Below are 106,237 nucleotides of genomic sequence, written 5' to 3'. Positions count from 1 at the left end.
GTACCGGGCATCGGGACGGGCCTGGTGCCGGACGGGGTGTTCAGCGTCTTCGCGCGTTTGCGGGGGCGGGTGGACGGCGCCAGCGAGAAGTTCCACGAAGTGTTCTTTGCCCAGGTCACAGGCGTGGGCCGGAAGCCGTGGAACCCCGCGCAGCGCACCCGTCCCGCCCCGTATTGCGGTGCTTTGCCCATCCGTCCGTGAAATGGCGATTCCAGGGGGCTCAGCCGTCTTCGGGCTGGTCGTCGTCGGGGTGCGAGGCGAGCGCCCAGTGCCCCCAGCGTTTGCGGGCGGCGTCCGCGCTGATGCCGAACGGCTTGCCGATCTGCGCCCAGGAGGTGCCGGCGGCACGCTCCTCGAGGACGCACACGCGCACCAGGTCCTGCGCGCGGGACTCGATGCCCGCAGCCGCCAGCGCGAAGACGCCGGGCCAGGCTAACCCGCCGGTAGCTTTCAGGAGTCGGGGTGCCGGTAAGAACTCTGTCACCAGCCGCAAACGGCAGTGATCTTGTGGGGGTATCACCCGTGTGGGTGAGTCTGGGGTCGTGCAGCTGCGCGGGGTGAAGCTCCGAGAGGACGATCGCCGACTGTGGCCCGTACCTCTTTGGACCTGGACGACCTGGTCGAGCACTGGGCGCTGTTGAAGGACGAGCAGGGGCTCGTGTCCGGCAAGCGTGGTGCGACGCGACTGGGCTTCGCCGTGTTGCTGAAGTTCTACACGCAGTACGGCCGGTTTCCTCGGGGACGCTTCGAGCTGCCGGGCGAGGTGGTGGAGTTCGTCGCCCGGCAGGTACAGGTACCCGCGTCCGAGCTGGACACGTATGAGTGGAGCGGTCGGACGGTCGAGTATCACCGTGCGCAGATCCGTGGGCACCTGGGCTTTCGTGAGTGCAGCGTCGCGGACGCGGACAAGCTGTCGGCCTGGCTCGCCGAGCACGTTGCCTGCAAGGAGCGGCGGCCGGAGCAGGTGCGGGTGGAACTGCTGGCCCGTTGTCGTACGGAGTGCATCGAGCCGCCCACCCCTGGGCGGTGCGACCGGATCGTGGGGGCGGCGCTGCGGGTCGCCTCTACCGCGGCGGCCGGGTTCTGGAATGTCGCAGAACCTATCGCGAGGGGCTTTGTGCGAAAGTCGTTTTGCGAGAGGTTGTGAGAACGAAGATCGGGGGCAAACCGGACACGGCTCGGTGCGGGTCCCCGGTCTCTCAGAACTACTCATTTGTGAGAAGGCTGTGCTGTTGACAACCTGGCATCCCGTACGGCGGGATACAGGTATGAGCCCCGGTACTTCACCGCCGCCATGGCCGCCCGGCGACTCTCCTCACTCTGCAGAGACGCCCCTCGATGACCTAGACCTATCTCACTACCAAGGCCGCGTCTATTTATATTCGTTCAAGGGCAACGCTGGTCTACGTGCCGGCCCTGACCGCACCACCCTTGCCCTGCTCATGGCATCTGCGCCAATGGTCGCTGTCAGCCTGATCATCCTGTGGGTGATCGCGGCGGCCTTGAGTGTTCCGCTCCACCTGTCATGGATCCCTTCAGCTGTCTGGATACTTCTCGGCTTGCTTTTCGTTCAGCGCCGGGCTGAGCGCGCCTTCGTGAAGTACGTACTCCGGCTGAGGCGACCTACTCCGGCAGAAAGCCAGAAACTTGAACTTGCGTGGCGCGAAGTGCTCGCCCGGGCGGCCGCCGACCCCGATCGCTGCGAGGTCTGGGTCGAAGACAGTCACCACGTCAACGCACAGGCCCCAGCTGGTCATGTGGTCAGCGTCAGCTCGCTAGCGATCGACCGGCTCTCGTCCGGCCAGCTGGCTGCCATCCTGGCTCATGAGCTTGGACACCACAGTGGAGGCCACGCCTGGGCCTCCCGGATGACCAGCTGGTGGTCTTTACCAGCCCACTGCTTCGCCCGCGGGCTGTCCGGTATGGCCCGTGGGGTTGTCAACGTCCTAGGCCGCTTGGGGTGCTTTGGCGCGCTTGTAGCTGTGGCCTTCCTCAGCTTCGTCTCACTGCTCGCCGCAGGGCTATGGTTCGTCGGACTGCCGATGCTTCTCGCCCCTTTCTGTACGGCCGCCGTCAGAAGGCGGGCAGAGCTGCGCGCCGATGACTATGCCGCGCGACTGGGCTTTGCCCCATTGCTGGCCCAGGTACTCCGCCTTGACATCGGCGACGAGGAGTCGAGCGCAGGAGGGACAAACATCGCGCGTATGGATGGCTGGTTGTTGGTGCGACCAGATGCCCGAACCCGCCTCCATCACCTCGAGCCCTACCTCAAACCTCCAGCAGTGGTCCCCACCCTTCAGGCGCAGTCACCAGAGGAACGGGCTGATCAGCTGCGTAACTTGGCTGATACCCGAGACTTCCCCCTCGCCGTCTCGGAAGTGGTGCACGCCCTCACCAAGGTGTTCCTAGCTCTTGGACCGCCTCCCGAGGGCGTCGTTGGCGGAAAGGTATCGGACGAGCCTGTACCCAGCGGGGGGCGGAAGTGATGGCCTCGAACAACCCGATGGTCGCCGCATTGCAGCTGGCGGACCAGTGGTCCAAGCTACCGCCCGAGCACTTGAAGCTCGCTCTCAGGGCTGCGGATGCAGAGCTCGCTCGTCAGCACGAACTTCGCATGGCTAAACAGCAGGCGGCTGCAGCCGCAGAGCGGCGAGCCCACGTCCTGCAGATCTCTGGAATCGTGGCAGCGGTCATGGTCTGCGGCGCCATGCTAACCGGCAGCGTCATCACGGCTCAGCAAGGGCACTTCTGGCTCTCAATCACTATGTGTGGCCCCAGCCTGTTGACCCTCACGACCCTGTTTGTCCTCCGCCGTTCTTCAGATACAGCACTGCAAGAGAGCGCTCGCGTGGCTCGCTCCGCCATGAACGCAGCACAGTCATCAGCACCCGCCACCACGCCAACAGGGCCTCCTGGAGCCGGGGTGGTGTGAGGCTCGTTCATGACCTGGTTGCGCCGCCCATGGGCGGCGCAACCAGGTCAGGCGGCTTGGCCGAAGCCAGCGGTGGCCAGGTCGTGGTCGCGTAGCAGGGTGAAGACGTCCAGCTTCGGGTCGTACGCCTCGGGCTGGACGAACTGCTCGCCGCCCGCCACGGAACCGGCGCTCCCGCCGAGAACTGGACCCATTGACCCCAACAGGTCCAACCCGCGCCGCCTGCGCCGTCGAGACGTCCGTGATTCGCGGACGGGGCGCTGCCGGAGCGGAGGTGGGGGCGCCTCGCGACCCGCGCGCGCGTGGAGTGGTTCCACGAAGTTCCACGAAGTGTTCTTTCCCCAGGTCACAGGCGTGCGCCGGAACGTTGCGATGCTTTGTCCTACCGTCCGTGGAACGGTGCGGTTCGGGACGTGCTCGCCGCGCTCACCCAGCTCGACGAGGCCCGGGCCGCCCTCGATACCCTGGAGCGCGACCTGACCCGCGCCGCCCGCGCCCGCGGCGCGTCCTGGGAGGCGGTCGCACACGCGCTCGGGCTGGCCTCGCGTTCCAGTGCCGAGAGCCGCTTCGTGCGCCTGGAGCGCGCGGCCGCCACCTACCGCGGCGACCGCCACCCCGAGCTTCACCGCGCCGAGCGGGCCCGCGACCGGATCGGCGCCGCCTGGTGCCGCACCAACGAGGCCCGCCTGCGCGCCGCCGTCTGGTCTCTGGTCTGCCTCAACGACGAGTGGGAGCAACTGGCCCGCACCGCCCCCGCCGAGCAACTGCAGACATGGCACCGCGAGCTCGAGGGGCCCGCGCTCGCCGAACGCCTGCGCGGCCTGCAGCTCATCCTCGACGCCTACGGCCTCGACCTGCCCGGCGGCGCGGTGGCCGCCGCCCGCGACGAGGTCCTGCAGCTCCTGGACGAACTGCGCGACGCCCGGCACGGCGGTTAGGGGCATTGGGTCCAACAGGGCCAACGGCCGCTGAGCAGGCACCCGGCTTCTCTGGGCAACCCGGACCTGCCCGCCGAGGTCTTCGAGCCGGGGGACTGGATGGTGTGCACCCGTGCTTCGAGCTGATCCAGGCCGACCGCTGGGGCAAGCTCAACCTGCGGGTACTGGAGCTGACCGCCGCCGAGGGTGGGGAGGAGGGCGCCGCGGCCCGAGCCGCGCTCCGCAACCGCCAGATGCGCCGCGTCTCCTCGGAATGGCTCGCAATCCGGGCGGCGCTCATCGTGCCGGGCCGTCCGCTGTAACACCCGGCCGGTGGTGGCCGGCCCGGAAAGTGGATCCCGGCCCGAAGAGCGCCGCCGTCCCTCCCTGCCCGGCTACGCTCCCAGCCATGACCACCACGGTGTTTTTCAAGGTGCCGGCCGTCGGCACCGTCCGCGAGCTCGCCGCCTTCGTCCAGGCCCGCACGGCGGAAGGCGAGCAGCACCTGCTCCGGCGCATCCCCGCCGAGCAGCTCGACACCCCTGACGCCGTCGAGCTCCTGCGCATCCCGCGCGCCCTGGGCCACGCCGCCGAAGTCGCCGCGTTCGAGCTGGAGGACGAACTTCACGGCCAGCCGGTCGACACGAACGCCGCCCGGCTGCTGTGGCGGACCCTGCTGAACACCGCACAACCCTTCCGCGACCATCCCGACGTCCCGGCCGGCGCCCGCGAGGCGCTGGCCACCGTCGACGAGATGTGACCCGGGGCCATGGCCGACGGCCCCACCGGTTAGGCCCGTTGCCCCCGACAGGTCTAACCGTCGCTGGCCTGGTCTTCCTCGCCCTCCTGGCGGACAGGCCCGGCTAGCGCCTCGGTCTCCTGCAGGAGCCGGTCGGCGGGGCCGAAGTCCCCCAGCTCGACCGCGAGCGCGGGCCGCACGAACGCGGTGAGCGTGATGCTCCCGTCGCGCACCTCGAAGGAGCGCAGCACCCCTCCCCCGTACGCGGCGTGGTGGCGGCACCCGGCGTGCACGCAGTGCCCCTCGGCGGCTAGGGCGAGTCGCTTGAAGGCGGCGTTCTTCTCCTCGGTGAGCTGCGCGGGGCAGCCCAGGTGATCCAGCGAGATCCGCATGTGGCCGGGCTTCTCGGGCGGGCGGACGGTGAGCCGCCCGCCGCCGGGTGTGACGTAGCGGCCGGTGGTCACCGGGGCGTATGGGTGGATCAGCGGCAGGTTGGTCTCCGTCGGGTGGAGGACGGGCAGCCCGTCGTACTCGATGTACGGGCCTGCGGCGCCGCGGTGCTCGGTCGTCATGCGGTCCTCGTCTCAGTCGCGGGGCGGTCGTCGGCGGGCTCCTGGCCCTCGTCGCGGTCGTGGTCGTCGGCGGGCCAGACGCCGAACGGGCCGGGCTGGCCGGGGCCGGTGGCGCCGAGCTGGGCCGCGCCGCCCTTGAGCCGGTGGTGGTCACGGATCACGGGCGTGGCTCTCCTGCGGTCGGCGTCGCGTACGGCGCCATGGTGGCCCCTCCCGATGGCCCGGCGGGTGAGATCCGGCTCGCGCGCGCACGCGTAGGACGGTCTCATCAGTCTCACGGCCGTTCCTTTTCGCAGGTCAGCGCCGTGCGGTCCGGTCTCACGGCGCTGACCGGGAGATGCCCGGGCGAGCGACCCTTGAAGGCGTGGCCCGCAGGTCCGCCCCTTGCCTGCGCCGGTCTCGACCACGGCCGGTGCAGGCAGGGCCGGGGATTGGACACGGTTCCGCGGAATGCGTTCGGTGGACACGCGCGCGGAACGCCGATGCTCCGCAGGTCACAGCGATGCCGTTCGACACCGAAACGCGGAACCTACGGCACGGCGGCAGAAGCTAGCGGCTGCTCCTGTTTACGGTGTCGGGCATGCAGAAGTTGCCCAGTACGGTGCAGCTCTCGCTCGGCTGTACAGGCCACGTCTGGCTTCTTGTTCTTGGCCTGGTGCTCGCAGTCATGGGCCTGAGCGTTCTCTTCCGCCCCTCCCACTGGGATTTGGACGGTGACATGCACCCGTGCGTGACTGTGGTTGTGTTTCTGGCGATGGCAATCGCGGGGGTATGGCTGATCGTCGCGCAGGTGGAAAGCGGGATGTGCTGAACGCGGGTTAAGGGGCCACGGAACGAAGGCCGGCGCCAGCGGGCTTGCCGCAGAACGGAGCCACTTCACGCGCCCTGGGCCGGGCATGGTCGCAACTCTCCGTGACCGGTACCGCCAGGTGGCACAACTTTCCAGACCGGCCAGGCGGTCAGCCGCTCACTCGCGTGATGCCCGCGGCCAGGCTTCCCCGACTCTCATGGGTGCGGAGCCATGGGCGTTTTCGGCACGACGTCTCCTGAGCCGACACGGTTCCTGGCCCCCGCGGACCGGTGCATCCCGGTGGACGGGAAGGAGTACCGGGCAGTTCACACATGGCGGCATCCGTCCGCGCTGCGCCGCGCTTCCCTGCGTCGGGTGCCGGGCGGCCGCCGCGGCGGCCCTTTCCCTTGGGACGACCCGGCCGGCGCCTAGGGAGCCAGGGAGCCAGCGGCTCCCTGACGTGGACAAAAGGGCCTCGCCTCGAGAGCAGGCGGTGGGTGTGCCCAGCTGCCGGTAGGGGCGGCTGGGCACACCATGGCCCTGGGCGAGCGTGGCACGCCGGCCCGGTGCGGTGGCCCTCGCGGCAACGTGGCCGACCGCAGTGGTGGTCCCGTTTCGTGGTTGGAGCCACAGAGGATGGGTCCCACTGGCCAAGTGCTCAGAGCGCTTGGCCAATCCCGAGAATCACGGCCTGCCAGGGGGTGTGCAACCGCGATTGGGACCAGATTGCGGAATCGCCTCCGCGCTGTGCCGCGTGACCTGGGACGGGGCCGTTCCCAGCCCGACGCATCGCGCGTCCCCAGCGTGAGATGACGCTGCGGCTATCAGCCCGTTCGAGGGGCTACTGGTGCGGTGTAGGTCTTGGCGTGCGCGAACATCGATGCGTGCCGCCTATTCGGGCGACGGCAACCGCCCCTGGCGCACACCTGGTTGGAGCCACAGAACCTCGTCGAAAGGGTCCCCTGATGTCCGAACAGACCCCGGGCCAGCGTCACGCCGCATGTGTGGAGGCCGGTGAACCCCCGCTCACCAGGACGGACCTGACGGTCATCGTCATCGTCTTGGTCCTGGCCGTCGCGCTCGCCCTCACCGGAATGCCGAGCCTGTCCGTCTTCGTGCTCCTGGCCGAGGCCACCAGCACCGGGTGCCGCCTGGCACGACGCCTGCGTGCCCGCACCGCGACCACGGCGAGCTGACCCATGGGGCGCCGAGAGAACCCCATAGCACCGTGTGGCAAAGCGCTCCGGGCCCTGGCCCGGTGGCTGCGGGACCGCCGCGCGACCGCCCGGCTCAGCTACACCGAGCTCGCCCAACGCACCACCGCCTTGGCGCTGCCCGACGGCGGCTCCGCCGGCTGCAGCGCGGACACCCTGGCCCGGGCCGTCTCCGGCCAAGGCGTGCCGCGGCTGCGAACCGTCATCGCCTACGCCGCCGCCTGCGGTGCCGACCGAGCCGAAGCCGAACGCCTGTGGAAGCGCGCCCGCTACGAGGCGACCCTCCCCGCCCGGCAGGCCGAGCAGCCCGCACCGCACATCACCTACGTCCGCGACTTCGCCGAGCTGCGCAGCGCCCTGCTGGACCTCTACCGCAAGGACGGCTCCCGGCCGTACGAGGAACTGGAGCGGGCCAGCGCCGGCGTGCTGGCCCACTCCACGGTCGCCCGCGTCATCAACGGATCGGCGGCGCGCCCGGCCCGCGAGTTCGTCATGGCCTTTGCCCAGGCCTGCGGCGTGCGGGGCGGCCTCGCCCTCGAGGCGTGGGGCCAGGCGTGGGACCGCGCGGAGGAGCGACGCTTGGGCCGCCGACCGCCCGCACCTCGCAGGAAGGCCCCCGCCGGCGCCCGGTACATGGACCGCCAGCGGAACCCAGACGGCCAGGAAGTCTGGGTCGTGAACGGTCGCTTCAACAACGACGAGACGCTGCTGCAGCTCAAGCAGCAGTGGGAGACCGGCGGGTCCACGCTCTCCCGAAGAGAGCTCGACACGGCCCGGAACGTCGCCCGTCGACGCCACGCGGCCCGTGCACTGGTCTGGATGGAAGGTCGGCGAGAACAGGCTACGGCGATTCACCGGGAACTGGTCGAAGCGCGGCTCCTGATGTCGTAGGCGAGCAGGCCGGAGCGGCTGAGGACGTCGAGCTGAACGTGGTGCTCGATGCCGAGGCGCCACGCCTCGCGCAGCGCGTGACGGGCCTGGTTCCGGGCGGCGCGTCCGGTCGTAGCGGTGGAGCGGGTTTCGGGCAACGCCGCGAGCTCTCGGCTCGCCTGCTCCAGGCGCTCCATCAGCGCGGCGGCCTGCTCGGCGTCCGGGGCCGGCGGGGCCAGGTGGAGCTCGGGAGCGGCCACGCCGCGGCGCAGCTGCTCCATGCGTTCGGGGAGCGGGGACCAGCCGGGTTCGCCCGCGAGCTCCACGTTCACCTTGGCGACCGCCGCAGTGTAGGCGGGGCAGTGGCCAGTGGTGGCGAGTGCCCCTTCAAGTAGGCACCGACTGTACGCCCGAAGGCGGTGAATCCAAAGGGCCCTCGCCGCTATTCCCCGGCACCCGCCGGCCGGGACGTCCCGCCGCGCCGCTTGAGGCCGACGCGGCTGACACCAGGTCCTGACGATCGTGGGCTAACTGATCGTTTCAGAATGAGTTGAGCTGCGGGTCTTGCACTCGCCGATCTTGGTCGGCAGGGTCCGGGTGCGTACTGATCTTGTTCCGGACGACCTGTGGGAGCGGGTGGCTGCTCCCACCCGCTCCCGAACGACGCCGCCGGCATCCCGGGCCCAAAGCACCGGCCGAACCGGTCTACCAGGCCCTGAGCGCCGTCAACATCGCCCCGGCCACCGCCCGCATCACCGCAGCCGACCTCATCGTCATCCACCGCGACCAGCGCATGTACGAATGGGAGTCCTACGCCCACGCACCCATGCGGTGACAACACGAGGATGGAACCGCCAACACGGCCGCAGACAGCACGGCTGGAACGTCGTCGGGCTGGGCCGGGGGGCCCGTACAAGCGGGCGCCAGGCACTCGGTGCGTGGCGCCCGGCGTGTCAGCGGGTGGCTGCGAGCTGTTCGATGCGTTCGGCGAATCCGTCGGTGGGCATGGGGAGGTCGACGTCGTCGAGGTATTCAATGGCGGTGGGGACGTACCGGACGACGGCCTCGGCGGCTTCGGGAAGCATGGTCACCCGGACGGTGGCCGTGGGCTCCTTGCCCTCCATCCCGAGCTCCATGTAGTGCATCGTCACCCCGTGCTCGGCCAGCCCCCACAGATGCCGATCGGGGACCATCTGGGCATGCCACCAGTCGGCTTCCATCGCTTCGCCGAGGGCTAGGTGGTGGAGGTAGAGGCAGTAGGCGGCGATGATGTGCCCGGCGCCGGCGGCGTACTGCCACCAGAAGCGGGCGCTGTCCTCCCGCCCGGCCAGTTGCAGTACGCAGCCCAGGACCGCGGCGCCTTCCGGCTCGGGGATCCGGCCGATGAAGGAGGACAGGTGGTGCAGCGCGCCCTCGTCGCCGACTAGGGCGCGGCAGACGGCGCGGAGGGCGCCGGCCGCGTCCTCCACCAGCTTCTCGTCCGGCTGCCATCCGTCGCTGCGCTGCTGGGGTGCCTTGGGCAGTGCGATCTGCGCGCGGGCGGGCTCCATGTAGTCGTCGAGGGAGAGTGCGCCGTGGACCAGGCGGTTGGCGACGCGGGCTGCGAGTCTGTCCTCGGCCGCGGCCATCTGCTCGCGGGTGTAGGCGCGGGGCTGAAGCCGGGCCTTGGCCAACAGCCGGTCAATCGGTGAGGTGCTCATCGTGGCTTCCTTCCTGCTCATCCACCCCAAGGACTTGCCGGAGACGGCGTCTGGCGTGACGGACGGACGATCGGACCCCGGCGGGGGTGATCCCGAGGATCCGAGCGGTGGTGGCGGTGTCGTATCCGATGCTGTACCGCAGCACGATGACGTCGCGCTGCCGCTCGGGCAGGCCGTTGATCGCCCGGTAGACGCTCAGCGACGTCTCCAACTCGCCGATCGGGTCGACGGCGGTGTTCACGGCGATGGTGTCGAAGGCGGCGAAGTCCGTCACGACGGGGCGGCGGCCGCGGGCACGGGCGAGGTCGATGGTGCGGTGCTTGACGACCTTCCACGCGTACGCTTCGGGCACCGGCTGCGCCAGCACGGTCTGCCATCGCATGGCGAGTTGCTCGAAGGCCGCGTCGACGGCCTCCTCGGCATCCGCGAAGGAGCCGAGGTGGAGCTCGGCCCAGTTCACGTAAGCGGTGCGGTAGAGCTCGTGGAACGCGCGGAAGTCGGTCGGGAGGGCGACCACGCCGGGCGGGCGGCTGAGATGGTCCTGGGTCACCGGTCGCCCTCCCTCTGGCGCGCACGGCGGCTGCGGGCGAGTTCGACGGCTCCCACACGCACCGAGGCCGCGGCGAACCGCCGGAGCAGTATGCGTACATCACCGCCGAAGGTGCGTGCTACGACCAGCGCCATTGCCAGGTCGCGCACGAGGTGTACATTCACGGCCTTTCGGCCCCTCTCCGTTGTCTCCACTCGGCGCTGCCCCGGCCAGCTCCGGAAGGGCTGTTGCGCCCTCACCTGTAAGGCGTTCGCCGACCGGCAAGTGTGCATGAGGCAACAGGAAAATCTTTACATACAGCTACTAGGCAGTTACAGTACGTTCGAATCTAGGTTCAGGGGTAGCGCGAAGACGGGATTCTGCCGCGCGGAGGCCATGTGCACAGACGTCGCAGGTATCGGCCTCCCGGTGGCCGCGGAGTTCGGCGGCCTCGCGGGTGGTGACGAGGGTGTGGTCGCCGCGGACCTGCCAGCAGTGTCAGCTGGCGGCCGTCCGGACCGACGCCGGGTACACCGCGGCGCTGGCCGCACTCCAGCGTGGAGTTCTCGACACTGGTGTCCTCCACGTAGCAAGAGTGGTTGGCGAGGACGGCCGCGGCGTAGGGCAGGGGTATACCGCCGTGCTCGACGGCCCACCCCCAGACGGCCAGGGCCTCGATCAGCGGGGGCGGGGCGGTCGGACGTAGTTCGGGGAGCAGCCGTGGCCGAGAAACGGGTCCCTCACCCTCCCAAGGCACGGGGGTCTGGTGCTGGGGGGCTATAGGGGATTTGGTGTGCCTCGTAGTGTTCTTTGATCATTCGTTCAAGCTGTTGATTTTCGTCGGTGTTGCCTGGCCAGGAGACCGGGTCGGGCTTCGCGGTGATGAGACGTTTGATGGCGCGAACGAAGGTCTCCGCTACGAGCAGGACGACGGCTCCCGCGGTGTTGTTCGTTTGTTGCGAACGAAGCCAACCCAGGGGCGCCCGCCGCAGGAGGTGCCGAAGGATGCGCCACCAGATCGGCCAGGGAGGTGACGGACGACCGCCCAGGCTCGCCAAGAGACTCGTAGATCCCGAACTCGTCCCTGGCCGCACGGCTGGCATTGAGAACAGGCCTTCGCCCAGTGCGTGGGTCAGGCGGGGTTCAGCGGAGTGATGCCGGTGCCGGCGTACAGCTCCGGTTCCAGCGACAGGACCGTGAGCGGCTCTCCCGCCTTGGCCGCGTGCCAGGCGATCGCAGCCGCGTGAGCCACCGGCCAGTCCACCCTTCTCCACTCCATCGCATCCACCGCGTGCGCGGCGGTGAACGGAACGTGCTCCGCGAACCGCAGGGACGCCGCGTGCTTGCCCGCTCCAGCGACCTGCCGCTCGGCGGCGAGGATGGAAAGAGACGGGATGATGACGCGGCCGGTGCCGCGCGAGGCCTCGATGTAGAGACCGGTGAAGAAAGGGTCCGCGCGATACAGGGCGACCAGAGCGGTGTGGTCCAAGACGGCTGTCAGGTTCACGCGGCGGCGCCGCCCTGATGGGCGCGGATCTTCGCCCAGGCATCCTGACCAACCTGCTGCACCTGCGCGGTGTACTCGATACCGAGCTCACGGGCCGCCTCGAGGGCACGCTGCTCCCGCTCGGCTTCCGTGAGCTCACGGGAAGCGAGCTCCTCCAGCAGCTCGGTGATGGTGGTGCCGCGCTCCTCGGCGAGGACACGCAGCCGGTCGCGCACTTCCTCGCTGGTCTTGATGCTCGTCGGCTTACTCATACCACCGATTCTACCGCCGGTAGAACCTCGGGGAAGGTCGTCCGCTCTGTCGTTCCCAGCGCGCGGCGACAAGCCCAGACATCTCGGATGCGAGGGCCGGCCACTGCTCCCGCGGCGCGACCCGGAGGCCCGGCAGCGCCCCGATCCGGCTCGCGCCCGTCCCGTCGGACCGTGGGACCGGCCGCGGTTTCTGCTTCGCCTGCTGGCCGCCGCCGCTCGACGACGCGGACAGGCCCTCACGCTGAACCATCCCCGCGGGCGCAGGGCCGACGCGTTGAAGGGGAGTGAGGTGTTTCCGTAGGTGGAACCATCCCCGCGGGCGCGGGGCCGACCAGGTCCATGCGTATGACGCCGCGGATACCGCGGAACCATCCCTGCGGGCGCGGGGCCGACGAGCCGACCCGGACCTCCGGGCCGCCGTCGGCGGAACCATCCCCGCGGGCGCGGGGCCGACCAGGACCGTGCCCCCGCCACCGGCTCCGCTTCCGGAACCATCCCCGCGGGCGCGGGGCCGACTACCACCTCATGGGTGACTCTCCGTATGTGCGGGAACCATCCCCGCGGGCGCGGGGCCGACCGGCAGCCCTTCACACTGACCACCCTCACCTGGGAACCATCCCCGCGGGCGCGAGGCCGACAACTGCTGCCGAATCTTGGTAAGAGTCTTGCCAGAACCATCCCCGCGGGCGCGGGGCCGACGGCCCAATCCATGTGGACGGCCCTTTCTCGGTGGAACCATCCCCGCGGGCGCGGGGCCGACAGGCTGGAAATCGCTGGTGCGTGACCGAACCCGGAACCATCCCCGCGGGCGCGGGGCCGACCACGTATGAACATGCGGCCCCCTCAAATCACCTGGAACCATCCCCGCGGGCGCGGGGCCGACCCAGGCCGCCGTTGGACTTGACCCACTCCTCAGGAACCATCCCCGCGGGCGCGGGGCCGACAGCAGTTGCCCGGCGGTCGGGCGTCGGTGCAGGGAACCATCCCCGCGGGCGCGGGGCCGACGTGACCAGCCACTGGATCAGCCTGGGCATCCTGGAACCATCCCCGCGGGCGCGGGGCCGACAGACGCGAGCGCTGCCAGGACCGCCGCGTTCAGGAACCATCCCCGCGGGCGCGGGGCCGACGCCTGGGAGACGTACATCGGCCGTGTGCTGGCGGAACCATCCCCGCGGGCGCGGGGCCGACGAGCTAGCGGCGCCCGACACAGACGTGTTGCCGGAACCATCCCCGCGGGCGCGGGGCCGACATCAAGTGCCGCGACAAGATGAAGGCCGGACAGGAACCATCCCCGCGGGCGCGGGGCCGACTGTGCGCCGTGCGGTGAGTTGGACGGCACCGTGGAACCATCCCCGCGGGCGCGGGGCCGACGCCCAGTTCGCCCGCTGCACTGACGCCATGGTGGAACCATCCCCGCGGGCGCGGGGCCGACCCGCTTTTCCGTCCGCTCCAAGTTCCAATCCGAGAACCATCCCCGCGGGCGCGGGGCCGACTTCCAGACCCACCGGGGCACGATCGGGGCGGGGGAACCATCCCCGCGGGCGCGGGGCCGACGAATTCCACTTCTTCCACGAAGAAAAGGAAGCTGAACCATCCCCGCGGGCGCGGGGCCGACCAATACTCACGAAGATTCGTGTTGGGAAACTGAAGAACCATCCCCGCGGGCGCGGGGCCGACGCGGAATGGCTGTATCAGGCAGCGAAGAAGCAGGAACCATCCCCGCGGGCGCGGGGCCGACTCCGTCCAGTTGCCGTCAACGAACTTCCGGTGAGAACCATCCCCGCGGGCGCGGGGCCGACACTTATTGACCTGCGGTTTCATCTGGCGATACGGCTGTTTTGCTTCGGTTGGGTTCGTGGGCGCGCTGAGAGGATGAGGCCGTCGAAGTCGACGGGGTGCCAGCGGTCGCGGCCGGCGGTGCGTACGGCCCAGCCTTGTTCGTTGGCTGCGGGTTCTACGAGGACCGCTTGGCCGTCGCCGATACGAGTGGCGAGGAGGCCCCAGAGTCGGTCGCGGATGCGGCGGTTGGGGTTGCCGACGAAGACGCCGGCGTGTACTTCGACCATCCAGCGGGTGAGGTGTCCTCGCAGCCCTTCGGGTGCGGCGATGAGGATGATGACGGTCATCGTTCGGTCTCGGTTGCTTCGGTCTGGGGCCCGATGACGGCGATGTGGTTGTCGGTCATCCGGTGTGTGGAGAGGTCGCCGTCGCGTGACCAGTTGGTGCCGCCGGGTACGACGCCGAGGTGTTCGTCCCAGAGCTGATTGGTTTCGGTTTCCTCGAAGTCTTTGTCTTTGGGCGTTAGGAGTGTCTTGATGTCGGTGACGATGCAGTGGAGGAGTTTGTCGCGGGCGATGAGTTCTCGCAGGCCGAGGCGTGCATCGCGTTCTTCGGTGAGGCCCTTTGCGGCCAGGTCGAATGCCAGGGGGATCGTGTACTGGGCTTTGTAGAGGTCTGCGATGTCAAAGACGAAGGATGTGGCCAGTCCGGTGTGGACGAAGCCGAGTCCGGGGCTTGCGCCGAGGCCGGTGATAGCGGCGTGGCAAATGCCGTAGAGTGCGGCGTTCGCTGCGGACAGCAGGCGGTTGAGATCATCTCCGGCTGCGTGTGGATCGCCGGGTTTGTAGACGCGGCCGTTCCAGGGGATTCCCGTTCGCCGGGCGTGCTCGCGGTAGATTCTGCGGACGCGACTGCCTTCTCGGCCGCGGAGTTGCTGCATGGTCAGGCCGGTGATGTCTTCGCCGGGGAAGCGCATGGCGTACATAGCGCGTGCAACGGCGAGTCGCTCCTTGGGGCGGGTGACGAGCCAGGCTTGCTGGTGAAGGAGGCCTGTGCCGCGGCTGGGGCCGAGGCCGGCAGCGTACATGCGTACGCCTTGCTCGCCGACCCAGCACACCGCGGTGCCGGAGTCGGCGAGCAGGCGCATGGCTCCGTGGGTGACGCGGGTGCCGGGGCCAAGGAGCATGACAGCCACCATGGCGGCCGGCACCCGGACCGTTTGTTGCTTGTTGATGATGACGACGGCGTTCTCGTCGCGGTCCAGGTGGCTGCGCTCGACGTAGACGCTGGAGACGCGGTCCGTGAGGCGGTGCAGGTCCTGCGGGTCGGCCTTCCACCAGATGTCCGGCACCGCTGGTCACGCCTTCGTGGGGAGTGGTGCGAGCGTGAGAAGGCCGCATCCGTAAGCCTTCGAGGGGCCGATTCCGGTGAGGAGGCGTTCTGCGAACACGGTGGGATCGGTGATCTTGAGGCGGCCTTCGAAGGTGGCGGAGTGCATGACCACGCGGACGTCTTTGGGGACAGGGCCTTTCCCGAAGGAGCTGCGACGTCGAGCGATGATCCTCACGTCGTGCGGTGGCGTGCCGTGGTCGTCGTGGGTGTCGGCGAGTCCAGTAGCTGGGGGTACCTGGAAGCCCCAGCTGGGGGTGCGGGTGAGGAACCAGTTCAGCTGGGCGGCGGCGGTGCGGTGGCCGAGGCGGAAGCTGCGGCGCTCTCCGTTGTTGATGCGTTCGGTCTGCCGAGCGGTGGGCTTTTGAGGTCGGTTGGTGTTCTGCACGGGGCTCGCGGTCAGGCGGAACGCGTACTCCCGGCCCAGGGCAAGTTGGTCCAGGAGTGGGCTGTAGTCGCGCAGGGCGTAGTGGTCGCCGTCCGCTTCGGGCCATCCTGCCTGTTCGACGAGGTGTGTCCAGTCGGGCTTGGAGTGGGTGAGGACGTACAGCTGGGGGCGGTGGGGGTTGTCCGCGTCAAGGCGCCACAGGGTGCGTTCCTGGCCGGGCAGGCCCGGCAGGCCGCCTTGGACGGCTGCGTGCATGGCGCGGGGACTGGCGAGGAGCTTGCGGCTCTCGGCGCGCAGCGGGTTGATGCGGATGCGGGAGAGGAAGGGCATGTCGGTCACCAGCCCAGGAGGGCGAACGGGTCGTGGCCGGTCTCGGCTTGCGGTGGGAGATCGGGGTCGGGGGTGAGTCCGGTGGGGGCACTGAGGTAGGTGTGGCGGACGCGTCGGGTGGTGAAGGTCCGGTTCCGTGGGTCGAAGGAGACGGGTACGTCGTCACGGACGTCGTCGCCGACCGGGTCCTCGAGGGTGGCGGACAGGTCGATGTGCGCGGCGTTGCCGTGGGATCGGCCCCAGCGGGCGCGAGCTTGTGGGGGCGCTTGCCAAGGCTCGGTGCGCAGAGCGTTCTCCAGGTCTCCGTCGTGCAGCCCTAGGAGGAGGGGTTGGGTGGGGACGCAGGAGCGGCGTCCGAGCGCGAGCGGGTATGCCGGGCGCCGCAGGGCTTGCTCCAGGGTGGTGATGAGCGCTTCATCACCTGCTACGGCGGCGAGGAAGACGGCGTCCTGCAGGTAGAAGCGCTGGGTGACGTGGGTGTATTTGGCGGGTGAGGTCGGCTTCTGCAGGCCCTTGGCGTTGACCGCTGCCGAAGGCAGTGGGCGGCCGCGGTAGTCGCTGACTGTGTGGTAGTCGCGCAGCAGGCTGCCGGGCTGGTCGACGCGGATGCCCAGGGAGAGGCCGGCCAGATCGTCTACCGCGGCATGGCGGGGGCGGCCGGCCGCAGCGGCGAGCAGGCCGACGATGCCGGACTTGGTGGGCTCCGGCCGGGTCTCGCGATGGTTGAAGGCGCTACGGTCACCCCAGGATTGCAGGGGCCCGGCGAGCCGCAGCAGCAGCACGAGCTGTGCCTGGCGGTCGGAGGTCACGCGCTCTCCCCCACGGTGTTGGCGACCTGCTCACGCAGGCCGGCCAGCAGTGCGGGGAAGGTGACGGGGTCGCCGAAGGCCTGGGCGAGAGCTTCAGCGGTGTCCTTGGTCCCAGGGTCGTCGGCGGTGAAGGTGTGGCTGGCCGCGGTGTACAGCGGAGCGTCGCCCCACATGCCGGTGGCAGTGCTGTGCTCCTGGGCCAGGCGGCGGGCGGAAGCAGCGGCGATACCGGATTCCGCCGGGATCGGTTCTTCGAAGGCAGAGACCAGATTCACCGGCTGATCGGTACGCACCACGACCGCCACCAGGCTCGGCCGCGTTCGATGCGCGAAGGAGTTCTGGTAGCCGGTCGGTGCCGAACGGGCGAAGCTGTCGACGAAACCGCCCAGTGCCTGCAAGGCGGCCTCGGTGTCCCCGCCAAGGTTGTCGGTCAGCTGCTGGAAGCCGACGGTGGCGTACCGGTAGAGGGTGGCGGAATTGAAACCGATCGTGCCGATCATCCCCGCCCCCGTCTCCTCCTTCTCATTCTCGTCATCCACTGCGGTGAAATAGTCGAACTCCAGCTGCGCCTCATGGGTGGACAGCGCGTGGGCGACTTGGACGGCGGCATCGACGTTGAGCGCAGGGATATCAGCGACCATGCGCCCGAACAGGGCAACACCGACGGGATGCCCGGTCTTGAACTGCTCCGCGACAGGGAGGTCCGTGACTGCCTCAGCGAGGCCTTTGTCATCGAGTGCGGCCAGCTCCGCCACGCTGTCGTCGACCAGCGCTGCGACCTCATCGAGCTGAGAGTTGCCATAGAACAACAGGTACGCGGTGTCGCCGGCCTTCCTGCCCTGGCTCAGGCCCAGCTGCGCGAGCAGGGCATCAGCGACACGCCCAGCGGCTTCCTGCTCCAGACCCGTGGTGGAGGTGATGCGCCCGGCCAGCTCGGCGGCGATCCGCTTGGTACGCGTGGCACGGTCAGGCGTGGCGGCGCGCTCGTCGAAATGCAGGCGGGTGGCGCGCTTCCACGCCTGGGAGGAGACACGCGAGCGGCGCACTCCCCCGTACACGGCTTCCTTCGGGTTGCCCTGGTCGTCGCGGTTGAGGTTGGCCGGAGGGACGGTCTGGACGACATGGACGTCGATGTACGCACGAACGGTCAACGGGTACTCCTGGTGAAGAAAATTCAGTGGGTGGCGTGAGCGTGCGGCCCGGGGGCACGCTCCAGGTCAGGTCTTGTCCCGGCCGGCCTGTGTCCAGCCGTGGTAGTCCATGCCCCAGCGGCGGCGGACCCGCGATCGCGACTCGGCATGGCGCCAAGCGAAGAGGTCGTCGGCCAGCTTGTCGTAGTCCAACGGCTGGTCGATTCCCTTCAGCTGGGTGACCAAGCCGCGCAGCCTCATCTGCAACGCAGCCGTAGAAGTTGCCGAGAAGGCCTGCTGAAACCGCGCATCGACCGCCTCGGGACTGGAACGGTCGTGACGGCGCAGCGCCCCCATCGCCCGGCCAAGACTGACTCCGCCCCGGTGCATCGGACGGTCCTTGCTCTGCTGATGCAACCCATACAGGGCCAGCGCCGCATGCTCGGCTCCCTGCTCCGCAGACATCTCGCCACGCCGGGCGGCGTAATCGTCGACAGGGCAGGTGTAGAACGCGAACATCTCCAGCACATCGCCCGCGGGCCTGCCAAGCCCACGACGCAGCACAGCCAAGTCCTCCCCCGGAGGTCGCCGCGCCGCGGGACTACCGTCCTTGCGGCGCCACGTGCCGTCGGTCGCAATGTATCGGTGCCAGATTCTGCGGTGCTTGTACGTCTCGTCAGACATGATCGTCCCCGGGCAGGTCATCCGGGTCGGCCAGACCCGGAAGGTCGGAAGGCTGGTCACCGGCGGCGTGGGCTGCGGCGGCGCGGTGAAGAATCTCGGCGAGACGGCGGCGGAAGAATCGCTCCGCCAGGGACGCCCGATAGGTGCGCTCCGGCTTCCCCTCACCCTGCTGGATGCGTCTGCCGGCATACGCGCTCACCGGAACGGCCTGGACAAGCCGATCGGCAACCTCCCAGCTGCGCCGCCAGGCCAGCTGTTCCCATGCCAGCTGCCCCGCCTCGACTCGCTCGATGTCGTCGCCGACCCCGCGCAGACCGGTCAGCAGTCTGCGTACCAAAGGGTCGAGTGCGTGCAGCACGAGTTCGCCGGGACGCTGGCCCTTGTCCCAAGGGATCGGGTCTGCTCCCACGGCGCGTCGTAGGTCGGCGGCGAGGTTGTTCACGGCCATCGCCAGCTGTTCGGCCTGTTCGGCGACCTCCAGGACCGCGGCATGGACGCAGGTATCCGTGCCGAGCGCGGCAAGAGGCAGGGGCAGCGCGTCGTGCATTACATCGTCGACGATGGAGGACTGCGTGCCATACGCCATGCCGGTCAGCTCGACCCGCAGCGGGTAGCCTCCTCCGACGTCTTCCCACAGCGCGCCCATCTTGTCCAGCAGCTCGCTGGTGGCGAATCCGGCGGTGTCTTCTCCGGCTTCTCGCGTCGCCCGTTCCGGCGCCAGCAGGGCATCGAGGCCGCGCCAGGCAGCCTTGCCGGGCTGCATGCGCACAGGGCGGCGGGGCGGACCGGCGGGCTTTTTCTGCTTGGCGCCGGGCCGGCCACCGGTCGCCTCAAGGCGCCACATGGTGTGTGGTTCGAACTCCGGCGTATGAGGCATCCTGTCCCCGGCCGCGACCAGAACACGCGTGACGCGCAGACCCTCGGGTCTGTGTTCCGGGAAGAGTCGGATGCGGCGCGCTTGCCATGTCCACAGGTCAAGCAGGCCCTTGGGGGTGCGTTCTTGCCACGCGGCTGTGGCCGCGGACAGCGTGTCCTCGACCGGGCCCTGCTGTGCGCGGCGCCGCCACTGCGGCAGATCGTCGGACCGCAGGGGTGGCCCGTAGGGGATGTTGAGCAGGAGCGTCTCGTAGAGAGTCTTGCCCACGGGCAGGGTGACGCCGAGCTGGCCGAGCGGACCGGTGGGATTGCCCGTCGTCTTGCCGGCCGTGACACGAGGATCACCGACCGCGCCGGTCTTGATGGCCGCGGTGTCCCAGCAGTGGGTGTGCAGCAGCCAGTGCGCCGCCTGCGCGGGCGTCAGCTCCAGGACATCACCCTCGCTCCGCGAAGCGAACAACGGCACGTTGTTCCCCGTCGCGGCGGTCGCAACGATCAAACCGGCGCCCTTGGTCTCGCCCTTCGCAGTCCGCAGGTCACCCACCTGGCCGAATGGCTGCTCGGGATGGAAGAGATCAAAAAGGCCACGGTGCTCGTCAAGGTACGACGACAGGCAGTCCCTCTGCTCCGCAGACCACCGGCCGGCCTCGAACCAACGGATCCATTCACGGTCGCTGCCAGGACGCCCCAAAGCGTCGACCACGACCGGCAGCAGTAGCTGACGTAGCAGTGCAGGCTTCTGCGTCGGCAAGTCGACTCCCAAGTCGCCCCACGCATGGGCGTCCAGCACCGCCTCACGCATCGAGCAGTCCCGCGTGGGCCCACCTTCAGCAGGCGACAACCTCAGCCACGGGCTGTCAGGCAGCAGAAACAACGGCCCACCTTCTTTTCAGGGAACCTTCTACGTCTAACCTCACGCTAGTGACGCGGAGCGCCCGCTGCCACACGTTCTCCACAATCAGGTGCGACAATCCCGCACTGGCCCCGCACACGACCGGACACCGGCGCGGGGATGGCCCGCTTCTACGTCTGCGACGTATCCAGGGCTTCCAGTCGGCCCCGCGGCCCGCGGGGAAAAAGGACGCCGCCGGGCACACCACCCGGCGGCTCCCCCCTTCACCCCTCCGCCAGCTCCTCACACAACCCGAGCTCCTCGTCGTAGCGCACCACCCACCGACCAACCCGGGCACTGCGTGATGCGTCCAGCACCAAAGCCCGGCTGTGACGCAGCCAGGGATGCCCCAGCCAACCAGGCAACGGCCTCAAGGCCACCGCCTCATCAGTCAGCTTGGCCGGCAAGCGCACCGTGCTCCCCAACACTTCCTCAAGCAGGCCAGGGGCCACATCACCGTTGACTGTCAAAGCACGACCAGACAACGTCCGATAGGGCTCACCCTCCGCCGCCTGGACCACCAGGACGACCTCCAGCGACTCATCACCATCGCGCACCGCAGCCCGCAGCCTCTCCTCGTCGCCGCCGACCGAGGCACCGCCGTAGTGCAAGCCGGCCAGCGTAGGGCTCTCGTGCTCCCCAAGCCGCGTGAGAAGGAAATCCTGGGCAGACTCAGCTCTGGCACGGTCGACAGCGAACTGCTCCTCACGGGCCTGCCTCCCAGCCTCCGCCCAAGAACCGGGCAACAGCTCAGCCCCATCGCCATACACCCCCTCCACCAGGCCAGGGACACAGCCCGGCACCGACCAGCGAGTCTCCCCGCCGACAAGCGCCGCCGCAGTCCTCAAAAGCAGGTGACGGCCATAGATCCGCTCACTCGCGTACAGGAACTCCGGCTCTCGGTCCGCGCGAGTCCGAAGGCCGGTGACGAAGACACGCGGCTGCTGCAGGCTGCCGGGCCGCCAAGTGCCGGCATGACGGTGCAGGCGTCCGATTCGCTGGAGCAGCAAGTCGACCGGGGCGAGATCGGTGATCAGCAGATCGGCGTCGACGTCGAAGGACTGCTCCGCCAACTGAGTGGCCACAACCACGAGACGGCCCCCCTTCCGGACCGCATCCTTGGGCCGGGAGGCTTCGGGGCCGAGAAGACGCAAGCACTCCTCGGTCAACTCGGCCCGACGCGCGACAGTGAAGCGACCATGCAGCAGCCGGACCTCCGCCTCACCGAACCGCCGCTGCACCTCGGCATACAAACTCTGCGCACGAGCGACCGTATTACGGACAACCAGCGCCGTCCCCCCATCGGCGAGCTGCTCCTCCAGCAAGTCAGCCACCGCGACATCCGCCACACCTTGCACTACTTTCCGCTCACCAGAAGACATCCCCGGCCTCGGTATGTCCTCCGGCACCACCACCACATCCACCGGCACATCACCGCGCCACCCATCAACCGCATCCACGTGGAAAGACGGCTCACCATCGCCACCGACCCACGCAGCCGTCACACTCGGATAGCCACCCGGCACGGGCACCTCGACGGCAAACTCCTCCCCCGACACCGTCCCCGCCAGATACGCCTGGACCAGCTTGCCCCGCTGCGCGGGCGCAAGGGTCGCGGACAGCACAACCACCGGAACCCTGGCCTGACCAAGCCAATGCAACGCCTCGAACAGGAACTGACTCATGTAAACGTCACACGCGTGCACCTCATCCAGCACGACGACCTTGCCCGCCAGGCCCGCCATGCGCAGCATCACGTGCCGAGTACGGGTAGCCGCGTACAACAACTGATCGACCGTACCGACAACAAACGGCGCCAACAGACCCCGCTTGCTGCCCAAAAACCACTCAGCCGGTGCCCGCCGACCACCGACGCCACCTCCCGGCGACGGCTCAAGCCCGTACGGGTCATCCTCACACCCGTACTCATCCACCCCCGCAAACAGGCCCTCGACATCACCTCCCTCCAGCAGGGACGCCCACTCCTTATTGAAGGCCCGCTTACCGTGCAACAACGCAACCTGAGAGGCAACATCAGAACCGAAGCTCTCCAACCAGCGACGCGTCCGGGTGAACATCGGATCACTCGTCGCCTGCGTCGGCATCCCCACAAACACCCCGTCCGCCCCGAAACGCGCCGCAAGAACCTCCGCCGCCCCCAGCGCAGCCTCCGTCTTCCCCTCCCCCATCGGAGCCTCAACCACCACAATCCCCGGCCCACCCATACACCGCGCCGCACCCATCACCATCGCCTGCGACGAACGCGGCACACACCCGAACCGCTCCCGGAAAACCTCCCCACCGGGCACCGCCAAAGCCCCCCAGCCACCACGCAACCCCAGCATGCTCCACGCCGAAGCAGCACGCTTCCTCGCCGACTCCAAACCGACCTGCGCCAGGTCATCCACACCCGGGAAATGGCGTTCATCGCTGGCAATCCAGTCAGCCATCACAACCAAACCACTCAGCTGCAGCTGCAGCGCCCTCGTAGGCAACACAGCCGGCCGCACCCCGTCCAACCCCGCGAAACCCAGCTCCCGCGTGAACACCTCAAGCACCGCACGCTGAACCTCGCGCCACAAACCTGTTCCGCGCAACTGTCCCTTCGCAGTAGGCGGCTCCTGCACATCACGCCACGTCGGGAACGCACCGTGATGCCCGGCAACCAGCGGCCACACCCAGTCCACATGCTCCGGACCCCAGCCAGCCGCCTCCAGACCCCGGCGAACCAGCAGCCCACCAGCCCAGTCATGCCGCCACCGCCGCTTCTTCGCACCAGCAGTCGCCGCAGACTCCAACCACGTCGCCCCAGCCCGACGCACCGCCTCCGCACCCTCAGCCCACAACCGCTGATGAGCCGGCGTCGCCTTCCCCCAGTCATGCACACCACACAGCCAAACAAACAACTCACGACCACGCCCGCGCCCCCCGGCAACCTCGTCCAGCGCATCGCGTGTCACAGCCCCGAGATAGTCATCCCATATCAACTCCGCGACGGCAGCCGTATCCAGCAGATGCGACACCAGCAGGTTCGTCCGCCCGCCAGCCCGCTCCTTCGACTTCCCCCACAGCGCACCGAGAACGGCCACAACCCCCCGCCCATACCGCTCACTGAGCCGTTCGACATCCATCGCATCTCCCAAGCCACGCAGTCTCCCGCGCAGCGTAGTGAGCACCACTGACAATCCCTCTCACCAGGGAAAACGCCGAAAGTCCGCGATACATGCGACCGCGCGTCGGCCCCGCGCCCGTGGGGATGGTCCCTCGTGCTCGGTCACGACGCGGGTCTCGACCCAGTCGGCCCCGCCTGCTGCGCAGGGCCGACTTGAGGCTGTGCGGGTAGCCGACCGGCACGCCGGGACCATCCACGCGCCCGCAGGGCCGACCGGACGGCAGCGCCGCGGCAAGGTCCCGGATGAGAACCATCCCCGCGCCCGCGGGGCCGACCATGTCCCGGTCCGGGTGGCGTGAGCCCCAGGAGAACCATCCCCGCGCCTGCGGGGCCGACCTGGTCATCGTCATCCAGAGCAGGGCCCAGCTGGAACCATCCCCGCGCCCGCGGGGCCGACGTAGTAGCCGTGGGGGGTGCCGCCTTTGGTGTGGAACCATCCCCGCGCCCGCGGGGCCGACGGGCCCGGAGCGGCGACTGGCCGTGTTCGCGAGGAACCATCCCCGCGCCCGCGGGGCCGACGCCATCGCCGCGCCGGTCATACGGCCGATGACGGAACCATCCCCGCGCCCGCGGGGCCGACCTGGAGATCAGTCCGGCGAGTGAGGCGAGGCCGGAACCATCCCTGCGCCCGCGGGGCCGACTCGTCGTCCAGGGCGACGGTCGCGTGGGTCAGAGAACCATCCCTGCGCCCGCGGGGCCGACCATCCCCGCGTCCGCAGGGCCCACCTCCTCCGCGAACCATCCCTGCGCCCGCGGGGCCGACAACGCAAGAACCTTCTTTGCGTCCCAAGCCTTCGAACCATCCCTGCGCCCGCGGGGCCGACGCCTGGTGGCCGCCGCCGATGTCCCCGGCCGCGGAACCATCCCTGCGCCCGCGGGGCCGACTGGCAAATCGTGGACCGAATCCAGAATCGGGAGGAACCATCCCTGCGCCCGCGGGGCCGACCGCCTGATCAGACGCCGATCCAGCGATATGCAGGAACCATCCCTGCGCCCGCGGGGCCGACGGGACCCGGAGCGAGTTAGTGCCTAATGTGACAGAACCATCCCTGCGCCCGCGGGGCCGACCTAACGTAGAAGCCATGCCGCGCGCAAAGTCTAGAACCATCCCTGCGCCCGCGGGGCCGACTGGGAAGCCGAAGAGTATCGGAATGTATACCTCGAACCATCCCTGCGCCCGCGGGGCCGACACTTCTTGACCTGGAACTCTACCGAGAAGTGCAGCCGTTCTCCTTCGGTCACTCAAGCAGCACAGGCTCCCTCGGACCATCGGCGGGGCACACCCCCGCAGGCGCGGGGCCGACACGAGCCGCTTCCCGAGCATCGTCACGTACTTGGGATCATCCCCGCGGGCGCGGGGCCGACCCGGACGAGCGACCGATCGTCGGCATCTCGAAGGGATCATCCCCGCGGGCGCGGGGCCGACTGCGCCAGCCCAGCTGCGCCCGTTTCATGCGGGGGATCATCCCCGCGGGCGCGGGGCCGACCTCCGGCACCGGGCCGCGTGCGGTTCAGCACTGGGATCATCCCCGCGAGCGCGGGGCCGACAGCTCATCTGTGGCACTCAGGACCCAAATCGAAGGATCATCCCCGCGGGCGCGGGGCCGACGGTGTAGCGGGTCTCCTCGGGCGTCTCGGAGAGGGATCATCCCCGCGGGCGCGGGGCCGACGGACGAAGGAAATTCCGGAGCGATACAACCCACGGGATCATCCCCGCGGGCGCGGGGCCGACGCCGCCTACCGCGCCGGAGCCACCGAGGAGGAGGGATCATCCCCGCGGGCGCGGGGCCGACGTGCGGACGTTGTGTCATTCGCGACGGATGGCAGGATCATCCCCGCGGGCGCGGGGCCGACACTTCTTAAGCTGGAACCTTACCGAGGAGTGCAGCCGTTTTCGTTCGGTTACATCGGCACGATCCTCTCAGGTGCGGGGCCGACCGGCAGTGCGGTCCCGGCCGCGAGGGATGGTCCCCGCCACTCGAACCCCGCCTCTGCGGGGCCCACCGGTCGATCACGTACACGTTGCCGTACCGGCTAGGAACATCCCCGCGTCCGCGGGGCCCACTCGCCCAGGTCTCCGTCATGGGCCAGCAGTTCGTTCAGTCCAGTCGTAGCGTCCTTGGTCGCCTTCTTGGAGTCCGGGATCACCATGAAGATGATCAGCGCCTCCATGGCGTTGAGGATGAGCGCGGCCCGCTCCATGGCCGGGTCGCCCTCCACAAAGGGCAGGGTGTGCCAGAGCTCTTGGAGGTCGTCGTACGCCTGGGCGGGCGGGCCGACGACCGCGTCGAGCTCGTCCAGTTCGAGATAAGTGACCTCTTGCCTGCTGTTCCCATGAGTCCCTTCCTCTCCGGAGGCGGCCGTGGATGTGCCTCGAGCCCAATGGCGGGATAGCGGCGCCGGGCGAACCTGCGCGTCTGGGCGTCGACAGCCCGACCTCGTGCTGTTCAGGTGCGGATCTGGTGTGGCAGTGCGCCCGCCCGGGACTGCTTCAAGTACCAGCTGATCTCGTTGGGGAGCTGGTCGGCGTAGCGCAGGAGCCGTTGCAGGGTGCCTTCGTACAGCGGGTCCGTGTGCGGGCGGTCGAAATCGGTGAGTCGCCCGGCCCACAGGGCAGCCGCTTCCGTTGGAACGTCGTCGCCGAGTTCGGCAGCACACTCGATGACGCCCTCGACCGCGCGGAGCAGCTCGAGGCGCTCTTCCTCGTGCCGGTCTCGGAACTCGGGCTCGCGTGCGATCAGCAGGTCGGCGCACGGGATCGACAAGGCATCGCGCAGTTGGCCGAGAGTCGGCTCCTCGCACAGCGCGGTCACCGCGGCCGCCGTCAGCGCGGGCCGGCCGCCCACGATGCGGTCCAGGATGCTGGTGCCGAGCACCGCGGCCGCGCTCGCGTAGCGGTAGGCGAGGAGCCCGACGCCGCGCTCGTAGCGGTCGGCCAGGCGGCCGAGCTGGAGGAGGGCGTCGGGGTGGTGGGTCAGGGTCTGGCCCTGGGTGTAGAGCTGAGCGTTCTCCTCCAGCCGGTAGGAGCGGTGGGTGAGGGCGAGCGCGGACTCGTACTCGTGCCGTAGGTCCTGCATCGTGACGTACAGGGCTCGCAGCGCCTCGATCTCGAGCGCGGTCAGCGGTGCGTCCTCGGTGAATGCCGGGAAATCCATGGGTGCTCTTTCTCCTCACGACGCTGTCGGGTGTCGCTGGCCATGGCAACGGTGTGTTCGTCCGGCGCTTGTGATCCGCATGGCGCTGCTCATGCGTCGCGCAGTGCTTCGAGTTCTGTCCGGGTCAGGGCGAAGGGCGGGGTGCGGCCTTTCCAGCCGTCTTCGGTGGCGTGGCGCACGAATGAGCCCCCTCACTTTGACGACTCCCCCTCCGTTGACCACCCGAGCCGAGTGCTCGGTGCCTCCCGGTTGTGTGGCCGTCACGCTACGCCGTGAACAGTGGCCTGTGCAGAACCTCTTGGCCGGCGGTCAGTGACGCGCTGCGGCGGGCAAGGGTCATGCGGTGCGGCCCAGCGGCTTCGGGCCTGGTGGGATACGGCCGGCGCGTTCGTCCGCGAGACGCTTGAGGGCCTGGGCGCGGCTGACGTCGGCTGGCGACGCTTGCCGCCGCGCGTGCTCGTTCAGTTGTGTCAGGGCGTTCTGGTCTTCGGCGAATGCTTCTTCGCGTTGCCGCAGCAGGGCCTTGGTCTGCCGCTCTACAGCGGCCGCGATGGCCGGGTCCACCTGGTGTACTGGCTTCGCCGCCAGATGCGCGGCGAGTGCTTGGTGGTAGCCCGCCGACGCCATCTCCCGTGTCCTCACCGGTGCCTGGGGTGCGGTCGCGGCTGCCATGACGGTGTCCTCCGTGCGGGGCGCCGGAGTCGTCGCGCCGATGGGCAGGACCCGGATGGTGTGGACTGCGTTGGCGCCGACGTTCTCGTTCGCCGCGGCGATGAGCCTGGTGGTGATGAGCCGCAGCTGGGTGGCGTACGCGGGTGAGTCGGGGCGCAGGTCCAGCTGCCCCGTTTCTGGGTGGAAGGCCACGGCCTGGACGTGGTCGGGCAGCTGTGGTGCGACGGCGGCCGCGATGTGGGCCAGCGGTCCAGCACCGTGCCGCCGGCCGCGGGGAGCTCCCAGGCCCGGTCGGCCATCAGCCCTTGGAGCACGGCAGCGAACCCTTTCGGGTCCCGGCCGTCACTGCGTACAACCCGCTTGCGGCGATGGCGCGGCCTGCGGGCCTCGGCGCCGCGTTTCTTCGCCGCCTCGCGGGCGGCGTGCAGCGCGACCCGGGCCAGATCGACGCCGGATGGCTCGGGCACGGCCGGGGCCGGCTGCGCGACGGGGGTGGTCACCTCGGTCATCCTTGCCTCCTACCGGCGTCCGATGGTCATCAGCGAGCTGCGGGCGCCACTGGCCAACTGCATGGCTCGCCGCACCAGGTCGGCGCCGTACAGGTACTCCGCGGCAGCTCGGCCCATGGAGTCGATCGCCACCGTGATCGGCGAGGTGTCGCCCAGCATCAGCCGGCCCCAGGCGTCCTGGCGGCTGGCCTCGATGTCCTGCCGGCTGAGGTCTTGCAGCCCGGACAGCTGCGGTAGCGCAGCCTCGGCAGCGGAGGACTGGGCGGCTTCACGGCCACCGTTGGCGATCTCCCGTACTTGGGCGAAGGCATGGTCGACCTGCCGATGCAAAGCCTGGCTGGCCGGGGGCTGCCAGTCGCTGTCGTAGCGTTCGCGGCGGGCGCGGACCTGCTCGATGCGGTAACGGCGGGCCGCCTCCTGGGCCCCGCGCCACTCCTCCACCGCCGTTGAACGCTTGGCCGGGGTGTCCAAGATCGTCTCCGCGCCCCGCAGCAGCGTGGCCAGCAGCCCGGAAGCCCGGCGGACCCGGGCGGCCTCGCCGCGGTAGTGCAGCCAGCCCTGGACGTCGACCACGGTCCAACCGGCATCAGCAATGTGCCGGGCCACCCAGGCGATCCGGGGCACCGAGCAGCCAGCGAGCCAGTCCAGCTCCTGGATCAGCTCACGCGCCAGCTGGTAGCGGCGACCAACGCGGTTGAGCCTCCGGCCGCCAGCCTTCGACTTCTTCGGGGTGGGGGACTTGCGCTCCCCGCGTGCGAGCTTGCTCTCAGAGGGGGATGAAGTAGAGCCCGCACCAGAAGTACCAGTAGAACCACCCCCCATTGGGGTGCAACGCGACTCGCCTGAAACACCGGTTACACCGGCCCCGTCAGCACCGCCCCGGGCGCCCTTCGCCGGGCCCTTCGAGGACGTCTTCGAGCGCGGCTTGCGCACCTTCCGTGATGCCTTCTTCGCCAGCCTCGCCATCAGTTCCCGACCCGCCTCCGCGATGCCGGTCATCGTGCGCGTGTACGCCGGAGCGTCCTCATCCCGCTGCACCGTGCGGACCCCCAGCGCGACGTCGAACTCCACCGGGATCATCCGCGCGAACTCCGACGCCTGCGCCGACTCACCGCGCACCCGGGTGCCCCGCACGATGTACGCGAGCAGCCCGGCCTCCCGCAGCATCCCCAGGTGGTACTCCACCGACCGCTCCGACAGCCCGGTGCGCCGCACCAGGTACTCGATCCCCGGGCGGCACGGGGACAGGGCGGCGAGCTCCTGGGCCGCGCGCACGGTCGTCACGCCGAACGAACGCGGCCCGTGCGACCGGTGCCGCCGCGGCTCGTACAGCCCGGACCCGGCGACCCAGTGGACCGCCTGCATCCAGGAGTAGCCGTCCAGCGCGACCCGCCCCGACGACGTCGACAGCCACTGCATCGCCTCCGGCACGAACAGGCCGGGCAGCACGGCGACCGCGTCAGCGTCGTCGATGGCCGGGCGCGGAGCGGGCAGCATCACGGCGGCCGGCGCCGCCATGGCGCTCACCGGGCCGCCTGGACATGCAGAACAGAGATCATCCCGGCAGCCTTGCGCGGACTGCCTGTGGACAGAGCACGAGCAGCGGCGAGACCCCCAGGCGTTCCCGCCCGGCGGGCAGAAGCTTCGGATCGCGTCCCGCCCCACGGGACGGAGCTCCGGAGCACCGCGGCGGCCGGCGCCGCCGGGAGGACAGGGGTCCCCCTCTTATAGGTACGCCGGGCCGTGGGGCGTGTGACACTTCGCCCCCATGAATCTTCGTGATTTATGCCGTGAACAGGGCAAACGTGACGCACGAATCCCGTCGCACGGGAAGTCCGAGAGGCCCGAAGCGGGGTGAAACGGGCATGCGCGAGCTGACAAAGAGAGGCGAGGTGATGCACTATTGCGGGGACACCAACCTTCATATGGATCGCCCCGACCGCGACCAGGCCCCTGCCAAGGGGCCCGACCACGGCCGAGCGCTTCGTATGGATGGACACCAACGCGGAGCCCCGAGCCCGACGGCCTGCCAAAGCCGCCGGAACCCGGGATGAAGCAAGTGGCTCGACAGAGGCCCCCTGCCAAAGGGACACCTGCCGTGCCGGGTGGCCCGCTGCCAAGCGGACCGGGTGGACCCGCTTGCCAAAGCGGGGTGCTGCATTGCGATGAAGAACCAGCTCGATGAGCTGAAGCCCAGAGCCGGGTGCGAATCCGGAGACTGGGCGGCCGACCTGGGTTGCGAAATCCCGTCGGCGCGACGGGCCGCGCGGGGCCACGTGGATTGCGAGTCCACATCTTGGCGCGCGCGGCCGATGACCTAGGTCATCCCGACCCCCTTGATGCAGAAGGCGGAGTCGGCGAACCCGGAAACAACTGGGATCGTGAGGTCATCCCTCATCGGGCGCCCCCTCGGTGGCGGCGTCCGGGTACTTCGCGGCCAGCTTCCGAAGGAGATGCGCGTACGCGCGGCGATTCCCACGGTGAGGCTGGGCACGCCCAGCCTCCCACTGCGCGACCGCGAGACGTTTGACGCCGATAGCCTCGGCGACTTCGGTCTGGGTGAGGCCGGCGGCGAGCCGGAGCTGCTGCCGGACCTCCGGCGCGGGGAGGGTGTCCTCCTCCACTAGGGCGTCAATTCGCCTCAGCGGATCGGACATCGGAACCTCCACCGTAGGGAAACATTCCCCAAAACATACATGGTCCGGACGATCTTTGGTAATGAGAACGGGAGTGTTGCCGTACGAGCTACCGACCGACTCCACCCGACTCCCCTTCCTCTCCTGATGACCGTCTCGCTCCTGACGTGAGGACATGCAGGTGGAACCGCTGGGTGCCCCTGAATCGGAACAGAGTTCGAGCGGTTGCTGCTCCCGCCCGGGGGGAGGAAGCAAGGTCGTGAACCGTCCCGCCACAGGGGAAGCAGGGACCCGAGCACGCTGCCGCAGGGCCCTCGCCATCGCTGTCCTACCGGCGCCGGACATGCCCGGCATCAGTACGGCACGACGCTTCCCCAGGACATCTCCAGCCAGGACGCATTCAAGGCGCGTGCCGGTGATCACTCAGAATCCCCTTCCGGCAGGAGCGAGAAGGTGTGCTCAATCACGAGATCTCGGGCGGGTACGACGGTGACGGTCACCTCAACGCAGCGGCCTTCTGCTGTTCGGCCGATGGCGAGGATCTCGGTGACAGCGCGGTCCGGACTGATCTCCAACGCACTTGCCTCTGCTGCGGTAGGCAGACGGCTCGGGACGATGCGCTCGCTTGCCACGGTCGCCTTGTAGCCGAGCCTGGCCCCTGCCCCCATCACCCCGCCGTTGACGACCGGCTCGTGCTCCTCCTCCGACACTGTGTTCCCAGCGAAATCCAACGGGGACCAGGACCCGCTGACGAGCACCGGAATGCCACTGGCGAGAAGCCGACGCTGCCGGAACAAACAGCGCACCTTGCCAAGCGCATAAGCGTCAGCAACATCTGCTGGTGCCTGGACGCGCTCCGCAGTGATCTCACGCTGAGGCTCCAAACCCAGTACCGCCACTGCACTATCGAACGCGCTATCGGAATCGGAGCCCTCCTGGAAAGCCCGCGAACCCAACGCGGTCAAGTGCACTGCGGAAGGCAACCAGGTAACGACCGTTCCACGCCCTTGTCGGGGACGGACCACACCCTCCGCTGCCAGCATCCCTAGAGCGCGGTTGACCAGGCTGCGGGACACACCATGCCGCTGAGCCAGCTCAGGCTCGGGCGGCAGGACGGACGCCGGTGGATAGCGACCCTCCTCAATCTCCTGACGGATCGCGGCGGCGATTGTCCGGAAGCCCGGCTTTGGCAGCGGGTTCGCCATTGGTGCCGTCATCCCTCTTCCGCGATTCCGGGAAGGTGCGCATTGACGGCCCGGGCGGCCCCCGCAAGCTCGGGGAGCTCTACCACGGTCACACCAGCCTCCGCCAGCTGCTCGACACCGACGCAGTCGTCGACGAAAAGCGCCGGCTCACGCCACGCCATGACCACACGTGGGATGCCGGCCTCGAGGATCCGCTGCGCACACGGCGTGCGGGAGGCGCTGCGTTGGGAGCAAGGCTCCAGCGTGCTGTAGATCGTCGCCCCAGCGAGGCGTGGGTCGTTCTGGGGGAGTTGGGCGAGAGCGACCTCCTCCGCGTGCTCGCGGGGACCGGTCGCCCGGGAGTAGCCGGACGCCAGCTCGGTGCCGTCCTCGCCGACGATGACCGCGCCGACCGAGTAGGCGCCCGTAGCTGGAGGGCACAGCGCGGCGAGGTCGATCGCACGCTGTATCCAGCGCAGGTCCTGGTCTCGGTCGGGCGTGTACATCAGCTGCGCTCCTTCGGGGCGTAGCGGACGAAGACCACGTCGTCGATCGCCCGGACTTCCAGCACCTTCATCCGGGCCGTCGATCCGCCGGGGTAGTCGGCTGCACCGAGGAAGCGGGCCGCCTCCGGCTGGCCCACCAGCAGGGGGGCGATGGCCAGGTGTACTTCGTCGGCGAGGTCGGAGGCCATGAGCTGGGTGTGGATCGTGCCGCCGCCCTCCACCATGAGCCGGCCGACGCCGCGGCGCCCGAGTTCGTCGAGGACCATGCCCCAGTCGAGGTCCGGCCCGACACTGACGATGTCGGCGAGGTCCCCGAGCGTGGCGCGCACCTTTTCCACCGCGTCGTCGACGGTGATGACCAGCTTCTCGCCGCCGTGGTGCCAGAAGTTGAGGTCGGCGGAGAGGTCTCCGGTCCGGGTGACCGTGACCTTGAGCGGGTAGGCCGGCTTGCCGTCGGCGACGCGCTGAGCGCGGCGCTCGTCGCTGTTGACCAGGAGGCGCGGGTTGTCCTTTCGCATGGTCGTCGCGCCGATCAGGATGGCGTCGGACTCCGCGCGGACCTGGTCGACGCGGTCGAAGTCGGCGGGGTTGGACAGGAGCAGCCGCTCGGGGCTGGTGTCGTCCAGGTAGCCGTCGACCGACGTGGCAGCGGAGAGGATGACGTATGGACGCGTGGTCATAGGTGGTGTGGTCCGTTCTGCTCAGGATTCGTGGGCGAGTAGGCCGTTGAAGTGCGCACGGAACTCCGTGACCTCGGGCTGGCGCTGCCAGGGGACCAGCGCCTTGTCGAGACGGGCGAGCTCCCGGACGATTCGGCCCGAGCCCGTGTCGTTGGCTACCGTCAGGGCTTGGAGGCCCACCGCAGCGGCTTCATCGGGGGCGCCGGCACCAGCGTGGGCCACAGCGGCCCGAGCCATGTAGACGCCTCGGTCGCGGTGGTACCCGTCGGGCAGGGCCTTGATGGCGGTGGTGAAGAGCTCTGCGGCCTCCGCGTGCTTGCCCAGCACCTCCAGGCCCTGCGCCCGGTGTACCTCCACGTACTGCTCGTTCAGCCACACGCCCCAGGGGGTCGTGTCGCCGGAGACGCGATCGAGAGCGTTACGCACGTCGTCGATGGCGCGCTCGCTGTCGGTCGACTCGCCTCGCAGCGCGTGCCCGTACGACTCGTAGGTCCGGGCAACTGCGGCCAGTCGGCTGCGGGGACGGGCCATGCGCTGCGCGGCTTCGGCGAGGTCGACGACGTCGACCAGGTCGTGCATCTCGCCAGCGAGCTGTGCCTTGCGGGCCAACACGTACGACGTCAGGTCGCCGTCCCCGACGGTGTGGCTCCACTGGAACGCTCGATCGAGCCAGAACTGCGCGCTGTCGAAATCACCCAAGTCCTGGTAGAGCCATGAGGCGAACTCCGCGTACTGCGTCTGGAGCTCCATGAGGGCGTGGCGGTCCGTGCCCTTCGCGTCCTGACGCAGCTGCTTGATGTCCTCGATGTGCTGGCGGGCGGTCGCAATGGCTCGGCTGGGTCCGAGGAGGTTGTCGTTGTCGATCAGCAGACGGCGCACATGCTGAAAATGCTCCACCGGCGTACCGCTGTAGGCGGCAGCCGACCGTGCAGGTCGCGTGAGGCCCGGCAGCGTGTGGGAGCCGGCGACTGCCGGCGTCCCCACGCTCAGCGCAGCCGCTGTACCGAGCCCCACCCCGCCACGCAGCATTGCGCGTCGATCCAGCGCCACGAAAACCACCGATCCATCCCGTAGACGTGCGGGGACAAAGATCCCCTCATCGTCCGACGTTGCCTGCCTGGATACGGCGGTGGCTAGGTCCACCGATGATTCGGACACATGGAGCCCCGAAACGGACACATGGCTCTGCGGGGAAACATCCGCACCGATTCGCTGCCACAGCTCGACCAGCAGCCCTTGGCCGTTCAACACGCGGTCCAAGTGCTCGACCTCGGACCGGTGCTTCGGCGGCCGCTTAGCGTTCTCCCATTTCCACAGCTTGGAGTACGAGAAGAAGGTCACCTCCGCGAGGCCGCGCAGCGTGTAGCCACGCCTCTCGCGAAGGTCTCGGACCGTGTAGCCGAAGCGATCCAGGGGCGACGCCTCCGGGGTCAACATGTTCGGCTTCTGCCCCACGCTGGTTCCCCTCCATGTCTCCGTTCGTTGTGTCCCGTAGCTAGGACACATGCCAGACCTAGAACGCACTCCGTGATCGGGCCTACAACTTTCGTAGCGAAGCCGAGGCCGATCAAGGAGCGATGGACATGCGAAGCGAGACGAGGGGAACGACGTCAGTCATCGCGCCCCTTCTCGATCTTGTCCAGACGCGCGGCGAGCTCAGCAACCTGGGCTTCGAGCGCCTTGATGGAGCGGGTAGTTGGGTCCTGGTCGGCGTTGCTCGAGGTGTCGCTGACGAAGGAGCCGCGCCCCTGATGGGAGTAGATCAACCTTGCGGTGCGCAGCTCGGTGAGGGCTCGCTGGACGGTGCCCGGCGCGACGCCGTACTCATCGGCCAGCTCTCGCGTACTCGGCAGCTTCGTGCCGGCTGCGAGCTGTCCGAGCCGGATCTTCTCGCTGTAGTCCTGGACGATCCGCTGGTACGGCTGCACGGCCTCATTGCGCATGAACAACATCGTAGGACGACCCCCTCGACTTAGCTAGCTTCCATAGCTTCCTCAACGAACCGCTTGACATAACCGCAACTGTATCAACTAAGCTAGGTATGCCGACAAGGTGAGTGATCGGCGAAGCCGCCTGCCACTGGCAGGGATCACGCGCCACGGCCGGGTCTTCGGACCCGGCTCCCCCACCCCGAACCGCTCCTGCGGGCGGCGCCGGATGAGGGAGCCGGAACCACGGTCCCTACCAGCACCACCGCAAAACAGCAGGAGTCACTGCTCTTCGGAGTGGCGGCAGTGGGGTGAGCCGAGCTCCCCCGGCCTAGGCACCTGTACTGAATAGCTCCACCTGATCCACCTCGAATGGCGCTGCTGCGCTGTCTGTCCGCCAGGCCCTGCCGAAAGGCCGGCCTGGCGCGGCAGAGAAGGCAGCACCCGCACCCGATCCACGTCAGGAGGATTCGATGCCCCGCAAGCGTCCCGGCCGCGTCCGGACCAAGAACACGAACCGCCGTGAGGCGCTCAAGCTCAGCAGCATGGCCCCGGAGGACTTCAACGTCCGACCCGGCGAAGTGAAGTCGATCGCCTGCCCCGACTGCCGCACCTGGCGCAGGATCATGGGCGACACGGTCCTCAAGATCCGCGAGCACTGCATCTCCGACAAGGTCGCGGAGGGCGGAAAGCACGAACGCTGCCCCGGCACCGACCAGGTCGTCATCATCGACATCGACGTACAGCGCTGGCATGCCCGGCAGAACCGCCTGCTGCGCGACGCGATGCCGCAGGAGAACCGGCGCGCCGCCCAGCAGTTCTACAAGCCGATCCCGGGCCCGGCCGCTCCGGTCTCCCGGATCAAGGCGGAGATCACGCTGGAGACGGCCCGCCAGTCCTACCTCGCCCACCGCCGGGGCTGCACGCTCTGCGTCAAGGGCCAGCACTGCACGGACGGCGGCCTCCTGGCCCGCCGGTACGTCCTCGCGCTCAACCAGGAGCCCGCCCGCCGCGAGGCCCTCAAGGAGCAGGAGCGCCAGGAGCGCCGCACCATGCGGAAGCAGACGGCGACAGCTGTCCGCAGGGCGCAGTGGGCCAAGCACGGCGGCGAAGAGGTCGAGACGGCGAACAACCGCTGCGCGGAGCGCATCGCGGGATCGCTCTCGGAGTTCCGCGGCCCCGAGCTCCCGCTGGCACCGCAGGACCCGGAGGGACACGACCGGCGCCAGGCCGAGCTGGGCAAGGAGTACGCCGCCCGGACCTCGGCGTCGGCGGTCTGACCCTCCCGCACATCGCGACGAACGACCACGGCCTCGGTCGCCCCGCACTCGGGGGCGGCCGGGGCCGTGGCTGCTCGTACGAACAGCCTGAACGACGACAGCCCCGGGGATTGCGCCCCCGGGGCCTGTCCAGGACCTGAATCGGAGGACCTGATGCAGCTCAGCATGACACGTGCGCTGCCCCGACCGAACGCCGGGATCATCGACGACATCGAGCGTGAGGACAACAAGAAGGGCTTCGAGCCCGACGACCTCACCGCGCTCCACCAGCTCGTCCGCCACCTCACCGCCGACGGCGACCGTCGCGCGGCCCGCGCCGGCCGCAGGGCCCGCCGCACGCTCGCCGAGATGACCCTCGTCGGACAGGTGCGGTGACCGGGATGGACTGGCGACACAACGCGGTCTGCCGCGAGGAAGACCCCGAGCTCTTCTTCCCCATCGGCAACACCGGCCCGGCACTCCTGCAGATCGAGGAGGCCAAGGCCGTCTGCCGCCGCTGCCCGGTCATGGAGCAGTGCCTTCAGTGGGCGCTGGAGTCCGGCCAGGACGACGGTGTCTGGGGCGGCCTGTCCGAGGACGAGCGGCGGGCGATGAAGCGCCGCGCCGCCCGCAACCGGGCCCGGAACGCGAGGGCCGGGTCGGCGGCATGAGCGACACCGACCAGAAGCGCCTGGAAGACGACGTCCGCAGGACCAACGAGAACCACGACTTCGGCCGACGGTCCCGCGGCTGAGCCTCAGCACCACCGACCGCAGTGCGGGACGGAGACCCAACTTCCGTCCCGCACCGCGCTGCTCCACCAGGCCGGTCGCCCGCCAGACGGGCAGCCGGCCTTTCGCACGCCTCCCGCCCGGGAGATTCTCGGGCCCGCATCCCGCAGGAGAGCCCATGCGTACCAGCACCGACAGCGCGACGACCGCCGCCACCACCCGGCTGCCGGAGTCGCTGTGCACGCACACCCCGAAGTGCCCGACCGCCGACAGCCCGGACCGGGAGGCCGCGCACGTCGTGGTCGCTCACCCGGAGCAGGGCTGGAGCCTTCTCTGCAACGCCGTCCTGCTCTTCGAGGACACCGGCGAGCTGCTCCCCGACGGCCGGATCGTCGACCCGCACCGGCCCACGGGCGCCACGCGGCCCCTCCGGCTCGCCGCTACCCACGCGCTCATCGGAGGCACGGCCCGCAGCGGGAAGACCGACGCCGCCGCGCTGCTCCGGGCGGCGTCACTGGCCAGTTCCTCCAGCACCTCGCGGTCGGCCTGATGGCTGCCTGATCCGCCCGCACCGACCGCCGACTCCGGCGGCCGGGTCGGGCGGTGACTGGGAGCCGGGCAGTCCGGACCCGCCGGCCTTCGGGCCGGTGTACGCGATGTGAGGAGAGCACGTGACCCAGCCCCAGACGCAGGCCACCCGCCCCAAGGTCACCTACACCAAGGGCGACATCGTCCTGTTCCGCGACGTCGAACGGTTCTGGCTCGGGCTCCCCGGCCACACCTTCGTCGGCCGGGTGGAGCGGTCCTGGACGCACGCCGACACCCGCAAGGTCCTCTACGACCTGACCGAGCTGAGCGGCAACCGGGCCCGCGCCGGGATCGACCCCGACTACATGCGGCCGCTCCCGGCGACGGACGCGATGCACGACATCGACACCGCGCCGCTCAGCGAGCCGGACACCGGGGCGATGACCCCGGCCGCCGTCGCCTGGCTGCGCCAGCACCTCCTACCGGACGCTGCCGCGCTGCCCACCCGGCGCTGACCACCCCAGCACAACGGCCCTCCGGGTCCCCGGCATTCAAGCTGCCGGGGCCCCGGAGGGCCTGGTCACGAGCCTACCCACCGCCGCAGATCCACGGTGCCCCTTCTCGGAGGCGCCCGGAAGAGAGAGGACATTCCGTGGCCACCAAGCCCGCCACCCGCCGCCGGCGCCCCGCGGCGAACCCGAAGCCCCGCAACGGGCGCGCCAAGGCACCGGCGACGCCGGCCCCCGTTCCCGCCCAGGCCGCCGCTCCCGAGGAGACGGTGCCGCTGGTCTTCCCGGAGGCGGACCCGGTCCTAGCCGATGCCGCCGACCGCGCCGCCGACCTCCGGGACCAGGCCGCCGACGACGTCGCGCGGATCCTCGCCGAGGGCCAGGTGCTCGCTACCGAGCTGCTGGACGGCGCGCGTACCGAGGCCGCCTCGATCACCGAGGCCGCCACCGCGGAGCAGTCCCGCCTCCTGGCCGTCGCCGCGACGGACGCCGACCGGGTCCGCACGGAGGCCGCGGCCGCCGCGGCCGCCGACGCGGAGCAGGTCCGCGCCGCTGCCGAAGCGACGGCGGAGCAGCTGCTCGCCGACGCTCGCGCGGAGGCCGACACCGTCACGGCGACGGCGGCTGGCGAGGCCGACCAGGTCCTCGCTGACGCCAAGGCGGCTGCCGAGCAGCTGCTCGCCGACGCGCGCGACCAGGCGCAGGAGGTCGCCACCACGGCGGCCGCCCAGGCGGAGCAGGTCCGCACCGAGGCCGCTCAGGCCGCAGCGAAGGCCCTCGCCGACGCGGAGGCGAAGCGAACCGAGCTGCTGGCCGGCGCGGAGCGCACCGCAACGGAGACCCGCACCCGCGCCACCACCGACGCCGAACAGCTCCTTCAGCGGGCGCGAGGCGAGGCCGACCGGCTGCGCGAGAGCGCGGACGCCCAGGCAGTGCAGGTGCGCACCGAAGCGGAGAAGGTTGCCGCCGAGTTGCGTGAGGATGCCGCTCGCGAGCGGGAGGCGTCCCGCGCGGATGCGGCGCGTACGCGCGCGCTCGCCCAGGAGGACATCGGTCGGCTGCGGGCGACGGCGACCGAGGACGCCGAGCGGCTGACCCGCACCGCCCGCGAGGAAGCCGACCGCATCCTGGTCGCGGCTCGCACCAAACGGGACGCGCAGCTCAAGGAAGCCGAGCAGGCCCTGACACAGGCCCGGCTGCGGGAAGCGGACGCGGAGGTCACGCTGAAGGCCGCCGACGACATGGTGGCCGAAGCCGCCGCCCGGATGAAGCGCGCCACCGACCGCACCGAGCGGGCACTGGAACGCAAGCGCCTCAAGCTCCAGGCCAAAGGGGAGCGCAGGGACGCGAAGGAGGCCCGCAGGGCCAAGGCCCGTGAGCTGCGGGCCTCCTCCCGCGCCGGGAAGCCGGCCGTGACCGACCGCGTGAAGCAGTTCGTGAAGGTCAACGCGGAGCGGTTGATGGTGATCGGTCCGATCACCGCCCCGATGGCCGTGGCGTGGACGGGCCAGGCGGGGTTCGCCGAGGACATCCTCGGCTGGGTCGTCCCGTTCACGATCCTGTTCGCCGCCGCCTGGGAGCTGTCGACGGCGTTCGTGGGCTGGATGTACCACCAGGCCCGCCAGAGCGGCGACGCTGGAACCCTCTACCGGGTCTCCACCTGGATCTTCGCTCTCGGGGCGGCGGTCATGAACTTCTGGCACGCCTCCGGGCAGCCGGTGGCCGGGAGCCGGGTCTGGGACGCGAAGAAGGAGATCTGGACGGAGCAGATCACCTACTGGCACTTCACCCCGAAGGCGGTGGCGTTCGCCGCCATGAGCATCGTGGGCATGGTGCTGTGGGAGCTGTATGCCTCGCTGATCCACCGCCGCAAGCTCCGTGAGGACGGCAAGGTCGCCAAGGCCCGCCCGTCGATCGGGGCGGTCCGCTGGTTCCGGTACCCGGTCCACTCCTTCACCGCCTGGTCGCTGGCGATCACCGACCCGCGTTTGACCACGCTGGACCGGGCCTGGACCGCAGCGGGCGCGGAGCTCGCGGACCGCAAGGCGGTCCGGACCGGTCTGGCCCTGCACCGGGTCGTCGTCCCCCGGGTCGGGGCCGACGACCACGGACCGGCAGTCATCCCCACCGTGCTCACCCTGACCCGCACGGACCGGAACGGACCGCTGGAAAGCCCCGCTGCGGTCCGCCCGGTCCAGCACGGCGGGTACGCGGTCCTGTCCGGTCCGGCCGACCGGAACGCGGTCCACGGTTCGGTCCGGACCGCAGGGGCCACGGACCGGACCGGCGGACCGGCGCTCGCCCTGGAGGCCGGTCCGGCCGGTCCGCACCGGGCTGACCTGCGGACCGGCTCCGGTCCGGACCGTGGGTCCCGGACCGTGCCCGCCGCCCAGAGCCCGGCGCCCAGCCGGGTGGTGACGGTCCGGACCGCCGACGTCGCCCCCGGGCTGCAGGAGCCGGACCGCACCGGACCGGCCGACCAGGAAGCCCCGGAAGGCGTCTCCGGTCCGGACCGTGGCGGGGACGGCGGTCCGGACCGCATGGTCATCACGCTCACGGACCTGGAGCGGACCGCGCTGGACCGGCTCCGGACCGCGAACGAGTCGCTGAACCGGACCAACATCGCCAAGGCGGTCCGGGCCGAGGGCGGCTCCATCGCCACGGACCGCGCTGGACAGATCGCCGTGGCCTTGAAGCAGCACACGGTCCGCTGACCGGACCGCCCGCACGACGCCCTGCCGCTCATGGTCGCCACCGGACCGCGCCTCGCTCACATAGCGCGGACCGGTGACGGCCACGGCCGGCAGGCGAGTTCAACCGCATCCGCACCCCCGAGCGGGTACGGCGGGTCAGGCCCGCACGAGCACCACCAGCCCCCACGTACGCAGATCCGACCCCACGGAGGACCCCGTGAGCACCGAAGACAAGCCCTTCTTCGACGACCCGAACGCGGCGCTGCGCGAGATCGCGCAGAACCCCGCCGCCTACGCGCACTACCTTGCGGACTTCAACAGGGTCGTGCTGGACATGCAGGCCAAGCTGGAGATCCTCCAGCGTGAGACCCGCGTGCACTGCCGCGGGACCCGCGTGGAGGGCGACAAGATGGGCCAGGCTTTCCTGCGTTCCTTCCCGGTGGAAAAGTCCCTGAACGATATTCTCAAGAATCTCAAGAGCATTAGTTCGGGACTGGAAAAGAGCGCCCACAAGCGCCACGCCCACGACGAAAAGGTGAAGGAGGTCAGGAAAAACCGAAAGGAAAAGGCGCAGATCAAGGCGCGTAAGAACAACCCGCCGCTCCAGGCCGCCCCGGAAAGCCCGGGGCGGCCGGGTGTGCAGAGCCCGAATATGGGCTATGGTGGTCCCACGTCGATTTACAACCTGGACCGCAGGGAGTCGGCGTGAGTGCAGGTCGACCGCTCACGAAAGCAGAGCGGAAAGCATTCAACCGTGCGGAGCACGAGCGCAAAATCAAGCAGGATCTGATCGCTCAGCACGGAAATGACCTCGGCACCTTCTACTATTGGCTTCGGCTCGTGAATATCCGAGGCACGCAGGCTTACCGCGACGGGAACACGGACTTCATCCGCGAGGTCGCGCTCGCCCTGCACAACGTCTACGGCCGTCACAACGGCTAGCTCCCCGCGCCCCGCACGAAGGGCCGCCTCCGACTCCCGGGGGCGGCCCTTCGGCGATCCCAACGCGTGCCGCGCGTGACGCGTGCCGCGCGTGCCGCGCACGCGCGTACGCGAGGCCGGTGCCGACTGTCAAGCCCAGGAGGAGGGGTCGCGTGTCCGACGACACTGACAGCAACGTGATCAGCCTCCCCACCCGGGGCAGTGATTCCGGCGGAATGCCGGACGCTCCCGACGGCGGGGACCTCTTTTATTCTGAACCGCCCGACAGTGACTTTGGCGGCGTTGTTCCGCCGGAGTCCCCGGCGGAGACGACAATGGAACTCCCGCCCATTCGTGGGCCTATTTCCCCGGAAACCGCTTTGCGGGAAACGGGAATGCCCGACGCGCCTGATCCTGACGACGGAGAATACGAGGAAGGCGAATACGTCCAGCCTCGTTCTCTCGCCGACAGGCTCGGTGACTGGCTGGAATACCGGCTGGAGGTAGCGCGTGAGCGGCATGCCGGGGAAGCGCCGTTCCGGGAGGCGGAGATAGCGCGTAAAGCCGCGCTCATCGAGGCCCGCACCGCCCAGGAAACCGCGATGATGGAGCAGAACGCCAAGCTCCACGCCGCGCAGATGAAGGCGAAGGCCGACAAGGCGGCGGCGCGCGGCAAGGCCGACGCGGCGCGGTCCTCGAGCTCCGGCATGGGTGCCGACAAGGGAGGCCGTTCGAAGGCCGGCGGCGGGGGCGGCTCTCGCGGAGGCGGCGGCAGCTCCGGCGGTTCAGGCCGGGGCGGCACCGGCGGCGGCCGGGGCTCGGGAGCGAACGGGTCCGGCGGTACCGGTCGCGGCTCCGGGAGCGGCAACTCTCCCAAGGGCACCGGGAAGGGCTCTGATCGCTCCGCTGGCGGCCGTGGGGGCCCTTCCAAGGGCAATGAGTCGTCCGGGGGCTCCAGGGGCCGTCAGAACGGCTCTGGAGGTTCCGGCAAGTCCGGTTCCGGCAAGGGAAGTTCGAGCGGCTCCGGCGGCAAGAACGGCTCGGGCGGCTCCGGGGGCGGCAAGGGCGGTTCGAAGGGTGACGGCGGCAGGACACAGAACTCGCCGGCCCCCAGCTCCCGGGCCGAACGGGCCCGCGGCCGCCAGGAGCGCGCCGCTGCCCGCCAGGCCGCCCGGCAGCAGCGGCGCAGCGCCGACCAGGCCGCCAACCTGGCCGACCGCAGCAAGGACCGCGACCAGGACCGCGCCAACCAGCAGGCGGCGCGGGAGGAACGCCGCCGGGCGAAAGCCGAGCGGAAGGCCGCGAGGAAGGCGAAGCGGGAGGCCGCTAAGGCCGCCGACGACCGCACCACCCTCGGTGCGGCCGTGGCGGAGGAAGCGCAGCGCCGCTGGGACAAGCGTCGCGCAGCCGAGAAGGACAAGGCCGCGAAGGACGACGGCAAGGCCAAGGACTCCGAGGCCACCACCAAGAAGATGCCCAAGGACGGCCCTGAAACGGGCGCTGACGGCACGAAGGACGCCTCCGCGACCAAGGAGCCGGACGACGGCAAGAAGACCGGCGAGAAGCCCTCTGACGGCTCCGGTGACACGGACCCGAAGGACGGCACCGACACGGCAGACGGCTCCAAGCCCGACGACGTCAAGGACCCGCCGGACACGGACGACAGCACCGACAGCCGCTCCTTCAAGGAGAAGCTGAAGGACTTCTTCGCCAAGGCCGGTGAGGACACCGACCCGCTCGAGCCGGAGGAACCCTCCAGGCTCCGGCCCGAGGACCTCAACGTCACGGTGGACCGTCCCGATGGCCCGCCCCGCTCCCCCAAGCCCGAAGCGGCTGAGGAGGACATCCCGGACGCGGTCATCGTCGACGACCCCGCCGACCCCTTCGGGGCCACCACCTCGAGTGCGGCGAGTCTCCCGCGGGCCCCCGAGCCCCACACCCAGCGTCCCGGCACCACCCGACCCACCGCACAGGAGGACCCCGTGGCATCGGAGGTCAGCAGGCCCACGTCGGGCCAGGCCGGCATGGCGGCCAAGCACCGCACGGACATTACTTTCGGCGAGTACCTGATGGAGATCGTGAACATCGCGATCGCCGCCGCACTCGACAAGGACCGCGCCCAGGAACTGGCCGTCGCGCTCGGCAAGGTCGCCGACGCCCTGCGGGACATGGCCGCCGACCTGGTCGGCGACCACAACATCGCCACCGAGGTCGTCGACCAGATCACGGACCTGGCCGACGCCGCGGACCGCATGAAGCAGCTCGCCGAACGGTGCGCCACCGAGTGCGAGATCGCCTCGGAGGCCGCTCGGATCGCCGCCATGTCGGTCGGCCGCGTCTACGGCGAGGACATCGCGGCCATGGACGACGCGGGCCTGGCCCACGCCTCCGCCGCCGCCCACCACGACTAGGAAGGAGGTCTGCTGATGAGCGACCTCGCACCCACCACCGGCGGCGGCGCTGCCGCTACGACCGACGGCGACAACCGGTACAAGGCCGTCCAGCAGAAGCTCAAGACGCTGGGCACTGCGATGGACCTGGCCAGCAACGAGCTGGAGACGCTGCTGCGCGGCATGCGGCAGAACGCCCAGCGCGCGGGGGGCCTGGCCGTCGACATCGCCAACGCCGAACTGGACCGCAAGTTCATCGAGATGACCAACCAGGTGTCCGTCGCCCTGGGCGGCGCCGCCGTGGAGGTCCAGAAGCTGCACGAGACGGCACAGGAGGTGTCCGGCCTGGCCACGGACGCGCGGCGTACGCACGCGCGGCTGTACGAGGGCCTGGACACCGTCCGCTCGGGCCGCAGGGAGCGCACCCCCAAGCCGGGTTTCTTCGCCCACTGATCTCCCGACCCCGCTGAAACCCCTGATGGGCGGCCCGCCACCGACGGCGGGCCGCCCATCGCCATCTCCCGAAGGAGACCTTCCCGTGTCTGTGCCGCGCAGCGTCGCCCTGGAGCGCACTCTCTACACACTGGCCGCCCCGGTCCTCGCCGCGGCCCCGAACCTTTACCCCGACAGCCCCGTCAACACCGTCGTGCAGCTGGCGGGCGCCGCCGGCGTCGGCGGCTGGTTCCTCGCCTACAAGAGCGACGAGCCCGGCGCGGGCCGCAAGATCCTGCGCTGGTCGCCGCTCGTGGCCGCGGCCGCCATCGACGTCGCCGCCCGGCACACGATCGGCTTCGGCCCCTACTGCCTGGACGCCCTCCTGGCGACCGGGTGGGCGGCGGCCGGCCTGCTTGTGATGCCGTTCTCCCGGCACACCCGCCGCGGGCACCGGCCCGCGCTCGCCGCCCCGGCCCCCGCCCCCCAGCTCCAGCCCGCTGAGCCCGAGCCGTCCCCGGCGCAGCCGGACGACGGCGCCGACTCCTTCACCCGGCAGGTCCGCTGGCTGTGGGAGAACCGCGGCATGCCCGGCCGCACCATCGTGGTCAAGGCGACCCCGCACGACGGCATGCCCAACGACCTGTCGCTGCTGCTGCGCGCCTCCGAGGCCGGCCGGGCCATCTCCGGCCTCAAGGAGGACGACATCGCCGCCGCGTTCGGCGTCGACGTCACCGACGTGACCATCAAGGAGATCGTCCGGCAGGCCGGGCGCGAGGGCGGCCCCGCCTGGCGGGAAGTCCACGTCACCCCCGACGCGAACGACCGGCGCCGCAAGACCCCCACCGCCCACGAGTGGTGGGCCGACCGGATCGCGAGCGGCCCGGTGCCCGGCTCGGAGTTCGTCAAGGAGGTGCGCGACCACGCCCGCCGGGTCACCCACTACATCGCCCAGGTCCCCGACGAGGCGGGCGAGCCGCGCGTCAACCAGCACGCCCTGGCGGCCGCGCTGAAGACCAAGTACGACGAAGGCCGGCTGTTCGTCACCATCGACGGCAACCAGATCCTGGTCTCCCTGTGGGACTCCAGCCCGCTGGCGCAGATCTTCCCCGCCACCCGCGAGCTGCTCACTCCGGACAAGGACGGCCGGTGGGTGACCGGCTTCCTCGGCAACGGCCAGCCCGCCCGCAACCGCGTCTACACCGACCGGGGCGCAGCGCACGGCCTGTTCGTCGCCCCGTCCGGCGGCGGCAAGACCCAGCTGATGGGCCTGCACGTCGCGGCCGACGCCCTGTTCGGCGCCGTGGTGTGGCTGGCGGCGGAGGCCTCGGACGAGAAGGCCGCCAAGCTGGGCGAGTACGCCGACCGCTACGGCGTCGGCGCGCTCTACATGATCCGCCTCCTGCGGGCCTTGGACGCGCTGATGGAGATCCGCGGCGAGATGCCGTGGGAGGACGGACGCGTCTACGACTGGGACCCGAAACTGCCGGGCTGCCCCTACCGGATGCTGTCCGCCTACCTCGATGAGTTCCTCTCCGCCGCCCGCCACGGCGACTACGGAGCGGAGATCATGGACCTTGCCGAGAAGGTGTCGGTCAAGGGCCGCAAGTACGGCATCGGCATCAAGGTGGCCGGCCAGTCCATCTACGTGCAGGACGGCTTCACGCAGCTGCTGTGCGAGAACCTGCGCGAGAACTGCATCCCGGTCGTCCTGAAGGTCGCCCCCGGCAAGGTGGGCGCGATGTTCAAGGCCCTCGGGATCCCGTCCGAGAACACCCCCGACCCCCTCCCCCGCTCGTTCTCGCCGGAGGAGGCGGGCCGGATCGAGCGGGTGATGCGCGGCGAGCCCGAGCCGCCCGCCAACTCCAACACCGGCGGCGCCGGCTGGATCGTCGAAGCCAAACAGCCCGAGGTCCTGCGCACCCTGCTCATGGACTTCAAGAAGAGCCTCGACGACTACTTCCCCGACGTCATCGCCACCCTGACCGACTACGAGATCCGCGAGCTCGAGGCGCGGGACCTGTGGTTCGACTGGACCGAGCCGCCCCGGCCCGGCGAGTTCGGCGACAAGCCGGACGACGGCGAGGACGGCGAGGACGACGGTGCGCCCAAGAAGGGCGGCGGCGGCCCGCGCCGTGGCGGCGGGAAGTCCGCCGCGCGCCGCGACGCGGTCACCTCCCCCCGCCAGGCACTGGAGGCCATCAAGAACCTCTCCGGCGTCTGACCCACCCCCCGTACCCGATCCCACCCGCAGGGCCCGGCCGCACCGGCCGGGCCCTGCCCACACCTGCAAAGGACACACCGCCCGTGGCCGTCTCGATCTCCGCCGTCGTCCTGCTCGGCATCGTCGTCTTCGTCCTCATCCGAGGCGGCTCCGTACGCCTCGGACCCGCCCTCGCCTGCGCCGGATTCGGCTTCTTCCTCGCCTCCACCGGCGCCGCACCGCTCATCACCAACGCGATCAGCACCGTCAGCGGCTGACCCCGCCCCGGCCGCCGGCGTCGAAGGCCGCCACCCCGCCCCCGCGCCTTCGATGCCACCAGGAGCCCCGATGCCCCAGACCCGCCCCGCCATAGACCAGACCACCCCGGCCGCCCCGGCCGCGCCCGCGCCGCCGGCGGAACTGACCTTCGAGGAACGCCTCGACTTCCTCAACACGGCGATGACCCTCCGGCTGGACGAAGCCAAGGTCGCCTACGAGGTCAACACCGCGCACATCCCCACCGAGCCCGTCGACCTGGCCGACGTCGTCACCGGCCCCGTCGACACCGGGCCCGCCCCGCTGCCGGACCTGTACCCCACCCCGGTCGCGGCCCTTCTGCAGCGCGCCCACCACCGGCTGCTCACCGGCGGCTGGTGCAAGGACGTCCTGGTCGACGAGGACGGCGCCCGCTGCATGCTCGGAGCCATCCGGATCGAGGCGCGCGGCGACAGCGGCCTGGAATCCGACGCGGCCACCGTGCTCCTGGACGCGATCCGCCGCACCTTCGGCGACGACGTCGACTCCGTGCCGTCCTTCAACGACGCGCACGGCACGGCCCGCGTCCCGATCCGCATGGTCGACCAGGCCGCGCACCTCGCCGACGCCCGCGGCCTCTGACCCGCTCCGGACCACCTGCTTCGCGCCCGAACCCTCGCGGTCGGGTGCGGGCCAGGCCGTCCGGCCTGCCCACCACCAGCACCACCACACCGAACCCGAGCCAGGGAGTCACCCCGCCATGCAGTCCGACGACAAGCCCATCAACGGCCAGCCCATCAACGGCCAGCGCACCCCGAGCTTCCGCGACCTGCTCCAGCAGACGCCCCCGCCGCCCGACGCGAAGGACATCCCCGGCGTGAAGCACTTCGCCGGACTGCGCGCGGCGTGGAACACGTCCTGGGAGCCGGGCGGCTTCCTGCACGAAAGCTGGGAGGACCTGCGCCGCGCCCCCGAACTCGGCTGGCACGGCATGGCGAACTGGGTGAAGACGGCGCTCGGACTTGTCGGGATCTGCGCGGTCCTCATCCTGCTGGACGGCGCGACCGACGTCCTGGCCGACACGCTGCACCGCCTGCTGACCGCCGTGCCCCGCGTCCAGGTCGGCGCCGACACTTCCCACGGAGTCTTCGCCGTGGTCGACCAGCCGATCCGCACCTACATCGCGGCCCACTCCGCCGCGCTGCCGATCAGCGCCTCCACCGTCTACACCGTCTGGCAACTGGTCGGCATCTTCGGCCTGGTCGGCGGGTTCTTCCGCAGCAGCGGCGCCCGCCTCACCTGGACCGCGTGGGGCGCAGCCAGCATCGCCATGGTCTGGGACGCCGCTCCCGACCAGGGCCGCACCATCGCCACCGGGCTCGCCGTCCTCGCCTGGACCGTCACCTCCACGTTCGCGCTGCGCGGGCTGACCCTGCGCCCGGCGATCTTCACCCACATCCACAACGCCGCGCCCGCGTTCGAGCCGCACATCCACCTCCCGGCCCCGGCCGCCCCGGACGCCGACGACACCCCGGACAACGTGCACCCGCTCCAGAAGCGCTGACCTGCCGCCCTGCCCGGCTCTCGCCCGCCCCGCGCGGGCGAGGACCGGACAGTCCGACCGGCCGCCCGCCACACCCCACGCCCCGCAGCGGACTTCCGCCGGCGGGCCGCAGCACTGCCCGCCCTCAACCCTGTTGGAGGACACACACCGTGCTCATCCCCCGCCCCCGCCGCCGCATCGGCCGGCCCCGCCCGCAGCGCCCCGGACCGCAGCGTCCCGCCCAGCTCCCCGGCGCCTGGAACCGGTGATGCCCCGCCCCCCGGAAGAAGAGGCGCCGCCACGAGGTCAAGAAGGTGTTGCGCAGCACCGCGACCTTGCCGGAGTACGACCGGCGCACCTGCCCCGAGGGCCTGGTCACGCGCAGGCAGTTACGGGAGAAGGGCCTCAGCCCCGGCGGGCACGCACCGGTCGCGGTCCTGCGCTGCAAGGGGTGCTCGTACCGGCCCGACCAGTCGTGCAACCACCCCACCCGAGACTGGCTCCACGACGTGAGCCTCGCCCGGCCGAAGCGGACGCCGACGCTCGCGCAGGAGTGGGCGCTGGACCGGGCGATGGCCGCGCGGCAGACCTGCCCCCAGTGCGGCCAGCGCTACTACTTCTGCCTCCCGCTGCGCACCCAGGGCTGCTGCGACCCGTGCGACAAGGGCTTCGAGCCCACACCCGGCACCTACATCGACCTCCCGGCCAAGCGCCTGCTGGCCGCCTGACCAGAAGGATCAGCCCATGACCACCGACACAACCCCCGACGAGACGATCCGCTACACGGCCGACGTCGTCCTGCTCGCCGCCGGCCACGTCCTGCTGATCGAGCGAGGATGGGAGCCGTTCGCGGGCTCCTGGGCCTTGCCGGGAGGTCACGTCGGCGCCGGGGAGAGCAGCCTCGCCGCCGCGGCGCGCGAGCTGGATGAGGAGACCGGCATCACCGTCCCGGCCGCCGACCTCCTGCAGGTGGCCGCCTACGACGCCCCCGGCCGTGACCCGCGCGGCAGGTACGTCACCGTCGCCTACACGGCCACCTTGCCCTCGCTGGTCCAGCCGACGGCCGGGGACGATGCGACGGCCGCCCGCTGGTGGCCGCTGGACGCGCTCCCGGATCTGGCGTTCGACCACGCCGAAATCCTCGCGGATGCCGCGGCTCGCTGACGTGGTCGCCCGTAGCCTGCGCGCGCCCCTGCTGCTCGCCGTCGCCGTCCCGCTCACCGCGGTGACGGCCGCCGCTGTACTCAAGTCTGGCCGTTGGAAGCTCTACGCCGACCGGCACCGCATCGAGATCACCGCCCGCCCCCGACCGGGCTGCCCGCGTTGCCACGGCGAGGGCGGCTGGTGGACCGGCGGCGCCTTCCCCGAGATGGAGGCGCGCGGCTGCTGGGCCCACCGCCGAGAGCTGCGCGTCCGGCTTCTCCCCGTCCCGGCCTGGGACGAGCCGCCGTTCTGACACCACCGCCCCCGGCCGGAGTCCGGCCGGGGGCGAAGGCACCACGGGGCGTCCGCAGCATCGACAAGAGGCCGGCCGCCCCACCCCACCCCGAATCCGAGATGAGGAGCACACCCAGCATGACCGATCGCATCCGCGCCATCGAGGGCCTCGCCCTGGTCGCCGCCCTGACCTCCGTCTTCGACGGCGTCCATTCCCTGGGTGACCAGTTCATCCAGCGGGAGCACGACGCAGTGACCAAGGGCATGCACGGCTCCCACCGGGTCTACCTCAACGACGGCTCACCCGTCGAAGAGAACCCGTGGCGCGCCGGCAAGGAGGGCCGCACCTGCACCGCCAGCGCCTACGGCCGCCGCTCGGTGAGCCGACACGTCGCCAGCTACTCGGCCGTGCAGCTCGCTTCGACCCTCGCCGTCACCCGCGCCGTCGGGTACCGAGTCCCGGCCAGCGCCCTGCTGACCGGCGCGGCGATCAACGCGATCACCCACGGAATCTTGGATCGGCGTGACCCGCTGATCTGGCTCGCGGAGAAGGCGGGCAAGGGCGGCTACGTCAAGCACGCCACCGTCGTTCGTAAGGCCGGTGAGGCGTGGCCCGAGCCCGTCCAGGACGTCTCCGGGCCCGGCACGGCGCTCATGGAGCTGGACCAGGCGGCCCACCGCGCCATCGGCGTGGTCGCTGCGCTGGTCACCACCTGGATCACCCTGCGCAAGGGGCGTCGCCGGTGACCGCCGCCGCCCGCTTCCCACTGGAGCGGCGGAGCGCTTCCGCCTCCGCCGCGAGCACCGCGACCTGACGCGCTTCCCCGCCGCCTGGGCCCCGGATCCCCACAGGGCAGGGCGTCGCCGTGGCCCCTCGCGTACCAGTCAAGGAAGGAGATGGGCGTCATGCCGCACCGCGAGTTCTACGAGGTAGACGTCCCGATACACGACACCGCCACCCCGACCCGCAGGGGGCTGCACGTCTTCACCGGCGAGGCGGACTCCCCCGCCGCGGCCCTGCGCCGCGCGCACGAGGTGTACGACGCCGCGCTCGCCGCGCACCAGGCCGGACTTGAGATCCCCGGCAAGCAGCCGGACAGCTGGGGAGCGCGCGGGCTTCGGCCCGGCTGGGCGCTGGAGTGGCCCGCCGCCAAGGCCGGCCTGTGGCGCAACCCGCTCAGCTGGACCCGCCGCCGCGACGTCGCGCTGTAGCTCCGCCCCGGGACAGGCGTCCAGGCCTAGGAAACCGACCGCCTGCCCCGGGCCCACCCAACCCGTACGAGACGAGAGGGCGACCCTCAGTATGGACTCCGTCTTGCGCATTCAGGGCCGGATCGGCCCGCGCACGCTCCTTCTGACCACTGCCGCGGTGCCGTTAACCGGCTGGACTGTGCACGCCATCGCCCTGTACAAGCGGCTCGCCGCGACGAGGCGCGACCCGCTGACCGGCCTCCTGCGCCGCGACGCCTACACCGCCCGAGCCCGGCAGGTCCTGCGCCGCCACGGCGACGAAGCGGCCGTGATTTTGGTCGACCAGGACCACTTCAAGGCGATCAACGACTCCCTGGGCCACGCGGCTGGGGACGCCGTGCTGCGGGCGACCGCCGAGCGGCTCATCGCTTGGGCCGGGCGCTGCGCGTCCGTCGGCCGGCTCGGGGGCGACGAGTTCGCGATCGTCCTTGAGCTGCCCCGCCGTTGCCGGGAGGTCCGCCTCGCGCAGCTGGTCCGGATCCTGTGTACGCCGGTCATCCTGGAGGATGGCCAGGCTGTGGAGGTCGCCGCCTCGGTAGGCGCCGCGACGCCGGATGTGATGGGCACCCGCGACCTAACGCTCCTGCAGCGCGCTGCCGACGCCGCCTTGTACGACGGCAAGCACTCCGGCCGCGCCACCCTCGCCGAAGCCCGGCATGTGACGGTGTCGTCCGTCAACGGTCGGCGCGCGGGCCGCCCGGGCACGGCCGTGTGGGGGCGAGCCGCATGAGCATCGACACCGTTCCCGAGGCCGACCCTCGCATCCCCTTTCCCCACGCCGACACTGCGCTGGCATGCCGTGCCCATCCGGGACGGTTCGTCTACGAGCACGGCGACACCAGCGCGGACACCACCGGCCGCATCGACCAGGCCAGGGCAGCCTGCCGCAGCTGCCCGATCGTAAACGGCTGCCTGAAATGGGCGCTCGCCAACCCCGAGCTCACCGTCACCGGGATCTGGGCGGCCACCACGCCGCGCCAGCGGACCACCCTCCGCCGCCGCCTGCAGGATCGCCTCGGCCCCGACTGGGTCGGCGTCGTCGCCCAGCAGGAGCGCGCTCGCGCTCAGCGCCGCCAGGAGCAGCGGCTCAACCCGCTGTCCGTCGCCGACCGGGCGATGGCCGACCTCGCGCCTGCCCCGCACCCGATGTGGGGCAGCCACTACGAGCCGTGGCGTGAACCGCTCACCCCCGAGCGGCAGCAGCGCAATCGGGACGTGCTGCTGCTCGGCCTCACCGGCCGCACCGCGTAGGGAGTGGCCGTGTTCATTGACTGGAAGAAGGCTCTGGCTGCCGAGGGTCTTGCCCTCACCTCCAACAGTGTCGACCAGCTCGCGGCCGCGGCACGCACCGTCGCCCGCCGCGCCCGCGACAAGCAGGACTTGGCCGACCTCCTGGGCTACCTGGGACTGCCCCGCTCCGAGGACGACCTCGTACGGATGCTCCCGCTCTTGACCGCACCCACCGCACACCCCGTCATGGGAGACGACACGATGACCAATCCCATCTCGACGACGAACGCGTACACCGCTGTCGCGGCCTCGATGCTCAACAAGGGCGACGCCCCGGCGACCGTCCGGCAGTGTCTTGGCCTGTCTGACGAGGAACTGAACGAGGCCCTCACCCTGATCGGCCAGGGCGCCGGGTCGGCTGCGGCCGACATTGATGACGTGGCTGCGGCCACCGAGGCGCTGCTCGTGTGGGGTGAGAAGCATGCCTCCGCCCGCATTCAGGGCAAGGCGTCCAAGGCCCGCGCCTTGTTGGCCGAGCTCGTGTCCCTGCGCACGAACGAGAGGGCCGTCGCTGCGAAGGAGAAGGAGATCACCCTGCTCCGGGACAGGCTCGCCCAGGCGGAGAAGGAACTGCGACAGGTCCGAGCCGGCCGCATCACGTCCACGGTGAGCCCCGTCCCAGCGGCGCAGGGTGCCCTGCCCACCCGTAGCAAGGAGGACCGCGCCGCGATCCGGGCCTGGGCGCGCGCCAACGGCCACGAGGTCGCCGACACCGGGCTCATCCCGAAGAAGATCCAGGACGCCTACGACGCCGCCCACCCCGACCAGATGGAGGTAGCGAGCTGATGGACACCATCCCCATGACCATCGACGGCTTCCTCGACACCGTCCCTGAGCCCGGCGACACCGACGGGACCGTTCGCTTCCTTCTGGTCTCCTCCCCCACCGACGACCCCGTCGACGAGGCGATCCTGCCCTGCACCACCGGCGATCCACGCATCGTCCACGCCCTGCTCACCGAGCTGCGCTCCGGCGACCTGCTCCACGTCTCCGGCATCCTGACCCTTCCCGGCAGCGCCGACGGCGGTGTCCGGCTGAGCGTCGACGCCCTGGAGGTCCTAGCCACCGCCCCGGTCAGGGGTGGCACGGTCCTCGACCGCTTCGGCCCCTACCTCGTGGTCTTGGACGCCGACCACGACCAGGTGCCCATCTTCACCGAGACTGGCAGGTGGGTCGGCGAGGCCGGCGACCCTGACAAGATCCGCGACCTGATCGACGCTTTCGAGCGCGACGCGACCACCGACGACGGCTGAGCGACTCGCCATGCCGGCCGGCCCGGGGCGGGTACCCTGCCGCGCCCGCCCCGGGTTTCCGAAGAACCCGCTCACGAGAAGACGAAACCGAGAGCGCCGCGCCCGCCTCTCCGGCCGGGCGCGGCGCTCCCGTCCGCGATAAGGAGAAGCCCTTCATGGCCCGCAGCACCGTGCACGTGGAACCCCGGCACGCCGACAACCCCGCTGTGGCCACGCGGTGAAGGCGTCCGGCTGGCCCCGCGACCCCGAGCCCGGGTGCACCGGCCGGACCCAGTCAGCCGTCGTCTGCTCCAAGCACGGCGACGTCGGCAAGCCCCATCACGTCCGCGTCCTCGCCGAGCCCGCGGCCACCGCGCACCGCCACGAACACCGCGCCGCCCTCATCGCCCGCTGACTCAATCCCCTCGCTGCGGCTCGCAACCTGCACTGCCACCGCGCCTAATCCCTTCGTCAGGAGCCTAGAGACCCCGTGTACGAGGTGTTCATCGACTCCTTCGGCGCCTGATGGCAAGACCCGCCGCCCCGCGCTAACGCCCGCCGTCCTTGCCATCAACCTCACCAACGCCCTGCTGAACATGCCGGACGACCCGACCGTCGCCGACGTCGTCGCCCGCCAGGCCGGACGCGAGGCGGGTGTACGCGACTACGTGGCAGCCGGCGGCCGCAATCCGCTCGCGCCCCGGGGCCGGCGGCGCGTGGACATCCGGCACCTCACGCTCGATCAGTACCGCTACCTCCGCGATGTCGGCCTAGGCGGTCAACAGCCGGATTCTCAGGTCGACTGGACCTTTCGGGGTTGGGCCTCGCACCGCAACCGCGCGGGCTCCGATCTGGTCCTGGGCTCGGGGCACGCTGGCAGGAGTGGGCGCACGGCGCTACTGCTTGAGCTCGGCATTGGAGTCAAGCCTCTGATCCAGGAGGCAGAGTTCACATGTGAAGCCTGCGCGATATGTCTGGGCTTCGGTCAGGAATCTTAGGTATTCCAGCGTCCACGAACGACATCGTGCGCCCAACGGGTCGTCACGATGCGCCGCTGAGAGAACAGACTGCCGAATGAGTCTGCGCGTCGCAGGACGTCGGACGCCCGTGTTGGGGACCTTCCAGCGAGGGCGCCGCGCACGTCCGCCTCGATGGAGCGCAAGGTGAGGGCGAAAGGGCTATAGAAGATCTCGCCGGGCGGCAAAAGGGGCGCGATCTGCGCCATGGACTGGTGCACCTGCTGCCGGAGGGCGGATGACTTATCGTCGAACTCGGCCAAGCCCGGAGCCTCATCGCGACTCACGTCCAGACACACGTACTGGAGATAGGTAAGCCAGTCCTGCACGGCCGCCTGCACAGCTGCTACGGACATCAGAGCCTCAGTACGGCGGACTTCCTCGGCAGCCCTAGCCTCGATGGACTCCTTGCGTCGTTGCTGAACGAAAGCCACGGTTCCTGCAATCAAAGCGGCTGCGACTCCGCCGACTACTCCGATCCAGGCTGCCCCCATCGGCACCTCCTGCTGGCCAGTTTGTCACTGATTAGTGCCGTATCGGGCAACGTTCGCCCCGTCGTGAAGTGATGCGTCGCACTGGCTGCCCCGCGTCCTCGCGTCCCCGCCTCCGAGGAGGACGGCGAACTTCGGCCATGTTCAGCGAGGGAGGAGCGAACTTGCCTTCCAGACCATCAGGTGCGGGGGCGCGCCGGTACGTTTGCCTGACGCAAAACGGTTCACCGGGTGCGATGCGGCGGGGCGTTAGCCCCGCCGAAGGGATGGGGGTCCGATGCTTTCGTGGACCGAGGGCGCACTGTACGGCGCCGGCGGCGGACTAGTCGTCGAGGCCGTTGTCACTTTCGGGCGACTGCATGCGTGGCAGCAGGCGCGGCATACGGCGAAGATGGCCGCCGAGGCGTTGCCGCACCTCGGCACGTACATCGATCCGCCCGCGGATTCGCTCGCCGCGCTCTTCCGTATCGTGCTGGGCGGCGCGGCTGGCTGGCTACTCCATGGGGAGCTGGCAGGGGTGTTCGCGGCCGTCGCGGTGGGGGCTTCGGCACCTGCCGTGCTCGCCCAGATGGGGAGCTCCACCACCGTCGCCGATGCGCTCCTGGCAGGGGCTGCGCCCGGCACCGCTCCCGCCGCCCCCACCACACCGGCCCCTCCCACTGTTCCGACGCAGACCGAGCCACCGGGACTCGACACGGCTCGAGGGGAGACCGCCCCGTGAGCCGCGGATCGATCGCCCGGCGCTCCTGGGCGTCATTCACCGGCGGACGTCGCACCAGCCCCCCGCGGGCAGCGGAACGCGGACGCGCCGGATACGCTCTGTGGCAGCGCGCCTGGGCATCGTTCACCGGCGTCATCCTCCCCCCGCGTCCCGTCCACGTTCCCGCCTCCGCCCCCCAACAGGCGCCCGCGCACCGACTGCAGGCCCGCCCCGTCGCGCCGGGCTGGTTCCCGCTGCCGCCGCTTCCCACAGCCGGCGCGCTGACCGCCTCCGGGAGCGACACGGTGGTCCTGGAAGCCGCCTCCCCCGACGGTCGGGCGGCTTTCCTGCTGCGCCACCCCGCGGGTAACGCGTCCGAGTACAGCCTTGAGCTGATGATGCGCGGTGCCTACGACGAGGACCGGCCGCTGCTGGCCACGGTCACCTATGCGCGGCCCGACGGGCACAAGCGCGTTCTCCTCGTGCCCGTGGTGTCTGGCCGGTTCGGGCCTGCGGCCTCGTACGTCCGCCTCCGCGGCTTCGGACCGGGTGCGACGTGGGCCGCCACCGGCCCGTCACCTGTGCCTGCGGACGCCGACTGGGCCCCGGCCACCGTGGTGGACTCCGTCGGCGCGGCGCTTAACGAGACGACCCGAGACGCCTGGCGCCGCGTAAGGGAATTCGTCAGTGACGGGGTACGCGACGTCATCGACGGTGCGCTGCGATGACGCCCAAGGAGGCGGCGTCCGGTCCCGCCGGGCGCCAGCGTGCCGCGCTCGACGCCGTCCTCCGGGACACAAGCCCTCAGGGCGCGGTGCACGAGCTGCTCGGCGAGCGGCAGTTGTGGTGGAAGTGCTGCAGCGAGGCTGTGCGCGCGGACCCCTCCTGGCTGCGCTCCGGACGTGCCGGGGAGCTGGCCGCCTGGATAGACGAGACAGCCCCGGACCGCCCGTCCGACATGATGCCGCCTGCCCTCCACGCCTACCTGCTGGCCCGCGCCCTGAGCGCACCGGCGGGCCGGGCAGCGGAGCACGACGAAGCGCTGGCACGCGTACGGAGCACGTGGGCGGGCAGCGGTCTGCTGTCCGTTAACGCTGCGCCCGGTCCCGCGCAGCCGTCCGGCCGGGGCCTCGACGGCCTCCCGGCAGACGCCGCCGCGCGGCTGAATGCCGTCCTGGAGCGCATCCCGCACCTGCCCGGCGACGAGGTTGAGCGGTCTCCCGCACCGAACGGTACTCTGATAGCCGCTGCGCTGCTGATGGCAGGCTGCGAGCCGCGCAGACGGCCGCTGGTACAGGTGCCGGTGGTGTTCGGAGAGACGGACCACCACGACGACGAGGAACCCGGCGCCACCGGCGTTTTGGAGCTCCGCGAGTTCCCCGCAGGGCCCCCGGGCCTGTACCCCGATCCCCGCACCATGACCGGCCTGCGCAGCTCCGACGGCCAGTTCGCCACCGCCCTCGGCCGGGCGTGGGCCGTGGCCGGGCCCGGCCGAGGCTCGCGCTGTGTGCTGTGGCGTCTCATCTTCACGGATCGCCCGGCCCCTCCTGCGCGGATCGAGGGCCCCTCCCTCGGCGCCGCCTTCGCCCTGGGCCTGCGGGAACTTGTGAGGCATCCTCGTACACGACGTCCCAGCGTGGCCTGGCTGCGCGGTGTCTTCTACGGCCTGCGCCCGCGCACCGCGGTGACAGGGGCGCTGGGCAACGGTGAGCGGCTCACCGGCGTCAGCGGCATGGAGAGCAAGCTCCTGGCTGCACGCCGCAAAGGGCTGCGCCTGGTCGCCCCCGCCGCGAACCGGCCCGGCGCCGCCCACGCGCCCGAGCCCGCGGACGTGAAGTTCGCCGAGACGCTCCGGCAGGCCGACCGCTACGCCCGACGCTTCCGCACCGCGCGCCTGCTCACCGCGCTGGCGCTGGTCGCTGCGGCAGTGACGTCCGGGGTGGTGGTGGAGCACCGGGAGTCTGCGGCCAAGGCCCAGTTGGCCAACGCTCACCGGCTGGCCGTTGTGTCGGAGGACCTGCTGCAGAGCGACGTCGGGCTTGCCGGGCTGTTCGCGGAGCGCGCGTACCGGCAGCACGCCGATCCGCTGACCCGCCGGGCCCTGTTCCGAGCGGTCACCGCGAGTCCTCACCTGGCCGGAAGTGTGCGGGCCACCGGGACGGTCTCCGCGGTGGCGGCCTCGGGGGACGGGAAGCGCGCCTTCGCCGGGACCCGGGGCGGCGACGTGGAGCTGTGGGCGCTCGCCGGTGGGCGGTTTGCCGGCCACCACGAGCGACTGGGCCGCCTCACCGGCCCGGTGGAGACGGTCGCGTCTAATGCTGGCGGTGGAATCGTCGCGGCGACCGACGGCCGCACGGTCAAGGTGTGGGCGTACGGGGAGATCTCCACCGCGCCCCGACTGCCGAGCGGGCAGCGGCCCACGGCGCTCGCGGTTTCTCCGTCGGGACGCTTTGTCGTGGTCACCACGACGACCTCGGAGTACGACGTCCCGAGCACGCTCTCGGTGCTTGACCGGGACTCGGGGCGGACGAGTCGCCTGGAGCTCGACGACATGACGTCGGACCCGTCCGCCCTCGCCTTCGACGGGGATACGGAGCTGGTGGCCATCGAGTACGCCTACGGCACATGGAACCGGATCTCCATGAAGCGGCTCACCCGCACCGCCGGCAGCACGGTCGGGTTCGGCGTTCACAACTCGGCAGCCGCGCTCGCCCCGGACGGCAGCCACTTCACCTACAGCAACAAAGGCTCCCCGCTGCCGGTGTGGCCGTCCGAGGGAGAGCCTGAATTCGACAAGCCGGGGTTGGAAGCGACGACCGAACCGGGCGTTCCGGCGGCCCTGGCCGTCAGCCGCGGCGGTACCCACGTGGCCACAGCGATCGGCTCCACCCTCCGCGTGAGCCGGACGCACGCGCCGCGCGGGAAGGCGTCCGGGCCACTTGTCCTCCCCGGTGCAGGGCCGGTCGCCCGGGACGCCCTCGCCTTCGTCGGCTCCGGCGGCAGCCGGCTCGTCTCGGCGTCCCTCGACATCCTCAGCCTGTGGGACCTGGAGCAGCGCTCCCGTATCGCCCGAGCCTCCGAAGTCGCGATCCCGGGCTCCTGCCTGGGCTGTGAGGCGCCGCGCGTGTCCGTGTCGCCGGACGGGCGCGACGTGGCGGTCCTTGATAGTGAAGGAACCCGGCTGTCCACCCTGAGACTCGGCGTTCCCGCCACGGAACAGCGGCAGCTTCCCCGCGTGGTGAAGCTCCCCGGATTCGCGGAGCTGCTGTGGCGGCCCGACAGCGACCGTCTGATCGTGGTGGCGCCGGACGGCAGCGCGCAGATCCTCGCCCGGGGACGGGTGTGGCGACCCGTCGGCTCCTGGCCCGCCGTACCGAACCCGCTCCGGCTCTCCGACCCGCCCACTCTGCTGCGTTTCTTGCCCGGCGGCCGGAAGGTGGCCGAGGTGCACGCCTCCGGCACGGTCCGCTTCAGAGACGCAGAGTCCGGCAAGGTGCTGCGCGAGTTGCCGGGCCCGAGATCCATGGCACCGACGGCCGCCCCCGGCGCCGTCCTGAGCAGAAGCTACGTGGCGCTGGACGCGCGGGCCGCGCACGCCGCGGTGCTAGACGAGCAGGCGCTCGGCGAGAGCGGCAGCGCCCGAATCCATGTCATCAGCACCGAGTCCGGCCGTAGCCGCACGATCCGCGCGGCCGACGTCCGGGGCCTTACCTATGCCGGCGACCGCCTGCTCATCCAACGCACCAGCGGCGCCCTGGAGCTGTGGTCCGCGTCCGGCAGCCGACGCCTCGGCAGCGTCGAGGGTGTGGATGACCCCGCGGTCGGCCCGGTCACCGGCGGTGGCCTCGCCGCTGGGACGACGTCCGAGGATCACACCGTCCGCCTCCTCGACCTGGACTCGGAGAGCACCCTCGGGACGCTCCTGCTGCCCGAGGGCAACAAGGCGGAGTCGACAGGCCTTGCCCTCACGGCGGACGGCACAAAGCTCGTCACCGCGACAGAGGCCGACTACTCGGAGACCGATGACCCCGAACCCGACGGCCCTGCCACGGACGACATGGGGCAACTCATCGAATGGAGGATTGATCCGCGTGTCTGGATCCGCACCGTCTGCTCGTCGGTCGGCAGGGAACTCCGGCCGGACGACTGGGAGCAGCACATGGGCACGGAGGTGCCGCTGTCGCTGCGCTGCGGGGAGTGAGGCGCGGGGGATCGCGGCGGCGCTCGCGCTGGCGGTGGCGCTCACGGCAGCCGGCTGCGGGCGGGATTCCGGCGGCCACACGGACGCCGGCGGCCCCACTCCCTCCCCCTCTGTCCCTATCGTGATCCGCCTGCCGAGCCACGCCTCCCCCGGCGACATGATCCTGACCGACGACGGGACGCTGTGGGTCGCCGAGTCGGAGCTCGCCGCGATCGCGGAGATCGCCCCGTCGGGAAAAGTCACCCAGCACCCCCTGCCCCGCGGCGCCGGCTACCCGCCCTACCCGGCCGACCTCCAAGTGTCCCCAGACGGCGGGATCTGGTACACCGCCGGTGACCAGATCGGACGCCTCGACCCGTCCGGCAAGTACACCTGGTGGAGCGACAGTGGCGACGCCCCCGGCAATGGCCCCGGTGCCGACGACAACGGTCCCGGCTTCCCCGACGCCCTGACCCTCGGCCCCGACGACACCATCTGGTTCGAGCACTCCGAGCGCGGCTCGAAGGTCTTCAGCCGCGCCGACACGAAGCGGGGGCTGGTCCGCATCACGCGGCTGAAGAGCCAGTTCGACGTCGGGGCGGGTGGTATGACCCTGGGGCCGGACGGTGCGGTGTGGTTCTCCCAGCAGCTCGAGTTCGACGCGGAGCAGCGCGAGGGCATCGGACGGCTCACCGCCGATGGGGACTACAAGAAGTGGCCGCTGCCCAAGGGCTCGGCCCCGAACAACATCGTCGCCGGGCCCGACGAGTCGCTGTGGTTCACCGATCGGCGCAGCATCGGACGCATCGACACCGACGGCGACCTCTCCCACTTCCCGGTACGCGCCTCCAAGTACCCGAACGACATCATCCTCGGGCCCGACAAGGCCCTTTGGTTCACGACGGACCGCCGCGTCGGGCGCATCACCACGAAGGGCGGGATCACCCTCTGGCCCGTGCGGGGCGCGAAGGAACTGACCGGCATCGTGCCCGCCCCGGACGGCAGCTTCTGGCTGGCGGACCGCGAAACCAACACGGTCCGCCGCTTCACACCGCCCCGCTGAACCGCCCCTCTGCGGCGGGGTTCCTGTCCGGACCGGCATGGACCGCCAAGATCAAAGACTGGGACCTCGCACGGCAAGACCTACATGCAGTGGTGCAGGCCGACGCTGGAGCTATCACGGCGTGATTATTCGCTGGCGGATCGTGACGGCGATCTGCCGGCTGGCAATGCGTGCCCTGTCTGATCGGACTTTGACCGGTCTCACCGAACGTCGACGACCGCTGTGTTCGTCTCCTCAACGTTTGATCAGCGCTGGCGGGTGTCTTGTGGATCAGGCCGCGTACCCTCGGCTGCGTGCCCCGCCATCCGAAGAAGCCCCGCCGCCTGGTCGCCGCCGGGCGCGCGTACCTGTGGACGCTCCATCACAGCCACCGAATGCAGGACAGCGCCCGGGCGGCGGACTGCCGCGAGACCCTCACGCTGTACCCGCAGCCGGCCGGGACCAGCGGCCCGCTGCGCATCGTCTTCGTCGAGGGCCCGGGCCGTTATGTCCCAGGCGGGTTCCCCCTGGGCTCCGGGGACGTGGGGTTCGTCCGGGGCGGCTCCCTGAACTTGCATGAGCCGGGCGCCGTCCGGGCCCTGCTCGATGCGGCGTCGGCCCGCGGGTGGCAGCCAGGGGTGCGGCGGGCGGTGGAGGTCGACGGCTGGCCCCTGCTGGAGGCGGTGGCTGCCGCACGAGCCGGAGACGCCAACCTCCCGGACCTTCGCTTGACGTCGTCCTGCAACGTAGACGTGCCGTAGGGCCTCAACACCTCACGCCTCTGGCACGGATGCTCGTTCCCTAGCGACACCCGGAATGAACCCGGCTTCGAGGCCGGTTGCTCCTGCGGCCTTGTCTCGATTGATGTTGCCGATGGTGGGGGAGGTCGACTTGACCGCACATCCACCCCGTCGATTGCCATGCATCATGGTGAACCGCACCTCGCCCCGGCCGGACGGGCGCTGGTATCAGCGGAGTTCGTGTGCTCGGGGGGTGCCTCTATGTGTTTGGTCAAGGTCCAAGGTCAGTAAGTTCGTGCGGTCAAGGCGGGCCGAGCCGTGGAGGTGTGCATGAGTGATAGCCAGGTCACGATCAAGCTCACGAGTGACGAGGCTCTGGTGCTGTCGCACTGGCTGGAGAAGCTCCAGATGACAGACCTCAGCCGCGTTGTGGACGACCCGGCGGTCTGGGCGCCGATCCATCGGATCGCCGGAACGCTGGACAAGGCTCTTCCTGAGCCGTTCGCGCCTGACTATGACCAGCGGCTTGAGGCCGCTCGTCAGCGGCTTCGGCCGGAGGACTGATCGAGCGGTCTGGACTTCTCACCTGGTCGCAGCCGGATGGGGTTCGTAGAAGGTTCCGTCGCGGAGCATCGCGTAGAGGACGTCTGCCCGGCGTCTGGCTAGGCAGAGCAGGGCCCGGGTGTGGTGCTTGCCCTGGGCGATCTTCTTGTCGTAGTAGGCCCGCGATGCCGGGTCGCCCAGAGCGGCGAACGCGGAGAGGAAGAAGGCCCGTTTGAGCTGCTTGTTTCCTCTCCGGGACGTTTGTTCGCCGCGAACCGAGGAGCCCGAGCTCCGGGTCGCCGGGGCGAGCCCCGCGTATGCGGCAAGGTGGCCGGCGGTCGGAAAGGTGCTGCCGTCACCGACCTCGATCAGGCGCCGGTCCTGACGCCGACCCCCGGCATCGGCGTCAGGACTTTTCCCGGCACGCACTTCCTGGGGTACGTCAAGTACTACCCGGACACCCGCGGCGACCGGGCGCTGTTCGGCCGGACGTACCGGCAGAACAGCGTCGTGTCCAAAGCGTTCGGGCTCCTCGCCGACCGGCCCGAGTGCTACATCTACTCCCCCGCCGTGGGGTGCGTCATCACCGGCGCTCCCCGCGAGGACATCGTCACCCATTACTCCTGCCGCCAGACCCTCGCCGCACTGCACCAAACCCCCGGCCTCCTGGACACAACGGCGGTCGGCGAAGAACCACGGCTCGGACAGCGCCGGGTCCTGTGCGCGACTCGTGGGCTACGTCCTCGCGGTGTGCTCGGGCCTCGCACCGTTGGTGGGGAGTGGCCAAGACACGGGACGGGCTGGGTTACAAGGCCAGCTGGTTAGACCGCCGGCTGCTGGGTAGACGGCTACTCCCCCGCTGTGAAGGGATCCTCGTGCAGCGGCGTCACGTGCGGACGCAAGATCAAACTGGACTGTCGCGACGTGATAGTCGGCCCCAGCCTTGCATTGGCGGTGTGGAAGGGGCGAGCACGGGCATCCCTGGTGTCTGCCAAGCCACTTCGGTCAGACAGGCGGCAGCAGTGGCTGAGCCCAGGCCCAGACGTCGTCGAACCAGGTCTGCCAGCTGTTGTCTTTCTCCATCATCTGGCCCCGCACACGGTGATACGACTGTAGGAATCGCACGGATTCATCGGGTGACCAGACCCGCTCCCGCTCGGCGATGATCTGGCTTGCCAAAGCCGAAGGGTATCGCCAGCTTCCCAGGATCGTGCAGCTGTTTGAGCTTAGGACCCTGCCATCGCGCCGGACGACCCGGACCCCCGAGCATCCCTTCGGCTCTTCCTCGATCGCTTTGGCAGTGTCAAGGAGTCCTTGGTAACTCGCCGCGTGTGTTTCGCGTCGGCAGATGCGCGCGCTTCCGGTGTCCAGCTCGCAAAGCACGTGGTACCGCTCGAGGTTGCCGAGCATGCTTGTGCAGTAGGGAACCGCGAGGAGCACAATGTCGACCATGTACCCGGCCGCAGCGAACTGCTCAATCCGGTTCATGGATTCAGTGGTGCGAGAGAGGGTGCCATCAACGATGACGTGGTACTGGTTCGTGATGCAGTGCTCCACCGCTCGGTGGACCCAACGGCGCGCATCGACACCGGTATAGAAGCTTGCGGTCTGGTCGTCGTCGCGGAGCAGGTCGTAGTAGCGCGGATGCTTCACTCGCAGCGCGTCGGAGCCGAGCACTACGGCCCTCGCCGGATCAAACTCATGCTCTAGCGCTCTACGCATGCTGCTCTTCCCGGCGCCGCACTGACCACCCAGCATCACAGCACGCGGGGGACTGCCCGAGTCTCCATGGAGCTTCGGGGCGATCTCTTCCTCGAATACTCGTCGGTTCTCTTCCTCGGTCAGTGCATAGCGCTGCCGGGATGGATCGGTCATGGCTGGTCGTTGGGGAGTTCTCTGAGAGCTTTTGAATACCGGCGCACCGCAGCTGACAGTTCCTCTGAACTGAGGGTTCGTAGCTGGGGAGCCTCGCTCGCATAGCGGTCTTGCGTCCGACGCAGGAAGGCAAGGCGATCGTGGGCAGGGCCACTGTCAGCGCTTGCATCGTGCACCTGCTCGTGGATCCGCGCCGTGCACCAGGCGTCCAGTAGATCCAGCAATTCGAAGGCCAGTGCGTACTGGGAGTCGGGCACCAAGCCGTCAGCAGTGGACGTAGCGAGTCCACTGCTTGCCTGCTTCGGGTACTCCGGAGCGTGAGGTGGCATTTGTTCATCTCCTACGGTTTCCGTACGTCCGGTTCCCGTAATCGCAATTCCAACGTTACGCCCCCTGGAGAACACCTGCTGACCGCGCTGCTGCCCAGAGGGTGGCAGGCTGGAGGTATGTCCGCGGGTGACCGACATCGGGGACTGACCGCGTCCCAGTGGTGGCTGGTGGTAGGAGCACTGCTGGCCTTGGGGGCCGTCGGTGTAGCCGCGCTCTGGTGGCTGCCTGCGCTGCTGACGCGTGCACCGCACATTGCTGATCCGGCCGCGCGAGCCAAAGCCATCTCCGATGCCCGCACCGGAGTGGTCGCATTCCTCGCCTTTGTCGGCGCTGCAGGGGCAGGCGGGCTGTACTTCACCAGCCGGACCTTTCAGCTGACACGGACCACCCAAATCACCGAGCGGTACAGCAAGGCAGTGGACCAGCTGGGGGACCCCAGCCCGGAGGTCTGTATCGGCGGGATATACGCCCTGCAGCGGATCATGAAGGACAGCCGCGAGGACGAGCAGGCGATCGTGGAAGTGTTGTGTGCCTTCGTCCGGAGTCACGGGAAGCTCACCCCCACTGGCCAGGTGCCCTGGCCAGCTGCAGAGTCGGACCGAGACGAGTTCAAACCGTCGTTCCGGCTGCAAGCGGCGCTGAAAGTCCTGGCCCGGCCAAGCGGACGACCATCGCCGACGATCGTTCCGAATCTTCGTGACAGTGATCTGAGGGGGGCGCGGTTCAAGCATGCGCACCTAGAGAACGCGGTCTTCCGCCGTGCTTTCCTGGCACACGCACACTTCACTGGCGCTCATCTGGACGGTGCGCAGCTCATCGACGCTGACCTGACCAGAGCTCGATTCGACGGAGCAAGCCTCACCGGCGCGGATCTGGCTGGTGCCTGGGTCAGTGCTGGCGCGCTAACCGATAGCCAGCTGGAGGGGGTGGTCAGGAGGGATGAAATCCGCTGGGTCGACCCGTTGGCTGGTACTTCCAGCCGTGGCTATCGGCGAGCTGTGGTCGCTTTGTATGACGGGTTGCCGACTGTGCGTAGTCGGAATGACTTCCTGGACCGGGAAGGGATAGCAGTCGGTCAGCTAGAAGCATGGCGAGCGGCGGAGACTAGTGGGACATCCCGCAGGGTGGGAAGGTGGCGCTGGCCCCGTAGGCGCGCAGCTCTGTGACTATCACGCCGTGATAGTCACAGGCTGACTGCGCATACTCACTCGCCCCTCGACAAGCGTGGGGTCTTCACCGTTTGGCAATCGCACCGGCTACACGATGCTCCGTCTCGGTCCGTAAACCCAGACCTGGCTCGCCTCCCGCGCCGCCGACTGTCTCAACGTCGAGCTGGAGGGCGGGACAGTCACTGTCGTCTCCAGGTTCGCGGTCACGGCGAAGGGCGCGCCGTTCAACTGCAGCGACCATGAGAGCTACATCGACCCGTGCGAGGCCGACCTCGCCGCGCTCTTGACCGCCGCCGTCGTGGGGGTGAGCGCGTCATCGCCACGGCCCTGACGGGCTGGCTGGAGCGGGAAGGAGTTTCCTCCGTTAGAGGCGGCGGCAGAGCTCTATCGGGAGCGTCGGAGCCTGTCGCCTCCTCGGACCGCGCACGAGCGTCCTGGCCATCGCCCGGTCAGGGGCGGCACGATCCTCGACCGCTTCGGCTCCTACCTCGTGGTCTTCGATTCCGATATCGAGACGGTTCCGGTCTTCACCGAGGACGGCACCTGGGTCGGCGAGGCCGATGATCCCGACCAGATCAGCAACCTGATCGATGCCTTCGAGCGCGACACGCCCGCCGGCGACACCTGAGGGCCTTGCCAGGCGCAGCCCGGGCTGCCATCCCTCCGTGTCCGCTCCGGGAAACTGTGAACGCGCCGCGCCCAGCCCCGCCTTTCCGGCCGGGTGCGTGCTCCCGGCCGCTGCTCCGAGCGCGGCGACCTCCTCGGTCAAGGTCCTCGCCGAGCCTGCGGTCGTCGCGCACTGCCAAGAGCACGCCACCCAGGCCGCCCGCTGAGCCGCTCCGAATCAAGGAGAGGCGAACCCAACTTGTCGCGCCCGCTCTGGGCCGCCCGTCCGAATTTCACCGCTGAGGCAGCCGGTGGAGGCGTCGCGGTGGCCAAAGCGATCCCTGTTGCCGGTTGCTCTGCAAGGCATGGTGGCCCCTGCGGATCCGACAGCGGCCCGGGCGCGAACGCGGTCGCCGCCGCGCCGACATCAACGGCGGCACATGCGCACACCGCGAGCCAACCAGGCCTCACGAGGTCGGCGATGCTGGTTTGGTTACATGTGCTGACGCCCGGAATGCCGCCCGCCCTTCACGCCGGCAGTGCTCGCTTGAAATATGCCACGAGCTGATCCGGGTTGGTCGGGTTTGGGACCACCTGGATGAGCTCCCAGCCATCCGCGCCCCAGAGGTCCAGAATCTGCTTGGCCGCCCCCTCGATGAGCGGCACGGTCGCGTACTCCCACGCGACCTGTTGTACAGCCGTCACCGTGTCGCGCGAGGGTACGGCCACAGCCTGCGGTGTCAGAACTGGCGAGAACGCCAAGGCTGCGGCTGCAGCGATGGGGCTTGCCAGCAGTGCGAGGGTTCGAATAGAGCGCATCGTTCTCCCCTTCCAGAGGCAGCAGGGGGCGTTCGACTGATCGAGCGGCATCTGTTCGACGGCGCTGGAGAATCGGGGCATGAATGCTGAAGCACACCGCGGCGGGATCGTCATCGCCTGACGCATCTGGGTCGACGATATCGCCCAAAACACCCAATCGACGGTACCCAGCCATGGGTAAAGAGTCCACTCGAGGCCATCAGGACATCGATCCCCCAAGTGCCAGTCGGCGATAGCGGAGCATCCTGCGGAAATGGTGGAGGCATGGGGAGGGGGCTGGGTGCTATCAGTGTCGTGGTCGGCTGCTCCGGCTGTCGGCAGCCGGTGTTACGGGCCACCTCCTTGCCCGGCATCTCCGCCGCCGCGGTCACCGAGTCACCCTCCGGCACCGCGACCTACGCCGCCCGGTAGTGAATCGCCGGCCCGCTACCCCTCCACCGTCAAACGCCCCATCCTTACCGCACGACGTGTATCTCAGGCATCGGCCCCTGCCAGTCGACTTGCAGAGCAGCCAGCACGCTGCGGGCAAGCTCCTTCACCTCACCCCACGTGGCTTCAGCAGCCAGTGCCTCCGGGGACCACCGATCAGCGCAGTCTGGACCGCTCATCGCCTCGAAGATCGTGTCGATGAGCCGCAGCCTGTCCATGGTCTTCTCGTCAAGAAGGCCGTCGGCCTGCATGCTGTCGGCCATGCGGAATGCGTGATCGAAGTCCAAAGCGAGCTCGTCGGCCTCGACCTGGTACTTGTCGAGCCAGGCGAGCTGAGTATCGGCATCCGCAGCAAGGGCAACGAGCGCATTGAGCAGGAGCCGCCAGCGGAAGGACGCATCACGTGTACTCACGGAAGGATCCTGGCACGGCCAATCCGTATGTGGAGGGCGATGCCGGCGACGGAATTGTCACGGCGTGACAGTTCGCCGGCGGATCGCGGTGGCGGATCGCTGGGCGAGGCGATGCTGCTGGCCTGTTCTCTGGAGGTATGGGCAGTTGGCTGTCGCGACGTCGGGGTATCGCGGCGTGATGGCTGGCAGGTCGGCAGCGTGTCGAGGCGTGCCTGTTGCAGGGGGCCGGGGTGAACTATCACGGCGTGAGCCGCCGCTGCCCTGTCTCAACGAAGTTAGTCGTCACATGTCGCTGACCTGCGTGGACTGGATTGAGTGAGAGGCGTGGACTTACTTCGTTGAGACAGATTGCAGGTTTCGTGCCTGCAGCATCGCCTTGGAGGTGTCCCGTCTCAGGTGGTTCGGTCCCTGTCTCATGTGATCTGGTCCGATTCGCTCGCTGTCCCGGATGATCCGGTCCCGCGGGTCTGCTTTTCCGGTCCCGCAGACCCCGGTGGTGTCTGAGCTGTCCCGGGTGCTGACCGATAGGGGCAGGAGCAGGTCATAGCCGTGCGGCCGTGCGGACCAGGCCGGCCAGGGTGAGGGAGCGGCTGTGCGCAGGCCAGGCGATGTGGGTCACGACGGAAGGTGCGTCGGTCAAGGGGACGGCTGTGTGCTCGGCCCACAGCCAGGAGCGGGCGGAGTCGGGGACGACCGCCACGGTGCGTCCGAGGGCGATCAGCTGGGCCAGTTGCGTCTGGTTGTGTATCTCGGGGCCAGGGCCGGGCGCGTAGGCGCCGCGGGCGAGCGGCAGATCGGGGACATCCCTGACATCGGCCAGCGTCAAGGTCTCGCGGGCGGCGAGGGGGTGCCCGGCCGGCAGAACGGCGACCTGCCCCTCGGTCGCCAGTGCCTCGCTGTCGAACCCGGCCAGGGAGTTCCACGGCGTGTGCATGAGCGCGACATCGGCGCGTCCGTCGCGCAGCAGTTCTTCCTGCTCGCAGATGCCACACGGCAGCACCTCGATCTCGGCACTGTCGGGCTCGGCCGCGTAGGCGTCGAGAAGCTTCCGTAGCAGTTCGTGGGACGCGGCGGCCTTCACCGCGAGGACCAGCCGATTGCGGGGGCCGCCGGGGCTGTCGGCACCGCCGGCGCGCCGGGTTCGGCGAGCGGCGGCGGCGGTCGCGTCGAGGGCCGCCCGGCCCTCGTGCAGCAGCACCTCTCCGGCACCGGTCAGGCGGACACCACGGCGGTTGCGCTGCAGCAGGCAGACCCCGAGGCGCCGTTCGAGCTGCTGGATCGCCCGCGACAGCGGCGGCTGGGCCATGCCGAGGCGCTCGGCGGCGCGCCCGAAGTGCAGTTCCTCGGCGACTGCCACGAAGTACCTCAACTCGCGGGTTTCCAGGGTGTCCACGGCCGCAGCATACGTGGTGATACCTGGCGGGTATGACAGGGCACCGTATCGGTGTTGGCCGCGCCACTTGTCGAGGGCCACCATCATCAGCATGAGCGAAACGATGATCGCGCTGGTGACCGGCGCGAACAAGGGCATCGGGTACGAGATCGCGGCCGGGCTGGGCAGTCTCGGGTACCGCGTGGGTGTGGGGGCCCGCGACGAGACCCGACGCGAAACCGCCGTCGGAAAACTGCGCGCCCTCGGCGTGGACGCGTTCGGGGTACCGCTGGACGTGACCGACGACCGGAGCGTCACCGATGCTGCGGAACTGGTCGAACGGCTGGCCGGGCGCCTGGACGCCCTGGTCAACAACGCGGGCATCTCGGGCGAGATGGGCCCGGGGTGGGAGCAGGACCCGACCGCGCTCGACCTGGAGGTGCTCCGCACGGTCGTGGATACCAACGTCATGGGTGTCGTCCGGGTGACCAACGCGATGCTGCCGCTGCTGCGGCGCTCGGTCTCGCCGCGCATCGTCAACGTCTCAAGCAGCGTCGGCTCCCTGACCCGGCAGGCGGACCCCGACACCGAGATTGGCCCGATCATGGCGGTCTACGCGCCGTCGAAGTCGTTCCTCAACGCCCTCACCGTCCAGTACGCCCGGCAGTTCACCGGTACGAACATCCTGATCAATGCCGCCTGCCCGGGCCTGGTCGCCACCGACTTCACAGGCTTCCACGGATCCCGCACCCCCGAACAGGGCGCGGCCACAGCGATCCGGCTCGCCACACTGCCCGACGGCGGCCCGAGCGGTTCGTTCTTCGAGGACGACGGCGTCGTCCCCTGGTGACGGCGAACTGCCCTGAGCCGACGAAGCCCCGGCGGGCCCACGAAACGGTGCGGACGGACCGGATCGAGATCCTCGAACCGGCTCGTCGCACAGTCCCGCAACGGACGCCGATGACGCCCATGCGCCACATCCATGTACGACAACTCGACGCACGGCCCCGCCTGATCCACCCAGCCGGTACAGCTGTCCCGTCTCATTAGATCTTGCAGGGGCGAAGCCGTTGACCTGCGGGGTGACAGGTTCAACCGCGACTTACTGGGGGCAGCGACGAGCTGTCGTGAAGACGCGTGGGCGGTGCGGTTGGCGCGTCTCATTGATCATGGCGAGGGTGATGCCGCCTGAGCAGGACCTTGTCAGGTTGGCGAGACGCTTGACGGCCGGTTTCGCGTTGAAGATGGCAGCTTCCTGGTCGGAATCCGCAGTAATGGACGTGCTCAGGAAGAGGGACGCCGCTAACGATCCTGAAGTTCACCGCAGGCGGTCGACCAAACGATCTTGAACTCATCGGCCTACAACGACTGCGGGTCGTGCCCTTCCCACTCGGAGATGGCCAGTCCGCGGTCAGACGTAGACGCTCTTATTCAGCGGACCGACCGTCTCTTTGAGCTTCTTGCCACTCGGCCAGCGAGGCAGCGGTCAGAGCCTTGTTTCCAGGCTCCTGCAACTCGACTTGCAGGATCACATAGCCATCGGCGTCCAGTTTCGAAGTAGAACCGCACCTCTTCCTCGTCCCAGAAGCAGCGAACCCAGGTCGTCACGGGCTCACCGCGTCGAAGGGCTCGTCGTGCCAGCGCCAGCCGGCGGTGCCGTCGTCGTGGATGTGCAGCATGAACTCGGCGACCGGGCCGCCGCCGGGAAACGTCAGGGTGAGCGCACTGCGGATCTGGGTGTAGCAGGCATCGGCCCGGTCCCAGTCCTCCTCGTCGACAGCCCGCTCTTGCTCACTGAAGAGGGGACGGAACTCTTCAAAACCAGGAAGTGTCTCGACTTCTGCGTGCGTCCAGGGCATATCGGCGCCGGTCACGGTCAGCCGGGCAATCTCCTGGTCGCCGTGGTGGAGCCGCCAGATACTGCCGGTGATGAGGTTCGGGTTGGACATGTCTCCCATGATGACGATCGGCACTGACAGTCGGCGAGTGAGATCACGGCCCCTTCTCGGTCACGGGGGCGACTATCTCATGCAGCTGAAGCTGATGGGGTGCGATGTTGAGTCGCTGTGCCGCTTCGGTCGGCACCTGGGGATGGTTTTGCCAGTAACGCGAGGCGAACAGGCTGGTGAGAACGATGGCCTCGGGGTAGGTGGCCAGTTCGATCCGGGCGTCGGAGGGACGGTGGGGATCACCGAACGGGTCCTCGCCCAGCACGTGGAGGCGGCGGTTCCATCTCTGTTGAAGCGGCTCACCGCTGCTCTCGCTGGTGAACCACCTGTTCAGGCGGCCGCGGGCGTCGATGTAGGCCAGTGCGGTGGAGGGCTGTGCGCCTCGGCGGACGATCCGGTGATGGCGGAGACCATGGCTGACCCGTCGGCCCGACGGGCGAAGTAGTCCGGCGCGTGGGACAGCCGTGTCCCCTCCGGCGACGTCCAGAACAGCCAGAACGGCTGCGACGCGAACCACGAGATTCGGGGGTCGAATCCATCGCGATCGCGTGATCACGCTCCAGCCAGGACTCGAACCCCACATGCCGCAGCATCGTGGCCGCCCAGTACAACCCCGGAAAGTTCCTCTGCCCCCGGTACGACGGGAACTCCCGTACCGGAGCGGCCTCCTCAAAAGGCCACCCCGCACGCGTCCTTAAGCGGCCTGCGTACCTCGACACCATGCCGGACCCAGGCCACCTCGAAACCGGCCGCGCTGCCCCTACCGCTCAGCGGCTCCCCCTGAACATCCACACCAGGACGATGTCCACTGGGTTGAGACAATTCACCTGAACCGAGACAAGAGCCACCCCAAAGCGGGACACCATCTCACTCAAACCTGTCCCGTCCCTCGTACTGCAGGCTCAACGCACAGATCAGTGCGACAAGCCGCGGTTCGATGCGACGGGACAAGCGCCCTCGGTCGGGCGACTAGGTTCGCTGAGACAGAAGCCCGAACGACTCGGTTCGTTGAGAAGACGACTCGATTGAGTGAGACAGGACAGTCTGCAGGAACGTGACGGAGACCTGGCCGTTCAGGGGCCCGGTGGTTATCACGCCGTGATAACCACCGGAGCCAGGCCGAGGCGACACCTCCCCGTCCCCAGAATCCCAAAGCTCAGACGTCGGACCGTGGCGTTGGCGCCGCGCGGCACCATGTGGTTTCGCGCGCGGCCGCCCGCTCCGGCTGGAATCACGGCTCCGACGCCCTCGACTCGAACACGCGGCAGGTGTGCCGGCTCTCTAGGTAATGGGGCAGGCGCGCTGGGCTGTTCGCTGCTGGCGGGTTTTGCCCCGCGTGGGTGAGCGCCGATCATGAGATCAGTCCTTGGGGGACGTGGACGTGTCGTAGGGCCTCAACCCCTCACGCCTGTGGCATGGATGCTCATTCCCTCGCGACACCCGGAATGAAGCCAGCTTCGAGGCAGGTTGCCTCCGCGGCCTTGCCTCGATTGATGTTGCCTGTGGCTGGGGGAGGTCGACTTGACCGCACATCCACCCCGTCGATTGCCATGCATCCTGGTGAACCGCACCTCGCCCCGGCCGGACCGGCGGGTGCGCTTTTCCTGGCGTCAGTGGAGTTCGTGTGCTCGGGGGCACGCCCACGATGGCAGCCATGGCTTGGCGCAGTTCGGCCAGTGCGACGACTTCGACGTCGATGCCGAGCCGCATCAGCTCGCCGCAGGCGTGCTCGGTGTTCTCGGCCAGGATCAGGGCCTCGACCCACCCGTCGTCGCCGACGGCGGTCGCGATGGAGTCCACTGCCCGCACCGTCTCCTCGTTCAGGACGACCTCCCTCCCGTGCTCCGCAAGACGGGAGTCGCACCACTCGCCGTCCTGGTCACGGAGACGGCGCACAACACATTTGCCAGGCTGCCAGTCTGCACTGGAGAGAGCGTCGCTGTGTCTATACGTCCTGCCTCGACGAGGGTGTATATCGCCTGCACCTTGCCGAGGTGCAGGCTCATTCCCCTCACTCGGGAGATACTGTCGGGTATAGGGAGAGAAAGGGCAGAAGCCCCCGAAGGCTGAGGCTGGCACCCACAGGCCGCTCGCTTATCTCCTGACTTCTTGGCTGATGTCTCAGGAGGCTGGCGGTACCAACTATCACGGCGTGATAGTTGGCGGGCCGGGAATGTCTTGAAGGGCCCCTGCTCTAGGCGGCGGGGTGAACTATCACGCCGTGATAGGGAGGTGGGGCAGATTCTTACCTAGGTAACGTGTCGATGCTCGATTTCTGGCGGGGCGTTAGTAAGGTATCCCCTATGACTTCCCCCGCCTCCCCCGGTGACCGCGAGAAGGTCGTTTCCAAACTGCCCGGGTGGCTCCGCCAGGACCTCAAGATCCGCGCAGCCCAGCTCGGTATCGGCATCCAGGCCGCCGTCGAGCAGGGCATCGCCGGCTGGTGCAGCCTCGCCTCCTCCCCCGCCTCCATCGACACCTCGGGTGCCGAGTCCTTCTCCACCTGGCTCCCACCAGGGCAATGGCACACCTTCAAAGCTGCGGCCGGCGACCGCAAGGTCTCGATCACCCAAGCGCTCGCCCAGGCCATTCAGCTGTGGCTGCAGAAGAACCCCGCCCCCGCCGTGCGGCGCCCCGCCGTCCCCCGCCGCATCATCGTCTGCAACCAGAAGGGCGGGGTCGGCAAGACCGCCATCACCGCCGGCACCGGCGAGGCGATGGCCGAGGACGCGGACGACCTCTACCCCGTCCGCATCTCCAAGCACTTCGCCGCCCTGCTCAAAGAAAGAGACACCGAGGCCGACACCAGCGACAACGATCCGCTGGCCATCGAGGACCTGCCCGGCCTTGGGATGCGCGTGCTCCTGGTGGACTTCGACCCGCAGTGCCACCTCACCCAGCAACTCGGTCACGCTCCCCTGCCCATGGATGGCGACAGCCTGACCAAGCACATGGCAGGTGAGCCCGTCGGCAAGCTGCAGGATCTGATCGTCGCCGTCGACGATGACCGCTTCGGCGACCGGCTGCACCTGCTGCCCAGCTGTAACGACGCGTTCCTCCTGGATGTGAAGCTCGCCGGCGTTCGTGCCCGCGAGGCCGCCCTGGAGCGTGCCCTGGCACCGCTGGAATCCGCCTACGACGTCATCATTGTCGACTGCCCGCCCAGTCTGGGCTTGAGCATGGACGCCGCCGTTCACTACGGACGCCGCCGCCCCAATGAAGCCCCGGGCGATTCCGGAGCCCTGGTCGTCGTGCAGGCCGAGGACAGCTCCGCCGACGCCTACACCCTCCTGACCTCCCAGGTCGAAGACCTCCGCAACGACCTCGCCCTGGAAGTCGACTACCTGGGCATCGTGGTCAACCACTACGACGCCCGCCGCGGCTACATCGCCACCTCCTCGCTCCAAGCGTGGATGGACATAAAGGATCCCCGCGTCGTCGGTGTCATCGGCGACCTAAAGGAACAAAAGGAAGCCGTACGCGTCAAGCGCCCGCTCCTCGCCTACGCACCCAAGTCCGACCAGGCCGTCGCCATGCGTGCCTTGGCAAGGGAGATCTCATGAGCAAGGCCGATCGGCTTGGCGCCGGCGCGTCCTTCGGCCAGGCCCGCCCTGTCAGCGCCCGGCGCGCTGCGATCGGGGCCGCGACCGCGGCCCCCACTCTCGGCGTGCCTGATCCGACGGAGCTCTCCGTCGCACTCATCAGCCACAATCCCGATAACCCCCGCGACCATCTCCGCGATCTGGACGGGATGACTCAGAGCATCACGGAACTCGGGGTCATCAACGCCATCACCGTGGCCAGCGTCAGCGCCTACCTCCGTGAGCGCCCCGAACGCGCCGATGACCTGGACGAGGGCGCCAAGTACATCGTCGTCGACGGACACCGGCGACTCGAAGGCGCTCGCCGTGCAGGCCTGACCAGCATCAACGTGCACGTCGATGACGCCCGCGTCGCCACCGATGAGTCCCTCCTCGAGTCGGCCTTCGTCGCGAACGTCCACCGCGACAACATGACCGACCTCGAACAGGCACAGGCCCTCGAATCCCTGGTCAAGTTCTATGGCAGCCAGACCAAGGCGTCCCAACGCCTCGGGATCTCACAGGCGACCATCTCCTCCAAGCTGTCCCTGTTGAAGCTCTCCCCCGACCTGCAAGCCGAGCTGGCCAGCGGAGAGCGGAACGTCGAGCACGTCCGGAACCTCGGCAAGCTGTCACCGCAGGAGCAGCGGGAGGCCGCCGACGCGCGGGCCCACGCGGCCAGGCAGCGGGCAGAGCGCAAGCGCGCCGCGTCCACCCCGGCAACTGCCTCGTCACAGGAGGGGAGCGATTATCACGGCGTGATAGGAGACGGCGCGGCCTCTCCAACGGCTGCCCCTCCGACGTCGCCCAAGCCAGCCACCGCTTCCAAGCCGGTGCCCACAGCCGGATCGGTCCCAGTGCAGGCGGAAGAACGGCCCCTCCCGGCAGCAAAGCCCGGCAAGCCTGAAGCGGCCTCGGACACCGCGGATGTCGTTCCGTGGCACGACGTCCAAGCGGTCGCCCAGCTCATCCGCAGCCAGATGACATCAGCAGACCGCATCGAGCTGACGATACTGCTCCAAAAGCAGAATCTCACTGACCTGCACGTGCACGCCTAATGAACCCCGAGCGGCCCCATCCCCAGGTGAGAGAGGGGAGTGGGGCCGTCGGCGTGTTGCTCTCAAGCCCTCCCACAGCATCCCGCTTGCACTCGTCGCGGCCGGCATGGCCAGGGCCGGCCCTCGGCCCGGATTCAGGCCCTGCCGTTCCTCGCTTGCTGACCGGCCTCGAGCCGTGGAGCTAGCCCAGCCACCTACGATCCTTCATGCCCGGAGCGGTTTCGGTCACCTTCCTGCTCGACTCCGCACTCGGCGATGCACCTGCCGTAGTAGTGCCAAGTGGGCTCCTCCCGGTTCTCCGGACTGCGCCCTCCGAGGAGCCAGCCAACGAGGTCGAGCGCCTCCTGGGTGCTGTACCTGTCAGGGTCGGGCGATTGGAGATGACGGCGGAGGAGATCTGGGTCGAGTCCCTGCTCCTGGAGGTAAGCGGAGAGGGCTCCCACGAGAAGCGTGTTGTACGCGAGGAGTCGGTGAGGGAGTAGAGGAGCGGGCGGTGCCATTCGGCAGGCCGGCTGGCATTCCGGCATGCAACGCGGACAGCTTCGTCGAGGTTCTTTCGGCCCAACCGCGTCATAGTCTGAAAGAGGGCGATCAGCTCTCCGGGTACGACCTCCGGGGCTCTCTCACGCCTTGGCGCTGCCGGTGCGCTGAGCGCCCTTGGCGCCGGTGGCATGCTGTCGCGAATCGATTGGAGAGCGGCCCTGCGGGCGATGGTGACGAGCCGATGAACCGACAGGTGAAGGCTCAGGGCAGCCGTCAGGCTTTACCGCGGTAAAGCCGTGGTCCTCAGCACCCCAGAACATTGGGCCCGGAAGCCCACGAACGGATCCCGCTCACCCCGCCAGTGGATCGAGGCCGTCATCAACTCCTCCTCGCACTGGCCGCCGCCATCTGGCACAACTGGACCACCGGCGCCAAGATCAAACGCTCACCGATCGCCTACGACCACTAAAAGCATCGGACTCCCTCATCTAGGCCCTAGGTACACCCGAGCCAGCCGGCCGTGCCGGGCGGGTTCGTCCTTACGATCGGGCCGCTAGGTGGGAGCCGAGCTGTTCGGTGACGAACGCCTCGAACTCCCGCCTCGCGAAGCCCCTGTCGGCCAGATCACCTGCCCGCGCCGGATGAGGCTGTGATCGCGCTCCAGGAACGCGATCACCACCTCCCGCTCCCCGAGGCCGGGGCGGGTCAAGCGCCAGGTGATCTCTGCCGCCCTATTCCCTGGCCGATTTGGCGCGGTGTTATCTCGCGGTTCAGCAGGTCTTGTAGTCGTAGGTGGAGCTGTTGTAGGTACAGGAGTCCAGCCAGGTGCGGTTGCTGTTGTGGAGGGTGGCCTTGTCGCTGGTGTTGTTCCACACGTACCAGGAGCGGCCCCAGTGCAGGTGCCCGGCGCTGGTGGTGCCCTTCCCGGTGTGGACCTTCACCGTCTTGCCCGCGCCGATGCGGTAGGAGGGGAAGGTGTAGGTGTAGCCGGTGTTGTCGCGCAGGGTGTAGCCCTTGAGCTGGACCGCATAGCTCTTGCTGTTCTTGATCTGCACGTATTCGGCGTTCAGCGAGGTGTTGCTGCCGGTGTCGCTGCCGGGGCTGTCGTAGTAGATCTTGGAAAGGTGGATGGAGCCGGCGGCCTCGGCCTGCGAGGGCATGAGCACCAAGCCGGCGGCAGCAGCGACTGCGGCAGCGCAGGCGGTAGTACGGATACGAATCATCGATTTCCCTCAGCACGTGCCGGGTACCCCCCATGGCCCCGGCGCGCCGATCACCCTACGGAGCGAACCGCCCTCCGGGCCGGGCGTGTTATGGGTCTGGGACATTGAGTTCGAAAGCCCCGAACGAGGCGCCGGTGGGCGACACCAGGATTCGGCGGCAGCCGGCTATCCGGCGGTGCCCTGGGCTCGGTCGCGATGGGTCCGACAGGCGTCCAGTTCGAATGGTGGGTGCAGCCGGGGTCTCAAACGGCGCTGTTGAGCAGGCTGACGCCGGTTCCGGATGACGATCAAGGCAGCACTTGCGTAAGGCTTGTCCGGTGGGTGTGTGACCGCTCCGTTGGGCGGCGTCGGGTCGGCCCCCTTCCAGTCTTGGCTGGTGGCGATCTTCAACGCCCGCCGCTAGGCTTTGAGTTGCTCATTCGAGAGCCACAGAGCACTGGCGATGTGTCCGATGGGGGACAGCGCTCGAACCTCGATAAGCAATGAGCACGATGAGTCTCTAATCGTCGCAGAGCCTCAGCAGGCCATCGCAAGCGGTGGTCGAGCTGAGGCTGCCCGCCGACTGGTCGACCACCTTCGTGAAGGGATCGACTGGTGAGGCGGACTTTTCCCGTTCAGGTACTTCTCGCACTCTTGTCCTTCGTGTCGTCGCTGCTGGTAGCGATGGTGGCGGGGGTACTTTCGCATGTGGCCGGGGCGCCGGTAGCCGGTGCGGTGCTGTACGGCGGTGGCGCGTTCATCGGTTGGATGACGCTCTGTGTCACTGTGCTGACGGCGCTCGGCCTGCTCGGGCATCACAGCCATCCTGACGAGTGAGGATTACCCGGCGATCAGGAGCGCAGCCACAGTTCGGATCGCAGCGAAGGTGGCGGTGCCGTGGAAGACATACGCTCTCTTGTCGTACCTGGTCGCCACAGCCCGCGACGCCTTGAGGGCATTCACGGTCCGCTCGACTTCCTTCCTGCACTTGTATAGCGACTTGTTGAATCCGGTGGGTCGACCGCCGCGGCTACCGCGGTGCTGCGGTTGGCCCGCTGGTTCCTCGGTTCGGGGATGGTGTGCTTGATCTGGCGCCTGCGCAGGTAGTGGCGGTTGCGACAGGATGAGTACGCCTTGTCGCCGCTGACGTGATCAGGCCGGGTACGTTTCCTCGGAATCCGCGTGGACGCCTTCGAGTCCCGGCGGCATGCTGGTGGGCCCGGCAGGTCGTCGAGTCAATACCGACCATGCTCCAGTCGACACGGCCCTCCGCGTCTGCGTCGGCCTGCACGGCGCGCAGGACCTTCTTCCAGGTGCCGTCCGCCGACCAGCGTCGATGCCGGTCGTGACAGGTCTTCCACTTCCCGAAGCGCGTCGGCAGATCCTGCCAGGGGATGCCCGTGCGCTGACGGAAGAGATGCCGTTGATCACCTTGCGATGGCACTTCCATCGCCCGCCCCGTCCCACGTTCTTCGGAAGATGCGGCTCCAACCGGGCCCACTAACGTCAGAAAGATCACCCACCCCACACCAGCCGGAACGATCCGGCTGCTCGCCGGTCACATGACCCGCCGGACAGGCCCTAGCGTTCCGTGCATGACATCCCCAGACGGCCACCTCGACGACAAGCCCAGCATGACCATCCGGTGCCAAAACAAGTCCTCCGTGGGCGTGAGGTTCTGTGACCGGTTCAGCTTCGACGCGGACTGCGTGCACTATGCCGTCGAGCTACGGGCCCCGGGCTTGACCGCGCGTGTCAACGAGGTCGTTGCCTGGATCTAGGACAGCGATCTCACCACGTTCCTGGAAGAGCTCGCTGCCGACTACCGGGGATGGGACGGCCAACGGAGCTGGCAGACCAACGACCGAGACCTGACGGTGTCGGCCGTCTTCCGATCTGGCGGCTACGTCGAGCTGACCTGGGCCTTGCGGCCGTGGCCACAGGCCGCTGGCGGCTGGGGCGCCTCGGTGAACACGTGGCTGGAGGCCGGCGAGCAGATGACTTCCCTGGCGGCCGACGTCCGGGACTTCCTCACCGGGGAGCAGCCGTGACATCCGGCATGCGAGTCGACCCGCCGCCAGCAGATCGAGGACGCGCTGCCCGTCCTCACCGCCAGGTACGAAGAGCGGCAAGGGCACCCGCCGGGGGAGCGGGCCGCCTACGCGCTGATCTGCCAGGCTGCCGACCAAACGCGCCCGCCGAAGCGCAAGGCGCTGCTGTCACTGTATGAGCTGCGCGAGTGGTGGCGGGCCTCGGCGATCCGGGCGTTGGCACCTGCACCATCTACCGTCTCGCACAGCGTGCGCGGGCGGCGGCCGCGGCGGTGTGGGCCCGGGGCCGACCGGTGGTCGACATAGCGCTGGCGGCCGTCGACGTCGTTGCCGTGGTGTACGTGATGCGCGGCGCGTTCAAGCGCCACCACCTGCTCGCCGAAGCGGATACCTGTCCTACGTCCTGCACGGCCGGCCCCACCGGGCGGGCCTGGACGAACAGATCGTGCAGGTGGTCTTCGATGACTACACCCGCCCGGCCAGCCGACGGATGATGACTGCCGACCTGCGCGCCCTGTACCCGCGCGACACCGAGGACCAGGCCGTGCTGCGTCCCCTGACTCGCAACCGGTCGGCCTCTCAGTACGAGAACCCAGCTTTGAGGCCGCCCTCGCCCGCGCTCGCGCAGCCTCCAAGAAGATGGCTGCCGCCCTCGATGAGGGCCCGCCGCTCGATGAGCTCCTGGCGTGGGAGCCGATCTGGAAGCGGCCCCGGAAGCCGCAGTCGAAGACGAAGCAGAAGGAGGAGCTGCGCAAGCAGCGACGGCGGCTCCAGGACGCCGGACGCCGCCGCTTCGCCGCCGGGCAGTCGCGCCGGCCCCGGCAGAGCCGGATCGACAACGCGGCCGCGCCGCGATGCCCACGCCCTGTCCCGGGTGCGGCACTCCAACGCCTGGCTGTGGTGACGATGCCGGACACCGTCCACCGAGTGAAACCCACGATGTTCTGCATCCAGCGGCGATGCACGACATCGGGTGGAGCCAACCGAGTGGACTCCACCCCGGTGCGCACCACCCGTCGATGCCCGGCACTCGCGCGCGCACCCGGTGCGCCGCACCCGATGTCCCGCACCGCCCTGGTGCGCGCGCCGCCGACCGCCTCCTTGACTAGGTTCCGATGGGTGCGCGTCCTTCCTAGACCAGGTTCGCTACCCGGCACGTTTCCCCTTGTCAGCCCCGGCCCCGGCTGCCGAACAGGTCGCGGACAAGGGGGTGCGTGATATAGGAGCCCGGCCCGCCCGTCCGTGGCGCGCGCCCGACGCGGCGTGGCGGCGCCGGCGGCGCGCACCGCGGTGCGGTGCGGCGGTGCGCGCGGCGTGCTCCACCGTCCGGCGAGGTGCGCACCCGATGTGCACGGTGCGCACCGCCGACACCGACCGGGGCGCACTACACGGCGGTGAGGCGCACCGGGTGCACACCGGCCGGGGCGGGGTGCGCATCGAGGCATGGCCCACGCCGACGGCCTCCAGCTGGGGGAGGGCATCGGCGACGTCCTCGTGGTCCTCGGTGAGGAACTGCGCGGCGAAGTCGATGACCGCGCGAGCGATGCCCTTCGCCGCATCCGGCCCGGAATGGGCCCAGATCCGCAGCGTGGTCACGAAGACGCGTCCGAGGACCTTCAGGGCGAAGGTGTCCTCGAACGGCTCGCCCGCGTCCGGGCCGGGCAGTGCGGTGACCGGGACGACGATGCGCGTCGCGACGTCGACGAGCAGCTCGGGCATCCGTGGCTCGGCGCCAGCGAACTCGCGGGCGGCATCGACGTCGTCGGCTTGGACAGCCCGGGTAGTTGAAGGCGCTGATGGCCGCGTGGGGGCATCGGGGCGAGCGGCGTGATGTCGGGCATGTCGGCTCCTCACATACGGGCCGCCCCTCTGATCGCGGCGGCCTCTCGAGTGGTCCTCGGAGCGCGGCCCTGTGGACAGAATGCGCCGCCGGACGGGGGGATAGATCTCCTCCAACCCGGTTGATCACGATGTGGTCACGGCCCATGGGTTCTCCCGGATCGCTGTCACACGGGAGCTCCGAACCGCACCTGTAGCAGGTGAACGGCGGGATCGGCCCGCCCACCCTCTAGGAGCAACCTGTGGCGAGTACCGACGGCGAGCCCGAGCAGACCCCCGACCCCACCCCGAAGACCCCCTCCGTAGACCCCTCCATCGGCCCCTCCGCCCCCCGCCGCCGACAGTTGAGCGTTTCCGCAGGTCAGCCCCGGCGGTCAAGGGGGCGCCGCAGGTCCGACAACCCTCATGCCCAAAGGCGTCCTCAGCACAGGAAGAACTCGACCGAGCCCAGGCGGAGGGAACTGCTGCAAGCGCTGGGGATCTTCCAGAGGGCTACGCCCGATCAGTTGTGGAAGATGACCCGCCCGGATAACCGGCACGACAAGCTCACGCGGGACAACCTCCTGGATCTTCAGGACCACCACCTGGCGCGGATCGAGTCGGTCCAGGGAGACCAGCGACAGGTATGGGTGCTCACCGCCCGAGGACACCGCGAAGCGAAGAAGCTGCTGGAGCCGAAGGGCATACGGATCTCGGCGCTGCGCAAGGAGGAGTACGACCCGGACACCGGGGAGCTGCTCGGCACCGGCTACGACGACCACGCTGCGGCGGTCACCTCGACGGCCGCCGAGCTCCACCGCGCGGGCATCGGGCACAGGCTCGGCTTTCAGACCGAAGTCGCTCACCGGCTCGGCAACGGCTACGTTCAGCGGGCCGACCTAGTGGTGCGGGCGCCGGCAGCCGGGGTGCCGGTGCTGCTGCTGGAGATCGACCGCCGCACTGAGGACGCCCACGACCTGGTGCACAAGCTGCGCCGGTACTGGGAGTGGGGCAGGCTGCTGGCGCCGGATGTGGACAAGTACACCGCGGACCTGGTCCGCTCCCGGCCGGACGCGATGGAAATCATCGACCACGAGCAGCGGCTGTGGCGGCGGGTCTACCCGCCGACCGGCCGAGAGGGCCTGGTGCCACTCGCGTTCGTGTTCGCCGACACCACCAAGGCGAAGGTCGACAACACCGTGAAGGTCCTCGAGGAAGCCGGCCGCCGCTACTGGGCGCCGCGCCGGTACGAGACCTACTACCGCGAGGCGATCACAGCTAAGGACTACAGCCAGGCCGTGCCGGTCGTCTCCACCAGCCTGGAGCAGCTGACGGAACACGGCGCGGACGCGGCGGTGTGGCGGCGCCTGGGACGCACAGGCGAGCAGACGCTGACGGCCGCGCTCGACAACCCTGACGGCGACGCTCTCTACCGCCGCCAGGCCGCCCGCGCCGAAGCGGAGGAAGAACGGCGCAAGGCCGCTGAGCGCGAGGCGCGGCGGCCAGTGTGCAAGCGGTGCGCGCAGAAGTTCACCGACCAGCGGTGGGAGGAGACCACCATGCACAGTCAGGTGCCGAAGGCCGGTGACCTGTCGGTGTGCGGTCCCTGCCACGCCAACGACAGCGCCCGCCATGACGCCGCCGCCGAAGCGGCCCGCCGCCAGGCTGCCGCACCGCCGCAGCCGGAGGACGACGGCCAGGAGCCGGGCAAGCCCCGCCGCAGCCTGTTCCGCAGACGGACCTGACCCAACGGGGGCTTGCCCAGGCCGCCTGATCGGCGCTGGGCTGGAGACCGCGCGCCGAGACCCGGCCCGCGGTTAACGACATCCTGAACGACGCCATCATCGACCTCCCGATACGGGATGTCCTGAGCCTCCTGGTGATCGGCCTCGCGGGGCCGGCCGCAGTCCACGACCAGGCCGGCCGCCTCCTCGAGGAGAGCGGTGCTGATCCGGCGCTGGTGGCCATGCGGACTCCTCGTTGGGCAGCGTGGAGTCAAGTCCGGACGGCAGCGAGAAGGCGCTCGCGGAGTTCCCGTACGGCTGGCTCCGACTCGTGGGGGTGGGCTTCGCGGGCGAGGTCGAGGAAGCGGCGGCGTACGCGGGCGGAGTCGACGTGTGAGCCGATGCGAATGGCGCGCAGTCCGGTGGCGCAGGCGGCTTCGAGGTCGTCGACGACCAAGAGGGCGCGGGCGGCGGCGATGGCGTCAAAGGCGCTGGAGCGGGCGCGGGCGGAGTCCCGTTCGGCAGCGGCGGTGCTCAGCAGGTCCAGGGCGCTGGTGGCGTGCTGGGGCTGGCCGCTGGTGCGGGAGAGGAAGAGCAGGACTTCGCCGAGGGTGGAGCTCAGTTCCGCGTGGTCGAGGTAGGCGATGTACTCGGGCCGGTCTTCGACGGAATGCTCCTGGAAGATCTCCTGGGCGTGGCGGACGCTGCGCAGGGCCTCAGGTGCCTCGCCCTCGGAGGGCGGCGAAGCGGGCACCCAGAGCGTAGAGGCCGGCGCGCAGGACGGGGTGGGCGTCGTTGCGGGTTCCGTACAGGGCCAGGGCGATGCAGTCGGAGGCGAGGTCGGGCCGACCGAGGTAGCCCCAGATCCGGGCGAGGCACTGCAGCAGGTGTGCGGTGAGGTTCCGGTCCCCGCTTTCGCGGGCGGCGTGGACGGCCATGGTGAGGTAGCGGATGGCCGCAGGTCACTGGGCGACGTCGTGGGACATCCAGCCGACGCAGCCGGCGAGGTCGGCGAGTTCGCGGAAGAGGAGCCGGCCGGTGGCCTCGGTGTAATGACCGTCGCGGATGAGGCCCGTGGCCCAGGCCAGTTGCCCGGTGGCGGAGTGCAAAGTGCTGCCGCCGCCGTGGCGGTTGTCCAGCTGCCGGAAGGTGTGGGTGTATCCGCGCGGCATCGCCGGCGCCGAGCCGGGACCCGCGCGACTCGCTCACCTCAGGGAGGGTGTGGGAGGGGGCATAGGCCCAGGTGTCCAGCGCTGGCAGGAGCCGTTCAGGCTCGTACGGGATCGCCGGACGCGCCTGCTCCTCGGTGTGTGGGCTGGGCGTGGTGCTGGGCTGGGTGCCGTTGAGGAGCGCGGCGGAGGTCATGTGGTTCACGTCGGTGAGGAGTTCGGTGGGCCCGCGGAAGCGGGTGAGGTCCTCAGGGTCCCCTTCGGCCAGCCCGAGGTCGGCTGCCGTCAGCCGTCGGCCGCACTTCGCGGAGAAGACGGCCGCGAGCAGCTCGGGGACGGGCGGGCGCGGCCTCTCGCCGCCCAGCCAGCGCCGTACCCGGGAACCATCGGGACGTACGTGCGGGTAGCCGGCCCGCCCTGCTTCCCGGGTGACAGCAGTGGCGAGGCCCTTCTTGGTGAAGTCGCAGATGCGGAACCAGTAGGCGAACGCGCTCTCGCCCGGCTTCGGATCGGTCTGGGGAACACCGGACGGCATGGCGGCCTCCGCAGGATTGTCTGCGCTGAAACCCTCACCGGCGACAGTAGGGCACCACAGCTCAGCCCGGTAGCGCCCCCGGTGGCCCGCCCCCTTTCGCTCCCCCCGCCCCGCCCGCCTGGCGCTGGCCGAAAGCGCCGAGCACGCGCCTCCTGCCTCCGCCCATCCGGCCCCGCCCACACTCCCAGCACGAACTGGGCGCGCAGGCCCACAGGTACCGCCCGAAGGCGTGCGACAACCGACAACCTGCCCACGGCTTCTAGCCGACGGCGGGCAGCAGGGGAGGACCCCGTGGACATCCCGTACATCGTCGTGGACCAGCTCACCCCGCAGCAGCTGCGGACATGGAAGACCTACTTCGGTGACGCCGACCGGCCGCGGTACATCGAGGAAGGCATCTGGCGCCGCACTCAGGAGAAGGCCACCGCGGGCCCCTCCGGCTGGAGCGGCGAAGGCGACGCCCGCCGCCGGGTGATCCACTACCGTTACCGGTACGGGCTGGTGCCGACCACCGCCGCGCCCGCCATCGGGCTGAGGGACCTGTACCTCTACCACTCGGTCTCCGCGCCTGCCGACGAGATCGCCGCCCACGAAGCCCTCGTCCAAGCCGCGCTCGCGGCCGGCGGCTGGAAGCAGCAGCCCGGCGAGAGCGTCTGGGCGCGCCGTAACCTCCGGTGCCAGATCACCGCGCACCTCGTGCATCCACAGGACGCGGCCGCGCGCCGCACCCTGCCCGCGGGCTACCGGAGCCTGGACGTGCGCATCGCCTCCGCCGATTATGTGCCGCCGCCCGCCGTGCGGCAGCTGCCCTGGGACGTTCTCGCTTCCGGCATCCGCGTCAAGGACCGGCCCGGCACGCCGACCGTGGTTCCAGACTTGGGACTTCTGGCGAACTTCCTGCCGTTCCAGGTGGAGATCGGGTGCGGCACCAGCGTGGAGGCCGGCATCCCGCCGCTGCACCGGCTGCACGAGATCTACCGCGTTACCGACCGGCAGGGCGACGAGCCGCGCGAGCACCGCTTTACCCTCTCTCCGGCCAGCGATCCGCTGCTGCGCGAGATCCTCGAGCAGCCGGAGGAGAAGGCGGAGCAGCTCGTCGAGATGTTCAAGGCCTGTTTCCTGGCCGAGCCGACTCCCGCAATGCACGCCCTGAAGGAACTGCAGGACGCCGGTCACCTGGCCGAGCCGGTGATCACGCACAACTTCGACGTCCTCGCCGCGAGGGCTGGCCTCGGGGAGTGCTTCATACGCCGCTACGACCAGGCGCTACCGGACGTCGAGTGGGCCGACGGCGCGAAGGCCCTCCTCGTAGTCGGGCTGCACGCCGACCGTCGCGAGGTCCAGGCCCGCGCCCGCGAGCGCGGCATGCAGGTCGTCTACCTCGATCCCGAGGGCTTCTGGCACGACAACCAGTTCCTTCCTTACCCGCTGGAAGGCCCGCAGGACGGCGACGTGGTGTGCCGCAAGAGCGCGGAGGAGGGCCTTCCAACCCCCTCACAAAGAACGCCAATTGACCTACCTGCATAAACCGGTTCCGGCCGCTCAGGAGCGCTAGCGTGGCGCTCTTCGAACCGGCCCGGACCACGGGCAGGCCAGACACGAGACCAAGGGGAAAGGAGAGCCGGCACCATGCGCGTATCCGTTATTGGCTGCGGCCACCTGGGCATCCCGCACGCCGCCGCGATGGCCGAGATCGGCCACGAGGTCATCGGCGTGGACCTCGACCAAGCGAAGATCGACCGCCTCAACGCCGGCCAGTGCCCGATCCACGAGGACGGCCTGCCCGAGCTGCTGGCCACCCACGCCGCATCAGGCCGCCTGCGCTTCACCACCGACATCACCGAGGCCGCCGCCTTCGCCGAAGTTCACTTCCTCGCCGTCGGCACCCCCATCGACGTCGACGGCCGCAACTACGACACCGGCCAGGTCTTCGGTGCCGCCCGCGCCCTGGCCCCACACCTGAGGCGGCCCTGCGTCATCATCGGCAAGTCCACCGTCACCGTCGGCACCACCCGCACCCTCGCCGTCCTCGTCGCCCGCCTCGCCCCTGCGGGAAGCGACGCCGAGGTCGTCTGGAACCCCGAGTTCCTGCGCGAGGGCCACGCCATCGACGACACCCTGCACCCCGACCGCATCGTCGTCGGCGTTCCCTCCCCGCGCGCCGAAGACGTCGTGCGTAAGGTCTACGCGCCCCTACTGGAGAACAAGGTCCCGCTGTTCGTCACCGACCCCGCCACAGCGGAGCTGATCAAGGGCGCGGCCAACGCCTACCTGGGCATGAAGATCTCCTTCATCAATGGCGTTGCCGACATGTGCGCCGCCGCCGGCGCCGACGTCCAGCAGCTCACCGAAGCCATCGGCCTCGATCCGCGCATCGGCCGAGGCGGCCTGAACGCCGGCCCCGGCTACGGCGGCGGCTGCCTGCCCAAGGACGTCCGCGCGTTCACCGCCTCCGCCGAAGCCCTCGGCGCTCTCAACGCCGCATCCCTCCTGCGCGCCGCTGAGCACGTCAACGAGTCGAGGCCCGCAGCCGCCCTGCGGCTCATCGAGGAGACTCTCGGCCGACCCGTCACAAGGGCGAAGGTCACGGTGTGGGGTGCGTCGTTCAAGGCTGGCACCGACGACGTCCGCGAATCCCCGTCTCTCGCGATCGCCACCCTTATGCACCAGCGCGGCGCCGTCGTCACCGTCCACGATCCCCACGCAGTGCCGACCGCGCTCGCCCGCCACCCCCAGCTCGACTACGACCAGGACCTGGAGACCTCCGTCAAGGACGCCGAGCTGATCGTGCTGGCCACCGAATGGCCGCACTTCCGCGACGCCGACCCCCAGCACCTGGCCGCCGTCGTTGCCCAGCCCGTCCTGGTCGACCTGCGCAACGTCATCGACGCCCACACCTGGCGCGCGGCTGGCTGGACCGTACGCCAGCTCGGCCGCCCCGTCGCCCACCCGTAGACCCGCCAGCCCGCCCGGGCTGGTCACATGACTCTGGAGGGCCGTCATGGACGACCTAGGGGACAACATCACCAAGCCCTCCGCCGTCTGCCGCAAGGCCGGTGAGTCCTGCCCGAGGAAGACCTGATCAGCCTCCAGGTCGGCAAGGTCGCCGAAGAAGCCGGAGAGGCCATGCACGATCTGCACAGCCTGAAGGGCCAGATCACCTGCGGCGACGACCACGATTGGGCCGGGGTGCAGAGCGACCTCGTCGGTGCGGTCATCGCCGCCCTGCTCGCTATGCATTACATCGACCCCGACAGTGCCCGCACGACCTTCGACGAGATCTTCCACCGGCGCACCCGCCGCAGCCGCGAAGCCTCAGCTGCTTGACGCCGCGCATCTCCCCGCACGGGCGGCCGTGTTCACGGACACGGCCGCCAGCCCGTGTCATGCGCCCGGCAGCCGCCGTGCCGACGGGACGATGGCACTGGAAAGGGGAAGAGATGACCGACGCCCAGCCCCCGGCCCAGGCCGTCGCCCTCCGCACCGGTGTCTCGGCACTGATCACCAACCGGCGGGGCGAGTACTTGCTCCACCTCCGCGACGACATCTCCGGCATCTGCTGGCCCGGCTACTGGGCTCCCGTCGGCGGCCGACCTAACCCCGGCGAGTCACTCGACGCGGCCATCGCCCGCGAACTCCAGGAAGAGACCGGATTGACCATCCCGCTCACGGCCTTCACCACTGTCGACCAGAAGAACGTCGAACAAAAAGGCCTCATTGCCATCTACACCGGCCAGTGGGACGGTGACGCCCATGCGCTCCCGCTCACCGAGGGCATCATGCTGCACTTTTTCCCCACGGCTGTGATGTCTCGCCTCCGCCTGCCTCCGTGGTGCCGAGAGGCGATTGAGCTCCACCAGAACCAATAGATTTCGGCGGAGGAGCGCCGATATCGGGCGACCAGCCGACGGGCCCGGAAGAGCGGTTGGTGGTCTTAGGTGGGGACTCTCCCCGTCCGCGTCTTCAGCTTGTCGCTTAACCACAGGCGTTCGGTGGGGTTGTGACAAGGGCGACCTGGCCGGTCCAGGACCTGGGTTCCCGAGGTGGATCCCAGGTCACTTCGACGTCGGCTTCGTGGAAGTCGTGCGCGAGTCCTACCACCATGGCGGCCGCGGCGGTCCGCGCCTCGGCGGGGTCGGCGTTATTCGGCACGTCGGCGAGGCGCCCGCAGAGCATTCCGCCTTCCGCGGTGAGGACACTGTGGCGCCAGCCTTCCGGTGTCGCCAGCAGGACGATGCCCTTCGGCATGCCGAAGGGAGGTCGCTTCTTCTTTTCCTGCTTTCGTCTCACCATGGAGCCATCCAACATCGCCGGCTTCTTGACGGTTCAGCTGGGCGGTGTGCGATGTGCCGGGTTGGTGTCGAGGGGGGTGCCGGTAGCCGGTTTTGCTCTCAGCGCGCCGGAGGCCACAGACGCGCGAGTCGCGGTCGCCGCTCCTCAAAGGGTCGATGTCGTCGCTCAGCTGGGCGCGCAGCCCGTGCAGGCTCGCCCGGTGAACACTTCTGGGGGCGTTCTCCGGCCGCTGCGTCTCCTCGGCCGCCCTCTGTCCGCTGTGGTACCGCACGCTGGGCCACGTTCCGCGCTCGCCCACGCATGCGGGTGCTTTCTCCCCCGGCAGGCGGGGGCGGTCCGTGTCGGTGGCTGCGGGGGTGTCAGCGGCGGCGGAAGGTGTGGAGGAAGCTGATGGCGGTGAAGGCGGTGCCGATGGGCTCGGCCAGTTGGTCGTTGTGGAAGGCGAGGCTGGCTGCGCTGATTATGGTGATGGTGACGGCCGTGCGGGCCAGCCGGCGGATCCGGGGGCGTAGCCGGTCGAAGCGGCGCCGCTCCGGTTCTGGTGTGGGCTCGGGGGTCTGGCCGGTGGGCGGGGTGGTCATGGCGGGTGGTGACCCTTCCGGTGGGGCTGCGCGGTATCCGTGCAGGGGTGGATGAGTGCCTGTCACCGCCTCTTTGGGCGGCGGACGGTCAACACTGTGGGGGAGGCGTGGGTTAGCCCCGCAAGTGCCGATCGACGGCCTTCACCCTGGACACCGGACGAGCTCTATTCAACGCTTCTGACCTGCGTATTTATCGTTCTGTGGGGCTTGAATGGGCGCGTTGGCACGTGTAGGGGCTAGCCGCGCAACTCCCTGCCGTCCGCCCGCCCATCCCGGATGCACGGCTGTCGTCGCCCCTTTGTTGTGAAGGGGGTGCCTCGGCAATGCCCTGTGCCTGCCGACAGCTTGGTCCTCTCAGCAGGCACAGGGGGATCACGGGGTGGTGCTAGACGGTGCTCAGGTATCGCGCGGCTGTCTCGACGAAGTCGTCGTGGCCGGTCTTCGCGGCCTCGCGGCTTCGGTCAGTTCATCGACGCCGGAGGACGCCTCCCGCATCGCGCAGCGGGCGCACGGGGCTGGCGGCCGGAGAACCCGCCGCAGGTCGCAATGATCACGGTAGAGGATCTGCGCGACGCGTCCGGGTCGGGGATGAGCCGGAGCGGTGCAGTGTTCCCAGCGCGTGGGCGAGCAGCGCCCGCGCGATGCCGCGGTGCTGTTCGCCGGCCCGGACCGCGACCAGCCCGATGCGCGGCTGGGTTACCGTCACCCCCCGGATCAGACCAGGTAGCGGGTCCGGTGCCGCGGCCACGGCGTACTTCGACGGGGCGACGATGGTGTCGCGAACCAGTGGAGTTCGCTGGACTCCTCCGCCGTGTCTAGGCCGACCGCAAGGACGGCCCCGCCTGGGTATCCCTCGCACGTTCACGATCAGCCAGGGCCCGCCGACGCCGCTGCAGTCGGCGGGCCACGCCACGGAGCTACGGTCGCCGAGCGGCTGACGTGGTGGGAGTACCAGGGCGCCACCTGTCATGGTCGAGCAAGATCGATAATGGGGAGCGCCACTGATCACCCGCCAGCAGGGAGCCCTCACCCGTGATCATCAAGTGTCTCGGAAGGCGTCGGGCAGCCGCCGGACTGGCATATTCAAGGGAGAGCTTGAAAATATGAGCGAACAGAACGAATTGGCGAGCGATTACGAACGTCTCTATTCGGCTGCGGCTCGGATGATGTGGGCGCAGCAGGGTCCCTCCTGGCGGGAGGAAGACGATCCGGAATGGACATGGCCGGAGTCTCGGCGGACCGCGTGGCAGACATTGGAGCAGGTGCTGCTGGACGCTGAAACGGCCCTGGGGGCGTCCCAGCCGGGTGAGGCTTCGGACCCCGCGCGGCACTTGATCTCCCGACGCGGTCCGGGAGACCGCCCGTTGACCTTCGATGAGGCAGTGGAGGACTGGAAGCAGCGGCTCGATGCCGACCCGGGATTCCTCGTGGAGCGCTGGGAGCCGTACCCGGACTACTACATGGAGCCCGGCTCCTGTGTGATCGTCCCCTCTTCGCCGTACTTCGCGATGATCGGCATCTTCCCGGAGCTGTTCCACCGACTGGCTCCGGGCCGGCCGGCGGTGACCATCGGTTCCGGTGCCGCGGACCTCTGCGCGGTGGCGCACGAGGCCGCGGACGCCCTGCGCGCGCCGCTGGGCGTCGCCACACCGACGCCGCAGCCGGGGAGCGCCCCCTGGATCGCTCCCGTCTCGCGCCCGGTGTCGGACCTGCCCGATCTCCCCGAGCGTTTCGAGGCCCTGCGCCGCGCAGCGTGGTACGCGGCGGAAGCGGTGCCGTCCCCGGAGGAGTTGAAGGGGACGCTGGACTTCTCGGTCGAGTTGGACGCGGCCGTGGCGGCCGCCGACATCCAGCTGATGCTGACCGGTCAGGTGGCACCCGCGTGGCGCGAGGAGTACGAGCAGATCGATCCGGCGCGGCACAGTGTCGTGGGGCTCGTGTCCGGTCCCGGGGACGAAGCGGTTCCGGTGCCCTTCGAGAAGGATGCCGCCAAATGGCGCGGGCTGAACGCCAAGGGCTCGCTCCCGTGGACGCCGAAGGAATACCAGCGGCAGTACTACCCGGACCGCGGCGAGACCCAGAATGTGGTGATCTCAGCCACCCGTGCCCTGGTCTTCGCCGAGATCCTCGACGAATTCGCGGCACGCCTGACGCCGGGACTTAATGCGGGGCTCATCCACTACAGCGCCTACGAGCTCGGTCAGTTCTTCACCTGGGGGATCGGCCGTGAGCTGAGCGATCACTCCGGATTCTGACGGGAAGGCGACCAGCTCACCGACGCCGAACGCGCCGAGATCCAGCAAGCTGCGGCTGTGGTCTGCTAGACCACCAGGGCTTCCTCGGCATGTCCCGCGCCCCCAGCCTCTGCCTGACCTACGACCGGAGCACCCCGAATGCCCCCCGACACCGCCGTCCAGGCCATGGGGGAAAGCCGCCGGGCCGGCGCCGTCAGCGCGTCCTCGCGGTCCTGGCCGAGGCCGTGAAGGACGGCTCCGAGACCAGTGTCGCCGCGATTGCCCGCCGCGCGGGCGTCGACCGCCCCTTCCCCTACGCCACCGCAGACGGATAACGGTCCTGGCTGGACGATCCGGCCGACTCCTGGGTCGTCTGAGGTGCCGAGCGGACCGTAGGGCGACCGGCCCCAGCCCTCCCTCCCCGACATGGGCAAGGTACGGGCCCAGAAGCTCCTCGCCGAGATGGAAATCGCCGACAGCCGCCGCGTGCGTGGCTTCGGCGCCCAGCAGCGCGAACGCCTTCTCGAAGGGTTCGCACCGCAGGGCTGACCGGCAGCGCCCTGTCGGTGCGGCGCGTCTGGCAGGGTGAGAGCGTCAGGGCCGGCCAGCGGGCAGGGGGCGTCAGCCGGACGCCGACTCGGCAGGTGCAAGCCGGCTTGGGGGGAAGACGAGCGGCACGCGAGGCCGGGGCCGGAACGGCGGCTGCACCCTCCGGACCGGCTGACCGACGAAGGCCAACTCCCGGCTGCAGACGGCCGGACAGCATTTCGGGGCGGCGGAGCCGACGCCCGGCTCTGCGGCCGCAGAGCCGGCAAGAGGCGGCTGGCAACCCACTACCAGCCTGAGAGCAACAGCTGGGGCGAGCACCTCGCCACCAGGGCCAGCGGTACACCACAGACGGAGCCCGTCAGCGAACGGCGCGGGGGCCGCGGGCGGCGGGCCGGACACCGGGCAGCCTGGGGTAATGAGGGAGAGGGGTGGGACCCGTAGTGGTGATGCGCGGCCCCCTGGACGACAGGTGGACCCTGGGACGGGCCAGCGGCCCCGGGCGTGAGGCGGAGATGAAACGTGAGCGCCCCCGGACAAGCCGTGGGCGCTCACCTGAGGTAGGGCGAACCACGCCCTTTCGTGCTCTACGCGAGCTCTCGAAGCCTCAGGCCCCGAAATTGCTTACCACAACCTACCATGATGGTCGGATCGCCGGAGGCGTCGCCTGTCTGTGGGGCGGGGCTTCGTGGCAGGCGGGGATGTCCAGAAGGGTCAGCGCTGGTAGCGCCAGTGCTGGTGGACCTTCAGGACCTCGTAGTTCCACGCGGTGTGCTGGCGGGTGCCAGATGGATGCGACCATCCGAGCTGTTCGGCGATGGCCGGGAAGCGGGGGTGCATCTGGCGGTCTCCGACCGTGACGAGCGCGGACAGGAGAGGGTCTCCCTTCTGACCGTCCTCGTCGACCAGCCACAGGAGCACGCACTGGTCGTCGGCGTGGAGGCGGGGCAGGCCCGACAGGCGCCTGTGGATTTGGGGCCAGGTGATGGTGGCGCCGTCGCGGGCGGTCTGTTCCAGCAGCGGCCGGAGTTCCGTCGCGAGCTCCCACAGCCTGCCAGTCTCCAAGAGCGCCGGCTCCGTCGTGCGTGAGGGGCGGGCTTTTTCGACCGGTGCCGGGATCTGCGGCGGAGTGGAGGAAGGGCGAGGTGCCGTGGGCGGTGTGGGCTTGCGCCCCGGCAACCGGACGACAGGGTTCTTGGCCCGAGGTGTGTCCGGTCGAATCATGGGCGCCGCGGCGGCCGCCTGTGTCGGTCGGGGCACGGTGGCCTTCGGGGGTGCCACGACTGCCTCGTGCCGTTCTTCCTCCTGCCAACGGCGGGAGCCCAGAATCTGCTTGTAGTTCTGCAGCTGTGCCCGCTGTTCGCGGGTCTCGCTCGGTGGAGCTCCGGCTGCCTGGTGCCAGGCCAGGGCGTAGAGGTCGGCTGCTTCCGCGACTGCGTGCCGGTCGATGGCTCGCTTCAGTTCGGTCAGGGTGTGGTTCAGCGTGCGGCGGACCGTGGCCACTTCCATCGCCGTCCTCGGGGCGTGGCCTGTGGTCCGGCGACGGAAGTCCGTCTGCCACGCGGCACCGCTGCTGAGCCGCACTCGGTTGTTCGCCAAGCCCGTTCCCCCTCCCGCCTCTGTCCTGCACAACAGATCACCCAAGGTCGGGCATGTGGCACCGGAGACGCAAGAGACCAGTCAGCCAAGATCGCCCTGCGGCCAGCGTCTTTGCGTGATGAGGTCTTGACCGCCGTTGGCGTCGCGGGGGACGGTCGTTGTGCGCAACTCCGCGCAACCGACTCGACAGGGGAGGCCGTCATGGCGTTACGGTTCGTCGGGATCGACCCCAACACCGGTGGTGAGGGATCCCCGACGGTGTGGGTGGAAGAGGAGAGCGCGGACCTTGTTTTGCAGGGCGAGGAGGCCGACGCTCTCCTCCAGGCCCTGGTCGGTTCCACCGAGTGGGTGGCTGGCCACAAGCCCGGGATCCCCGCGCATGAGCGGGTGATCCGCATTCCGGCCCGGATGGTGCCGATCCTGAGGGAGGCGTGCGATGCCGCTGAACGCGCAAGCGCTGAACACCGCGACGTTCGCTGAGCTCCTGGCCGCCACCGAGTACACGGCCGTCCATCTGGAGATGCGTGACAGCTACGCCGTAGGCGACGAAGCCGACGACTTCGAGACCTTCCTGCGCTCCGGCATCCCAAACCTGGACCCCGCCCGCTCGTTTTGGCCGCGGTGGATGCCGCTCGTCCAGGACGCGGTCGCCCGCGGGGTCGTGATGCGCCGCGCCCGGATCGTCTCCGAACCGGTCACCGACTACATCCGCTACGAGCACGCCATCACCCCGCTCAATCTCCAGGCAGGTGAACAGGTCCGCTGGCTGCCCCGTCGCCACGCGAGCGATATCCCACTGCCCGGCAACGACTTCTGGCTCTTGGACAACAAGGTGGTGCAGTTCCACCACTTCACTGGCGCCGGCGACTGGGCCGAGGACGGCAGGGAACGCACCACCGAGGCGGCCGTGGTCGAGCTCTGTCGCACGGCGTTCGAGAAGGTGTGGGAGCGCGCCGTCCCGCACGAGAAGTACATCCCCTAACCCCTGCCCCCCTCCCTCAGGACGCCCTGCGCCTCATGCCCGTCTCCCCGTCGTCCAGCGCCCAGGCCGCGCGTGAAGCCCTCGCGCTGCGCCTGGGCCACCTCATGCGGGACGCTGGGATCAACGGGCGCGAGCTGTCCCGACGCTGCCGCTGGGACAAGGCCAAGACCTCCCGCATCCTCGGCGCCAAGGCTGCCCCCTCCGACGCCGACATCCGTGCCTGGTGCACCGCCTGCAACGCCGAGGACCAGGCCGACGACCTGGTAGCCACCGCCCGCGCGGTGGACTCCATGTACATGGAGTGGCGCCGCCAACACCGCGCGGGGATGCGCCGCACCCAGGACGACGTCTTCGCCCGCAACGCCGCAGCCCGCGTCTGCCGCGCCTACGTCTCCAACGTGATCCCCGGCTTCTTCCAAACCGCCGACTACGCGAACGCCCTGATGCGCTCCATCACGGACTTCCAGGGCACCCCCGACGACATCGCTGAGGCCGTCGCCGCACGACTTGCCCGCTCCCGCTTCCTCTACGAGGGCAACCACTGCTTCGTCGTCCTCATCGAAGAGTGGGTGCTGCGCTCCCGGATCGGCACGGCGGCCACGATGGCCGGCCAGCTGGCCCACCTGCTCACCGTGATGCCGTTGCCCTCGGTCTCTCTGGGCATCATCCCCACCGCCGTCCCGCGCACTGTCTGGCCGCTGGAGGCGTTCTACCTCTACGACAACCGGCACACCGTCGTGGAGACCCTTACCGCCGGTATCAACGTCCGCCAGCCCCGGGAACTTGCCGACTACGCCAAAGCCTTCAAGGGCCTGGCCCAGATGGCCGTCCACGGCGACGCCGCCCGCTCCCTCATCCACGCCGCGGCCGACGCCCTGGAGTGAATCCGCGCAACTATCCGCAACCTTGTTGAGGCCCCGCCCACGCCGTCCGTAGCGTCGAAGCACCGACGGACCACCAGCCTCAGAGGCGGGGCCTCATGCGCGCACGCACGACCAGCACAGCCGCCCCCGGCACCCGATACGGCGCTCCCTCTCCGACCCTCCTCGCCCGAGACGACTGCGGCTTCGCCCGGTTTCCGCCCCAGACCGAGAGCGTGGACGACGGCGACGGCCAGCAGCCAGCGCCGAGCGCCACCCGCCCCCGCGACAACGTCACGAGGACCCGATGAACAGCACGCACCTGGTCCTGCACGACCCCGAAGGACGCCTCGAAGGCGAACTCCCCCTCGACCGGGCGCCCCACGAGTGCCTGGCCAAGGCCGTGCTCGGTTGGACCGGAGACCCTGGCCTTCAGCCAGCGGACCTCCAGCAGATCGCGCTCCAGCTGACTGGCGCCGCCCGCGCGGCTGCCAGAGACGTCCGCCGCGCCGCCGACTTGCTCCCCAACGAGCACGCCGCCCGCGCGCTCGCCGACGTCGTCCTCAAGGAGACCGACCACCGACTGTCGGTCGGACTGGAAGGCACCGTGCGCAGCGTCCAGGGCCGCGCCCGGCTCGTACGCGCCCTGTACGAGCGCCTGGACCGCCTTGCAGGCGTCGCACCCCAGGCCGTCGCGGCCCTCTGAGACCACCGCGCACCCGGACGGGACCAGATCTCCCGGGTGCGCGGTGCACGGCACCACACCCGGCCCACCCGGGCCGGGGGAGTACCACTCGACACCGAGAGGGGCACCACCGTGAGTACCGCAACCACCGAACTGGGCCGGTTCCTGACCATCACCGGCCAGCGCTTCAAGACCGGCCAGTCCGCACCCGAGATGTTCTCCCCGGCCGTCGACGCGGCGTGGCACGACCTGCTCGGCACCCTGGCCTACGAGGCCCTCTGTCGGGAGACCGCTGGCCAGCCCATCGGCCACGTCGCGAACAACGGTCACGGCCCGATCGGCTGGGTCGCCGCCTACGAAGAGGCGTACGGGCCGCTGCCGGAGATCTGGTTCACCGACGCCGACGGCAACGTCGACAGGGGCGCCATCGCCCGCTACCGCACCACCGGCACCGTGGTGGCCGAGTGGGACTGCGGCCCCGCCGGCGGGGACGGCGACGACGTCGCGCCCGACCAGCCGGAGACCGCCCGCCGGTGACCACCGACCGCACCACGCCAGCGCCCCGGCCCACCGCCGGGGCGCTGCGCCTCGTTGAGGCCAGCACCACCCGGCCGACCTCCGTGGATATCAGTGGCTACGTGCGGCGGATGACCGCCCACTGCCCCTACCTCGCCCCTTCCCTCCAGCAGGGTCTGACGACCTGGACGGTCTACCGCGCCGACGGCGAGGCCGAAGCCGTCCAGGCGGAGCTCTTCCACGCGGGCGTCCAGGCCGCTGAGTGGCTGCGGCCCTTGCTGAACCGGCCGCACGGCCTGCTGCGGTGCGAGAACATCGTCCTGGTGGGCGACGTACCCGGTGCCCGGCACCGTGACCTGATGGCCTGGCCGCACTGGGTGCTGAAGAACCTCTACGGGCCGGTCGGGGTGATGTTCGGCAAGTTCTACGCGGGCGAAGAGGAAGTCACCGCGGCCGGTCACCGGATCCCGGCCGCCCCCGCCTCGTTCCTCCCCGTGAGGGCTGCCGTCCGTCGCCGCGACCCGCAGTTCCTGAGCGCGACCCCCGACCTGGCCGCCGCGCTCGCCGCGGCCGACGACGACGGCCGCGAAGTGTTCGAGAACATCCCCACCGAGTGGAAAGAGATCCGCACATGGGCCCGAAGCCTGCTCCCCCCGGCGAAGCCGTCGCCCTCCTCACCGGACACGCCGGCGAGCCCACCGCCATCCAGGTCCTGAGCGACCGGCGCGGCTCCCGGGCCTGGAAGCTCCAGGGCCCCAAGGGCGCCGTCGCGCTGAAGGCCAACAACCCCGCCGGCGACGACGCCCGCGACAAGGCCGCCGAGATGGCCCAGGAGGACGACCACCTCCGTCGCCTCACCGCCGCCGGCGCCATCAGACCCGACTACCGGGTGAGCGCCGGAACATGGGACGGCGGTCGGTGGCTGGCCGTCAACTGGATCGACGGCGTGCCCCTGTGGCGGGCCCTCGCCCTCGCCCGCGGCCCAGAAGGAGACCGCGCCTCGATCCGCCCCTGGCTCGCGGGTATCGCCCGTACCTGGACAGAGCACCTCGCCCGCATGCACGCCGCTGGCTGGGCCCATGCCGACGTCCAGCCCACCAACACCCTGGTCACCCCCGGCGGCCACGCGGCGGTCATCGACTACGCCCTCGCCTGCGGCCCCGGCAACGACCGCCGCGTCCCGTACCGGGGAGCCCTCACCCACACCACCGCCCCCGAGATCGCCACCGCCATCCTCGACACCCCCGCCGACACTCACATCCAGGCACAGCCCTCCGCCGACATCTGGAGCCTGGGCGCCTCCCTGTTCTGGTGCTGGACCGGACAGCGCCCCGTCGCCTACGACGACGACCTCGACCGGCGGGAGAAGCTGGCCGCCATCGCCCGGGGCACCACCACCGCGCTGCGCGACGTCCGGCCCTGGCCCTTCCCCGAGTTCGAGGACGCCATCACCGCGTGCCTGGCACCCGACCCCGCAGCCCGGCCCACCGCGAAGGAGCTGACCGCCGCATGGTGACCCTGCGCGCCCTGGCCCTCAATGACGCCCCCGCCCTCACCCGCATCTACAGCGGTGCCTCCATCCGGCACACCACCGGCAAGCCCCTCACCCTCGAACAGGCCCACGAGAAGATCCGCACGGCTCTCGCCCGTGCCGCCGAAGCCCCGCGCGCGCAGTGGAGCTGGGGGATCCTCCACGAGGACGACCTGATCGGTCTGATCTCCCTGCGACGGCGCACCCCGACCATGGGCACCATCAGCTACATCCTCCGGGACGACAGCTGGGGCAACGGCTACGCCACTCAGGCCGTCCACCAGGTCGTCACCGTCGCCTTCACCACCGCCGGCCTCGACCGGCTGGAGGCCATGCACCATCCCGACAACCCCGCCTCCGGCCGCGTCCTGGCCAAAGCCGGGTTCACCCGCATCGGTACGGCCGACCGGGACACCGAGACCGGAACCGTCCCCTACGAGCTGTACGCGCTGGAGAGCGGTGCCTGACATGAAGCTCAACGACCTTGGCCCGCTGATGGCTTGCCGCCGGGACGGCGGCCTCAGCTTCGACTTCGACCGCTTCCGCGCTGACCCGGCACTGGCAGCCCTGCAATGGCCGGACGACGTCCTGAGGGACTTCCTCTTCGACCACGGCGACAACGGCCACTTCGTGGATGACTACGGAGACGTCGATCTGTGCGCCATCACCTGGAAGCTGGAGACGATTCCGGCCGGGGCCTTCCCCACCATGCCGACCGGCGAGAGCGACGCCGGCTGCATCGAGCGCTACGCCGCCGACCCGGTGTACTGGGTCAAGGTGCGGCCCCCGGAAATCGGCCGGCACTGGGAAGACCACGGGACGTGGCTGCGCCCGCCGCTCCTCATCGACCGGCGCCTCCTGGGCCCGGCGGACAGCGGACTGCAGGTCTTGGAGGGCCGCACCCGCGTCGGAGTGCTGTGTGGCCGCCTCCGCGAGCAGCTGCGCGTCGCTCCCGCCCACCAGGCATGGGTGGGACGTCCGTGAGAACCTGCCGCGTCTCGCTGCGTACGCTGCGAGCACCGAGGTGTTTTCGAGGAAGAGCTGCGGATGACTGAGAAGGCGCCTGTGCCCGAGCCGCGCCGGGACATGGCGATGCACAACGACTGGTGGGTGTCGGGCTGGGAGCACGTCCTGCCCCGTCAGGGCTTCCCGCTGACCATGCTGATCGGGACCGCGTGCCAGCCCGGTTTCACCGGCTCACTGGACGACCTGGTGCAGGAGATCTTCGACGGGCACTGGGACATGATCGGCGGCGACCTCGACGGCGCGCTCACGTTCTCGTGGCCGGATGAGGAATGGGACTACGAGGCCGCGCCGGAGGGCCGCGAGGCGTGCGAGGCGGCCCGCTGGGAGCAGTTCAGCACCATGCTGACGACAGCCGGCTTCCCGGTGCCCACCACCGTCCGGGACCTCTCCGAGCTCTACCTGACGTGGGGCCTGGCCCGCCGAGAAGAGACGCCGGACGGCACCCGATGGTCCATGCCCGCCGCGCTGCCGATGCCCGGCGACCTGCTTCCCCTGGACCCCGAACTCACCAAGCGCCTCGACGGGATCCGCTGGACGATGCGCACCGGCCCGCTCCTCGACACCCTCATCGACCACCTGGTCGACGATCTGGGTGAACCGACAGAGACCCTCACCTCCCTGGACCGGCTGGCGGCAGCTACGGGCCAGGACGTCGACGACGTCCGGCTCGCTCTCGCGGAACTCGTGAAATCCGGCGATGCCCGTGTCCAGCGCGGCGAGGAGCCGGCCGACGCGGAGCGCCTGGAGGCCCACCGCCGCTTCCGCCTGGTCATGGACTGGGGAGCACTTCCACGAGAACCGCATCCAGGTCAGCCGCGGTGACTAAGGCCGCGCAAGCAGCTGGAGGCACTGCCTGCATCCGCCGCACTCATCGGCATCAGCACCGACGGCCGGGCCATCGCCGTCGACGTCGCCCCGCACATCCTGATCTGCAGCGGCACCGGCGGCGTCAGCACGACCATCCTGCGCACCTTCACCGCCCAGTTTCTCGACCAGGGCGACCACGCCCTGGTCCTCGACCACACCCGCGTGGGACGGCAGCTTCCGTAGATCAGCCCGCCCACCCGATGTCACGGACCTCGATCGCTCCGGCGTGCGGCATGTACTGAATCCAGCACCGCCGCCCGAACGCCTCCCGAATCTCCTCCACCGAGCCGGGATCACGCACATCGGGCCAGGACCGCGGATCAATCCGCGCGACCTCCACGAGCGCCATCACCTCCCGCCGCGCCTCGTCGCTCGGCAGCTGCGCCATGACCTCGACCGCGAGCTCCTCCACCACCACGCCGTACCGCATCCCGTCCCCCCCCCCGTGTGATCGACTCGGGCAGCAGCGTACGAAGGAACCGCCGATCCCGTTTCGGCCTGTGGATAACTCGGATCCGGGGTCAGGCGGCGGGCACAGGTACCGGTACGGCGCGTGGGCGAGTGCCGTGGCCGGCACGTCGCCTACCGGCACCCGCGCCTCGGTGCCGCAGTCGCCGTGGCCGCTGCCATCGTCGGGGTCTACATCGCCCTGGTCGTCGCCGTGACTTCCGCTGGCTTACCCCTCGTCCGGCCCCAGGACGGCCACTCGACAACGCCTTGGCTGGCACCGCAGCCGGGTGGGGCGTTGCGCGTTTCCGGGCGTGCCGCCGGCGTCCCACGGTTCACCCGCGGGGATGAATTTCTGCCTCGCGTACGTGGGCGCGACTTGTGCGGTGCGCCCCCAACTCCCCCTGAAAATCCGGCTATTGACAACAAACTGGTTGATTAGGCATGTTTCCGGCGTGGCCCGACGGGCGGGCCGCGCCGCGATGCGAGATCGGAGTGACGTGATGCGTGAGACCTATGACGAGGTGCAGGCGGCGGGCCGGCTGCGGGTGCCGGTCGCGGCCTGGCGGTGGGCGACGGCCTCAGGCCTGGTGCCGCCCGCGGACGCCGGATCGGGCCGGTGGTCGCGGGCGATGGTGGAGGCCGCCGACGCGGAGGAGGTGCGGGCGGCGCTGCGCGGGCCATTCGGTGCGTCGTGGGCGGCGGACCGGTTGAGCAGTGCGTTGGGGGAGCCGCTGCCGCGCTGCCGCCCGCGGGTGACCGCGTCCGGGGTCGGCCACCTCGTCCGTGCCGGCCTGCTCGCCTACCTCGGCGGAGATGTCGACTATCCGGACGTCCACCCGGACCAGGTCGCCGCCCTGGCTCGCCGCCGGGACCTACCCGCCCTGCTCGACCGGCACGTTCCCCTTGGCCCCGACCAGGCCGCCGTACGCCTCGGCGTGCGCCGCACTACGCCTGCCCCTGGAACATGGACCGTCACAACTGCGACAAGTTCGTCCTGTCTGGAGCCGACCTCGTCTACTGGCACCGCAAACGCGAGCAGTGGCGCGTGCTCGCCGAACGCGCACCGGGCGGCGCCACCGCCGACTACCTGCACCAGGTCTTCGAGCCCACAGCCCGCGCCATCGACGGCCTGGAGAAGGCCCTGTCCACCGTCGGCCTCCTGGACGAGACCCTCGCCCTCGACCTCCGTCGGCCGCAGGACAACTTCGGACGCGTCTGGTCAACCGCTTTCCGGGCACACGAACTCAGCCGCCACGAGGACGATGGCACGGAGGCATCGTGACCTCCGCCCCCGACCAAACCGCAGTGGCGACAGCCGCCCGCCGCCGCCAAACGCAGGACAAGCTCGTCCGCGTCGAGAAAGCCATCGGCCAGCTTCGCCGCGAGCGTGGTCGGCTCGCCGTCCGTGCGATCGCCCAGCGCGCGGGCGTCTCCGCGACGTTCCTCTACGAGAACGCAGACGCCCGCGGCCTCGTCCGGGCCGCAGTGACCGACAGCAAGAGCCGCCATGACCGAGTCACGCGCGACGAGCACGAGCGCGTCGAGGCATCGTGGCGGGAGCGGGCGCTCAACGCCGAGGAGCAACTGACCCTCTCCCACAACGAGATGCTCGCTCAACGGCACAGGATCGGGGAGCTGATGGGCCAGCTCAGGGACTTGGAGCAGATGGTTCCTGGCGAATCCGTCCAACGGCTCACCACCGAGAACATCATCCTCAAGCGCCGGGTCCAGCAGTTGTCTCAAGAACACCGTGCCTTGCAGGAACGACTCGAGGGCGCCCGCTCGAACCTCCGCTTCGCCGAGAAGCACAACGCCGATCTCGAAGCACAGATCCTCGAACTACAGCCGTCTGGCACACGTTGCTCGAGCCAGTGAGTGTTCCGGGGCGTCGAGTGGTAGCACCTCCTCTTGGACCGCTTACGCGTTTGCTTTATGCAGGTTTCGGGCCAATGGATCACGGTAGCCATAATTTCGGGTACCTATAGCATTTCCGTTTCTCCCCATGGCCGTTCTGGCTTGGGTCCTGTGGTCGCCAGAGTTCAGTCGGAGTATAATTAAAGGCTGGGAGAAAAGCAGGGCTACACCTTGCATACTGGGGCTCGAACTGATTCGGCAAGACTAACTTCCGGTCCCAACAAATCAGATCACGCAAGGCCCGCGATGGAGCAAAAGGTCGAGGTACTTCAAGCATCCAGCCTGGAAGATTACGACTGGCCGCTGGAAGATCCCCATATGGTAGCTCAGAGGACACGGTCAATGCAGCAGCAGGATACCGCGTTGCTGCATGAGTGCCTCGCTCGAGTCGGTATTAACCTTCCGGCTTTCTTGAAGGATAAGCAAAAGCGCGGTTTGGGTAAAGCTGAAACGGTGCTAGCTCTGTTGTCTCACCAGAAATTCCAGATGAATCCCACGGTAGCCGTTCGCAATGAAGCCGCATGGAAGGGCAGGGTTCGATCGGCGCTAGAGGCTAATCGGGAGATCGAGATCGTCTATCCTCAATTCTGTGTAATCCCGAATGCGCCCAAGCGCTACACGAACATGGGGTTCTCCGCGGGCGAGGATTGCACCATAGAGCTCATCAAGCTCATCAATTCCCAGGTGAAAGAGATCTACCCGCCGGGAATACGGGTTCACGCTATCGCTGATGCCGCGCTCTATGGTAGTGCGTTCAATACGCATCAGACTGAGATTGACGCCTACTTCGAGAGCGTAGAGCACAGAATCCACGCTCTTGGTGCTGAGGACTGCGTTTCGCTTCACGACTACGCCGAGCTGCTTAGGACGAAGTGTCACCCTGACTACCAGGTGGCGTACTACGAGATTGGCCACCAAGTCTGGAAGGGGGAGTACGAGACGCTCCTGCCGAATACGGATCTCGGTACTTTGCGTCGAAGCGTCCGTGCGTCCGTGAACACTCGCCGCTTGCAGCTCAGCCACAAGGACCACCTGCAGCTCTTTGGGCCTATAAGCATGCGAAACGCTGCGCATCCTTACCATGATCTGATTGAGACGATGACGGATATCGCCTTCAAGGAGCTAATTACCATCCGCCTTGCCTGCGGTGCAATTGACATTGCAAGTCGGCTCTGGCCCCAGGCGCTTCGAGCTACCTGTCACAAGGGTCCCAAGAACGGGCGCTGGCCCCTAGGGCTAAAGCCATATCCAGAATATTATGGCACCTGCAAGCTGCTCCCGTACCACGGCATGCCATTGATTGATAAAGATGAGCAGGGTAAACCTCGGCTAGAAATTATGCCCGAAGTTCTTCTCCGTGGTAGAGATGATCTAGTGCGGATTACTTCCGACGGCATGGATGAAGTGTGGGCCTACGTGGGTGCGGAGCTGGATTCCGAGTTGGGTGCGTTCGACTGTGATCGGTTCCAGGGAATGCGCCAGGCCTAAGGGCAGTGTAAATGAGGAGTTTCGATGATGCAGGGGCCGGCGTTCCCTGATCCCTGCGGTGCGTCATGATCATAGGTATGCGCAGGGTCGCGGGATGACGCGTCGTGCGGCGAGCGCCCCGGAGGTGCACGTGCGAGGTGGCAACCGAGGCCGGGTGGAGTTCTTCGCTTGGACTCGTCGCAGACACTGACGTGATGCATTGGTGCAGGTCAGCGACGATATCCATACCTATGCGGTCGGTAAAGTCCACTGGGACCAGGTCGTCCGCCTCAAGTGGATCGCCCCCATCGGCACTGTGGAGCTCGACTACAAAACCCACGGCGGCTGGACGGAAGTCGCACTCTACTCGGCCGAGGACATCGCCCTGCTGCCCGTCACCCGGCCCACCGTCGACTGGCGCGCTCTGCGGACTGTCCGCCCGGGCAGCCGCTCCCCGCTGAGCACGCTCACGCCCACTGCGCCGGGGGAGGACTGGGTGCTGCTGGCGGAGGCCGCCCGGATCGCCGGGGTGGGCCGGGCCGCGGTGGTGAACTGGCGCCGCCGACACGCCGACTTCCCCGACCCCGCCGGCGGCACCACCGTGCACCCGACGTACGACCGGCGGGCGGTAGTCGCCTGGCTCCTCGCACACGACAAGATCAGCACCCCCACGGCGCTCCCAGCGGCCACCCTGGTGGTCGTGCCGTCCCTCGGCGCAGGCAAAGAGCAGAGGTTCAGGCTGGACGACCCGTGGCTGGAGCTGAGCGGCGATGCCGAGGACGAGGACCGGCTGTCCGGCTGGATGACCGGCGACGACGCCGACACCCTCGCCCAGCTCACCGCCGCCGAGACCGGGGCGTCGATCCGCCGGCTCACCGCGCCCGGCACCGACCCGCTCGCCGTCCCGGACGGCCTGCAGGTGATCGACCGGTTCAGGGCGGGCTCGGGCGGCCTGCGCGTGACGCTCGCCTGGCCCGCCCGCCTGCGCGGCACCGCCGCACAGCGCCCGGCCGGAGGCGTGGTCCGCCACGGCGCGCCCTACGCCACCCCCAGCCCCGCGTGCGCCTGCGCCCGGCAGCCCTGCGGCGGCCTCATCCCCACCCCGTACTGCCCCGACCACGGCACCGCCGTGAATCCGGTGCTGGAGTGGCACCCCGCCGGCGGCATCCGTTGCACGGACCTCACACGCTGAACGTGCGCCGCGGCCCCCGGCCGAAACGGCCGGGCTCACGCTACGTCGCCTGACCGCGGGCTGCCGTCGCACGCGTGGCCTCCGCGGCCGTACGATCACCGCCGTGACTGCACGCCGCGTTCTCGGTACCGGGCCCCGACCCGCGTCGATCCGGGCCGCTCAGGCTGACCTGCTCGCCGACCTCCCCGGAGTTGGCCTTCCCGATCTTGACGAGTTGCGCGGCCGTGGAGTTCTTGGTGCGAACCCGCCCTCGGCACCCTCCGCCCGCCGCTCGCTCGGCCCGGGCCTGGGTGCCGACGAGGCGTAGACACGGCCGGCCCGCCGAGCGACCCGCCAGTCCGCATCCGATTCTGCTGCTCCGGGATCCTGGGGGAGGAGACTTCGGGGAAGACCAGCCGACCGGGGCGGCACGGCACGGGCCCGGCCCTCCGACGGAGCGGAAGGCCGGGCCCGGCTCGTACGCGTAGCTGAACCGGCTTTCATGGTCTGTGCTGCACCACCGTCTTGCAGCCTCACATATACGAGACCCCGGGACCACCACAGCCCCGGGGTCTCGTACGGTCCGGCCCACGGCCGGACAGCGTTCACCCCCAGCCGACGCCGAGTCCCCGGAGCGCGTAGGTGTCCCCTCCTGGTCATCGGGACGATCAGCCAACCAACCGGTGGACCTGCCCCGCAACAGCGCCTTCGGCCAAGGGCCGGTGAGGATGTCGTGGGTGCCGATCCGGTGCCACACGATGTGGGGGAGCCCGGCGACCTTCTCCCCGCCGTACGACCACGTGGCG

General features: G+C 69.6%; 114 protein-coding genes, 6 pseudogenes and 3 CRISPR repeat arrays. Of the genes and pseudogenes, 73 read left to right on the top strand and 47 right to left on the bottom strand.

Annotation, left to right across the window (positions count from 1 at the left end; genetic code table 11):
* A partial coding sequence (locus CD790_RS35385; protein ID WP_222108329.1) for a hypothetical protein occupies positions 1-201 on the top strand: 201 nt, incomplete at its 5' end.
* Positions 202-220: 19 nt separating this feature from the next.
* Here the strand turns inward: CD790_RS35385 and CD790_RS31435 are convergent.
* Positions 221-484 carry a hypothetical protein gene (locus tag CD790_RS31435; RefSeq protein ID WP_144386779.1) on the bottom strand — a complete coding sequence of 88 codons (264 nt, stop codon included), beginning with the start codon at positions 482-484 and terminating at the stop codon, positions 221-223.
* Between the two features lie 117 nt (positions 485-601).
* Between CD790_RS31435 and CD790_RS31430 the strand changes: the two genes are divergently transcribed.
* Positions 602-1,147 (top strand): DUF4158 domain-containing protein, encoded by a 546-nt coding sequence (locus CD790_RS31430; RefSeq protein WP_186319334.1) that lies wholly within the window; start codon positions 602-604, stop codon positions 1,145-1,147.
* A 310-nt stretch (positions 1,148-1,457) separates the two neighbouring features.
* Entirely contained in the window at positions 1,458-2,486 is a 1,029-nt protein-coding gene (locus tag CD790_RS31425; RefSeq protein ID WP_186319333.1) for a M48 family metalloprotease, read from the top strand.
* 493 nt (positions 2,487-2,979) lie between these two features.
* Here CD790_RS31425 and CD790_RS35025 read toward each other — a convergent pair whose 3' ends face one another.
* A complete protein-coding gene (locus tag CD790_RS35025) occupies positions 2,980-3,126 on the bottom strand; it encodes a hypothetical protein (protein WP_186319331.1) in 147 nt (48 codons plus the stop codon).
* A gap of 183 nt (positions 3,127-3,309) precedes the next feature.
* On the opposite strand from CD790_RS35025, the gene CD790_RS31420 reads away from it, so the two are divergent.
* From CD790_RS31420 to CD790_RS31410, 3 genes are all read left to right on the top strand, one after another.
* Positions 3,310-3,870: a hypothetical protein gene (locus CD790_RS31420; protein WP_144386776.1), complete on the top strand. Its 561-nt coding sequence runs from the start codon at positions 3,310-3,312 to the stop codon at positions 3,868-3,870.
* A gap of 104 nt (positions 3,871-3,974) precedes the next feature.
* On the top strand, positions 3,975-4,172 hold the full coding sequence (locus CD790_RS31415; protein WP_144386775.1) for a hypothetical protein: 198 nt from the start codon (positions 3,975-3,977) through the stop codon (positions 4,170-4,172).
* A gap of 86 nt (positions 4,173-4,258) precedes the next feature.
* Positions 4,259-4,609: a hypothetical protein gene (locus CD790_RS31410; RefSeq protein ID WP_144386774.1), complete on the top strand. Its 351-nt coding sequence runs from the start codon at positions 4,259-4,261 to the stop codon at positions 4,607-4,609.
* 53 nt (positions 4,610-4,662) lie between these two features.
* Here CD790_RS31410 and CD790_RS31405 read toward each other — a convergent pair whose 3' ends face one another.
* Both CD790_RS31405 and CD790_RS35020 read right to left on the bottom strand, forming a co-directional pair.
* Positions 4,663-5,160 (bottom strand): DUF6420 family protein, encoded by a 498-nt coding sequence (locus CD790_RS31405; protein WP_144386773.1) that lies wholly within the window; start codon positions 5,158-5,160, stop codon positions 4,663-4,665.
* A complete protein-coding gene (locus tag CD790_RS35020) occupies positions 5,157-5,321 on the bottom strand; it encodes a hypothetical protein (protein ID WP_186319329.1) in 165 nt (54 codons plus the stop codon). The genes CD790_RS31405 and CD790_RS35020 overlap by 4 nt, the downstream gene beginning before the upstream one ends.
* Before the next feature lie 419 nt (positions 5,322-5,740).
* Here CD790_RS35020 and CD790_RS31400 point away from each other — a divergent pair, with 419 nt between their 5' ends.
* From CD790_RS31400 to CD790_RS31390, 3 genes are all read left to right on the top strand, one after another.
* Complete coding sequence (locus tag CD790_RS31400; RefSeq protein ID WP_144386772.1) at positions 5,741-5,971, top strand: hypothetical protein; 231 nt, start codon at positions 5,741-5,743, stop codon at positions 5,969-5,971.
* A gap of 944 nt (positions 5,972-6,915) precedes the next feature.
* Entirely contained in the window at positions 6,916-7,146 is a 231-nt protein-coding gene (locus CD790_RS31395; RefSeq protein WP_144386771.1) for a hypothetical protein, read from the top strand.
* A 3-nt stretch (positions 7,147-7,149) separates the two neighbouring features.
* Positions 7,150-8,055 carry a helix-turn-helix transcriptional regulator gene (locus CD790_RS31390; protein WP_144386770.1) on the top strand — a complete coding sequence of 302 codons (906 nt, stop codon included), beginning with the start codon at positions 7,150-7,152 and terminating at the stop codon, positions 8,053-8,055.
* On the opposite strand, the gene CD790_RS31385 is transcribed toward CD790_RS31390, so the two are convergent.
* Entirely contained in the window at positions 8,016-8,360 is a 345-nt protein-coding gene (locus CD790_RS31385) for a hypothetical protein (protein ID WP_260868038.1), read from the bottom strand. The genes CD790_RS31390 and CD790_RS31385 overlap by 40 nt on opposite strands.
* 284 nt (positions 8,361-8,644) lie before the next feature.
* On the opposite strand from CD790_RS31385, the gene CD790_RS31380 reads away from it, so the two are divergent.
* Positions 8,645-8,869 (top strand): hypothetical protein, encoded by a 225-nt coding sequence (locus CD790_RS31380; RefSeq protein ID WP_144386769.1) that lies wholly within the window; start codon positions 8,645-8,647, stop codon positions 8,867-8,869.
* 118 nt (positions 8,870-8,987) lie between these two features.
* On the opposite strand, the gene CD790_RS31375 is transcribed toward CD790_RS31380, so the two are convergent.
* The 22 genes from CD790_RS31375 to CD790_RS31270 all read right to left on the bottom strand — a co-directional run bounded on the left by CD790_RS31375 (position 8,988) and on the right by CD790_RS31270 (position 34,755).
* Positions 8,988-9,734, bottom strand: a complete 747-nt coding sequence (locus CD790_RS31375) for a hypothetical protein (RefSeq protein ID WP_144386768.1) — start codon at positions 9,732-9,734, stop codon at positions 8,988-8,990.
* Positions 9,715-10,284, bottom strand: coding sequence for an RNA polymerase sigma factor (locus tag CD790_RS31370; protein WP_260868037.1), 570 nt, complete (start codon positions 10,282-10,284; stop codon positions 9,715-9,717). Before CD790_RS31370 ends, CD790_RS31375 begins: the two co-directional genes overlap by 20 nt.
* A 1,111-nt stretch (positions 10,285-11,395) precedes the next feature.
* Positions 11,396-11,770 (bottom strand): PIN domain-containing protein, encoded by a 375-nt coding sequence (locus CD790_RS31365; protein WP_186319328.1) that lies wholly within the window; start codon positions 11,768-11,770, stop codon positions 11,396-11,398.
* Positions 11,767-12,021, bottom strand: a complete 255-nt coding sequence (locus CD790_RS31360) for a hypothetical protein (protein ID WP_144386767.1) — start codon at positions 12,019-12,021, stop codon at positions 11,767-11,769. The genes CD790_RS31365 and CD790_RS31360 overlap by 4 nt, the downstream gene beginning before the upstream one ends.
* Before the next feature lie 243 nt (positions 12,022-12,264).
* Positions 12,265-13,820: direct repeats of the CRISPR family, unit length 28 nt; unit sequence GAACCATCCCCGCGGGCGCGGGGCCGAC.
* Between the two features lie 18 nt (positions 13,821-13,838).
* Positions 13,839-14,147 carry a type I-E CRISPR-associated endoribonuclease Cas2e gene (cas2e, locus tag CD790_RS31355; RefSeq protein ID WP_144386766.1) on the bottom strand — a complete coding sequence of 103 codons (309 nt, stop codon included), beginning with the start codon at positions 14,145-14,147 and terminating at the stop codon, positions 13,839-13,841.
* Positions 14,144-15,151, bottom strand: a complete 1,008-nt coding sequence (gene cas1e / locus CD790_RS31350) for a type I-E CRISPR-associated endonuclease Cas1e (protein ID WP_144386765.1) — start codon at positions 15,149-15,151, stop codon at positions 14,144-14,146. Before cas1e ends, cas2e begins: the two co-directional genes overlap by 4 nt.
* Positions 15,152-15,157: 6 nt before the next feature.
* Positions 15,158-15,907 carry a type I-E CRISPR-associated protein Cas6/Cse3/CasE gene (cas6e, locus tag CD790_RS31345; protein ID WP_186319342.1) on the bottom strand — a complete coding sequence of 250 codons (750 nt, stop codon included), beginning with the start codon at positions 15,905-15,907 and terminating at the stop codon, positions 15,158-15,160.
* 5 nt (positions 15,908-15,912) lie between these two features.
* Positions 15,913-16,716, bottom strand: coding sequence for a type I-E CRISPR-associated protein Cas5/CasD (cas5e, locus tag CD790_RS31340; RefSeq protein WP_260868036.1), 804 nt, complete (start codon positions 16,714-16,716; stop codon positions 15,913-15,915).
* Positions 16,713-17,867 carry a type I-E CRISPR-associated protein Cas7/Cse4/CasC gene (gene cas7e / locus CD790_RS31335; protein WP_144386763.1) on the bottom strand — a complete coding sequence of 385 codons (1,155 nt, stop codon included), beginning with the start codon at positions 17,865-17,867 and terminating at the stop codon, positions 16,713-16,715. The genes cas5e and cas7e overlap by 4 nt, the downstream gene beginning before the upstream one ends.
* A 66-nt stretch (positions 17,868-17,933) precedes the next feature.
* On the bottom strand, positions 17,934-18,530 hold the full coding sequence (casB, locus tag CD790_RS31330) for a type I-E CRISPR-associated protein Cse2/CasB (RefSeq protein WP_144386762.1): 597 nt from the start codon (positions 18,528-18,530) through the stop codon (positions 17,934-17,936).
* The gene (casA, locus tag CD790_RS31325) at positions 18,523-20,280 is read right to left on the bottom strand and encodes a type I-E CRISPR-associated protein Cse1/CasA (protein ID WP_144386761.1); all 1,758 of its coding nucleotides are present in this window, start codon (positions 20,278-20,280) and stop codon (positions 18,523-18,525) included. Before casA ends, casB begins: the two co-directional genes overlap by 8 nt.
* Positions 20,281-20,522: 242 nt before the next feature.
* Positions 20,523-23,429 (bottom strand): CRISPR-associated helicase Cas3', encoded by a 2,907-nt coding sequence (gene cas3 / locus CD790_RS31320; RefSeq protein WP_144386760.1) that lies wholly within the window; start codon positions 23,427-23,429, stop codon positions 20,523-20,525.
* Between the two features lie 227 nt (positions 23,430-23,656).
* Positions 23,657-24,660: direct repeats of the CRISPR family, unit length 28 nt; unit sequence GAACCATCCCTGCGCCCGCGGGGCCGAC.
* A gap of 85 nt (positions 24,661-24,745) precedes the next feature.
* Positions 24,746-25,408: direct repeats of the CRISPR family, unit length 28 nt; unit sequence GGATCATCCCCGCGGGCGCGGGGCCGAC.
* A 96-nt stretch (positions 25,409-25,504) separates the two neighbouring features.
* Positions 25,505-25,690 (bottom strand): hypothetical protein, encoded by a 186-nt coding sequence (locus CD790_RS31315; RefSeq protein WP_144386759.1) that lies wholly within the window; start codon positions 25,688-25,690, stop codon positions 25,505-25,507.
* 227 nt (positions 25,691-25,917) lie between these two features.
* Positions 25,918-26,625, bottom strand: coding sequence for a hypothetical protein (locus tag CD790_RS31310; protein WP_144386758.1), 708 nt, complete (start codon positions 26,623-26,625; stop codon positions 25,918-25,920).
* Positions 26,626-26,961: 336 nt separating this feature from the next.
* On the bottom strand, positions 26,962-27,489 hold the full coding sequence (locus CD790_RS36415; protein WP_260868035.1) for a DUF721 domain-containing protein: 528 nt from the start codon (positions 27,487-27,489) through the stop codon (positions 26,962-26,964).
* A gap of 326 nt (positions 27,490-27,815) precedes the next feature.
* Positions 27,816-29,324: a helix-turn-helix domain-containing protein gene (locus CD790_RS31300; RefSeq protein ID WP_260868039.1), complete on the bottom strand. Its 1,509-nt coding sequence runs from the start codon at positions 29,322-29,324 to the stop codon at positions 27,816-27,818.
* Between the two features lie 869 nt (positions 29,325-30,193).
* Positions 30,194-30,463: a helix-turn-helix transcriptional regulator gene (locus CD790_RS31295; protein ID WP_144386757.1), complete on the bottom strand. Its 270-nt coding sequence runs from the start codon at positions 30,461-30,463 to the stop codon at positions 30,194-30,196.
* Positions 30,464-30,861: 398 nt separating this feature from the next.
* Complete coding sequence (locus CD790_RS31290; protein WP_144386756.1) at positions 30,862-31,647, bottom strand: GntR family transcriptional regulator; 786 nt, start codon at positions 31,645-31,647, stop codon at positions 30,862-30,864.
* 8 nt (positions 31,648-31,655) lie between these two features.
* Positions 31,656-32,132 carry a deaminase gene (locus CD790_RS31285; RefSeq protein WP_144386755.1) on the bottom strand — a complete coding sequence of 159 codons (477 nt, stop codon included), beginning with the start codon at positions 32,130-32,132 and terminating at the stop codon, positions 31,656-31,658.
* Positions 32,132-32,812 carry a RibD family protein gene (locus tag CD790_RS31280; RefSeq protein ID WP_144386754.1) on the bottom strand — a complete coding sequence of 227 codons (681 nt, stop codon included), beginning with the start codon at positions 32,810-32,812 and terminating at the stop codon, positions 32,132-32,134. Before CD790_RS31280 ends, CD790_RS31285 begins: the two co-directional genes overlap by 1 nt.
* A 21-nt stretch (positions 32,813-32,833) precedes the next feature.
* On the bottom strand, positions 32,834-34,267 hold the full coding sequence (locus tag CD790_RS31275; protein WP_260868034.1) for a helix-turn-helix transcriptional regulator: 1,434 nt from the start codon (positions 34,265-34,267) through the stop codon (positions 32,834-32,836).
* A 155-nt stretch (positions 34,268-34,422) separates the two neighbouring features.
* Positions 34,423-34,755 (bottom strand): GntR family transcriptional regulator, encoded by a 333-nt coding sequence (locus CD790_RS31270; protein ID WP_144386753.1) that lies wholly within the window; start codon positions 34,753-34,755, stop codon positions 34,423-34,425.
* Positions 34,756-35,213: 458 nt separating this feature from the next.
* Here CD790_RS31270 and CD790_RS31265 point away from each other — a divergent pair, with 458 nt between their 5' ends.
* From CD790_RS31265 to CD790_RS31155, 23 genes and pseudogenes are all read left to right on the top strand, one after another.
* On the top strand, positions 35,214-36,020 hold the full coding sequence (locus CD790_RS31265) for a hypothetical protein (protein WP_144386752.1): 807 nt from the start codon (positions 35,214-35,216) through the stop codon (positions 36,018-36,020).
* A 153-nt stretch (positions 36,021-36,173) separates the two neighbouring features.
* Positions 36,174-36,395, top strand: coding sequence for a hypothetical protein (locus CD790_RS31260; protein WP_144386751.1), 222 nt, complete (start codon positions 36,174-36,176; stop codon positions 36,393-36,395).
* Positions 36,396-36,400: 5 nt separating this feature from the next.
* Entirely contained in the window at positions 36,401-36,670 is a 270-nt protein-coding gene (locus tag CD790_RS31255) for a WhiB family transcriptional regulator (protein ID WP_144386750.1), read from the top strand.
* A 295-nt stretch (positions 36,671-36,965) separates the two neighbouring features.
* Positions 36,966-37,154, top strand: a pseudogene (locus CD790_RS36410) (DUF5999 family protein); the annotation flags it as partial.
* 247 nt (positions 37,155-37,401) lie between these two features.
* Entirely contained in the window at positions 37,402-37,773 is a 372-nt protein-coding gene (locus CD790_RS31245) for a hypothetical protein (protein WP_144386748.1), read from the top strand.
* Between the two features lie 137 nt (positions 37,774-37,910).
* Complete coding sequence (locus tag CD790_RS31240; protein ID WP_144386747.1) at positions 37,911-40,481, top strand: hypothetical protein; 2,571 nt, start codon at positions 37,911-37,913, stop codon at positions 40,479-40,481.
* Between the two features lie 196 nt (positions 40,482-40,677).
* A complete protein-coding gene (locus CD790_RS31235) occupies positions 40,678-41,169 on the top strand; it encodes a hypothetical protein (protein WP_144386746.1) in 492 nt (163 codons plus the stop codon).
* The gene (locus tag CD790_RS31230) at positions 41,166-41,402 is read left to right on the top strand and encodes a hypothetical protein (RefSeq protein ID WP_144386745.1); all 237 of its coding nucleotides are present in this window, start codon (positions 41,166-41,168) and stop codon (positions 41,400-41,402) included. The genes CD790_RS31235 and CD790_RS31230 overlap by 4 nt, the downstream gene beginning before the upstream one ends.
* Positions 41,403-41,776: 374 nt before the next feature.
* The gene (locus CD790_RS31225; RefSeq protein ID WP_260868033.1) at positions 41,777-43,792 is read left to right on the top strand and encodes an ATP/GTP-binding protein; all 2,016 of its coding nucleotides are present in this window, start codon (positions 41,777-41,779) and stop codon (positions 43,790-43,792) included.
* A gap of 15 nt (positions 43,793-43,807) precedes the next feature.
* A complete protein-coding gene (locus tag CD790_RS31220) occupies positions 43,808-44,224 on the top strand; it encodes a conjugal transfer protein TraB (RefSeq protein ID WP_144386744.1) in 417 nt (138 codons plus the stop codon).
* Between the two features lie 85 nt (positions 44,225-44,309).
* A complete protein-coding gene (locus CD790_RS31215) occupies positions 44,310-46,427 on the top strand; it encodes a chromosome segregation protein ParM (RefSeq protein WP_144386743.1) in 2,118 nt (705 codons plus the stop codon).
* Between the two features lie 83 nt (positions 46,428-46,510).
* Positions 46,511-46,684 carry a hypothetical protein gene (locus CD790_RS35015; RefSeq protein ID WP_186319327.1) on the top strand — a complete coding sequence of 58 codons (174 nt, stop codon included), beginning with the start codon at positions 46,511-46,513 and terminating at the stop codon, positions 46,682-46,684.
* 70 nt (positions 46,685-46,754) lie between these two features.
* Complete coding sequence (locus tag CD790_RS31205; RefSeq protein WP_144386742.1) at positions 46,755-47,303, top strand: hypothetical protein; 549 nt, start codon at positions 46,755-46,757, stop codon at positions 47,301-47,303.
* A 118-nt stretch (positions 47,304-47,421) separates the two neighbouring features.
* Positions 47,422-48,225 (top strand): hypothetical protein, encoded by an 804-nt coding sequence (locus CD790_RS31200; RefSeq protein WP_144386741.1) that lies wholly within the window; start codon positions 47,422-47,424, stop codon positions 48,223-48,225.
* Between the two features lie 293 nt (positions 48,226-48,518).
* Positions 48,519-48,932: an RRQRL motif-containing zinc-binding protein gene (locus CD790_RS31195; RefSeq protein ID WP_144386740.1), complete on the top strand. Its 414-nt coding sequence runs from the start codon at positions 48,519-48,521 to the stop codon at positions 48,930-48,932.
* 16 nt (positions 48,933-48,948) lie between these two features.
* Positions 48,949-49,368, top strand: a complete 420-nt coding sequence (locus tag CD790_RS31190; protein WP_144386739.1) for an NUDIX hydrolase — start codon at positions 48,949-48,951, stop codon at positions 49,366-49,368.
* Positions 49,352-49,660 carry a hypothetical protein gene (locus CD790_RS31185; RefSeq protein ID WP_144386738.1) on the top strand — a complete coding sequence of 103 codons (309 nt, stop codon included), beginning with the start codon at positions 49,352-49,354 and terminating at the stop codon, positions 49,658-49,660. The genes CD790_RS31190 and CD790_RS31185 overlap by 17 nt, the downstream gene beginning before the upstream one ends.
* 119 nt (positions 49,661-49,779) lie before the next feature.
* Entirely contained in the window at positions 49,780-50,388 is a 609-nt protein-coding gene (locus CD790_RS31180; RefSeq protein WP_144386737.1) for a hypothetical protein, read from the top strand.
* A gap of 159 nt (positions 50,389-50,547) precedes the next feature.
* Positions 50,548-50,853: a hypothetical protein gene (locus CD790_RS31175; protein WP_260868032.1), complete on the top strand. Its 306-nt coding sequence runs from the start codon at positions 50,548-50,550 to the stop codon at positions 50,851-50,853.
* Positions 50,854-50,944: 91 nt separating this feature from the next.
* Positions 50,945-51,622, top strand: coding sequence for a GGDEF domain-containing protein (locus CD790_RS31170; protein WP_144386735.1), 678 nt, complete (start codon positions 50,945-50,947; stop codon positions 51,620-51,622).
* A complete protein-coding gene (locus tag CD790_RS31165) occupies positions 51,619-52,143 on the top strand; it encodes a WhiB family transcriptional regulator (protein WP_144386734.1) in 525 nt (174 codons plus the stop codon). The genes CD790_RS31170 and CD790_RS31165 overlap by 4 nt, the downstream gene beginning before the upstream one ends.
* Before the next feature lie 9 nt (positions 52,144-52,152).
* On the top strand, positions 52,153-52,968 hold the full coding sequence (locus CD790_RS31160) for a histone-like nucleoid-structuring protein Lsr2 (RefSeq protein ID WP_144386733.1): 816 nt from the start codon (positions 52,153-52,155) through the stop codon (positions 52,966-52,968).
* Positions 52,968-53,435 (top strand): hypothetical protein, encoded by a 468-nt coding sequence (locus CD790_RS31155; RefSeq protein ID WP_260868031.1) that lies wholly within the window; start codon positions 52,968-52,970, stop codon positions 53,433-53,435. The genes CD790_RS31160 and CD790_RS31155 overlap by 1 nt, the downstream gene beginning before the upstream one ends.
* A gap of 274 nt (positions 53,436-53,709) precedes the next feature.
* Here the strand turns inward: CD790_RS31155 and CD790_RS35010 are convergent, their stop codons facing one another.
* The gene (locus tag CD790_RS35010) at positions 53,710-53,868 is read right to left on the bottom strand and encodes a hypothetical protein (protein WP_186319326.1); all 159 of its coding nucleotides are present in this window, start codon (positions 53,866-53,868) and stop codon (positions 53,710-53,712) included.
* Between the two features lie 142 nt (positions 53,869-54,010).
* On the opposite strand from CD790_RS35010, the gene CD790_RS31150 reads away from it, so the two are divergent.
* A complete protein-coding gene (locus CD790_RS31150) occupies positions 54,011-54,412 on the top strand; it encodes a hypothetical protein (protein ID WP_144386732.1) in 402 nt (133 codons plus the stop codon).
* Here CD790_RS31150 and CD790_RS31145 read toward each other — a convergent pair.
* Positions 54,409-54,786, bottom strand: a complete 378-nt coding sequence (locus tag CD790_RS31145; RefSeq protein ID WP_144386731.1) for a hypothetical protein — start codon at positions 54,784-54,786, stop codon at positions 54,409-54,411. The genes CD790_RS31150 and CD790_RS31145 overlap by 4 nt on opposite strands.
* A 412-nt stretch (positions 54,787-55,198) precedes the next feature.
* Here CD790_RS31145 and CD790_RS31140 point away from each other — a divergent pair, with 412 nt between their 5' ends.
* The 6 genes from CD790_RS31140 (at position 55,199) to CD790_RS31115 (ending at position 62,147) form a co-directional block, all read left to right on the top strand.
* Positions 55,199-55,642: a hypothetical protein gene (locus tag CD790_RS31140; RefSeq protein WP_144386730.1), complete on the top strand. Its 444-nt coding sequence runs from the start codon at positions 55,199-55,201 to the stop codon at positions 55,640-55,642.
* Between the two features lie 284 nt (positions 55,643-55,926).
* Entirely contained in the window at positions 55,927-56,349 is a 423-nt protein-coding gene (locus tag CD790_RS36405) for a hypothetical protein (RefSeq protein WP_260868030.1), read from the top strand.
* On the top strand, positions 56,346-59,822 hold the full coding sequence (locus CD790_RS31130) for a WD40 repeat domain-containing protein (protein ID WP_144386728.1): 3,477 nt from the start codon (positions 56,346-56,348) through the stop codon (positions 59,820-59,822). Before CD790_RS36405 ends, CD790_RS31130 begins: the two co-directional genes overlap by 4 nt.
* 121 nt (positions 59,823-59,943) lie before the next feature.
* The gene (locus CD790_RS31125) at positions 59,944-60,864 is read left to right on the top strand and encodes a hydrolase (RefSeq protein ID WP_144386727.1); all 921 of its coding nucleotides are present in this window, start codon (positions 59,944-59,946) and stop codon (positions 60,862-60,864) included.
* Between the two features lie 293 nt (positions 60,865-61,157).
* Entirely contained in the window at positions 61,158-61,604 is a 447-nt protein-coding gene (locus CD790_RS31120; protein WP_313956557.1) for a hypothetical protein, read from the top strand.
* Positions 61,605-61,913: 309 nt separating this feature from the next.
* On the top strand, positions 61,914-62,147 hold the full coding sequence (locus CD790_RS31115; RefSeq protein ID WP_144386726.1) for a hypothetical protein: 234 nt from the start codon (positions 61,914-61,916) through the stop codon (positions 62,145-62,147).
* An 18-nt stretch (positions 62,148-62,165) separates the two neighbouring features.
* Here the strand turns inward: CD790_RS31115 and CD790_RS31110 are convergent.
* Together CD790_RS31110 and CD790_RS31100 are read right to left on the bottom strand one after the other, a co-directional pair.
* Positions 62,166-62,539, bottom strand: a pseudogene (locus tag CD790_RS31110) (transposase); the annotation flags it as partial.
* Between the two features lie 592 nt (positions 62,540-63,131).
* Positions 63,132-64,001: a zeta toxin family protein gene (locus CD790_RS31100; RefSeq protein WP_144386725.1), complete on the bottom strand. Its 870-nt coding sequence runs from the start codon at positions 63,999-64,001 to the stop codon at positions 63,132-63,134.
* A gap of 329 nt (positions 64,002-64,330) precedes the next feature.
* Here CD790_RS31100 and CD790_RS31095 point away from each other — a divergent pair, with 329 nt between their 5' ends.
* The 3 genes from CD790_RS31095 to CD790_RS35000 all read left to right on the top strand — a co-directional run bounded on the left by CD790_RS31095 (position 64,331) and on the right by CD790_RS35000 (position 66,333).
* Complete coding sequence (locus CD790_RS31095; RefSeq protein ID WP_144386724.1) at positions 64,331-65,497, top strand: pentapeptide repeat-containing protein; 1,167 nt, start codon at positions 64,331-64,333, stop codon at positions 65,495-65,497.
* Positions 65,498-65,990: 493 nt separating this feature from the next.
* Positions 65,991-66,128, top strand: a complete 138-nt coding sequence (locus tag CD790_RS35005) for a hypothetical protein (RefSeq protein ID WP_186319325.1) — start codon at positions 65,991-65,993, stop codon at positions 66,126-66,128.
* A gap of 37 nt (positions 66,129-66,165) precedes the next feature.
* Positions 66,166-66,333: a hypothetical protein gene (locus tag CD790_RS35000; RefSeq protein WP_186319324.1), complete on the top strand. Its 168-nt coding sequence runs from the start codon at positions 66,166-66,168 to the stop codon at positions 66,331-66,333.
* Between the two features lie 301 nt (positions 66,334-66,634).
* Here CD790_RS35000 and CD790_RS31090 read toward each other — a convergent pair whose 3' ends face one another.
* From CD790_RS31090 to CD790_RS31080, 3 genes are all read right to left on the bottom strand, one after another.
* Positions 66,635-66,811, bottom strand: coding sequence for a DUF4177 domain-containing protein (locus CD790_RS31090; protein ID WP_144386783.1), 177 nt, complete (start codon positions 66,809-66,811; stop codon positions 66,635-66,637).
* Between the two features lie 569 nt (positions 66,812-67,380).
* Complete coding sequence (locus tag CD790_RS31085) at positions 67,381-67,767, bottom strand: hypothetical protein (protein ID WP_144386723.1); 387 nt, start codon at positions 67,765-67,767, stop codon at positions 67,381-67,383.
* A 541-nt stretch (positions 67,768-68,308) separates the two neighbouring features.
* Entirely contained in the window at positions 68,309-69,160 is an 852-nt protein-coding gene (locus CD790_RS31080; protein WP_144386722.1) for a LysR family transcriptional regulator, read from the bottom strand.
* Positions 69,161-69,251: 91 nt separating this feature from the next.
* On the opposite strand from CD790_RS31080, the gene CD790_RS31075 reads away from it, so the two are divergent.
* Entirely contained in the window at positions 69,252-69,989 is a 738-nt protein-coding gene (locus CD790_RS31075; protein ID WP_144386721.1) for an SDR family oxidoreductase, read from the top strand.
* A gap of 754 nt (positions 69,990-70,743) precedes the next feature.
* Here the strand turns inward: CD790_RS31075 and CD790_RS31065 are convergent.
* Positions 70,744-71,088 (bottom strand): hypothetical protein, encoded by a 345-nt coding sequence (locus CD790_RS31065; RefSeq protein ID WP_144386720.1) that lies wholly within the window; start codon positions 71,086-71,088, stop codon positions 70,744-70,746.
* Between the two features lie 43 nt (positions 71,089-71,131).
* Positions 71,132-71,353, bottom strand: coding sequence for a hypothetical protein (locus CD790_RS31060; protein WP_144386719.1), 222 nt, complete (start codon positions 71,351-71,353; stop codon positions 71,132-71,134).
* Positions 71,354-72,747: 1,394 nt separating this feature from the next.
* Between CD790_RS31060 and CD790_RS37040 the strand changes: the two genes are divergently transcribed.
* From CD790_RS37040 to CD790_RS31030, 4 genes are all read left to right on the top strand, one after another.
* Positions 72,748-73,158: a hypothetical protein gene (locus tag CD790_RS37040; RefSeq protein WP_399218535.1), complete on the top strand. Its 411-nt coding sequence runs from the start codon at positions 72,748-72,750 to the stop codon at positions 73,156-73,158.
* Between the two features lie 233 nt (positions 73,159-73,391).
* Complete coding sequence (locus CD790_RS31040; RefSeq protein WP_144386718.1) at positions 73,392-74,651, top strand: ParA family protein; 1,260 nt, start codon at positions 73,392-73,394, stop codon at positions 74,649-74,651.
* A complete protein-coding gene (locus CD790_RS31035; RefSeq protein WP_144386717.1) occupies positions 74,648-75,727 on the top strand; it encodes a ParB/RepB/Spo0J family partition protein in 1,080 nt (359 codons plus the stop codon). The genes CD790_RS31040 and CD790_RS31035 overlap by 4 nt, the downstream gene beginning before the upstream one ends.
* A 206-nt stretch (positions 75,728-75,933) precedes the next feature.
* The gene (locus CD790_RS31030) at positions 75,934-76,209 is read left to right on the top strand and encodes a hypothetical protein (RefSeq protein WP_144386716.1); all 276 of its coding nucleotides are present in this window, start codon (positions 75,934-75,936) and stop codon (positions 76,207-76,209) included.
* Positions 76,210-76,980: 771 nt separating this feature from the next.
* Here CD790_RS31030 and CD790_RS31025 read toward each other — a convergent pair.
* On the bottom strand, positions 76,981-77,433 hold the full coding sequence (locus CD790_RS31025) for a lamin tail domain-containing protein (protein ID WP_186319323.1): 453 nt from the start codon (positions 77,431-77,433) through the stop codon (positions 76,981-76,983).
* 642 nt (positions 77,434-78,075) lie between these two features.
* On the opposite strand from CD790_RS31025, the gene CD790_RS31020 reads away from it, so the two are divergent.
* Positions 78,076-78,249 (top strand): hypothetical protein, encoded by a 174-nt coding sequence (locus CD790_RS31020; RefSeq protein ID WP_260868029.1) that lies wholly within the window; start codon positions 78,076-78,078, stop codon positions 78,247-78,249.
* Between the two features lie 14 nt (positions 78,250-78,263).
* Here the strand turns inward: CD790_RS31020 and CD790_RS31015 are convergent.
* Positions 78,264-78,935, bottom strand: a pseudogene (locus tag CD790_RS31015) (IS5 family transposase).
* 39 nt (positions 78,936-78,974) lie between these two features.
* Here CD790_RS31015 and CD790_RS31010 point away from each other — a divergent pair.
* The 4 genes and pseudogenes from CD790_RS31010 to CD790_RS30990 all read left to right on the top strand — a co-directional run bounded on the left by CD790_RS31010 (position 78,975) and on the right by CD790_RS30990 (position 83,026).
* Positions 78,975-79,463: pseudogene (locus CD790_RS31010) on the top strand (DUF6228 family protein).
* A 591-nt stretch (positions 79,464-80,054) separates the two neighbouring features.
* A pseudogene (locus CD790_RS36385) lies at positions 80,055-80,367 on the top strand (hypothetical protein); the annotation flags it as partial.
* A 539-nt stretch (positions 80,368-80,906) separates the two neighbouring features.
* Positions 80,907-81,251: a hypothetical protein gene (locus tag CD790_RS34995; protein WP_186319322.1), complete on the top strand. Its 345-nt coding sequence runs from the start codon at positions 80,907-80,909 to the stop codon at positions 81,249-81,251.
* Positions 81,252-81,817: 566 nt separating this feature from the next.
* Positions 81,818-83,026, top strand: coding sequence for a replication-relaxation family protein (locus CD790_RS30990; RefSeq protein ID WP_260868028.1), 1,209 nt, complete (start codon positions 81,818-81,820; stop codon positions 83,024-83,026).
* A gap of 250 nt (positions 83,027-83,276) precedes the next feature.
* Here the strand turns inward: CD790_RS30990 and CD790_RS36380 are convergent, their stop codons facing one another.
* Genes CD790_RS36380 through CD790_RS36370 form a run of 3 tightly spaced genes read right to left on the bottom strand, consistent with a single transcriptional unit; the run spans position 83,277 to position 84,177 of the window.
* The gene (locus CD790_RS36380) at positions 83,277-83,759 is read right to left on the bottom strand and encodes a hypothetical protein (protein ID WP_260868027.1); all 483 of its coding nucleotides are present in this window, start codon (positions 83,757-83,759) and stop codon (positions 83,277-83,279) included.
* Positions 83,722-83,943: a hypothetical protein gene (locus CD790_RS36375; protein WP_260868026.1), complete on the bottom strand. Its 222-nt coding sequence runs from the start codon at positions 83,941-83,943 to the stop codon at positions 83,722-83,724. Before CD790_RS36375 ends, CD790_RS36380 begins: the two co-directional genes overlap by 38 nt.
* Positions 83,944-83,967: 24 nt before the next feature.
* Positions 83,968-84,177 (bottom strand): hypothetical protein, encoded by a 210-nt coding sequence (locus CD790_RS36370; RefSeq protein ID WP_260868025.1) that lies wholly within the window; start codon positions 84,175-84,177, stop codon positions 83,968-83,970.
* Positions 84,178-85,000: 823 nt separating this feature from the next.
* Between CD790_RS36370 and CD790_RS30980 the strand changes: the two genes are divergently transcribed.
* The 4 genes from CD790_RS30980 (at position 85,001) to CD790_RS30965 (ending at position 88,578) form a co-directional block, all read left to right on the top strand.
* Complete coding sequence (locus CD790_RS30980; protein ID WP_144386714.1) at positions 85,001-86,236, top strand: hypothetical protein; 1,236 nt, start codon at positions 85,001-85,003, stop codon at positions 86,234-86,236.
* A 102-nt stretch (positions 86,237-86,338) separates the two neighbouring features.
* Positions 86,339-87,664 carry a UDP-glucose/GDP-mannose dehydrogenase family protein gene (locus CD790_RS30975; protein WP_144386713.1) on the top strand — a complete coding sequence of 442 codons (1,326 nt, stop codon included), beginning with the start codon at positions 86,339-86,341 and terminating at the stop codon, positions 87,662-87,664.
* Between the two features lie 171 nt (positions 87,665-87,835).
* The gene (locus CD790_RS36365; protein ID WP_260868024.1) at positions 87,836-88,036 is read left to right on the top strand and encodes a hypothetical protein; all 201 of its coding nucleotides are present in this window, start codon (positions 87,836-87,838) and stop codon (positions 88,034-88,036) included.
* Between the two features lie 113 nt (positions 88,037-88,149).
* Complete coding sequence (locus CD790_RS30965; protein ID WP_144386712.1) at positions 88,150-88,578, top strand: NUDIX domain-containing protein; 429 nt, start codon at positions 88,150-88,152, stop codon at positions 88,576-88,578.
* A 106-nt stretch (positions 88,579-88,684) separates the two neighbouring features.
* Here CD790_RS30965 and CD790_RS30960 read toward each other — a convergent pair whose 3' ends face one another.
* From CD790_RS30960 to CD790_RS36360, 3 genes and pseudogenes are all read right to left on the bottom strand, one after another.
* A complete protein-coding gene (locus CD790_RS30960) occupies positions 88,685-89,017 on the bottom strand; it encodes a hypothetical protein (protein ID WP_144386711.1) in 333 nt (110 codons plus the stop codon).
* 344 nt (positions 89,018-89,361) lie between these two features.
* Positions 89,362-89,583, bottom strand: coding sequence for a hypothetical protein (locus CD790_RS30955; RefSeq protein ID WP_144386710.1), 222 nt, complete (start codon positions 89,581-89,583; stop codon positions 89,362-89,364).
* Between the two features lie 574 nt (positions 89,584-90,157).
* Positions 90,158-90,361: pseudogene (locus CD790_RS36360) on the bottom strand (GNAT family N-acetyltransferase); the annotation flags it as partial.
* Positions 90,362-90,686: 325 nt separating this feature from the next.
* On the opposite strand from CD790_RS36360, the gene CD790_RS30945 reads away from it, so the two are divergent.
* Together CD790_RS30945 and CD790_RS36355 are read left to right on the top strand one after the other, a co-directional pair.
* Positions 90,687-91,838, top strand: coding sequence for a hypothetical protein (locus tag CD790_RS30945; protein WP_144386709.1), 1,152 nt, complete (start codon positions 90,687-90,689; stop codon positions 91,836-91,838).
* 405 nt (positions 91,839-92,243) lie between these two features.
* Positions 92,244-92,366 carry a hypothetical protein gene (locus tag CD790_RS36355; RefSeq protein WP_260868023.1) on the top strand — a complete coding sequence of 41 codons (123 nt, stop codon included), beginning with the start codon at positions 92,244-92,246 and terminating at the stop codon, positions 92,364-92,366.
* A 711-nt stretch (positions 92,367-93,077) separates the two neighbouring features.
* Here CD790_RS36355 and CD790_RS30935 read toward each other — a convergent pair.
* Positions 93,078-93,872 (bottom strand): hypothetical protein, encoded by a 795-nt coding sequence (locus tag CD790_RS30935; protein ID WP_144386707.1) that lies wholly within the window; start codon positions 93,870-93,872, stop codon positions 93,078-93,080.
* Between the two features lie 291 nt (positions 93,873-94,163).
* Here CD790_RS30935 and CD790_RS30930 point away from each other — a divergent pair, with 291 nt between their 5' ends.
* The 10 genes from CD790_RS30930 to CD790_RS30880 all read left to right on the top strand — a co-directional run bounded on the left by CD790_RS30930 (position 94,164) and on the right by CD790_RS30880 (position 100,384).
* A complete protein-coding gene (locus tag CD790_RS30930; RefSeq protein WP_144386706.1) occupies positions 94,164-94,442 on the top strand; it encodes a hypothetical protein in 279 nt (92 codons plus the stop codon).
* Positions 94,399-94,944, top strand: a complete 546-nt coding sequence (locus tag CD790_RS30925) for a DUF6879 family protein (RefSeq protein WP_144386705.1) — start codon at positions 94,399-94,401, stop codon at positions 94,942-94,944. The genes CD790_RS30930 and CD790_RS30925 overlap by 44 nt, the downstream gene beginning before the upstream one ends.
* 35 nt (positions 94,945-94,979) lie before the next feature.
* A complete protein-coding gene (locus CD790_RS30920; protein WP_144386704.1) occupies positions 94,980-95,828 on the top strand; it encodes a DUF5753 domain-containing protein in 849 nt (282 codons plus the stop codon).
* A 283-nt stretch (positions 95,829-96,111) separates the two neighbouring features.
* Positions 96,112-96,510 (top strand): restriction endonuclease, encoded by a 399-nt coding sequence (locus tag CD790_RS30910; protein WP_186319321.1) that lies wholly within the window; start codon positions 96,112-96,114, stop codon positions 96,508-96,510.
* Between the two features lie 111 nt (positions 96,511-96,621).
* The gene (locus tag CD790_RS30905) at positions 96,622-97,026 is read left to right on the top strand and encodes a hypothetical protein (protein WP_144386702.1); all 405 of its coding nucleotides are present in this window, start codon (positions 96,622-96,624) and stop codon (positions 97,024-97,026) included.
* Positions 97,023-97,721, top strand: a complete 699-nt coding sequence (locus CD790_RS30900; protein WP_144386701.1) for a DUF6875 domain-containing protein — start codon at positions 97,023-97,025, stop codon at positions 97,719-97,721. The genes CD790_RS30905 and CD790_RS30900 overlap by 4 nt, the downstream gene beginning before the upstream one ends.
* Entirely contained in the window at positions 97,637-98,521 is an 885-nt protein-coding gene (locus CD790_RS30895) for a protein kinase domain-containing protein (protein ID WP_144386700.1), read from the top strand. The genes CD790_RS30900 and CD790_RS30895 overlap by 85 nt, the downstream gene beginning before the upstream one ends.
* Positions 98,515-99,003, top strand: a complete 489-nt coding sequence (locus tag CD790_RS30890; protein WP_144386699.1) for a GNAT family N-acetyltransferase — start codon at positions 98,515-98,517, stop codon at positions 99,001-99,003. Before CD790_RS30895 ends, CD790_RS30890 begins: the two co-directional genes overlap by 7 nt.
* Position 99,004: 1 nt before the next feature.
* Complete coding sequence (locus CD790_RS30885; protein ID WP_144386698.1) at positions 99,005-99,520, top strand: hypothetical protein; 516 nt, start codon at positions 99,005-99,007, stop codon at positions 99,518-99,520.
* 63 nt (positions 99,521-99,583) lie between these two features.
* On the top strand, positions 99,584-100,384 hold the full coding sequence (locus CD790_RS30880; protein ID WP_260868022.1) for a DUF6042 family protein: 801 nt from the start codon (positions 99,584-99,586) through the stop codon (positions 100,382-100,384).
* Here the strand turns inward: CD790_RS30880 and CD790_RS34990 are convergent.
* Together CD790_RS34990 and CD790_RS30870 are read right to left on the bottom strand one after the other, a co-directional pair.
* Positions 100,372-100,524: a hypothetical protein gene (locus tag CD790_RS34990; RefSeq protein ID WP_186319320.1), complete on the bottom strand. Its 153-nt coding sequence runs from the start codon at positions 100,522-100,524 to the stop codon at positions 100,372-100,374. The genes CD790_RS30880 and CD790_RS34990 overlap by 13 nt on opposite strands.
* A gap of 89 nt (positions 100,525-100,613) precedes the next feature.
* Complete coding sequence (locus tag CD790_RS30870) at positions 100,614-100,859, bottom strand: hypothetical protein (RefSeq protein WP_144386697.1); 246 nt, start codon at positions 100,857-100,859, stop codon at positions 100,614-100,616.
* A 984-nt stretch (positions 100,860-101,843) separates the two neighbouring features.
* Here CD790_RS30870 and CD790_RS30865 point away from each other — a divergent pair.
* From CD790_RS30865 to CD790_RS30850, 4 genes are all read left to right on the top strand, one after another.
* Entirely contained in the window at positions 101,844-102,161 is a 318-nt protein-coding gene (locus CD790_RS30865; protein WP_260868021.1) for a hypothetical protein, read from the top strand.
* Positions 102,158-102,754 (top strand): hypothetical protein, encoded by a 597-nt coding sequence (locus CD790_RS30860; RefSeq protein ID WP_144386696.1) that lies wholly within the window; start codon positions 102,158-102,160, stop codon positions 102,752-102,754. The genes CD790_RS30865 and CD790_RS30860 overlap by 4 nt, the downstream gene beginning before the upstream one ends.
* 381 nt (positions 102,755-103,135) lie before the next feature.
* A complete protein-coding gene (locus tag CD790_RS30855) occupies positions 103,136-104,281 on the top strand; it encodes an L-tyrosine/L-tryptophan isonitrile synthase family protein (protein WP_186319319.1) in 1,146 nt (381 codons plus the stop codon).
* Positions 104,282-104,483: 202 nt separating this feature from the next.
* Positions 104,484-105,452, top strand: a complete 969-nt coding sequence (locus CD790_RS30850; RefSeq protein ID WP_144386694.1) for a hypothetical protein — start codon at positions 104,484-104,486, stop codon at positions 105,450-105,452.
* The last annotated feature ends 785 nt before the right edge of the window (positions 105,453-106,237 follow it).

The organism is Streptomyces sp. SAJ15 (assembly GCF_007595705.1).
Classification (GTDB): domain Bacteria; phylum Actinomycetota; class Actinomycetes; order Streptomycetales; family Streptomycetaceae; genus Streptomyces.
Note: the sequence above shows the minus strand (reverse complement) of the source record. Positions and strands in the feature narration are given on the sequence as shown.

Bases quoted from the DNA above. Each gene is read 5' to 3' on its own strand.
- CD790_RS31425 (WP_186319333.1), top strand. From the start codon at position 1,458: ATGGTCGCTGTCAGCCTGATCATCCTGTGGGTGATCGCGGCGGCCTTG.
- CD790_RS35025 (WP_186319331.1), bottom strand. From the start codon at position 3,126: ATGGGTCCAGTTCTCGGCGGGAGCGCCGGTTCCGTGGCGGGCGGCGAG.
- CD790_RS31410 (WP_144386774.1), top strand. From the start codon at position 4,259: ATGACCACCACGGTGTTTTTCAAGGTGCCGGCCGTCGGCACCGTCCGC.
- CD790_RS31405 (WP_144386773.1), bottom strand. From the start codon at position 5,160: ATGACGACCGAGCACCGCGGCGCCGCAGGCCCGTACATCGAGTACGAC.
- CD790_RS31400 (WP_144386772.1), top strand. From the start codon at position 5,741: ATGCAGAAGTTGCCCAGTACGGTGCAGCTCTCGCTCGGCTGTACAGGC.
- CD790_RS31395 (WP_144386771.1), top strand. From the start codon at position 6,916: ATGTCCGAACAGACCCCGGGCCAGCGTCACGCCGCATGTGTGGAGGCC.
- CD790_RS31390 (WP_144386770.1), top strand. From the start codon at position 7,150: ATGGGGCGCCGAGAGAACCCCATAGCACCGTGTGGCAAAGCGCTCCGG.
- CD790_RS31375 (WP_144386768.1), bottom strand. From the start codon at position 9,734: ATGAGCACCTCACCGATTGACCGGCTGTTGGCCAAGGCCCGGCTTCAG.
- CD790_RS31360 (WP_144386767.1), bottom strand. From the start codon at position 12,021: ATGAGTAAGCCGACGAGCATCAAGACCAGCGAGGAAGTGCGCGACCGG.
- cas2e (WP_144386766.1), bottom strand. From the start codon at position 14,147: ATGACCGTCATCATCCTCATCGCCGCACCCGAAGGGCTGCGAGGACAC.
- cas6e (WP_186319342.1), bottom strand. From the start codon at position 15,907: ATGCCCTTCCTCTCCCGCATCCGCATCAACCCGCTGCGCGCCGAGAGC.
- casB (WP_144386762.1), bottom strand. From the start codon at position 18,530: ATGTCTGACGAGACGTACAAGCACCGCAGAATCTGGCACCGATACATT.
- cas3 (WP_144386760.1), bottom strand. From the start codon at position 23,429: ATGGATGTCGAACGGCTCAGTGAGCGGTATGGGCGGGGGGTTGTGGCC.
- CD790_RS31310 (WP_144386758.1), bottom strand. From the start codon at position 26,625: ATGGATTTCCCGGCATTCACCGAGGACGCACCGCTGACCGCGCTCGAG.
- CD790_RS31300 (WP_260868039.1), bottom strand. From the start codon at position 29,324: ATGGCGGCGCCGGCCGCCGTGATGCTGCCCGCTCCGCGCCCGGCCATC.
- CD790_RS31295 (WP_144386757.1), bottom strand. From the start codon at position 30,463: ATGTCCGATCCGCTGAGGCGAATTGACGCCCTAGTGGAGGAGGACACC.
- CD790_RS31290 (WP_144386756.1), bottom strand. From the start codon at position 31,647: ATGGCGAACCCGCTGCCAAAGCCGGGCTTCCGGACAATCGCCGCCGCG.
- CD790_RS31285 (WP_144386755.1), bottom strand. From the start codon at position 32,132: ATGTACACGCCCGACCGAGACCAGGACCTGCGCTGGATACAGCGTGCG.
- CD790_RS31280 (WP_144386754.1), bottom strand. From the start codon at position 32,812: ATGACCACGCGTCCATACGTCATCCTCTCCGCTGCCACGTCGGTCGAC.
- CD790_RS31270 (WP_144386753.1), bottom strand. From the start codon at position 34,755: ATGCGCAATGAGGCCGTGCAGCCGTACCAGCGGATCGTCCAGGACTAC.
- CD790_RS31265 (WP_144386752.1), top strand. From the start codon at position 35,214: ATGCCCCGCAAGCGTCCCGGCCGCGTCCGGACCAAGAACACGAACCGC.
- CD790_RS31260 (WP_144386751.1), top strand. From the start codon at position 36,174: ATGCAGCTCAGCATGACACGTGCGCTGCCCCGACCGAACGCCGGGATC.
- CD790_RS31255 (WP_144386750.1), top strand. From the start codon at position 36,401: ATGGACTGGCGACACAACGCGGTCTGCCGCGAGGAAGACCCCGAGCTC.
- CD790_RS31225 (WP_260868033.1), top strand. From the start codon at position 41,777: ATGCCCGACGCGCCTGATCCTGACGACGGAGAATACGAGGAAGGCGAA.
- CD790_RS31220 (WP_144386744.1), top strand. From the start codon at position 43,808: ATGAGCGACCTCGCACCCACCACCGGCGGCGGCGCTGCCGCTACGACC.
- CD790_RS31205 (WP_144386742.1), top strand. From the start codon at position 46,755: ATGCCCCAGACCCGCCCCGCCATAGACCAGACCACCCCGGCCGCCCCG.
- CD790_RS31200 (WP_144386741.1), top strand. From the start codon at position 47,422: ATGCAGTCCGACGACAAGCCCATCAACGGCCAGCCCATCAACGGCCAG.
- CD790_RS31190 (WP_144386739.1), top strand. From the start codon at position 48,949: ATGACCACCGACACAACCCCCGACGAGACGATCCGCTACACGGCCGAC.
- CD790_RS31185 (WP_144386738.1), top strand. From the start codon at position 49,352: ATGCCGCGGCTCGCTGACGTGGTCGCCCGTAGCCTGCGCGCGCCCCTG.
- CD790_RS31180 (WP_144386737.1), top strand. From the start codon at position 49,780: ATGACCGATCGCATCCGCGCCATCGAGGGCCTCGCCCTGGTCGCCGCC.
- CD790_RS31175 (WP_260868032.1), top strand. From the start codon at position 50,548: ATGCCGCACCGCGAGTTCTACGAGGTAGACGTCCCGATACACGACACC.
- CD790_RS31170 (WP_144386735.1), top strand. From the start codon at position 50,945: ATGGACTCCGTCTTGCGCATTCAGGGCCGGATCGGCCCGCGCACGCTC.
- CD790_RS31165 (WP_144386734.1), top strand. From the start codon at position 51,619: ATGAGCATCGACACCGTTCCCGAGGCCGACCCTCGCATCCCCTTTCCC.
- CD790_RS31155 (WP_260868031.1), top strand. From the start codon at position 52,968: ATGGACACCATCCCCATGACCATCGACGGCTTCCTCGACACCGTCCCT.
- CD790_RS31150 (WP_144386732.1), top strand. From the start codon at position 54,011: ATGCCGGACGACCCGACCGTCGCCGACGTCGTCGCCCGCCAGGCCGGA.
- CD790_RS31145 (WP_144386731.1), bottom strand. From the start codon at position 54,786: ATGTCCGTAGCAGCTGTGCAGGCGGCCGTGCAGGACTGGCTTACCTAT.
- CD790_RS31140 (WP_144386730.1), top strand. From the start codon at position 55,199: ATGCTTTCGTGGACCGAGGGCGCACTGTACGGCGCCGGCGGCGGACTA.
- CD790_RS31130 (WP_144386728.1), top strand. From the start codon at position 56,346: ATGACGCCCAAGGAGGCGGCGTCCGGTCCCGCCGGGCGCCAGCGTGCC.
- CD790_RS31115 (WP_144386726.1), top strand. From the start codon at position 61,914: ATGAGTGATAGCCAGGTCACGATCAAGCTCACGAGTGACGAGGCTCTG.
- CD790_RS31100 (WP_144386725.1), bottom strand. From the start codon at position 64,001: ATGACCGATCCATCCCGGCAGCGCTATGCACTGACCGAGGAAGAGAAC.
- CD790_RS31075 (WP_144386721.1), top strand. From the start codon at position 69,252: ATGAGCGAAACGATGATCGCGCTGGTGACCGGCGCGAACAAGGGCATC.
- CD790_RS31065 (WP_144386720.1), bottom strand. From the start codon at position 71,088: ATGTCCAACCCGAACCTCATCACCGGCAGTATCTGGCGGCTCCACCAC.
- CD790_RS31040 (WP_144386718.1), top strand. From the start codon at position 73,392: ATGACTTCCCCCGCCTCCCCCGGTGACCGCGAGAAGGTCGTTTCCAAA.
- CD790_RS31035 (WP_144386717.1), top strand. From the start codon at position 74,648: ATGAGCAAGGCCGATCGGCTTGGCGCCGGCGCGTCCTTCGGCCAGGCC.
- CD790_RS31030 (WP_144386716.1), top strand. From the start codon at position 75,934: ATGCCCGGAGCGGTTTCGGTCACCTTCCTGCTCGACTCCGCACTCGGC.
- CD790_RS31025 (WP_186319323.1), bottom strand. From the start codon at position 77,433: ATGATTCGTATCCGTACTACCGCCTGCGCTGCCGCAGTCGCTGCTGCC.
- CD790_RS34995 (WP_186319322.1), top strand. From the start codon at position 80,907: ATGGCCCACGCCGACGGCCTCCAGCTGGGGGAGGGCATCGGCGACGTC.
- CD790_RS30990 (WP_260868028.1), top strand. From the start codon at position 81,818: ATGACCCGCCCGGATAACCGGCACGACAAGCTCACGCGGGACAACCTC.
- CD790_RS36375 (WP_260868026.1), bottom strand. From the start codon at position 83,943: ATGGCCGTCCACGCCGCCCGCGAAAGCGGGGACCGGAACCTCACCGCA.
- CD790_RS36370 (WP_260868025.1), bottom strand. From the start codon at position 84,177: ATGCCGCGCGGATACACCCACACCTTCCGGCAGCTGGACAACCGCCAC.
- CD790_RS30975 (WP_144386713.1), top strand. From the start codon at position 86,339: ATGCGCGTATCCGTTATTGGCTGCGGCCACCTGGGCATCCCGCACGCC.
- CD790_RS36365 (WP_260868024.1), top strand. From the start codon at position 87,836: ATGCACGATCTGCACAGCCTGAAGGGCCAGATCACCTGCGGCGACGAC.
- CD790_RS30965 (WP_144386712.1), top strand. From the start codon at position 88,150: ATGACCGACGCCCAGCCCCCGGCCCAGGCCGTCGCCCTCCGCACCGGT.
- CD790_RS30960 (WP_144386711.1), bottom strand. From the start codon at position 89,017: ATGTTGGATGGCTCCATGGTGAGACGAAAGCAGGAAAAGAAGAAGCGA.
- CD790_RS30955 (WP_144386710.1), bottom strand. From the start codon at position 89,583: ATGACCACCCCGCCCACCGGCCAGACCCCCGAGCCCACACCAGAACCG.
- CD790_RS30945 (WP_144386709.1), top strand. From the start codon at position 90,687: ATGAGCGAACAGAACGAATTGGCGAGCGATTACGAACGTCTCTATTCG.
- CD790_RS36355 (WP_260868023.1), top strand. From the start codon at position 92,244: ATGGGCAAGGTACGGGCCCAGAAGCTCCTCGCCGAGATGGAAATCGCC.
- CD790_RS30935 (WP_144386707.1), bottom strand. From the start codon at position 93,872: ATGGAAGTGGCCACGGTCCGCCGCACGCTGAACCACACCCTGACCGAA.
- CD790_RS30930 (WP_144386706.1), top strand. From the start codon at position 94,164: ATGGCGTTACGGTTCGTCGGGATCGACCCCAACACCGGTGGTGAGGGA.
- CD790_RS30925 (WP_144386705.1), top strand. From the start codon at position 94,399: ATGCCGCTGAACGCGCAAGCGCTGAACACCGCGACGTTCGCTGAGCTC.
- CD790_RS30920 (WP_144386704.1), top strand. From the start codon at position 94,980: ATGCCCGTCTCCCCGTCGTCCAGCGCCCAGGCCGCGCGTGAAGCCCTC.
- CD790_RS30910 (WP_186319321.1), top strand. From the start codon at position 96,112: ATGAACAGCACGCACCTGGTCCTGCACGACCCCGAAGGACGCCTCGAA.
- CD790_RS30895 (WP_144386700.1), top strand. From the start codon at position 97,637: ATGGGCCCGAAGCCTGCTCCCCCCGGCGAAGCCGTCGCCCTCCTCACC.
- CD790_RS30890 (WP_144386699.1), top strand. From the start codon at position 98,515: ATGGTGACCCTGCGCGCCCTGGCCCTCAATGACGCCCCCGCCCTCACC.
- CD790_RS30885 (WP_144386698.1), top strand. From the start codon at position 99,005: ATGAAGCTCAACGACCTTGGCCCGCTGATGGCTTGCCGCCGGGACGGC.
- CD790_RS30880 (WP_260868022.1), top strand. From the start codon at position 99,584: ATGACTGAGAAGGCGCCTGTGCCCGAGCCGCGCCGGGACATGGCGATG.
- CD790_RS34990 (WP_186319320.1), bottom strand. From the start codon at position 100,524: ATGGTCGTGCTGACGCCGCCGGTGCCGCTGCAGATCAGGATGTGCGGG.
- CD790_RS30870 (WP_144386697.1), bottom strand. From the start codon at position 100,859: ATGCGGTACGGCGTGGTGGTGGAGGAGCTCGCGGTCGAGGTCATGGCG.
- CD790_RS30865 (WP_260868021.1), top strand. From the start codon at position 101,844: ATGGACCGTCACAACTGCGACAAGTTCGTCCTGTCTGGAGCCGACCTC.
- CD790_RS30855 (WP_186319319.1), top strand. From the start codon at position 103,136: ATGCAGCAGCAGGATACCGCGTTGCTGCATGAGTGCCTCGCTCGAGTC.